This window comes from Shewanella sp. 10N.286.54.B9 (genome assembly GCF_041468565.1).
GTDB lineage: Bacteria > Pseudomonadota > Gammaproteobacteria > Enterobacterales > Shewanellaceae > Shewanella.
The window spans coordinates 1-83,132 of the sequence record NZ_JBFRIY010000047.1 but is presented as its reverse complement, the minus strand read 5'-3'; the positions used below and the strand labels follow the sequence as shown (position 1 = coordinate 83,132).

General features: G+C 42.5%; 63 protein-coding genes and 2 tRNA genes. 20 read left to right on the top strand and 45 right to left on the bottom strand.

The annotated features are described in order from the left end of the window. The first annotated feature begins 171 nt into the window (after positions 1 to 171). A tRNA-Met gene (locus AB4135_RS17070) sits at positions 172 to 248 on the top strand. Positions 249 to 454: 206 nt separating this feature from the next. Further along, positions 455 to 531, top strand: a tRNA-Met gene (locus AB4135_RS17065). A 1,477-nt stretch (positions 532 to 2,008) separates the two neighbouring features. Here AB4135_RS17065 and AB4135_RS17060 read toward each other — a convergent pair. Then, positions 2,009 to 2,506: a VF530 family DNA-binding protein gene (locus AB4135_RS17060; RefSeq protein WP_371994669.1), complete on the bottom strand. Its 498-nt coding sequence runs from the start codon at positions 2,504 to 2,506 to the stop codon at positions 2,009 to 2,011. A 329-nt stretch (positions 2,507 to 2,835) separates the two neighbouring features. On the opposite strand from AB4135_RS17060, the gene AB4135_RS17055 reads away from it, so the two are divergent. Beyond that, positions 2,836 to 4,443: an ABC-F family ATPase gene (locus tag AB4135_RS17055; RefSeq protein ID WP_371994665.1), complete on the top strand. Its 1,608-nt coding sequence runs from the start codon at positions 2,836 to 2,838 to the stop codon at positions 4,441 to 4,443. A gap of 90 nt (positions 4,444 to 4,533) precedes the next feature. On the opposite strand, the gene AB4135_RS17050 is transcribed toward AB4135_RS17055, so the two are convergent. The 8 genes from AB4135_RS17050 to AB4135_RS17015 all read right to left on the bottom strand — a co-directional run bounded on the left by AB4135_RS17050 (position 4,534) and on the right by AB4135_RS17015 (position 14,286). After that, the gene (locus AB4135_RS17050) at positions 4,534 to 4,671 is read right to left on the bottom strand and encodes a hypothetical protein (protein WP_371994664.1); all 138 of its coding nucleotides are present in this window, start codon (positions 4,669 to 4,671) and stop codon (positions 4,534 to 4,536) included. Further along, complete coding sequence (locus AB4135_RS17045; protein WP_371994668.1) at positions 4,668 to 5,459, bottom strand: DNA alkylation repair protein; 792 nt, start codon at positions 5,457 to 5,459, stop codon at positions 4,668 to 4,670. Before AB4135_RS17045 ends, AB4135_RS17050 begins: the two co-directional genes overlap by 4 nt. Positions 5,460 to 5,556: 97 nt before the next feature. Continuing rightward, entirely contained in the window at positions 5,557 to 7,737 is a 2,181-nt protein-coding gene (locus tag AB4135_RS17040) for an OsmC domain/YcaO domain-containing protein (protein ID WP_371994663.1), read from the bottom strand. A gap of 228 nt (positions 7,738 to 7,965) precedes the next feature. Next, complete coding sequence (locus tag AB4135_RS17035) at positions 7,966 to 9,750, bottom strand: FUSC family protein (RefSeq protein ID WP_371994662.1); 1,785 nt, start codon at positions 9,748 to 9,750, stop codon at positions 7,966 to 7,968. Further along, positions 9,750 to 10,610, bottom strand: a complete 861-nt coding sequence (locus AB4135_RS17030; RefSeq protein WP_371994661.1) for an efflux RND transporter periplasmic adaptor subunit — start codon at positions 10,608 to 10,610, stop codon at positions 9,750 to 9,752. The genes AB4135_RS17035 and AB4135_RS17030 overlap by 1 nt, the downstream gene beginning before the upstream one ends. Positions 10,611 to 11,573: 963 nt before the next feature. Continuing rightward, positions 11,574 to 11,858 carry a YkgJ family cysteine cluster protein gene (locus tag AB4135_RS17025; RefSeq protein ID WP_371994660.1) on the bottom strand — a complete coding sequence of 95 codons (285 nt, stop codon included), beginning with the start codon at positions 11,856 to 11,858 and terminating at the stop codon, positions 11,574 to 11,576. A 206-nt stretch (positions 11,859 to 12,064) separates the two neighbouring features. Next, a complete protein-coding gene (locus tag AB4135_RS17020; RefSeq protein ID WP_371994659.1) occupies positions 12,065 to 12,847 on the bottom strand; it encodes a prolyl hydroxylase family protein in 783 nt (260 codons plus the stop codon). Positions 12,848 to 12,954: 107 nt separating this feature from the next. Next, a complete protein-coding gene (locus AB4135_RS17015) occupies positions 12,955 to 14,286 on the bottom strand; it encodes an aldehyde dehydrogenase (protein WP_371994658.1) in 1,332 nt (443 codons plus the stop codon). A gap of 161 nt (positions 14,287 to 14,447) precedes the next feature. Here AB4135_RS17015 and AB4135_RS17010 point away from each other — a divergent pair, with 161 nt between their 5' ends. Beyond that, entirely contained in the window at positions 14,448 to 14,783 is a 336-nt protein-coding gene (locus AB4135_RS17010) for a winged helix-turn-helix transcriptional regulator (protein WP_371994657.1), read from the top strand. A gap of 128 nt (positions 14,784 to 14,911) precedes the next feature. On the opposite strand, the gene prpF is transcribed toward AB4135_RS17010, so the two are convergent. The 8 genes from prpF to AB4135_RS16970 form a co-directional block, all read right to left on the bottom strand. Next, the gene (gene prpF, locus AB4135_RS17005) at positions 14,912 to 16,120 is read right to left on the bottom strand and encodes a 2-methylaconitate cis-trans isomerase PrpF (protein WP_371994656.1); all 1,209 of its coding nucleotides are present in this window, start codon (positions 16,118 to 16,120) and stop codon (positions 14,912 to 14,914) included. 99 nt (positions 16,121 to 16,219) lie between these two features. Continuing rightward, the gene (gene acnD, locus AB4135_RS17000; protein WP_371994655.1) at positions 16,220 to 18,826 is read right to left on the bottom strand and encodes a Fe/S-dependent 2-methylisocitrate dehydratase AcnD; all 2,607 of its coding nucleotides are present in this window, start codon (positions 18,824 to 18,826) and stop codon (positions 16,220 to 16,222) included. A 147-nt stretch (positions 18,827 to 18,973) separates the two neighbouring features. Beyond that, a complete protein-coding gene (prpC, locus tag AB4135_RS16995; RefSeq protein ID WP_371994654.1) occupies positions 18,974 to 20,098 on the bottom strand; it encodes a 2-methylcitrate synthase in 1,125 nt (374 codons plus the stop codon). 178 nt (positions 20,099 to 20,276) lie between these two features. Continuing rightward, positions 20,277 to 21,155, bottom strand: a complete 879-nt coding sequence (prpB, locus tag AB4135_RS16990; RefSeq protein WP_371994653.1) for a methylisocitrate lyase — start codon at positions 21,153 to 21,155, stop codon at positions 20,277 to 20,279. A gap of 129 nt (positions 21,156 to 21,284) precedes the next feature. Continuing rightward, entirely contained in the window at positions 21,285 to 21,944 is a 660-nt protein-coding gene (locus tag AB4135_RS16985) for a GntR family transcriptional regulator (protein ID WP_371994652.1), read from the bottom strand. 480 nt (positions 21,945 to 22,424) lie between these two features. Beyond that, the gene (locus tag AB4135_RS16980) at positions 22,425 to 22,937 is read right to left on the bottom strand and encodes a hypothetical protein (RefSeq protein ID WP_371994651.1); all 513 of its coding nucleotides are present in this window, start codon (positions 22,935 to 22,937) and stop codon (positions 22,425 to 22,427) included. 293 nt (positions 22,938 to 23,230) lie between these two features. Continuing rightward, positions 23,231 to 26,341 (bottom strand): efflux RND transporter permease subunit, encoded by a 3,111-nt coding sequence (locus tag AB4135_RS16975; RefSeq protein WP_408019751.1) that lies wholly within the window; start codon positions 26,339 to 26,341, stop codon positions 23,231 to 23,233. Further along, positions 26,341 to 27,444, bottom strand: a complete 1,104-nt coding sequence (locus tag AB4135_RS16970) for an efflux RND transporter periplasmic adaptor subunit (RefSeq protein ID WP_371994650.1) — start codon at positions 27,442 to 27,444, stop codon at positions 26,341 to 26,343. The genes AB4135_RS16975 and AB4135_RS16970 overlap by 1 nt, the downstream gene beginning before the upstream one ends. Before the next feature lie 503 nt (positions 27,445 to 27,947). Between AB4135_RS16970 and AB4135_RS16965 the strand changes: the two genes are divergently transcribed. Further along, entirely contained in the window at positions 27,948 to 28,544 is a 597-nt protein-coding gene (locus AB4135_RS16965; protein WP_371994649.1) for a YegS/Rv2252/BmrU family lipid kinase, read from the top strand. An 18-nt stretch (positions 28,545 to 28,562) separates the two neighbouring features. Further along, on the top strand, positions 28,563 to 28,913 hold the full coding sequence (locus AB4135_RS16960; RefSeq protein WP_371994666.1) for a hypothetical protein: 351 nt from the start codon (positions 28,563 to 28,565) through the stop codon (positions 28,911 to 28,913). 82 nt (positions 28,914 to 28,995) lie between these two features. Here the strand turns inward: AB4135_RS16960 and AB4135_RS16955 are convergent, their stop codons facing one another. The 7 genes from AB4135_RS16955 to AB4135_RS16925 all read right to left on the bottom strand — a co-directional run bounded on the left by AB4135_RS16955 (position 28,996) and on the right by AB4135_RS16925 (position 39,797). Then, entirely contained in the window at positions 28,996 to 30,471 is a 1,476-nt protein-coding gene (locus AB4135_RS16955; RefSeq protein ID WP_371994648.1) for an efflux transporter outer membrane subunit, read from the bottom strand. 1 nt (position 30,472) lies between these two features. Further along, positions 30,473 to 33,568, bottom strand: coding sequence for an efflux RND transporter permease subunit (locus tag AB4135_RS16950; protein WP_371994647.1), 3,096 nt, complete (start codon positions 33,566 to 33,568; stop codon positions 30,473 to 30,475). A gap of 8 nt (positions 33,569 to 33,576) precedes the next feature. Beyond that, positions 33,577 to 34,692 (bottom strand): efflux RND transporter periplasmic adaptor subunit, encoded by a 1,116-nt coding sequence (locus tag AB4135_RS16945; RefSeq protein WP_371994646.1) that lies wholly within the window; start codon positions 34,690 to 34,692, stop codon positions 33,577 to 33,579. A gap of 93 nt (positions 34,693 to 34,785) precedes the next feature. Then, entirely contained in the window at positions 34,786 to 35,673 is an 888-nt protein-coding gene (locus AB4135_RS16940) for a LysR family transcriptional regulator (RefSeq protein ID WP_371994645.1), read from the bottom strand. A gap of 218 nt (positions 35,674 to 35,891) precedes the next feature. Continuing rightward, complete coding sequence (locus AB4135_RS16935; protein ID WP_371994644.1) at positions 35,892 to 37,121, bottom strand: OmpP1/FadL family transporter; 1,230 nt, start codon at positions 37,119 to 37,121, stop codon at positions 35,892 to 35,894. A gap of 178 nt (positions 37,122 to 37,299) precedes the next feature. Next, positions 37,300 to 38,085 (bottom strand): formylglycine-generating enzyme family protein, encoded by a 786-nt coding sequence (locus AB4135_RS16930; RefSeq protein ID WP_371994643.1) that lies wholly within the window; start codon positions 38,083 to 38,085, stop codon positions 37,300 to 37,302. 155 nt (positions 38,086 to 38,240) lie between these two features. Continuing rightward, a complete protein-coding gene (locus tag AB4135_RS16925; RefSeq protein WP_371994642.1) occupies positions 38,241 to 39,797 on the bottom strand; it encodes an arylsulfatase in 1,557 nt (518 codons plus the stop codon). Between the two features lie 356 nt (positions 39,798 to 40,153). Between AB4135_RS16925 and AB4135_RS16920 the strand changes: the two genes are divergently transcribed. The 7 genes from AB4135_RS16920 to AB4135_RS16890 all read left to right on the top strand — a co-directional run bounded on the left by AB4135_RS16920 (position 40,154) and on the right by AB4135_RS16890 (position 48,282). Beyond that, positions 40,154 to 41,338 (top strand): GAF domain-containing sensor histidine kinase, encoded by a 1,185-nt coding sequence (locus tag AB4135_RS16920; protein ID WP_371994641.1) that lies wholly within the window; start codon positions 40,154 to 40,156, stop codon positions 41,336 to 41,338. Continuing rightward, positions 41,331 to 41,921 carry a response regulator gene (locus AB4135_RS16915; protein ID WP_371994640.1) on the top strand — a complete coding sequence of 197 codons (591 nt, stop codon included), beginning with the start codon at positions 41,331 to 41,333 and terminating at the stop codon, positions 41,919 to 41,921. Before AB4135_RS16920 ends, AB4135_RS16915 begins: the two co-directional genes overlap by 8 nt. Before the next feature lie 122 nt (positions 41,922 to 42,043). After that, a complete protein-coding gene (locus tag AB4135_RS16910) occupies positions 42,044 to 44,266 on the top strand; it encodes a tetratricopeptide repeat protein (RefSeq protein ID WP_371994639.1) in 2,223 nt (740 codons plus the stop codon). Between the two features lie 110 nt (positions 44,267 to 44,376). Continuing rightward, positions 44,377 to 45,162 (top strand): hypothetical protein, encoded by a 786-nt coding sequence (locus AB4135_RS16905; RefSeq protein ID WP_371994638.1) that lies wholly within the window; start codon positions 44,377 to 44,379, stop codon positions 45,160 to 45,162. Positions 45,163 to 45,355: 193 nt separating this feature from the next. Then, the gene (locus AB4135_RS16900) at positions 45,356 to 46,618 is read left to right on the top strand and encodes an anaerobic sulfatase maturase (RefSeq protein WP_371994637.1); all 1,263 of its coding nucleotides are present in this window, start codon (positions 45,356 to 45,358) and stop codon (positions 46,616 to 46,618) included. Between the two features lie 202 nt (positions 46,619 to 46,820). Then, entirely contained in the window at positions 46,821 to 47,630 is an 810-nt protein-coding gene (locus AB4135_RS16895; RefSeq protein ID WP_371994636.1) for a RecX family transcriptional regulator, read from the top strand. Positions 47,631 to 47,721: 91 nt separating this feature from the next. Further along, positions 47,722 to 48,282 carry a dihydrofolate reductase family protein gene (locus AB4135_RS16890; RefSeq protein ID WP_371994635.1) on the top strand — a complete coding sequence of 187 codons (561 nt, stop codon included), beginning with the start codon at positions 47,722 to 47,724 and terminating at the stop codon, positions 48,280 to 48,282. A 122-nt stretch (positions 48,283 to 48,404) separates the two neighbouring features. Here the strand turns inward: AB4135_RS16890 and AB4135_RS16885 are convergent, their stop codons facing one another. From AB4135_RS16885 to AB4135_RS16860, 6 genes are read right to left on the bottom strand one after another with little or no spacing between them, the layout of a single operon-like run. Then, entirely contained in the window at positions 48,405 to 49,814 is a 1,410-nt protein-coding gene (locus AB4135_RS16885; RefSeq protein ID WP_371994634.1) for a hypothetical protein, read from the bottom strand. 16 nt (positions 49,815 to 49,830) lie between these two features. After that, positions 49,831 to 51,567 carry a VWA domain-containing protein gene (locus tag AB4135_RS16880; RefSeq protein WP_371994633.1) on the bottom strand — a complete coding sequence of 579 codons (1,737 nt, stop codon included), beginning with the start codon at positions 51,565 to 51,567 and terminating at the stop codon, positions 49,831 to 49,833. Then, positions 51,567 to 52,649, bottom strand: a complete 1,083-nt coding sequence (locus AB4135_RS16875; RefSeq protein WP_371994632.1) for a VWA domain-containing protein — start codon at positions 52,647 to 52,649, stop codon at positions 51,567 to 51,569. The genes AB4135_RS16880 and AB4135_RS16875 overlap by 1 nt, the downstream gene beginning before the upstream one ends. Further along, a complete protein-coding gene (locus tag AB4135_RS16870; protein ID WP_371994631.1) occupies positions 52,642 to 53,304 on the bottom strand; it encodes a DUF4381 domain-containing protein in 663 nt (220 codons plus the stop codon). Before AB4135_RS16870 ends, AB4135_RS16875 begins: the two co-directional genes overlap by 8 nt. Before the next feature lie 4 nt (positions 53,305 to 53,308). Further along, positions 53,309 to 54,304: a DUF58 domain-containing protein gene (locus tag AB4135_RS16865; protein ID WP_371994630.1), complete on the bottom strand. Its 996-nt coding sequence runs from the start codon at positions 54,302 to 54,304 to the stop codon at positions 53,309 to 53,311. A gap of 3 nt (positions 54,305 to 54,307) precedes the next feature. Further along, complete coding sequence (locus AB4135_RS16860) at positions 54,308 to 55,309, bottom strand: AAA family ATPase (RefSeq protein ID WP_371994629.1); 1,002 nt, start codon at positions 55,307 to 55,309, stop codon at positions 54,308 to 54,310. Between the two features lie 662 nt (positions 55,310 to 55,971). Here AB4135_RS16860 and AB4135_RS16855 point away from each other — a divergent pair. Beyond that, complete coding sequence (locus AB4135_RS16855) at positions 55,972 to 58,665, top strand: bifunctional acetate--CoA ligase family protein/GNAT family N-acetyltransferase (RefSeq protein WP_371994628.1); 2,694 nt, start codon at positions 55,972 to 55,974, stop codon at positions 58,663 to 58,665. 109 nt (positions 58,666 to 58,774) lie between these two features. On the opposite strand, the gene AB4135_RS16850 is transcribed toward AB4135_RS16855, so the two are convergent. The 5 genes from AB4135_RS16850 to dmeF all read right to left on the bottom strand — a co-directional run bounded on the left by AB4135_RS16850 (position 58,775) and on the right by dmeF (position 63,710). Then, on the bottom strand, positions 58,775 to 59,818 hold the full coding sequence (locus AB4135_RS16850) for a GGDEF domain-containing protein (protein WP_371994627.1): 1,044 nt from the start codon (positions 59,816 to 59,818) through the stop codon (positions 58,775 to 58,777). A 105-nt stretch (positions 59,819 to 59,923) separates the two neighbouring features. After that, positions 59,924 to 61,549 carry a phosphoethanolamine transferase gene (locus tag AB4135_RS16845; protein WP_371994626.1) on the bottom strand — a complete coding sequence of 542 codons (1,626 nt, stop codon included), beginning with the start codon at positions 61,547 to 61,549 and terminating at the stop codon, positions 59,924 to 59,926. Between the two features lie 171 nt (positions 61,550 to 61,720). After that, on the bottom strand, positions 61,721 to 62,002 hold the full coding sequence (locus AB4135_RS16840) for a hypothetical protein (protein ID WP_371994625.1): 282 nt from the start codon (positions 62,000 to 62,002) through the stop codon (positions 61,721 to 61,723). Between the two features lie 296 nt (positions 62,003 to 62,298). Then, positions 62,299 to 62,718: a MarR family winged helix-turn-helix transcriptional regulator gene (locus tag AB4135_RS16835; protein ID WP_371994624.1), complete on the bottom strand. Its 420-nt coding sequence runs from the start codon at positions 62,716 to 62,718 to the stop codon at positions 62,299 to 62,301. 29 nt (positions 62,719 to 62,747) lie between these two features. After that, on the bottom strand, positions 62,748 to 63,710 hold the full coding sequence (gene dmeF, locus AB4135_RS16830; RefSeq protein ID WP_371994623.1) for a CDF family Co(II)/Ni(II) efflux transporter DmeF: 963 nt from the start codon (positions 63,708 to 63,710) through the stop codon (positions 62,748 to 62,750). Positions 63,711 to 64,223: 513 nt separating this feature from the next. Between dmeF and eco the strand changes: the two genes are divergently transcribed. Beyond that, complete coding sequence (gene eco / locus AB4135_RS16825) at positions 64,224 to 64,805, top strand: serine protease inhibitor ecotin (RefSeq protein ID WP_371994622.1); 582 nt, start codon at positions 64,224 to 64,226, stop codon at positions 64,803 to 64,805. Positions 64,806 to 64,894: 89 nt separating this feature from the next. On the opposite strand, the gene AB4135_RS16820 is transcribed toward eco, so the two are convergent. From AB4135_RS16820 to zwf, 4 genes are read right to left on the bottom strand one after another with little or no spacing between them, the layout of a single operon-like run. After that, a complete protein-coding gene (locus AB4135_RS16820) occupies positions 64,895 to 65,536 on the bottom strand; it encodes a bifunctional 4-hydroxy-2-oxoglutarate aldolase/2-dehydro-3-deoxy-phosphogluconate aldolase (protein ID WP_220737856.1) in 642 nt (213 codons plus the stop codon). Positions 65,537 to 65,557: 21 nt separating this feature from the next. After that, entirely contained in the window at positions 65,558 to 67,384 is a 1,827-nt protein-coding gene (gene edd, locus AB4135_RS16815) for a phosphogluconate dehydratase (RefSeq protein ID WP_371994621.1), read from the bottom strand. Between the two features lie 9 nt (positions 67,385 to 67,393). Next, positions 67,394 to 68,098: a 6-phosphogluconolactonase gene (gene pgl / locus AB4135_RS16810; protein ID WP_371994620.1), complete on the bottom strand. Its 705-nt coding sequence runs from the start codon at positions 68,096 to 68,098 to the stop codon at positions 67,394 to 67,396. Positions 68,099 to 68,107: 9 nt separating this feature from the next. Further along, a complete protein-coding gene (gene zwf / locus AB4135_RS16805) occupies positions 68,108 to 69,580 on the bottom strand; it encodes a glucose-6-phosphate dehydrogenase (protein WP_371994619.1) in 1,473 nt (490 codons plus the stop codon). A gap of 313 nt (positions 69,581 to 69,893) precedes the next feature. Between zwf and AB4135_RS16800 the strand changes: the two genes are divergently transcribed. Together AB4135_RS16800 and pyk are read left to right on the top strand one after the other, a co-directional pair. After that, the gene (locus AB4135_RS16800; protein ID WP_371994618.1) at positions 69,894 to 70,748 is read left to right on the top strand and encodes a MurR/RpiR family transcriptional regulator; all 855 of its coding nucleotides are present in this window, start codon (positions 69,894 to 69,896) and stop codon (positions 70,746 to 70,748) included. Positions 70,749 to 70,932: 184 nt separating this feature from the next. After that, on the top strand, positions 70,933 to 72,372 hold the full coding sequence (pyk, locus tag AB4135_RS16795) for a pyruvate kinase (protein ID WP_371994617.1): 1,440 nt from the start codon (positions 70,933 to 70,935) through the stop codon (positions 72,370 to 72,372). Between the two features lie 410 nt (positions 72,373 to 72,782). Here the strand turns inward: pyk and AB4135_RS16790 are convergent, their stop codons facing one another. After that, complete coding sequence (locus AB4135_RS16790; RefSeq protein WP_371994616.1) at positions 72,783 to 75,065, bottom strand: acyl-CoA dehydrogenase; 2,283 nt, start codon at positions 75,063 to 75,065, stop codon at positions 72,783 to 72,785. A 5-nt stretch (positions 75,066 to 75,070) separates the two neighbouring features. Further along, the gene (locus AB4135_RS16785) at positions 75,071 to 75,718 is read right to left on the bottom strand and encodes a TetR/AcrR family transcriptional regulator (protein WP_371994615.1); all 648 of its coding nucleotides are present in this window, start codon (positions 75,716 to 75,718) and stop codon (positions 75,071 to 75,073) included. A gap of 185 nt (positions 75,719 to 75,903) precedes the next feature. Between AB4135_RS16785 and AB4135_RS16780 the strand changes: the two genes are divergently transcribed. Beyond that, on the top strand, positions 75,904 to 77,739 hold the full coding sequence (locus tag AB4135_RS16780; protein ID WP_371994614.1) for a M2 family metallopeptidase: 1,836 nt from the start codon (positions 75,904 to 75,906) through the stop codon (positions 77,737 to 77,739). 135 nt (positions 77,740 to 77,874) lie between these two features. Here AB4135_RS16780 and smrA read toward each other — a convergent pair whose 3' ends face one another. Then, a complete protein-coding gene (gene smrA / locus AB4135_RS16775) occupies positions 77,875 to 78,465 on the bottom strand; it encodes a DNA endonuclease SmrA (RefSeq protein WP_371994613.1) in 591 nt (196 codons plus the stop codon). Between the two features lie 307 nt (positions 78,466 to 78,772). Between smrA and AB4135_RS16770 the strand changes: the two genes are divergently transcribed. Both AB4135_RS16770 and AB4135_RS16765 read left to right on the top strand, forming a co-directional pair. Then, positions 78,773 to 79,363: a nuclear transport factor 2 family protein gene (locus tag AB4135_RS16770; RefSeq protein ID WP_371994612.1), complete on the top strand. Its 591-nt coding sequence runs from the start codon at positions 78,773 to 78,775 to the stop codon at positions 79,361 to 79,363. Beyond that, positions 79,344 to 79,820 (top strand): YchJ family protein, encoded by a 477-nt coding sequence (locus AB4135_RS16765; protein ID WP_371994611.1) that lies wholly within the window; start codon positions 79,344 to 79,346, stop codon positions 79,818 to 79,820. Before AB4135_RS16770 ends, AB4135_RS16765 begins: the two co-directional genes overlap by 20 nt. Before the next feature lie 11 nt (positions 79,821 to 79,831). Here AB4135_RS16765 and AB4135_RS16760 read toward each other — a convergent pair whose 3' ends face one another. The 3 genes from AB4135_RS16760 to AB4135_RS16750 form a co-directional block, all read right to left on the bottom strand. Continuing rightward, positions 79,832 to 81,994, bottom strand: a complete 2,163-nt coding sequence (locus tag AB4135_RS16760) for a putative bifunctional diguanylate cyclase/phosphodiesterase (protein ID WP_371994610.1) — start codon at positions 81,992 to 81,994, stop codon at positions 79,832 to 79,834. 135 nt (positions 81,995 to 82,129) lie between these two features. Then, positions 82,130 to 82,417, bottom strand: coding sequence for a DUF406 family protein (locus tag AB4135_RS16755; RefSeq protein WP_371994609.1), 288 nt, complete (start codon positions 82,415 to 82,417; stop codon positions 82,130 to 82,132). Positions 82,418 to 82,488: 71 nt separating this feature from the next. Then, the gene (locus tag AB4135_RS16750; protein ID WP_371994608.1) at positions 82,489 to 82,971 is read right to left on the bottom strand and encodes a VC2046/SO_2500 family protein; all 483 of its coding nucleotides are present in this window, start codon (positions 82,969 to 82,971) and stop codon (positions 82,489 to 82,491) included. Positions 82,972 to 83,132: the final 161 nt, after the last annotated feature.

Here is an 83,132-nt window from a genome sequence, read left to right as displayed (position 1 = left end):
CAACTATAGCGTTTACACGGGCGCGGGATGGAGCAGTATAAAAGCTACTCGGACTCAACTATTTATTAAAGCTTGGCGAAGGTCGTTGCCCTGCTCTTTTAGAAAAGTAATCCAGCTGCCGCAACCAATTCTTTATTAGTAGAATTAAAACAACTATAGCGTTTACACGGACGCGGGATGGAGCAGTATGGTAGCTCGTCGGGCTCATAACCCGAAGGTCGTTGGTTCAAATCCAGCTCCCGCAACCAATTATTTAATAGTAGAATTAAAAAAATTATTAACTTAGATATATTACGGACGCGGAATGGAGCAGTATAAAAGCTACTCGGACTTAACTCTTTATTACAGCTTGGCGAAGTTCGTTGCCCTGCTCTTTTAAAAAAGTAATCTAGCTCCCGCAACCAATTCTTTATTAATAGAATTAAAACAATTATTAACTTAGATATATTACGGACGCGGGATGGAGCAGTTTGGTAGCTCGTCGGGCTCATAACCCGAAGGTCGTTGGTTCAAATCCAGCTCCCGCAACCAATTTATAATTAAGTAGTAGGCCAGCGAAAGCTGGTTTTTTTGTGCCTGAAATTCAGCTTCTGTAATCCCCTTTATACCAATTGCATTAATTATTTGAGCTGCTCAGAACCCCTCCGTCTTTTCAATTCAAAGCACATTTGTAAAGGAATGGTTATTCCCTTCTCTTAAGCCAATGCAAAGTAGAAGTGGAAAGACTGGCGGCTCACGTAGTGCGGCTATGGTAAAAAATTCACAAAACACTATATGCGCTTAGCTATGGCATTTGGATATACGACTAAATGGTCTATTTTTTTCATACGAAAGATGACATTCCGGCTCTCCTTAGTGGTCAGATTTAGGAGGTACGAGACAAAGGATGGTCGCAGGTAGAATAATGTAGCAGCAATAACGAGAGCGAAGCAGGATGCCAGAGCCGAGAATAACGATAAGCTCAAATCCAACTACTTGCCTACAGCGTTTAGAGTTGCCACTGAATGGTCAAACTTTTAATACAATTGGTATTAACCACCTTCTTTAAGCTATGTAGCTTAAGGAGGAAAATTAGTTATTTACGACAATGCATGAGTGACATTCACCACATCTGACTAGATGTAGTGAATGCCTTAAGCATGTCAGCAACAAGCTTGGTCATGTGGTTTACAGTAAGTGAAGAGCAAGCTCATATAGGAGGGTTTCTAGCTTTCTACTTGATCATTGAAGAAACTCATAAGGGACCCATCTTTATGTCAATTATCCGCCTAGAATTAGCACTTAAAAAACCACTCTGAGTAGAACGAATTATACCAATTGGTGTAACTCCACTATCCACTCCAACTTCAATCTTCTTCCTCAGTAGATCCTGACATTCGGTTCTAATAGCGCACTTGGAAGAGAGCAGTAAGGATTTAGGTTTATACCCTGCCCGATAAAGAGTCTTATTAGCACTGAAATTAATAAGCTGACAATATTCATTAAAGAACGGGCGTTTTGAAAAAGTAGAAAACCTCTAACTCATAGCAGTTGGTTTATGGTTAACGTCATAAACCAACTGCGACTCAAGTCTATACACCCGCAAAACAATGGATAAATCCGTCTTGTATGCCACATTATACCAATCAGTATAAAGATTTGATCGCTCAGCGAGAGTTTAGCGGCTTTGAGGTAAGGTCATTAAATGCTCCTGCATTAATGACATTCACCACATCTGACCTCCAGGGATGGAGGGAATGCCTTAAGCATGTCAGGAACATACTAGGCCATGAGGTTCGCAATGAATGAAGAACATAGTTATTCTACATTCAAGTTCATTAACACAGCATCAAAGCCACTAAAACTCGCCTGTAAGGAGTGTTTTTGGCTTCCTACTTCTGCGTTGAATAAACTCATAAGGGAATAACCATTGTGTCATTTACCCGTCTTGAATTAGTTCGCCAAAAACACTCTGAGTAGAACAACTACTTATACTGATTGGTATTAAAAGCTTTTAACAAGCGTTTTGTTACTTACCCCAAGGGTTAGATGGATCCTGTGAAGGTGCAGCCTTTTTAGCAGCTGAACGTTTGTTTTGTGCATAGGAATCTTGCGCTTTTGGCTTATCCTTGCCATAACGTGGTCGCTGACCACTTTTCTTCATCGCTTTATAATTCTCTTGTGCTTTTTCACGCATCTCTGCAACTAATTCAACGGTTAATTTCTGCGGCTGACGAGGCACTATCCCATTAGCGTAACCACGTTCTCTTGGCTTCATCTCCATTTGCTGCTCACTACCTTTAGGCATGCGCTTAAAGCGATAAAGATAAAAGCCTTCAACCCGTTCTCTGGCCCACTCCGTTTTCTTTAGAAACTTAATACATGCATCCATGTTTGGATTCAAGTTAAAGCATTCTAATCGAAGTGCAGCATAGAGCACCTTAAAGTCATAAAACTTAATAAGCTCTGTTAGCATGGTTTCTAATTTAAGACCGTGCAAAGGGTTGTTCTTTTGATGTTCAAGCATGGGGCGTTCAATCATGGGGCGTCCAAAAAATCACTGATAATGTACCGAGCGTTAGCTAACTAACAAGGCCATTTTAGCAACGGCCTAAATAATCTGTTAATAATAACAAGAAAATGACCTTATCACCCGCTTCAAATTCGTTTGCCAAGCAATATAGTAGACAAAAGCACTCAAAACAGTCTTATTTGATGGATTTCCACTATGGTTGCTCGACATATAACCGCCTATGTCTGTATAATCCGCGGCTGTTTTACCTTGGCAAACCCATGCTTTTTTAGGCTAGCGGTTAACTGCTTAGCTTTAATTACTTTAACCTTCAGGATATTCCATTGATCTCTACCGCAAACATCACCATGCAGTTTGGCCCAGAGCCACTGTTTGAAAACATTTCCGCAAAATTTGGCAACGGTAACCGTTATGGTTTAATCGGGGCAAATGGCTGTGGTAAATCAACTTTCATGAAGATCTTAAGTGGTGAGCTTGCGCCTACTTCCGGAAATGTTTCAATTACTCCAGGTCAAAAGGTCGGTACACTAAGCCAAGATCAATTTGCATTCGAACAGTACAGTGTTATTGATGCCGTTATTCAAGGTGACCCGAAACTTTGGGAAGTAAAGCAGGAGCGTGAACGCATTTACTCTTTGCCAGAGATGAGTGAAGAGGATGGCATGAAAGTTGGTGAACTTGAAAGTGAGTTTGCTGAAATGGATGGCTATAGTGCAGAAAGCCGTGCCGGTGAGATCCTTATTGAAGCAGGTATTGAAGAAGAATACCACTTCGGATTAATGAGCCAGGTTGCACCAGGTAAAAAACTGCGTGTATTGCTTGCACAAGCACTATTCTCCAACCCTGATATTTTGTTACTCGACGAGCCTACCAACAACTTGGATATCCATACCATTAGTTGGTTAGCAGAAGAGCTAAACAAGCGTAAATGCACCATGATCATCATCTCTCACGACAGACACTTCTTAAACACCGTCTGTACGCATATGGCTGATATCGATTACGGTGAGCTACGGATTTACCCTGGTAACTACGAATACTTCCTTGAAGCGGCAGGACTGATTCAAGAGCAGCTGCTTGCAGGTAACGCCAAGAAAAGTGCTGAAATGGCTGAGCTACAAGATTTCGTAAACCGTTTCGGCGCCAATGCTTCAAAAGCAAAGCAAGCCAGTTCACGGGCAAAGAAGCTTGAAAAAATATCTCTCGATGAAGTTAAGTCTTCAAGCCGTATGACACCTTCTCTACGTTTTGATGAAAGTAAGAAGATGCATCGTCAGGCATTGGTCATTGAAGAGTTGGGCCACGGTTTTGATGGTGAGCTACTTTTTGAAGGTGGTGAGCTGATCTTAGAAGCTGGTGCAAAGCTCGCAGTAATTGGCGAGAACGGTGTTGGTAAAACGACCCTACTACGCTGCTTAGTCAATGAACTGGCGAATAAGCAAGGCGTGATTAAATGGTCTGAAAATGCAGCTATTGGGTATTGCCCACAAGACAGTAACAAAGATTTTGATAATGACTTAACGTTATTTGATTGGATGTCTCAATGGCGTACACCGCGTCACAATGACTTAATGGTACGCGGTATGTTAGGTCGTTTGTTGTTTACCGAAGACGATGCTAACAAGAAAGCACGCAATTGCTCTGGTGGTGAGAAAAACCGTCTATTGTTTGGTAAATTAATGATGATGGACATCAACGTACTGGTTATGGATGAGCCAACCAACCACATGGATATGGAAGCAATTGAAGCGTTAAACAATGCGCTTAAATTGTTTGAAGGTACTTTGATATTCGTTAGCCACGACAGGGAGTTTGTTTCGTCACTAGCGACTCACATCATTGATGTCAGGGATCAGAAGCTAATTAACTTCCACGGTACCTTTAATGAGTACATGTCTAGCCAAGCGGAAGCACTAGCAAAGAAAGCTTAGTCATTAAACCGCCCTGTGCTGTGCAATAGCTAAAACTAACAAGCCATTTGAACTTTCAAATGGCTTTTTTAATACCAATAGTCGTTCCTGCTAACCAAAACAAACTATCGTGCTAGCGGCGGTTTCAGGGATCTGCATATTGATAAGGCTAGCCATCACAAACAACACTAAAATGGTAATGGCTAATGCAGCTAGCGTTATCGCAATAAACCGCAGTAATGTTTTCACTCTTTATCCTTACCTGTAAAGCAGAGCAACTGCATACGTATACAAGGATCGAGTTTCTCTATGGCGTAACGTAAAGTGGCACGCTGCATACTATTAATATTGGTTTTAAGATACCTAATAACATCCTCTTCATGCTCTACTGCAGCGACTTTAAGCAACCAGCCGACACTCTTTTGTACAAAGGGGTCTTCATCTTTAAGTAAGCGATCGCAGTTTTCAAATATAAGCGCTTTTGGCAGCATAAAAGTGCTTGTACCCATCTTGCGCTTAATAAACTTGACCCACACTACGTTTGCAGCACGACGGCACCAGGGGTTAGTCGATCTCGACCAGGCTTGAGTGGATTCAATCAAATGAGGTCTTGCAAGCAAAAACTGATAGATGGTTTTTATGCACAGATCATCAACATGAGACCAGTTAGACACATAATGCTCCAGCCAGTACTCAAAACGCTGTAACAGATCATCCTCATAATGGCGTTTGACAAATTTATTAATCAGTCCAAATGCCAGTAAAACCTCTTCGGTATACTTAGCATGCTCAAGAATGTGCTCTGTTAAGGCTAAATACTCATTTGCGTCTAACTGTGCCTGCTCAGCTTGAAACTCTTGCACAACCTGTTTAATCATTGGCGCTTTAACACCAATGAAATTGACTTCATGGTTGAAAAATCTCGCCATCGTCCTCGCATTTTCGGCGGAGCTAACAGCGTTAAGCCTAACCAGTAAATCACAGTGATAAGCATGATATTGATTACAGTTTGTAATGGGACAGTACTCCTTGAACAATGCTAACAATCAGTTTGCGTTTATCGAAAGCTAGAAACAAAAAGCCCATCAAAAGATGGGCTCAATAGACAACATATTAACCGAGTAAGCGATTAGCTTACATGTTGTCTTTACGTGCCTTATGCAGCTTCTTGTAGCTTTCAATCAACCTTAAATGCGGTTCGATCCCTTCGAGGTCCATACTGGTTTCAGTTAACCCATAAAACTTAACGTCGCCGTTAATTGACCCGACAACGTTTTCCATCACCTCTTTACCAAACATTCTATTAAAGTTGTGAATAAAGTGCTCAAGTTCTAGCTCTTCGTCCATAGCGACTTCAAGTACAGCGCTCACAGCTTGATAGAATAAGCCGCGTTCAACCGTATTATCGTTGTATTGTAAGAATTCAGCCACCAACTCCATGGCATCTTCTAGCTCACCCAGAGCTAAGTAGATAAGGATTTTAAGTTCAACAATCGTTAACTGGCCCCAAGGTGTATTTTCATCAAATACAATACCGATTAAAGTCGGTATATCAGTTTGATTATCGAGTTGGCTCTCTTCAAGTCGCTCAACCAAATCAGCCAATGCCTCTTCATCTAAACGATGCAGATTAAGAATATCTTCACGGTAATGCAGTGATTTGTTGGTGTTATCCCAGATAAGATCTTCAACTGGGTATACCTCTGAGTAATCCGGTACTAAGATGCGGCAAACTGACGCGCCGAGCTGATCAAACTCAGCAATGTAAGCCTCTTTACCAATCTCAGCCAAGATCCCAAACAGACTCTCAGTTTCCTCATCGTTACTACCAGAGAAATCCCATTCACAAAAATCATAATCAGATTTATTGCTAAAGAAGCGCCATGAGATAACGCCAGTGGAGTCAATAAAGTGATCAACAAAGTTTTCTGGTTCAGTCACAGCCATACTATCAAACGTCGGCTTTGGTACATCATTCAGGCCTTCAAAGCTTCGACCTTGCAAAAGCTCCGTTAGGCTTCGTTCGAGCGCGACTTCAAAACTTGGGTGAGCACCAAATGACGCAAAAACGCCGCCAGTACGTGGGTTCATTAAGGTCACGCACATGACTGGGAATTGACCACCAAGAGACGCATCTTTAACAACTACAGGGAAGCCTTGCGCTTCAAGACCTTCAATACCCACTAAGATACTAGGATACTTCTCTAGTACAGACCTAGGCACTTCAGGTAATACAATCTCTTGCTCAATAATCTGTCTTTTAACCGCACGTTCAAAAATCTCTGATAAGCATTGAACCTTAGCTTCTGCCAAGTTATTGCCTGCGCTCATGCCGTTACTTAAGAAAAGGTTTTCAATAAGATTAGATGGAATGTACACCGTCTCGCCATCGGAATGGCGTACATAAGGAATTGAGCAGATCCCACGCTCAATCATCCCTGAGTTAGTATCTATCAGGTTTGAGCCTGCAAGCTCGCCATCTGGATTATAAATCTCAAGACAGTGTTGATCTAAAATGCCAGCGGGTAATGAATCATCCTCTTCCAGCGCAAACCATTTTTCATTAGGGTAATGAACAAAGTCACTGTTAGCTACCTCTTCACCGAAAAATTGATCGTTGTAAAAGAAGTTGCAGTTTAAACGTTCTATAAATTCGCCCAACGCTGAACACAGTGCACTTTCTTTGGTTGCACCTTTACCATTGGTAAAACACATTGGCGAAGCGGCATCACGAATATGCAGCGACCAAACATTAGGGATAATATTGCGCCATGAGGAGATCTCAATCTTCATCCCCAAATCAGCCAGCATGCTCGTCATATTGCTAATGGTTTGTTCAAGTGGCAAATCTTTACCCAATATATAGGTGCTAGCATCGGTATCGGCCTGCCCCATCAACATTGCATTAGCATCAGTGTCGAGGTTATCAACGGTTTCAATTTTGAACTCAGGCTCAGTCTGAACCACCTTTTTAACCGTGCAGCGATCGATAGACCGCAAAATACCGGTTTTATCTTTTTCAGAAATATCATCAGGCAGCTCTACCTGAATTTGGAAAATCTGGTTGTAGCGATCTTCTGGATCGACAATATTGTTCTGTGACAGACGGATATTATCAGTTGGAATGTCTCGCGCTTTACAGTACACCTTGACGAAATAAGCCGCACAAAGTGCTGAAGACGCTAAGAAGTAATCGAATGGACTAGGTGCTGAGCCATCGCCTTTATAACGAATAGGCTGATCGGCCGTGACGGTAAAATCATCAAACTTGGCTTCAAGTCTAAGATTGTCGAGAAAATTTACTTTGATTTCCATTAAATAATGTCCAGAGTCGTGCGCTGTAAATAGGCTAGCGTGTCTTAATATAGGGAATTATCGGTGTTTTTAAGGCAATAGTCTTGGGTTAATTAGCAAAAAGCACTAATTAGATCACTATCAGATCCTCATTAGCGATTAATGAGCAGTTTCCATACCACTTCCACTGCTAGAATGGCTGCTAGGCTAAAAGAAAATCGGTGATACAAACGTAGCAACATACGTTTTCTAACTTATGGACTCAGCTGCAGCCAACTCTTGTCTCCATTGTTGTAGTTCAAAAAAACAAACCACGGTAGCGACTAGTTGCTCTAAATCATCAATCTTGGTGTTATCTAACTGCTGCAAGTATTCAGCAGCCTTCTCAGGACTATCAAACTGATCCAACAAATTAGCCATATTAAGCCCAACGCTAACCAGCTTTTCATTAGCACGAAGCGCCAATATTCCTTTGGTCGTTTCAATATTACACAATTGTTTTCGTTGTCGACCAATATCAAAACCTTGTAGTTGGCTTATCTGTAAACGACGTTGCATCTGCACCACAAAATATTTCGAGGGTTTCACAATTTTGTTGTGCACAGCGTTAACTGTATTCTTTTGAATAGACGCTATTGATAGTTTCGCGATGTATTCCTGACTCGGTTCAGGGATCAACATAAAACCTAACCACAATTGTAATGCAGTAACAAGATGTACTAAGGCATTATTAAAACTGGTGAGAGGGTCAAAAATTGCCAAGTTATTAAGGCCCAATGCGGACAGAAAAAAAACTGTACCAAACAGGACGATAGGAGTTTGTGGCCCAGCTCTTGTTAGTAGCACACCGCTGACAAACCCTGCACCGAATAAAATAACAAATAGCCACTGCCATATAGGAATAGCTAAAAACAGATTATTAGCAAACAGAAAACCTAAGCTTGAACCAAGAATCGCGGCGATAAGGAATTTTTTAAGTTGTTTAGTGAAACCTATTTGAGTAGAAAATATTGAGATAAATATACAGCCGAGCATTAAAGCTGCCGGCGCACTTTGAAAACCAGAAAAGTACCAATATAGTAAAGAGAAAGAGATAACCCAAAATACGCGAGAAGCTGCAAAAACCACTATTTGCCAGTTAGTTGGAGTCAAACTCTTAAGTCTACGATTGCTCGTTTTTGGGATCTTCCTCGACGACATGAGTTCTTTATAAGCAACGCGATAATCCTTTATCAAGCGATCTACTTTTTCGTCCAACAATAACTGTGACGCAGCCGATAATGATACCGTATCAGAGGTGGCAGACAACTCTGCAGCTAACAGCAATTTTGATAATGCCAGCTCCAAACTATTAGCATGAAAGCCAATTTTTACTGATTCAATGGATGCAGGAACTAAAGTCTCTAACGCTTGTAAAATGTCTAATTGGTAGCGGTTATCCTTGATTGTGTCCTTGGTTATTTGGGTCAATTTTTCTAACTGTGTATACAACTTTTTAACTTCATAATTAGGTTTAGTTCCCAGAGTGGCCAAAAAGGAAAACAGGATCCCTAGACTGACTTCAGAGACACGGTTGGCAATTGTCTGCAACATATCTTGCGAGTCACTGACCAACAAGCCATTAATGGCAATTAAGATGAATGTCGAACAAGTGACGTTAAATATATAACGCTCATTATTTTTTCGTAGTAACGAAGGCAAGATAAGAGCCGCTGTGACAAAAGCGACGCCAAAAGAAAACAACCACGGATCATTGATAAGGTAGTTATAAGCCAGAATACCTAGCGGTACAGCGAGTAAAGTGCCTTTTAAACGAGACAGCCCCCTATCAATCACGCCGCCAAAACTGCCTATTAGAGTAATTAATAGCGCTGTAGTCGTTGCCCAAGCAGGACTTTCTAAGTCTAAATACATTGCCGTTAATGTACAGCCAGACAATGCCAACCCCATTCTAATACCAGCCATGATTTCGACATTAGTAAAATCTGGAATTAACCAACGCCAATTTGAGGTCTTACTTGGTGACAGTGCCATTATTCAATAACAACAGAAGCGGTTGAACCGGAAAACAGGTGCAACTGCTGTACTCGTTGCTGATCATCAAAAGCAATGGTTACAGGCACTCGTTGCGCTAATCTTATCCACGGGAACGTTTGCTGTACGTCTGGTAACTGCTGGCTTCCTTTGGTCACATTGTTATTATTGATCCCCCGCGCAATACTGACCACAGTGCCCTTTAAAATAATATCATCTCGCCCCATCAAACGTATTCTGGCTTTTTGACCTGATTGTAACTCTCTAATGCGGGTCTCCTCAAAATAGGCTTTTACCGTAAAGCTATTGAGATCGATAAGTGCAATAACCTGCTGCCCTGGGGTAACTACTTGGCCACTGGTAAAGTCCAGATCGGATATATAACCCGCATGAGGTGCATAAATTTTTGTACGCTCAGTATTGAGTTTTGCTTGGGAATGATCTGCTGTTAACACTTTAATTTCAGCTTGCTGTTCTTTTACTGAGGTATTTGCTTTCTCCCGCTCGTCTGCTGATACCAGATTACCGGGGATCCCCTGTAACCGGAGCTCTTCATCTTGCAATAGCTTTAACTGATACTCCCCCTGCTCCAGCGCCGCGGTTGCTTTAGTCAAGGCAATAACTTGATCATCTCCCTCGAGTTCAAACAGTAACTGATCTTTGGTCACTTTCTCGTCAGTACTCACATGGATCTGCTTCACCTTGCCAGCAATTTGACTCGCGATATGAGAAATGTCTGCATGAACGCGTGCATCGCGCGTCCAGGGGGAAACCATATAAAAAACCCATAGGTAATAACTAAACCCAATCGATGCTAATACCAAAATAATGGTCATCACTAAGGCTCTATCTATTCTCATGCGGGCCATCCTAGTAATGTAATACGCCCAAAATGAACTAAGGTAATTGTTAAAATCCAAGTAGATACCGCTACGTAACCACTTAATTCAACTGGAATGGCTACTATATGGAAAAACTTTGATTTTCTAGCTGACAACCAAAATACAGAGCCCCAAAAAAATGTGACAAAAAATGGGGTAACGTAAAGGCTACCAAACAACGAAGTTTCGAACATAAAGACAATCCTTATCAGTAGCTGCGAAGTGGTAATAGATATTGGAAGTGATTGAGTAGAACAGCTAGTCCTCAATTGCTAAACGCTTTCCTATTAAAGGTATAGACTTAAAGCGTTACAAATGCTCAGTTTTTTTAGTAAAGCACCACTAAGCTAAACCTTGGTTATCTTAACAAACGACACTGATCGCATTGTTGAGAACTCAAATTGATGGGTATCTAGAGAGGAAGCTGACATTACCAACACAACTTAAACCGCAGTTGCTTAGGTTAGATACTGGCAACATATCTCTAAGAACCTATTGGTTAAACGATTTTATAGCAATGTAATCAGAAAATGAGAAACGCTGAGTATTCAGAAAATGAACCACTAAATGATAGCTCTATAGCAAGGGCCACTCTTAACCTTTAACGAACGATTAGCATTTACTATCTATTACTTGGCTATAGAGGCATACTGAAACTGCAGTAACTAGATAGGCTTTTATCCTAAGAGCCCGAAGTTACCAACGTCCCAAAAGGTAATTATGTTTAGTAAGGGCGAATAAGTGAAAGGTAGATAACATTATGAGTAAAGGACAAGACAGTAAAAAGAACGTCAAGAAACAACCACTTTTAACTGCAAAAGAAAAGAAAGCAGCTAAGGCCGCAAAAAAGTCTGCAACTAAATCATCAGTGATCTAACCGTAAACTGGCCATCGTTTGTAGGCGATGGCCTTTACCAATATCATGTTAATTCTAGATATCTTCTAAGCTTCTCTTTCTACGCGGCATTCATATGATCCCATCTCAAATTCTCGGCAGATCCACGGTCTATTCTCGTAAATAGAACACATCAGCGTTTCTCTATCGAGGGCGGCGCACCAACCATCATCTAAGCGAAGCATTGTTTCAGCGCCCCATTCATCGGTGGCTATATAAGTTTCTGGGACGCCGGTATCAGTAATGATCATCACCTCTAACCGACAACAGCATGCTTGGCAGTTAGAACAGGTGACTTCAGCTTCAGATACGTTCTTAATGTTAATGGTCATGCGGATCACAATATTGAATAATCGTACATTTTACCTCAAATCTGTGCAATTAAACACGAAGTAATAGCGATAACCATAAACTGAAAGGGCTAAAAGGCACCAAAGCTAAACACAGCACTTTAAGCTAAAGTACTGTGTTTTTTATGTCGTTTTTTACTCAATATGGTTTCGAAATAAGCCCTAACAGATTGCTATAGCTGCTAGCTTTACAACTCAAACAAAACGTCAGTACGGATTATGTACTTAACACCTTTAGTGATTGGCACTGAACTATGGATACAGTGCAGTGGATGCATTCCATGGGGAAAACACAATACGCTACCAGCCGGTGTTCTTATGTCGACGTTGTTAACTTTGTCACCGGCTTTTGCTGGTTTTGAAGCATCTTCAGCATTAACCAAGAAACGGGTCTCTCCGCCCTCAAAATCTTCACTCAATAATATCAAGAACGTCATTTGGCTAAAGCGATCGGGATTAGCATTAGCAATGAGCTGATTATCTATAATACGACTCCCCGGCCACGCGCCGTCGGAATGTGGCTTAAAGTAATCATCTTGTCCATACCGATAGAACCGAAAGCGGGCATTTATCCCTAAAGCTTTACTGCCATTAAAAATATTTTGTCTATCATCCATTAAGTGCGCAATACGTTGCCAGATCAACCCATCGGTCTGCTCATCTACAATCCATGTAAGGCTATCGTTGTGGCGAACAGTTCTCGGTAACGAAACCGCTGCATCCGGTAAGAATTCAAGTTGTTCACTAATTTCGATAAGATTAGTGCACTCAGTTGTAGATAACACATTGAGCAATTGAAATGCGCCAGGCACCTCTTGTAACTCCTTTCTCTCTATCTGCGTTGAAGAATATTCAACACTTAAATTAGCAGGGTTTTTATTATTATTCCCCCATGCTGGTAATGCTGGATGCTCTGCACCAGCTTCTAAAGCTGCAACAAAAAAGGGTTCGGGTCTATTTTCTAGATTCATAACATTTCTACTTTATTTTGATTTGGTACAACAAATAAGAACTGGCTTCTGTTTACCATGAATTATATTAGTAGCCAAAATGCACACATGCATGCCGCATTTAGCGCTTACTTGCTTAGTACTCTTACTTGGGAAAACTGGCGATGACCCGCTGCGCCGCCATGAAAGCCAAATCCACTTTGTTTGGCACCCACCCACGGGCCCGCGCCACCGCCTCCTTGGTTAACGCCGATCATTCCAGCCTCCATTTTTTCCGCGACCTCTGCCGCGGCCACACCACCGAATACCGATGCACTCAATCCATACGGGCTATCGTTGGCTCGCGCGATAGCTTCAGCAATATCATTAAAACGGCTAATAGCGACTACAGGGCCAAAAGTTTCATCTTGTTCTAGCAACATATCAGCAGTGATGTTGGCTACGACTGTAGGCTGAATAAATGGCGGTTGATAATCAGCGTGACCTAACAAAAATCGGGCACCTTTTAACTCAGCATCTTTAAGATGAGCGATAACCTTGCGGTGTTGTTTAGCATTAACAATTGGGCCAATATTGACACCAGGTTTATCCCAAGCACCCACTTGATAGCGGCTTGCTAATGACACTACCTTTTGCTCAAACTCATCAGCAATGCGCTCATCAACATAAATACGCTCAGTGGACGTGCACATCTGTCCGGCATTTTCAAACGAACTGGCAACAGCAAATTGCACCGCTTTATCAATGTCGGCACTAGCCATCACTATCATGGGATCGTTACCCCCAAGCTCCATGACTAATCTTTTAAGTGATAACGCTGCACTGGCCATTATGTGTTTACCCGCAGCTAATGAACCAGTAAAAGCCACCATATTGATATCACTGTTCACCAATGCTTTACCTGTGTTAGCCGCGCCATGGGCTATCTGTAATAAACCATCAGGCAGTACTTCATTTAGCGTTTTGACAAACAAATCGGCAACCAAGGGCGTTTCTTCTGACGGTTTTAAAATAACGCTATTTCCGGCCATTAGTGCTGGCAGCAGTAAGTTATTTGCCATTGCCAATGGGTAATTCCACGGGGAGATCACAGCAACGACTCCCAAAGCGCGATATTGAAGCTCACTGCCATGTCCAAGCGGCTCGCTTTGCAGCGATTGCGCGATCTCTTGACAAAAATATTGGGCATTTTGCACTACGCCAACCGCCTCGTAACTTGCGCGCCTAAAATCCTTACCCATCTCCTGACTTATCAATAACCCCAAAGATTCTTGTACTGTGGCTAAGTGCTTATAAGCGGCCACTATTTGTTGTTGTCGCTCATACAAAGATTGCGTTACCCAGTTTTTCTGAGCGAATTTAGCCCTTTTTACCAAAGTTGCTATTTGCTTGTCGCTGGCTATAGGTACTTGACCTAGTGCTTTATTCTCTATGGGATCGTAGGAAACAAGTACTGTCATTTTTTATTATCCTTCAACTTGCGCTATGCCTTGTCGTATAACGCTATTTGTATTTGGTAGTTGCTGTATATTTTGCTAGAGTGGGAAACAAATGCAACCAGTATACTTTTAGTAACCACGTAGATTTCAATATTCATAAGGTTAAAAAGCAAATAAATACAATGATTAATAGCAAAGAAATAAATCTAAACAGTTGCGACGAACCCTGCTCTATTGAGCGAGGAATGCGCATTCTTGGTGGAAAATGGAAGGCTTCTATCTTGTGGCACTTAAAAGACGGACCGGTGCGCTTTAACGAACTGTCTCGTATGCTCGGTGGTGCAAGTAAAAAAATGGTCGATCAACGTCTTAAAGAGTTAGAGGTTCAGGGTTTGGTGACGCGAGAAGTGATCTGTGAACGACCGATTGCTGTTACCTATGAGATCACCGAGTTTGGTCGTACTGCACTTACGATTTTAGAAAGACTCAAAGACTGGACTGAAGATAGTGATTTCTAGGTTAATCCTTATCAAGCTAAATTAGACAACAAAAAACCGCATATCCTTTTAAAGGCAATGCGGTTTTTATATCGGTTGAATTGGCGAGCGTTAATATAAACGCTTTTAGGTCTAAATGAGCAACTCAACTAACCATCTAGAACGTCACTTGGTACCCTCACCCAGCCTTCCATCAACACTCTAGCACTTCGGCTCATCACGGCTTTGTTTACTTTCCATTGACCATCAACTTGGCTTGCCTGTGCGCCTACTTTTAACGTGCCAGATGGGTGGCCAAACTTAACGGATTCTCGCTCTACATTGCCAGCGGCAAGGCTGACTAATGTTCCAGGGATCGCCGCAGCAGTTCCAATTGCGACAGCTGCTGTGCCCATCATTGCATGATGTAGTTTGCCCATAGACAACGCCCGCACGTTTAAATCAATATCATGCTTGCTAATAGCTTTACCACTAGAAGATACATAATCAATAGGCTCAGCCACAATAGCCACTTTGGGCGTATGCTGACGCGCTGCAGCCTCATCAATATGGTTAATGAGCCCCATCTGCACAGCACCATAAGCACGGATGGTTTCAAACCTATTAAGCGCAGCTTGATCGCCATTTATCGCTTCTTGTAACTCGGCGCCACTGTAACCTAAGTCCTGTGCATTGATAAATATCGTTGGAATGCCTGCATTAATCATGGTCGCTGGTACGCTACCGCTTGATACGATGTCTAGAGGTAACTCTAAATCATCGACCAGATTACCCGTTGGGAACATAGCGCCTTCACCATCAGCAGGATCGATAAATTCAACTTGGACCTCTGCAGCGGGAAACGTCACCCCATCTAGCTCAAAATCACCGGTTTCTTGTACTTCACCGTTGGTCATAGGGACATGGGCGATAATGGTTTTACTAATGTTTTTTTGCCAGATCCGCACAACTGCAATACCGTTCTCAGGGATGCGGCTGGGATCAACTAGGCCGCTGCTTATTGCAAACGAGCCAACAGCGGCGGACAAATTACCGCAGTTACCACTCCAATCGACAAACGGTTTATCGATGGCGACTTGGCCAAACAAGTAATCAACATCATGTTCAGCCTCATTACTCTTAGCAACGATAACGGTTTTGCTAGTGCTTGATGTTGCGCCGCCCATACCGTCAGTCTGTTTCTGATAAGGATCAGGGCTACCAATGACTCTCAGTAACAAAGAGTCTCGTAGCGGCCCTGCAACCTGCGCAGCTTGCGGCAAATCAGTTAAATTAAAGAACACACCTTTACTGGTACCGCCACGCATATAGGTCGCAGCCACTTTAAGCTGAGGAGCAAATACTTTATCAGTTGTCATAAGCCTTCCATTCAATAGGTTTACATCTATTACTTTGAAAGTAATAAAAAGAAAACGTTAGCCAACGCAACTTAACCGTTGGCTAACGGTTCTTGATAACTAAGTGGCAGTAGACGCTAAAAAATCATTAGCAAATCGCTGCAAAATACCACCCGCTTCATAGATCGACACCTCTTCGGCAGTATCTAGTCGACATTTAACGGGGATAGTAACCGACTCACCATTTTTACGAGTCATGGTGACAGATAACGCCGCACCGGGCGTGCGTTCGCCAATCACGTCATAAGTTTCAGTACCATCAATCTCGTAGGTGTGGCGAGTATCGCCATTGGTGAATTCTAGTGGTAAAACCCCCATACCGACTAAGTTAGTGCGGTGGATCCGTTCAAATCCTTCAGCAACAATAACCTCAACCCCAGCAAGACGCACGCCTTTAGCAGCCCAGTCTCTGCTTGAGCCTTGACCATAATCTGCACCAGCGATAATGATCAGCGGCTGCTTGCGATCCATATAGGTTTCAATTGCTTCCCACATACGCGACTCAGCACCTTCAGGTTCAATACGCGCAAATGAGCCCTGCTTGATTTCAACCTCACCATCCTTACCCAGCTTAGTCACCATCTCATTAAACAGCTTAGGGTTGGCAAAGGTTGCACGCTGTGCGGTTAAATGATCGCCGCGATGGGTGGCGTAGGAGTTAAAATCGACTTCCGGTAAGCCCATTTTGTCGAGATATGCGCCAGCGGCACTATCCAACATAATCGCATTGGACGGTGATAAGTGGTCAGTCGTGATATTGTCACCAAGTACTGCTAAAGGACGCATGCCTTTCATGGTGCGCTCACCTGCCAGCGCACCTTCCCAATAAGGAGGACGACGAATATAGGTACTCTGAGGGCGCCAATCATACTGCGGATCGTTATCGGTGCCATACTCGACTTTAATATCGAACATCGGCTCATACACTTTTCGGAACTGCTCTGGCTTAACGCTCTGGGCAATCACCGCATCAATCTCTTCATCCGATGGCCACAGATCTTTAAGCAAAATATCCTTGCCATCAGCGTCTGTTCCAAGCACATCTTTTTCAATATCGAATCGTATGGTTCCCGCAATAGCATAGGCAACCACTAGAGGTGGCGATGCTAAAAATGCTTGTTTAGCATAAGGGTGAATACGACCATCAAAGTTACGATTACCCGAAAGCACCGCTGTTGAATAAAGATCGCGTTCGATAACCTCTTTTTGGATAACAGGATCGAGCGCGCCGCTCATACCATTACAGGTGGTACAGGCAAAGCCCACAATACCAAAACCTAGTGCTTCAAGTTCAGGTAAAAGGTTGGCATCTTCAAGGTATAATTGCACCGCTTTTGAGCCTGGGGCTAATGAGGTTTTCACCCAAGGTTTACGCGTTAATCCTTTTGCATTGGCGTTACGAGCCAGCAAGCCTGCAGCAATCACGTTACGAGGGTTTGAAGTATTAGTACAGCTAGTAATAGCCGCAATGATGCAGGCGCCGTCAGGCATCAAGCCCTCTTCATTCTCGACAACACCACTAATGCCTTTTTTGGCCAAATCACTGGTTGATACACGGCGATGTGGATTTGAAGGGCCGGCGATATTACGCCCGACACTTGATAGGTCAAAGCGCAGCACACGCTCATATTCAACATCATTGAGCGTATCTGCCCATAACCCTGCTTGTTTAGCATAGGTTTCCACTAACTTAACCTGCTTATCGTCACGGCCTGTTAGTGTTAAATAGTCGATGGTCTTTTCATCGATATAGAACATCGCCGCTGTTGCACCAAATTCAGGTGTCATGTTAGAGATCGTTGCTCTATCGCCTAATGTAAGGTTAGCCGCCCCCTCGCCGAAGAACTCAAGATAGGTCGACACAACCTTTTCATTACGCAGGAACTCAGTGATCGCTAATACTATATCCGTTGCGGTAATACCCGCTTGACGCTTGCCCACCAGCTCTACACCAACAATGTCGGGCAGGCGCATGTATGATGGACGCCCTAGCATTACGCTTTCGGCCTCTAAACCGCCAACGCCAATTGCAATAACGCCTAATGCGTCAACATGGGGTGTATGGCTATCGGTACCAACTAAAGTGTCAGGAAACGCGACACCTTCGCGAGCTTGCACGACCGGTGACATCTTCTCAAGGTTGATCTGATGCATAATGCCATTACCAGGCTGGATCACATCGATGTTTTTAAACGCCGTTTTAGTCCAGTTGATAAAGTGAAATCTGTCGTCATTACGTCGGTCTTCAATCGCGCGGTTTTTCTCGAAAGCATCTTTCTCAAATCCTGCATGTTCTACAGCCAAAGAGTGATCAACAATCAGCTGGGTAGGTACGACGGGATTGACTTTAGAAGGGTCGCCACCTTTATCAGCAATGGCATCACGCAGGCCAGCAAGATCAACCAAAGCGGTTTGACCAAGAATATCGTGACAGACTACGCGCGCCGGATACCAAGGAAAATCTAGATCGCGTTTGCCCTCAATAATCTGCTTTAGGCAATCAGTTAACGTGTCAGGGTCGCAGCGACGGACTAGGTTCTCAGCATATACACGCGAGCAATAGGGTAGCTTTTTAAACGCATTTGGACTGATGGCATTGACAGCCGTTTCAGTATCGAAAAAATCTAACTCGGTACCAAGCAAAGGTTTACGGTAGTTGGTATTCATAGGGCGTTCCAATTCTTATACTGACATTAGGCTTACGTTGCCACTCGATTACGGAGTGAATATATTAAGTACCTAAATATCTTTTATTATTATAAAGATAATCAAATTAAAGGCAGTAAAACACTGCCTTTATTAAAACTACTATGATTATCTTTCACCAATAGCGACAACCTTACGTGGTTCACTGCCAGTGTAATCTGCACTTGGACGAATGATACGGTTGTTTGAGCGTTGCTCCATCACATGTGCAGCCCAGCCCGTTAAGCGCGAGCATACAAATATAGGTGTGAATAATTTAGTTGGAATGCCCATGAAATGGTAAGCAGACGCATGGAAGAAATCAGCATTACAAAATAGCTTCTTGCTGTCCCACATAAACTCTTCACACGCGACTGAGATATCATAGAGCGATGTATCCCCATTCTCAGCAGCTAGCTTTTCAGACCACGCTTTGATGATCACATTACGTGGATCAGAGGTGCGGTAAATCGCGTGACCAAAGCCCATGATCTTCTCTTTGCGCTCAAGCATACCTGCCATTTGTGCTTTAGCATCGCTTGGCGAGCTAAACTGCTGGATCATATCCATCGCAGCTTCGTTTGCGCCGCCATGCAGTGGTCCACGCAAGGTACCAATCGCTCCAGTAATGCAAGAGTACATATCTGATAACGTAGAAGCACATACGCGTGCAGTAAAGGTTGATGCATTAAACTCATGCTCAGCATAAAGGATTAACGATACGTCCATCACGCGTCTATGTTGCTCAGAAGGAGCTTTACCATTGAGCAAATGTAGGAAGTGACCGCCAATTGAATCTTCATTAGTCACACAATCAATCTCTACACCATCATGGGAGAACTTGTACCAGTAACACATAATTGCCGGAAATGCTGCCAGCAGGCGATTAGCTGCTTTGTTCTGCTCACTAAAGTCGTTTTCAGGTTCGAGATTACCTAAGAAGGAGCAACCTGTGCGCATAACATCCATTGGATGTGCATCAGCAGGAATACGCTGCAGAACTTCTTTTAATGCTTGAGGTAAGTCGCGCTGAGCGAACAGTTCAGTCTTATAATGGTCAAGCTGAGTTTGATTCGGTAGTTCACCATTAAACAACAGGTAGGCCACCTCCTCAAATGTAGCGTTGTCAGCAAGATCAGAAACATCATAACCACAATAAGTTAAACCTGAACCTGATTTACCCACTGTACAAAGTGCTGTTTCACCTGCACTTTGACCACGAAGACCCGCACCACTCAATTTTTTATCAACCATGACTGTATTCCTTTTCAATTTGTATTGCTGGTGGCTTAACATTAAATACTAAGCCCCGCATTTTTAAATTTTTTTGCTTATGCCAGCTCCTCTATGCTGCGAGGTTTAATAGCTAACACAAGTTGTAAGGTTCGGCTGCCTAGCGGCAGCCATTTGCACTGACTAAACGTGTTACTAATTAGAGGTTCTTACCTTCAGCGAACAAGCTATCTAGCTTCTGCTCATAATCGTGATAACCAAGGTAATCATAAAGATCCATGCGTGTTTGCATTGAATCAACCACAGCTTTTTGATCGCCATGTTCTAGAATCGAGCTGTACACCATCTCAGCCGCTTTGTTCATTGCTCTAAACGCACTCAATGGATACAGCACCATTGATGCGCCCCACTCACCTAGCTGCTCTTTATTCCACAGTTCGGTTTGTCCAAACTCAGTAATGTTGGCAAGAATGGGTACATCCAGTGCATCGCTAAATGCGCGGTAATGCGCTTCAGTCTTGACCGCTTCGGCAAAAATACCGTCAGCACCTGCAGCGACATAAGCCTTAGCACGCGCTATTGCCGCTTCTAATCCTTCTTGTGCGAAAGAGTCAGTACGCGCCATGATGAAAAAATCAGGATCTGTACGTGCATCTACAGCTGCCTTTATTCGATCAACCATCTCTTCAGTTGATACGATCTCTTTATTCGGGCGGTGACCACAACGCTTCTGCGCAACTTGGTCTTCCATGTGCACAGCAGCTGCGCCTGCTTTTTCCATATCACGAATGGTTTTAGCGATATTAAATGCGCCGCCCCAACCAGTGTCGATATCAACTAACAAAGGTAAGTCACAAGCAGAAGTTATACGCTGTACATCTACAATCACGTCATTGAGTGAGGTCATGCCCAGATCAGGTAAACCATAAGAGGCATTAGCGACACCGCCACCTGATAGATATATCGCTTGATGGCCAATTTTCTTTGCCATCATGGCCGAATAAGCATTAATGGTACCGACTATTTGTAATGGACTATTGGCTGCTAAGGCCTCACGGAATTTCTTACCTGCGCTCATGTGATGCTCCCTTTGTTATGGCTCAGCTAACTTGTATCAACTCATTGCTGGTACAAGCTAGATCAGAGAAAAATATTATTAGTGATTTAACTGTCTATTGATTACAACTTTATGTTTCAAGATTAAATTCTATAAATTCAGCTTATTTTCAATACTCGACTTAGAGTAAAGAATGTGGCGCCGCATCAACATCTCGGCAAGTTCTGCATCGCGATTACAGATAGCTTGAACAATATGTTTATGCTCATCGAAAGCCGTTGTTACCCTTGGGCCACTCATTCCTAATTGCACACGGTACATACGTACTAAGTGATAAATGCCGTCTGTTAACATAGAGATAAGGTGCTTATTTTTACTGCCGAGGATGATTCGGTAATGAAAATCGACATCTCCTGCTTCCTGATAATAAGTTTGACCGGACTGAACTTTATCGGAATGACTATTGAGTAATAATTGCAGGTCGGCGATTTCATGATCGGTCATATTTTGCGCTGCAAGTCGGGCCGCCATTCCCTCTAATGACTCCCTAACCTGATAAAGCTCTAATAGACCTTCCGCGGTTAACGTTACCACCCTTGCGCCTACGTTTGCCTTACGCTCTACTAAGTGACTGGCTTCTAGACGATTTATCGCTTCTCTGACAACCGCACGGCTCACAGCATATTTTGTCGACAATTCTGTTTCACTGAGCTTAGAACCAGCCTCGACATCGCCTTCTACGATGTCTTTACGCAGTTGGAAAAAAGTCTTATCAGCTGCAGTTATCGGTTGTTCTGTGAAAAATGTCATATATGTAGACTTGCAAGATAAACATTAGATTGTCGACAATTTAGCGGTATTATGTGATCGAGTCAACACTTTATAGGAATATTGTCGACAACTCTTTAGTAAAGTCAGCACAACGATCTTGGTAACAATTACGGTGATAAAGGCAGGTTTAGTTTACAATAAAAGTGTTCAGCCTAGCGCTTATTCAAATTGTGCCGCGAGCGAAAATCAGGGGGAATAAAACAATATTAACAAATAGTTATCAACAATACTCCTAACATAATCCTACTCGTTGCTAGCATGCTACATAGAGCAGTTCAATCTTTAATGAGCAAGTAAAAGTCTATGTAAATAACAAGTACTTTATAGGGTTAAAGCCTAGCTATTGTTTATAAGTGTCGACAATATTAGCCTAAAGTACAAGTGTCACCGATATAGAAAGCACGGCTTATAATGTGGTTATGCGCATATCGCCAGATAATGTAAAAAGATAGTAGTCAGCTAATACTGCTCAATTAGACGAGTTATGGTCATCGTTGATAACGAAGGTGATACGATTTCACTTTCGATTAAAGCGGCGTCGTACATGCCCTGATACTTGGTCATAGTAACGGCAAACGCTACCTCAGACTCTGCAGTCAATAGCCGCTGCTCAGCATGTTCAACGGCGGTAATAGCGCGCGTATACTCATGTGGATCATAGGTGCTTAGTTGATGTTGGCTTGTCATATCAAAAGTGTCACGATACTTGCGTGCCTCAGCGGCGGCCAACTGAGCGCGATACTTCAACAATTCTGCTTTAGCCTCGGTTAAATGTTGTTGCTTACATAACAATCCGCAATTTCTATCAATAATAGTGTGACTACTCTCTAGTCGAAATTGGCTATTATCAACGCCACCAGACACTGTTGCGATATGTTGACCAGCCCCACTAAGTGCGATTGCGATTGCAATTGCGATTGCCATAGCCACACACACTAAAAATATTACATTGATAACATCATTTTTGATCATTAGTGTGCTCTCTTAGCCCGTCTTCATGACGTCAAAATCTAAACCTAGGTTGTCGTTATAACAGTCAATATACGCCGTTAATTACAAAGTCATACTCGTAACAATACTAGGAAAACACTTAAGCTAACTAGACTTTGATACGGCTCAAAACTAACCCCGTAAATATGAGTTAATACAGCCAATTGGCTTGCAAAAACGTTATTGTTCCCCCGTTAAAAATGATGTTATTTATTGCCACAAAAAAGCCGCACTCAGCTTAAGCGAAGTGCGGCTTTATTTTATTTATTTAACTCTTATGCGTTACGAACCCTATGAATAACCGTATACATTACAGGTGTAACAATCAGCGTAAGAATCGTTGCAAATGTCAGTCCGGCCATCATAGCCACCGCCATCGCTTGGAAAAATCCATCAGTGATTAACGGGATCATGCCAAGAACCGTGGTTACCGCCGCCATACTCACTGGGCGAACCCTAGATACCGAGGCATCGATGACCGCTTGATAATCCTCTTTGCCCTCATGGATCTGCAGCTTTATCTCCTCAACTAACACAATTGCATTTTTAATCAACATACCTGTCAAACTCATTGTCCCGAGCAGCGCTAAGAACGTAAAAGGCATATTTGCGGTATATAGCCCGACAACCACACCGATGATGGCAAATGGGACAACAGTCCAAATAACTGCAGCATCTTTAAATGAGCTAAAGAGCAATACCGTAATAAGGATCATTACAACATAGCCGCCGCCTAGCTTTTCACCCAAAGCAACTAATGCATCCATTGAAGTTTCATGTTTACCGCCCCAATGCATCGAATAGCCCTCTGGCAGCTCGATAGCTTCAACCTCTGCCATAAATGACTTTTGCACTGCTGCAGTGGTAAGCGATCCCATTTGATCTTCATCCGTCATTGCCATAATAGTTCGGGTACGGTCACGGCGCATAATAACCGGATCTTCAAACTCAATATCAAAGCGATGAACAACCTGAGACAAACTCACATATTTGTTAAGCTGATGACTCCAAATCTGCAACTCCATAACGCCGTTTATATCAGTGCGCTCAAACTCTGGTGGACGCACAATGATAGGCATTAGATCGGAACCATCACGATACAAACCGACACTTCGACCTGAGAAATTCGCCAGTAACACGCTATCAACTTGTGCTTTACTGATCCCTAATACTCGTGCCGCTTCTACGTTAAATACAGGTCGAACAACCTTAGTGCGCTCACGCCAATCATCACGAACCGCGGTAGTGCCTTCGTATGAAGCCATAATCGCTTTAGCTTGTGCTGACAGATCACGTAATACGTCAGGATCTTCACCCTGGAAACGCGCTTCAATTCTGCCATCTGGAGCTGGCCCCATTTCGAAGCGCTTAAAATTGTAGTTCGCTCCAGCAAAATTTGATTCAAGCATGCCGCGTACATCTCGCATTACGTCTAACAGCTTGTCCATGTCTTTCACGGTAATCATTAAATTGCCGTAGTTGTTATATAACTTCTCTGGCTTATAGGCCAACATGAAGCGAACATGTCCTCCGCCGACACTTGAAGCAACTTGAGTCACTTCTGGATGGCTAAGTACCAAAGCTTCCATCGCTTTAATTTCTGCTGCGGTTGAGCGGATGTCCGTATTGTACGGTAGCCAGGTATCAACCATAAATTTAGGTAAATTCATCGGCGGGAAGAATTCATTCTTCAACATACCAAAGCCTTTTACTGAGCCTAAGAGTAATATAATCAGTAACAGCATGGTTTTCTTGCGATGGCGTATACACCCTTGTAAGAATTTTCTATACGAAGTGAACACAACACCTTTATAGGGATCAACCTCTTCGCCTTCTACAGCAGGCTTTTCATTTTTGAAAAACATAGCAGATAAGAATGGCGTAGTCGTTATCGCGGTAACCCAGCTTAAAGTTAACGAAATGAGTACTACCCAGAATAGTGTGCCTATTAGCTCACCAGAAATATCTTCAGACAATCCAATCGGTGCAAAGGCGGTTACCGCAATAACGGTCGCGCCAAGTAATGGCCATTTAGTTTGTTCGACAATATCAATAGCAGCACGAAAGCGATTCTTGCCCCTTTGCATGCCAACTAATATTCCCTCAACCACAACAATGGCGTTATCAACTAGCATACCTAGCGCAATGATTAAGGCCCCTAAAGAGATCCGTTGCAGATCGATTCCCATCTGCTCCATAAAGATAAAGGTGCCGGTTACAGAAAGGACTAGGACGATACCGATAATGACACCGCTTTTTAAACCCATTGTCAGCAGCAGTACTGCAATTACAATCGCGACAGCTTCTACAAGACTCCAGACAAATCCATCAACCGCTTTCTCAACTTGCACCGGTTGGTTATAGATGTTCTCCATCTCAATACCAATAGGCTGTTTGTTGAGCATGCTATCGATATGTGCTTGTACCCGGTTCCCAACTGCAATCACATTTTCACCCGGCATAAACGATACACCGAACTCTAGTGCAGGCAGGCCGTTCATAGACATAAGCTTTGTTGGTACTTCCACATAGCCACGGCTAATTTCAGCTACATCACCCAGTAAAATTCTGCTGTCAGAGCCCGCGGGACTAATGACCAAATCTCTCAGTTCACTAATATCCTGAAACTCACCAGTAGGAAATAGTCTTACCGTGTCATTTTGGATCCTAATTCGACCAGCATTAGAAACCGAGTTTTGGTTCTTAAGCAATGCGGCAACATGGTCAATGGGTATATTCAATGCAGAGAGTTTACTATTAGAAATCTCAACAAATACTTGTTGTTGTTGAACACCACCTATAACAACTTTGCTTACACCATCAAGAGTGACCACATCACGTCTAAGTTGATCGGCGAACTTCTCTAGTTCGGCCATATTGTAGCCTTTGCCAGTGATCCCCCAGATCATGCCATAGACATCACCAAAATCATCATTAACGATTGGTTTACTGGCCCCTGGTGGTAATGTTCGCAAGTCTCCAATTTTTCGGCGTACCTCATCCCAAATTTGAGGAAGATGTAAGCTGGTATACTCAGACTCCATCATCACATCGACTTGAGATAAGCCCGCTGTACTTACAGACTTTATCCACTTTACAGAAGGTAACTGCTGCAGTGCATTTTCAATTAGAAGCGTAACCTCCTCTTCAACCTGTTCAGGAGAAGCGCCTGGATAACTGGTTACAATCAATGCAGAACGAGGAGTAAACTCTGGATCTTCCAGTCTGCCTAGATCTTTAAAAGCTAAGATCCCGCCGACCAGCAATACCATGATTATCAGCCAACTCACTACCGAGTTGCGCATAGAGTAGCCAGCAATCCCGCCATCGCGGCACTCGTCTTCTACGTTTTCAGCCATTTTTGGTTGTTTCGACAAAGTAGACATTAAATACCTCGCTCACGCTGTAGTTCTTTAACTTGCTGATTTTCAGTGATTAAATAAGTTCCAGCCGTCACTACTTTGTCCCCAGCAACTAAACCAGAATCAATCACAGCTCCGTTTGACAAGAAACGGACAACATTCACTTCACGCAGGTGAGTTTTATTAGCTGAATCAACAACCCAAACGTACTCTTTATCATCACTAAGCTTTAAATGTTCTGGGCTAAATAATGCACTCATTGGTGCGATGACAATGTTATCGTTTGCGAGTGAATCATCAGCAATAACTGTATTAACAGTGGCGCTCATGCCAGGTAATGCACGCATGTCCTCTGGCACATTAACTGACAAAGTAACTCGAAAGCTCAATGCACCTAATGTCGCCGACTTACGCATCTCTTTAAACGTCGCTTTCATAGGTCTATTCGGGTAACTATCGAGCAAAACTTGGGTGGTAATTGCTTTAAATTTTTCAGGGTCAAACTGATTTAACAATTTTTCTGGTAGGTCGAATTGAATATCACTTAAGCTATCATTTTGAAACTCGATGATTGCTTGAGTTGCAGCGATATGATCATGATTTTCACCATGCATTTTAGCGATGACACCATCATAAGGGGCATAAATCTTGGTGTATTTTAAATTTTGCGTTGCTCTATCAAGTCTCGCTTTCGCCATTAGCATTTCAGCACGAGATGTATCATATTCAGCTTTAGTTGCTAATCCTTTAGGCACCAAGGTGGTATTTCTTTCATGTTGAGAAACTGCCAACTCATACTTAGCACTGGCATTATCTAAAACAATATTAAAATCGGTTGGATCAAGTTCAGCAACTAATGTACCTTTTTTAACCCTATCCCCTTCGCTAACATAATGGTTAGTGATTTGACCTGATACTCTAAAAGCGAGATCCGTACTTTCATTGGCAGCAACTTGAGCAGGAAAAGAACGCTCTATGCTAGCAGCCATACTTTCTATTACAGCCATTTTTACAGGGCGTACAATATCAGTACTTTTAGGCTCTGTTTTAGATTCGGCGCAACCTAATAATGAGGTGGTAGCAAGTGCAATTGTTGTTAAAAGTAACCGCTTAGTTATGATTGTCATGAATACTCCGCAAGAACAAAACTCATGAGCTAAAACGCAAAGATTGTTTTCAATATGCCGATTAAATAGATCCCCACCTACAACGGCTTATTGTCATAACGTCAAAATCTAGGTTATACCTTTGATTTTAATGAATAATAAACTATCTACGTTTAGCTCATATTTTAATAATGGCGGAATATTAGCAATATAATTTGTATTAGGCAGCGCGCCACAACGCACTACATCAATAACAGGAGGTTTTACTAGTGATAACAGCTAACTAGAATTTGTACGTTAATACAGCAGATTATTAACCTTTCTAAAGCAATAAATTGCAAAATCAAACGCGCTGAACCTACTCATTTGTCCAGTATAGAAATATCAACCTAGCAATCTATAACGAAGTACGTATATTTTAAGCGAAATCGTTACCTACTTGAGCTGGCTAGCCATTGCCCGTATTAGCTTATTGAAAAAACGCACAAAGTCCTTCAAATTTAAACGATTCGCTAGCATAATTAATGTTAATACTCATCGCAGAGAAGCTTTTATTTATGGCCATGTTGATCCTTAATGGAAAAAAAGCCGGTTTAACAGAGATCAGGCAAAGTGTTAATACACTCAGGCAGCAAGGCTATAGTATTGAAGTGCGATGTACATGGGAGTCAGGTGATGTCGCACGTTTTGTTAAAGAAGCAACACTGTCAAACATAACAAGAATCATTGCAGGCGGAGGAGATGGAACGGTTAACGAATTGGTTGCTGCCATTGCGACTCTAAAGCAAGATGCAGACGAGATGCTAGTTTCTCAACTCAATAAAAGTGAGATTGCGATACTGCCGTTAGGCACCGCCAATGATTTTGCCACGGCCTGCCAAATACCGACAGACGTAGAAGCAGCTTTGGAGCTTGCGCTCACAGGTAAAGCCTACTCGATTGATATCGCTCAAGCGAATGAGCGTTATTTTATCAATGTCGCATCCGCAGGCTTTGGCGCTCAGGTTACTGTTGATACACCTGTAGAACTGAAAGATCTTTTGGGTGGGCAAGCTTACTTCATATCAGGTTTAGTTCAGGCACTGAATTTCAGTCCCTACCAAGGAAAGTTCACCGCTTAACTCGCTAACGGACAGCAAATTAGCCAAGAGGGAGCAGGTTTATTGGGTGCTGTTTGTAATGGTCGGTTAGCAGGAGGTGGCCAAAAACTCGCACCCGATGCACTATTGAATGATGGTTTGCTCGATGTATTTCTAGTGAGCCACTTTCCCAGCACAGCGCTGAAACAGGTTATTGATGAGCTTATCGATACCAGTATTAATGGTGAATATGTCACTAGGATGCAAGTCACCAGTATTGTACTTGAATCGACTCACCCTTTACCTGTAAACCTTGATGGTGAACCGACTTTGAGCCACAAACACACGATGTCAATCATCCCCAATGCTGTTTCTTTAGTGCTACCAACCGGCTCGCCAGTGCTCAGTTAGATATCGAATCAACAAAAAAGCAGCACTCAGTGCTGCTTTTTTGTTGAATTAAGCCCGCTGCTTAACGAGTATATATGTTAAATCATTGGGTTATCGCATCGTTGACCTGCCAATTACCCCCTAGCGCTTTGTGCAGTGCTATTGTCATGTTGGCGGTTTGAAGTTTGGCGGCGACCACTCGATCGCGCATCATATTTTGTTGGCGTTGTGCATCAAGAATAGATAAATAATCACTCAGCCCAGCTTTGTAAAGTGACTGAGCCTTATTAACCGCATTAGTGGTTTCGGCAGATGCTTCGCTCACCAAAGCCACATATTGCTGGCTCTGACCATAGCCATGAAGTAACGTTTCTACCTCTCCAAATGCTGCAATCACTGAATGCTGGTAACTCAATACGCTAGCGTCGAACCGCGCCTCTTGCATCTCGACAATGGCATCGCCTCTGCCGCCATCAAACACATTCCAACTGATGCCCACACTACCAAGCCAAGACACTGAATCACTGTTAAATAGATCGTCAAAATCTTTGGCCAGTACACCTGGAGATCCCGTTAAAAACACTTTTGGATACTGCGCTGCAACGGCCGCAGCACGCTCTTCATTTAAAGCCGCCATCTCTCTCTCGGCAATGCGAATATCTGGACGACGTTGTAACAGATCCGCAGGCAAACCTGTTGGGATGATGCCACTAAAGTTTGGTAGTGGTTTTTCTTGCTCAAATCGAGAATGACTCTGCTTTGGTGTTTCTCCCAGTAAAATGGCCAAGCGCTGTAAATGAACATTTTCGGCGATTTCTAGCTGTGGGATCACAGCTTTTGTCGCCGCCAGTGCCGCTTTAGCTCTTGATTCGTCTAGCTTTGAGCCATAACCGCTCTTTACCATTAACTTAACCAACTCTAGAGTTTTACTTTGATCATCACTGGTTTTTAACGCAATTTCTTTACGCTCTTGCGCCCCTCTCATCTGCAGATAATTATGGATCACATCAGAGGTGATCAAGGTAGTTAACCCTTCACGCATAATCACCATCTGTTCTTTACGAATAGCTGCGGCACTGGCTTGTCTATCAATTCGTCCGAAAAGGTCGACTTCCCAAGCAATGGTAGCACCCGCAAAGAAAGCGCTATTATTGTCGTCAACTAGCCCCAGTTCTTCTCCACTAACAGGATGTTTAGCGGTGATTGCACCACCGAGCAATGGGTCATTTTCACTTATCTGAAAATTACCGAACCCCGCGCCAATATTCACAGTCGGTACCTTAAATGACTCAATAGTACTTTGATAAGACTGTGCCATGCGGATCCGCTGCGCGGCGATTTTTAATGGAATGGCTTGATTTTGTGCATCAATAACAAGCTGATCAAGCGTTGGATCTTCAAAGCTCTTCCACCATGCATTATCTGTTTGCTGTGCATATTTTCCAGCTTGAGTTCCTTTAACGCCTTGATACAGATATTCACTTTCAAGTGAGCTTGTTGGCTGCGTATAATCTGGTCCAACAGCGCAACCTGAAAGCATCATTGCTATTGCTAGCGGCGCGAGTTTTATAAGTTTCATATTATTTTTGCTCCACTGTCGCAGTCGTTAAGGCCAATTCGTTATTGTTGTCATCTGCTTTACTTTCTTGCTCTAGTTGCTCTGAGTTTCTATAAAACAGGCAATAAAAGGCTGGCATAATAAACAGTGATAACAATGTTGCCGCTGCAAGTCCGCCAATGATCGTGGCAGCCATTTGGTCAAATAGTCGGTCACTGATTAACGGGATCATTCCTAAAGCAGTAGTTAATGCTCCCATTGAAATCGCCATGGTTCGATTTAACGTGGCAGACTTAACCGCTTCTCGTAATGGGATTTTCTTAGCTCGCTCGAGCTCAATTTGATCCATAAGTACTATGCCATTTTTAATGATCATTCCTGATAACGTCACCGCGCCGATTAGCGCCATAAAACCAAATGGCTTATCGAGCAACAGTAATGTCCATGTTGCACCAATAGCAGCTAGCGGCAGCGTGATTAAAATGATGATCGGTTGCTTAAAGCCATTAAACATTGCAACCATGATAACCACCATCATCAATAGTGCTTTTGGCATTTGACTTAAGGTGTCAGTAATCGCTCTATTTTCATCGTAGTATTCGCCGCCCCACTCAAAGCTATAACCCGCTGGTAATGCTATTGCTTCAATCTGATCCTTAATTTGATTTCTCACTTCAGCGGGTGTCGCATCAAATACATCTGCCTGCGCTGTTATGGTTGGCACTCGATTTCGACGCCAGATCATGCTCTCTTCTGATTTAAGCTCGAATTTATCGACCACTTGACCTAGCGGTACGCTATGAGTACCTAACAAAGACTTTACAGGCAGAGTATCTAAGTAACTGAGATCGGCGTTGGCACTCCTAAAACTGATTGGGATCATTTGATCACCTTGGTTTAACGTCCCGAGTGTTACTCCCTCCGATGCTCGCTTTAATGCTAAGGAAATATCAGTTCTGTTGATCCCCGCCCTGCGTGCTTGCTCTTGATTAATAACAGGTTCAATCACTTTGCTTTGTTGGCGCCAATCATCTCTTACCGATTTTGTATTGGCGTTAGCTTGCATGATTGCTTGTGCTTGGTTCGACAAGTCATGCAAGACTTCAGGGTCTTTGCCACTAAATCGCGCCTCAATGCTGAACTTATCTTTTGTCGCTAATTTAAGCGCTCTAAATCTAGGTTCAGAGTTAGCAAAATTTTGTGCTAACCAACTCTCCCCGCGTTTTGTTAATGGCTCTATCCCCTCAAAGTCTTTAACGTTGATGACAATCTGGCCGTAACTTGAGTCAAAAGGTTCAGGCTCAACAGTCACAGAGAACCTTGGAGCGCTCGCCCCTACATAGCTAGAAATGCTGCTTATTTCCGGTTGTTGTAATAACCAACCTTCAATTTTTTTCATGTCAGATGACGTTTTAGCTATATCTCCGCCATTAGGCTGCCAGTAATCTAAGAAAACCATGGGTCTGTCAGAGCTTGGAATAAAATTCACCGCAACATAAGGAACAGCCAGGGCAGTCACCAGTAACATCGGTACGACTAACGAAATAGCCTTAACTGGATTCATCACAGTCCAAACAACAGCTTGCTGATAACGACTGACTTTTTGTTGCTGTTGATCATTATTTAGCTTTGGCTTAATCCATAACCAGCATAAAAGTGGCGTAAGAGTGACCGCAACAATCCATGAAAATAGTAGTGAAGCGCAAATAATCAGAAACACTGAACTTGCAAATTCACCGGCATCAGTCTGTGAAAAAAGTACCGGAGTAGAACCCATAATGGCAATAATAGTTGCTGCCAGTAGCGGTTTTGAGGTTTCTTTAACTGAATCGATAGCCGCTTTTGTGCGTTCTACACCTTTGTTTAACTTAACGATAAACAGATCGGTAATAACAATTGCATTATCAACAAGCATACCCAAGGCCAGTACAAAAGTTCCTAGGGAAACACGTTGAAGATCTACGCCTGCGACGTACATATAGATAAATGTCAGCAAGATAGTAAACAGCAAGCTGCCGCCGACGATTGTGGCACTTTTAAAGCCCATAAAAATCAGCAAAACCGCAAATACAATCGCCACGCTTTCCAGTAAATTAGTCACGAAATCGGCAATAGACTTCTCAACTTCATCTGGTTGAAATGCGATGGTTCCGATCTCAATACCAACGGGCAACTCTTGTTGATACTCAGCAATAATTTGGCTCATTGTATCGCCAAGATTAACCACGTTGATGGCTTTGACTGGGCTAACAGCCAGGGTGACTGCTGTTTGACCGTTGTAACGGCTTATACTGGTTGCAGGCGTTTTGTAGGCTAAGCTAATATCTGCAATATCTCCGAGCCGAAGTAAACCAGTACTGTAACTACCGATCCCTCCTTTAATCGTTAGATTCTTAATATCCTCAATTGATTTAAAATCGCTGCTTTGCTGAACTCGAATACGTTCGCCACTGGCTTCGAAACTACCACTGTTATAAGTCAGATTTTGGGTTGTTAATTGATTAATCACTTGAGCAGAAGAGATCCCATATTGAGCTAAACGCTCTTCAGGTAGATCAACATAAATAGCTTGGTTTTGCACACCGTGCAGCTCAATTTTCTTAATACCATCCACTGTTTTAAAGCGGCGTTGGAGCTCCTTAGCATACTGACGTAGCTCTTCTGGTTCTGCGTTGTCACCGTAAACACTGAATAGCATGCCATAAACTTCAGAAAACTCATCTTGAACCACACTGATCTGGGCTGTTGCTGGCAATGTCAGTTTTACATCGCTCACTTTACGACGTAATAGATCCCACTGCTGAGGTAACTCATCAGAGTTAGTGGTTTCCTTTAGATCAATAAAAATCATTGAACTACCAGGGCGAGACAGTGAACGTAGTTTCCACATCGCGCCCATCTCTTGTAGTTTTGTCTCTACTTTATCAGTGACTTGCTCCTCAACCTCTTTTGCCGATGCACCTGGGTACAAGGTCACCACTACAGCACTTTTCACCGTAAATGAAGGGTCTTCAAGCTTACCAAGCTCAAAATAGGAGATCATCCCAACAATCACACATAGCACGCTAAAAAATATAACGAACAAACGTTGCCTAATTGCAAATTCTGCTAAATTCATAAACGCCTCTAGTAACTAACTTTCTTCGCGATGGTATTCTTTACAATTTGCAAAGGCTTAAGGTAGTGCACACCTGCTGTGACAATTGTGTCACCCGCTTGCAATGCGCCACTTATGCACACTCTATTGCTATGCACAGACTCAACCTCAACCACACGCTCGGTAATCTTTTCGTTCTCTATGACGTAAACGCTTTGAAGTTCACCCTCTCCTTTTAGTGAGGCTAAAGGAACACAAAAGGTATCTGTACTAGCATTAAGGTTGATGGTTACGCTAACTGATTTTCCTGGCAATGCACCTTGCTGGTTTTTATCCAGCACAAACTGTGCTTGGTAGGTTTGTTTGATTGGATCGGCAAGGGTGTTCATCTCTGTTAAATAAGCATTAATGGGCTGGTTATTGCCGTGCCAAGTAACGCTAGCCTGTTGGGATAGGGTCAAATTACCAATTAGGTTCTCGGGTACATCAATGATTGCTTTTAGCTCGTTGGGTTGATGTAAAGAGAATAAACCAGCGCCTGGTGACGTTTGCTCAAATGTTTGCTGGGTTTGCAGTCCGATCACGCCATTAAAAGGTGCCTTAAGCTCTGTATAATCGAGCGCGTCATTAGCCTTTTGTAGATTCTGAGTCACTACCTGTACCATAGCCAAACTACGCTGATATCCGCTTTGAGCTCTGTCTAAGTTAACTTCTGAGATAGCATCATCTGCGATAGCTTGGCTTACCCTATCAAGCTCAACTTTTGCCAATTGATGCGCAGCATTAGCTTCAGCCAGTCTTGCTTCTAGCTCAACAACGGTAACTTGGTAGTCATGGGGATCTAACCGAGCAATAACCTGCCCTTTATCCACCTTATCGCCGGTTTTAACCAGTATTGCTTCAATAGTACCCGGGACTTTAAAAGATAAGCTTGCGGTTTTTGTAGCCTCTAACACGCCGGTAAACTGCTTTGAATTTTGCAGCTGCTGATCGGTTAATGTTATAACTTGTACAGGGCGTTCAACTTTTTGCGGTTCAATATTGGCTTGGCTTGATGCTTGGCTACAACCAGAAAGGATTAGTAATGCTAGCGGTGCGATGGCGAATTTGCTGTTTAGTAGCTGTTTTGTATGTATGTGATTCATGATTCTCTCCCAATGAAACTATTGGGAGAGAGTGTATGTGTTTAACTTTACAAGATAATCCGCCTTTCACGCACTACACTGTCTCACAAAGCATTACAATCCTGCTCTTTTGGGGATTTCTTGTAATAAAAAGTCAATCAATAATCGAGTCGGTAGACTTATTCCTTTTCTATCGGGATAGATCAACCACACATCCTCTTTTTTAGATTCGTATTGCGGTAAGATCCTGACGATACGTTTGGCTTCAATAGCCGCTAAGGCAAACAATGGCGGCATAAAGCCTATCCCCTGCCCACCAACAATCGCACGCCTAACAAATCCCATATGATTACAGGTGAAACGACTATTTACCTGAACGGTCTCTGATATTAAGTCCCATTTATTATCTACGCTGCCGTCAGGCCAACGATAGCAAATTGCATCATGGTCAGACAGTTCCGCTAATGATTGCGGTTCGCCATGATTGGCTAAATATTCAGGACTGGCATAAATACCTCGCCCCAAACTGACAATTCTACGGGCGATAAAACCAGAGTCCTGCACCTTACCGGCATAAATAACAAAGTCTAACGCAAGCGCATAAATATCAGTTTCATAGTTATTAGTGATCCGCATATCCAGTTCTATATCGGGATAAAGTTGCTGAAATTTTGCTAATGCGGGTTGCAGCGCCTCATCACTTTCGGGCAGAAAGCCCACCTTAACTTTACCGACCGGTTTCTCATCGATATCATGCAACTTATTTTTAGCCTGCTCAAAGCCTTCAAGTACGGTGAGCAACTCGTGATAATAAGCCTCACCGTGTTGTGTTAAACGAAGTTGCCTAGTTGTACGAAAGAATAGTTGTGCATTTAACGACTTCTCTAGCTCGCCAATGCGTCGGCTAACATTGGCTCGCGGTAGATCTAAGGCATTAGCCGCTGCAGTAAAACTGCCCAATTTCACAACGATAGTAAATAATTTTAGATCTTCTATTCGCATACACTACCCAACTATTTTTAGAGTTTTTGTCGCATTAGCCTAAATTAACTTTGTTGTAGGCAATAAAAAAGCTTAGTCGGTAAAGACTAAGCTTAAAATTACTGTAAAGGTTTTTTGGCAAATGTGGTAGTTTTCAAGTCATCTATGTGGATTACAGCACAATTAGTAAAGCTGTATAAAAGCGATCACTCCAGACTAAAGCCATTCAGTAAAGTAGACTAGAACACCCAATTCATGCTGATCCCGGCAATGGCGGCATCATTGTTATAGCTACCTTGCAAACGACTATCTGCAATACCGTCATAGCTGATCTCAGGTGAACCTAAGTCAAGATATTCAACAAAAAAGTTGACCGAGAAATCGTCAGACACTTGATAGGTAGCGCCAGTACCAATGCGGATAATTTGATCTACAGGTAGATCGGGATACTGGTTAAAAGCGTCATCGAATGAATCGCTAAGCGGTGATGATTCGTAACCGACGCCAAACTCTAAACGCCACTGATTAGTCAACTGATAGTGCATCCCTAATGAAGCGCTATAAGTATCGTCCCAGTTTCTGTCGACGTTTACTTGACGACCAGAATCATCCAAAATCAACACACTTGATTGGTTTTTACTCCAATCTTGCCAATCTAAAGACCATAACAAAGCAAACTTGTCAGTCAGACCATGGTAACCACTGAGCTTTACAATTGCAGGTGACACCAGCCCCAAACTCGCATCATAAATACCACCATTACCATTGCGGTCGAGATTTACGTCGCCTTCTAGGGTGTGGTCAAGGCCAGAGCGAACCGTTAAACCCAACATGTGATCTTCATTGATGCTGTAATGCAGCCCGAGGTTAACGCCAAATTCTACAGAACCTGCTTCATATTCAGCACCAATGTTTGGAGTGAACTGTTGGGTTTGCACTAGAGATGCATATTCAGAAACCAAGCCAATACCCACTGCCCATTGATCATTTAATTTATAGGACACAGAGGCATTGACTTGCACAGTCACCAAATCGATAGAACTAATAAGGCTTGCCCCACGCCAATCATCACCATAATCTACAGATGCCCCACCTTGGGAAGCTAGCGCTAAACCAAATGCCCATTTGTCGCTTAGTGGGTTAACCCAATACACAGATCCAAGCGGTGTGACACTACCTGCATTGCCACCGTCAGTTCCGCCACCAAAGTTGCCATAAGATCCGCTATCTTGGTATTCAATATTTAGGTCAAACGCTTGCAGGCTACCTGTTAAAGTTGACTTTTCAACGAGACTCATTGCTGCAGGGTTTGAAAAAGCACTCTCTGCACCTTCTGAAATTGCCGCACTACCGGCACCTGCAGTACTCGCGTTTAAACTGCCTAATTCGCCTAAAATGGTGCCTGCAGCAAAGCTTGGAGTTGACACTAAAGCGATAGCTACTGCTAAAGGTTTAAGTAGAAATTTCATTAATTAATCTCGAATGTTGTTACTAAAAATGATGGTGCCATTATCACTGTTAACGAACTGAAAGAAGACTCGGAGATTTGCTAGTTTTAGTACTTATAGCGTTGAGATATGAGCCACTTAACAAAAATGAAAATGCCGCTGTTAGCGGCATTTTCAATAGATTTATAGATGTTGAAACTCAGTTTGCGGGTAATACTAAACGCAGACCTATATCTGGCATTACCGCACTTTGACTTGCAGAATCTCTAGAATAATTTGCAGACTCATCGGTGTCATAGGCCAAGCTACCTCCGCGAACAGATTTATATGAGAGATGGTGAGTAGACTGAATAGAATTGACAGGGTTGTGAGAAGGTCCGTGGCGATAATAATCTGTATCGAATGCATCCTCTACCATCTCTCCGACGTTACCCGTCATATCGTAAATCCCTAACTCATTAGGCTTTTTAAGACCGACAGCATGTGCTTTATTGCCAGAGTTTCCAACATACCACCCGACTGTATCGATATCGTCTGATCCGCTATAGCGGTAGCCTTTACTCTTCAATCCACCTTTAGCTGCGAACTCCCACTCAGCTTCGGTTGGCAGTCTAAACTGTAAACCCGTTTGTAAATTTAATTGGCTAATAAAGTACTTTGCTTGTTGCCAGCTTAGATTATTCATTGGCATATTGGGTCCAGCAAAATACGGAGTTGCTCCACTCAATACTGAATCGAATAAAGCTTGAGTGACTTCATATTGAGCAATATAAAAGCCATCGACTGATACCTCACGTGCTGGACACTCACTAATAGTGCCTGTTCCACAAGCGCTCCCCATACTAAATGACCCGCCTTCAACCCAAACCATTTCTGACAGGAGTTGTTGTTTTAGTTCAATATTAAGATGCTCATCTATTGAGACAGCACATCCTTGCAAGAGAACCAGTAACAACATAGTTGTAGGAATTAAATTAAGGCGCATAACGACTCCAACGGTTAAAATATAGCTTAAATTGTATACCTGTAACCGATATATAACGCCTCGGAGAACTACTAGTTCAATGCAAAAAAGCCCCTAGATTACATAACCTAGGGGCCTTGCTAACGATGGAAATCGTTAAATATTACAGTCTTTATTTAGTTTTGCTGTGCTTCAAGAGCCTTTAATACTTTCTGCATTTTCAGGGTGTTATAGTTAATACCCGCTGCACTAAAGCCTGCACCTGGCTGGAATGGATAGTCTTCGATTGTACCGAGGAACTTACCCACTTCTTGAGACATTGGTACAAACAACCACATGTTATCAATCATCCAACGTACATACATACCAGACTCTTTAGCTGCTATTTCGAAAGGATCGGCACGTAGGTTAGTCAGAGAAGCCCAAGCTGGTACATTACGCACCGCTGACTGCATGTCACCGTCCATCATCGCAAATGACGCTTTCCAGTCATTCCAACGTACAGCATTTAGCTCACCGTTTGCACTGAAGTACATCTTACTTGTGCGTGGACCTTGTTCTACTTCACCCTTAAAGAAAGGCATAAAGTTGCTGCCATCTAAATGTACACGCCAATCTTTACCGTTAAAGTTGCTGCCCTGTTTTAAATCTTCAACAAGCGAATCTTCACCCGTTGCCGCTAGCAATGTTGGCATCCAATCTTCATGTGACATCATCGCATTGATTTTTGTACCAGGCTCAATCACACCAGGCCAGCGAACAAGCTGAGGTACACGCATACCACCTTCAAACGTAGTCCCTTTTTCACCGTGGAATGGTGATGTCCCACCGTCAGGCCATGTGAATTTTTCTGCACCGTTATCCGTTGAATAGACAACGATTGTGTTATCAGCAATTTTCAATTCATCTAGCGTATCAAGTAACAATCCTACATGATCGTCATGTTCAATCATTCCATCAGGGTAGAGACCGATACCAGTAATACCATCGTACTTCTCTTGTAGACGTGTATGTACGTGCATTCTTGATGCATTCACCCAAGCAAAAAATGGCTTGTCTGCTTTGACAGCTTTTGTCATGAATTTAATTGATGCACCAACAAACTCATCATCTGCAGTTTCCATACGTTTACGCGTCATAGGGCCAGTATCTTCGATACGACCATCTGCATAAGAATGGATTACACCACGTGGACCATACTTCTTTTTAAACTCAGGATCTTTCGGGTAGTAATATGTCTCTGGCTCTTCTTCAGCATTTAAGTGATAGAGGTTGCCAAAGAATTCATCGAAGCCATGTGCGGTAGGTAAATGCTTATCTTGGTCACCCAAGTGGTTTTTACCAAACTGACCAGTTGTGTAGCCTTTATCTTTAAGTGCATCAGCAATAGTTGGTGCCCAATCAGGGATCCCGCTATCTGAACCTGGCATACCAATGGTTAAAAGACCGGTACGGAATGGATGTTGACCGGTAATGAATGATGCACGACCCGCTGTACAACTCTGCTGTGCATAGTGGTCAGTAAATAGAGCACCTTCGTTTGCGATACGGTCAAGGTTAGGTGTTTGGTAGCCCATCATGCCTTGGTTGTACGCGCTGATATTGTAGTAACCAATATCATCACCCCAAATAACTAGAATGTTTGGACGCTCTGGATCTGTGGCAGCCATTGCAGATGAAGCGGTAGCAGCTATACCTACGCCTAATGCAACTTTAGATAGTATTTTGGACATTTCATTCCCCTTGGTTAGATCTTTTTCAATCACGGTAATTAAACGAGCTAAAAACCAGTGACACTAAAACGATGGCGTCATTAAACGTCTAAACCACAATAAAAAAACCTCGAAGAAATACTTGTTCGCAGCAAACTTGCTTATTGGATTGACAAACTTGAGAGCCGCATCAAGTCCTTTCTCTGAAATGAAACAGATAAAGTACAATTATCTCAATACATTGACTCTTTCGCCTGGCACTAGTAATTATCCTTGTTATTGTTCTCAAAGTTATGTTTTAGTAGCGAATGTCAGTAAAAGACGCTATTTATAAGTTAACTAAACATTCGCTTTCTATTGATTACAGGGCACTGAATATGGATGTAGAACCTATCTCAATTGCAGAACATTTCTTTGCCGATATTTCCAATCGCTTATTAGAAGAAGACACGGCGAATATTCCCGATGTTATCTGCGCAGGTCTTTCCGAATACTTGCCTTATGCTAATGTCCAAAGAATGTCTTTAGTTCGGATAACTAAAGATAAGCAACATGAAGGGGCTTATTCCGTTGCAGCACCAGGATATACACCAACAAAAATGGTTGGAGTTGGGTTTAATAGTCCCTATTTAGACAAAATATCTTTAGGCGAGATGATTGTACACTCAGGTTCAATCGAGGACGTTTTCACTAAAAGCGAAATTAGACTCGCCAATATGGAAGGCGTTATTGCCCATGCAGTGATCCCAATTAAAGTTAAAGATCGTATTTGGGGTGCAATTGCGTGCAGTCGTTATAAAGAGCATTCTGACTGGTGCCCAATATTACTTGAACGAATTAAAACACTCGGCCAAGTGCTGGCCGCGTCCTACGAGCGCTACCACTTTTGGTTATCACTGCAAACCAAGAATAAAGAGCTTGAATCACTATCGCGTCACTTGATGGAAAATCAAGAAAGCGAGCGGCGCCTGCTATCCCGGGAATTACACGATAATTTTTCGCAGCGACTCGCCCTACTCACCATTAAAGCAAATAACGTATTTGGTATAGTACGTGAAAGTGTTAAACCAGAAGCAAAAGAGCTACACGTCAATATTCAGCAAATAGCAAAAGATATGCAGGCGCTATCACGCTCATTACACCCTGCTATGCTTGAAGATCTCGGGCTGATTGCTGCTTTAAAGTCTGAAGCTAGGCGCATCACCGAAGTAAAGGCATTAGAGCTACAAACCATGTTTGGTTACATTCCATCATTGAAAAAGGAAGTATCGCTTAACCTTTATCGAATATTACAAGAATCATTAAACAACGTGATTAAACATTCTCAAGCTTCTGCTGTTTTCATTTCATTAGAGATTGTAGACAATAGTTTAGCTCTGCAGATCTTAGATGATGGGATTGGCTGCAAAGATACACTCGAAAAAAGTAAAGGTAGTATAGGTTTAGTTAGCATTCGAGAAAGAGCACAACTATTAAGTGGTAGCGCCGAATTTACCAGCCCAGAAGGTGGTGGCTTTGAAGTTAACATCACTATTCCAGCAATAAAGGAACACTATGAGTAGAATTATAATCGCAGACGACCACTTAATCGTTGCTCAAGGTATAGCCGGTTTATTAAAAGCTGAGCACCAGATATTAGCAATTGCAAAAGATGGTGAGGAACTCATTGAACTGGTCAAAAAGCACGACCCTGAACTCGTTATCACCGATATTAGTATGCCGGGTATGACCGGTATTGCTGCTGTAGCAGCACTCAAACGAATTAAGAAAGATTTGAGAGTTATCTGCTTGACCATGCACGATGAACAGGAATATGCAGAAGGGGCGATTGCTGCTGGAGCATTAGGTTATGTGCTCAAGCATGAAGCAACTGATGATCTTGTCGATGCTGTAAATTGTGTGTTAGCTGGCAAACAGTACTTATCTAAATCAGTACAAGTACAAGACACTGCGCCGAGTCTTTCAGCAAGACAGCTGAGTGTATTACGTTTGTTAGTGCAAGGTAAATCAGCAAAACAGGTTGCCGATGAACTGTTTATTTCTCCAAGAACCGTAGAGTTTCACAAGTATTCAATCATGAAGCTCATTGAAGCCAAGACGAGTGCAGAGCTTATTCAGTATGCACTTTCTCGTGGTTTGGTATAAAAGCACACTTAGATACGGAAATCTTCAGAAGGGACATTATTATTAAACGCTTACAACAATTAGTAGTTACTCTATGGCAGCCCAAAATCCGCTTAATAGCGATGTCACTAACAGGGCTATTGGTGACTCAGCCAGCAGTTGCTACTGAATTTGTTGGCTCTTTTGAATGTCAGCAATGCCATCAACAAGAGTTTGAACAGTGGACCGGCTCTGATCACGATATGGCAATGAAGCATGCGACAACATCATCAGTTGCCGCTGACTTTAATACCAGTTTTATTTATTTGGGTAAACCAAACCGATTTTTTCGTAAAGGCGAAGAATATTGGGTAAATATTGAAGATGGCAGTGGCCAATTTAGTGACTTTAAAATTAGTTACACCTTCGGGATTTCACCATTACAGCAATATATGGTCGAGTTTGAAGATGGTCGAATCCAGCTTATTCCGTTTGCTTGGGACAACCGTCCTAAAATTGAAGGTGGCCAAAAATGGTTTCACCTCTATCCAGATAACAGTGCTAAGCATGATGATTTTTTCTGGCAAAATGTCGGTCAAAATTGGAACTTCATGTGTGCAGATTGCCACTCAACCAATGTAAAAAAGAACTATGATTTTGAAAAAAACCGTTTTGATACGACATTCTCAGAAATCAATGTCGGCTGTGAAGCCTGCCATGGCGCGGCGAGTAAACATCTATCCTGGGTAGCTAACGGAGACCTAGCAAAAGATAATAAAGATCAAAACAAAGGCTTCAACAGAGATTTAACTAAGCCCATTTCACAGTGGACTTGGCAAACGAGCACTCAAGCAACAAATAAAAACGCCAATACAGCAATGCCCGTCAATAAAGGGCACAGTGATCAACTGCAAACTTGTGCACAATGCCATAGCCGCCGCTTACAAATAAGTGATAGCAACCCTCTAGTTAACAGTGACTTTGGAGATCGTTACCAGTTAAACCTCATTGGCCAAGAACTCTACTATGACGATGGGCAGGTTTTCGATGAAGATTACGTTTACGGTTCTTTTTTACAATCAAAAATGCACCATAACGGTGTGGTATGCAGTAATTGCCATAATCCTCACTCAACCAAATTGGTTTTGCCTGAGAATGCACTCTGTAGTCAATGCCACAGCCCTGCAAAATTCGACACCAGTGAACACCATCAGCATTCGGCAAACAGTAGTGGTGCACAATGCGTTAATTGCCATATGCCGCAAACAACCTATATGCAGATTGATAAAAGGCGTGATCATAGCTTTAGTATTCCTATACCGGCCAACTCGCAGCGCATAGGAACGCCCAATGCCTGCAATCAGTGCCATATAGATAAAGACATAGCATGGGCCGTCGAAACAACGACGCGCTGGTACCCCAGTCTAAACACCTATGATGCAAAACATTTTAGCAGTGCATTCGCTGGGGCTCGTGCTGGAATGCCAGCGGCTGCAGACCAACTATCTTATATTGCACAAGACCATCAGCAAGCTGCAATTATTCGTGCCGCAGCCATTGAGCGCCTGCAACAGTATCCCAGCCGTAACGGCGTTGTAGCTATAGCGAGGGCGACCCGTCACGACGAACCAATGCTTAGACTTGCCACTATTCAAGGAAGTGCTCCCTACCCCATTGCTGACAGATGGCGCATGCTAGCGCCCTTACTCAATGACAAAGTACTTATGGTGCGCAGCCAAGCTGCTGGCGCTTTAGCGGGATTCTGGCCAGAGTTGAGCCCAGAACAGCGGCGGCAATTAGAGTCTTCCTTGGCCGAGTATATAGAAATATTGAAATTTAATGGCGATAGAGGCTTTGCCAGAACGAATCTCGGCCACCTTTACGCTAATCAGGGCAAAGTAGAGCAAGCGATAGCTGAATATAACGCTGCCATTGCAGTACAAGCAAACTATGCTGCGGCCTATATTAACCTAGCCGATCTCTTTCGAGGACAAGGCAAAGACCAAAAAGCGATGGAAACCCTTAAACAAGGTATTAGAGCTCAACCGACTTCAGGAACACTTCAGTTCAGTATGGCACTGGCACTGTTACGAGCGAAGCAGACAGACACTGCGATGGAATATTTAGTTAAGGCCACAGAGCTTGAACCTAATAACGGTCGTTTTTGGTATGTTTATGCTATCGCAATAACACCAATTTCTGTATCGAAAGCGGGAACGGCTTTTGACAAAGCCTACCAAGTCAGCGGCAATCCGCAGTACTTATATGCTTTATGTGAATTGATGCTTAGCAATAATAGCCCACAAGCTAAACAATGCTTACAAGAGCTATCAACTCGCGTACCCGCTGATGCTATCGAGCAACTTAAGCGCCGTTTTCAACAGTAAATCGGCTTAAGGTTAACAATATAAGTAAAACTGGGATAATTGCGAGTGTTCCAGTTTTCTCTTCCCTTTTACTATTCACCCAAATCAAGTTTTATCAATGGGTGAACAGAATGGAAATCCGAAATACATTATTGACCGCTATCGCGTTATCTTTGCTGCCAAGTGCCGCTGTGGCTGAACACAGCAAAGAAGTCCAAGATATGTCTGACCCCCTAGCGGTATATACCCAAGTCGGCGGTTCATACGGTACAAATGGTGTTAACTTAAAGTTAGGTAAAACACTTGATACAGGATCAGCTACAGATATGTCGATGATTCTTTTTGAAGTTAAAAGCATGTTTGGTGAACACACTAAAGATGATGGCTCAAGTGCAATGAATCCTGACATGGCCAATGACGGGATCTCCGAGCTCCGCTTTAGAAAGTTCGATGTTGATATGACAAACGGCCGTGGGATCTCAATGGATGTTATTCATAATTTCGACACCAACTCAGGAACAGCGTCCATCGGCATGATCCAAGCTTTACCTAAAGTCGGTTTTTGGCAGGCATTCCCTATTATCGCCGCTGGTGTGCAGTACAATGATGGCTCAATGCGTTCAACAGATGGTGAATCCACCGGTCTACATTCTGACTTTGCGTTTGCTAGTTTCACCTTGTATAACAAGTTTCAGCTAACCGATACGGTATGGGCCAACTACAACCCTGTTTATACTCAAGCTATTTTTGGTGATCAGCTCTACACTGATAATCTACGTGGTAGTGACGGTTTGACCCATGAGTTTGTTTTGAGCTGGCAGATGACTCCCAAGCAGAACTTTCGTCTTTGGTATAACACCACACAGAACAATTTCAGCGACGGTGACTTTCGTTTAGAGTACAACCAGCAATTCTAGTCGCAGTCTTTTGAAAAAACAAAAAAGTCAGCTTGTCGCTGGCTTTTTTTTAAACGAGAACGACCAAGCATTCGCTGGTAAAAACACCTGTTTTCATCGTAATGGGCCACGATTCACAAGGGTAGATTAGCTTTCGCTTTATAATCACTGATGTTTATTTATGAACACTAAAAAAGTTCCTAAGGAGTTAGTGATGCAACCTATCAAAGTCAATTTACATAATGGCAAAGCAAGTAAACGATTTCATGTGATGAGTAAGCCTATCGGCGCCGCATGTAATATCGACTGCACTTATTGCTATTACTTAAGTAAACAAGACCTACTTGAATATAAAAAGGGTTGCAGTCCAGAGATGCCTTTCGCGGAGCTTGAGTCTTACATCAAACAATATATTGAACAACAAAACACGCCTGAGATCATCTTCACTTGGCAAGGCGGTGAACCAACCATGCTTGGGCTTGACTATTTTAAAGAAGTGGTTCGTCTACAGCAAAAGTATGCACCTAAAGATGTCATTATTGCGAATGACTTACAAACTAATGGTACCTTGCTGACTGATGCATGGTGTTACTTCCTGTCCAAGCATAATTTTCTAGTTGGTTTAAGCATTGATGGGCCAGAAATGTACCACAATGCATACCGTAAAAACCGAGCAGGTCGTGGTACCTTTAAACAAGTCATGGCAGGAATAGCGCTATTGCACAAACATAACGTCAATTTTGCTACGCTGACATGTATTAATAAACTGACTAGCCAGAACCCATTAGCGATCTATAGGTTTTTGCGTGATGAAGTTCGCTCACCTCAAATTCAATTTATTCCAATTGCAGAGCCTGAAACATTTAGGGAAACAGCACCGCATCATTGGCAGAAAGAGCAGCTACCAATTTTAGGCAGTAAGCAAGCACAACCAGGTGAATTAGGCTCAGTGGTTACACCTTGGTCTGTCTCCAGCGAAGGCTGGGGAAAATTCTTATGTACTGTATTTGATGAATGGATTCAGCATGACCTTGGGCGAGTCAATGTACAATATTTTGAAGCCTGTGTTGAAACCTGGATGGGGAGAACCAATCCATTATGCACATTAGGTTCTTTGTGCGGTAAAGGCTTAGCAATGGAACCAAACGGCGATGTCTTTGCCTGCGATCATTACGTTTATCCAGAGTACAAAATAGGCAATATTCACCAGAAACCACTTGATCAAATGGCTTTCTCAGCAAAACAACAAGATTTTGGCTTTGCAAAAAGCCGCAGCCTGACCAAGCAGTGCCAAAACTGTGACTACAAATTTGCCTGTTTTGGCGAGTGTCCTAAGAATCGTTTTGTACGCTCTTTTGACGGTGAAATGGGTCATAATTATCTTTGCCAAGGCTGGCATATGTTTTTTAAACATATTGATACCTATATGTGCCAAATCGTCAGTTCGATGGGTTACCAAGTAAGAAAATCAATTTAGCTACAACATATAGCGGCATAAGCATTAATACGCGCATGCCGCTTCTTCGCTCCTAGAACCAATGATCGACACAAAGATCATTGAGCCCACCCACATCGCTCAGCTTAATCGTCAAGAATGAAGAAAACGAGCAAACGTACTCAAACAGCCATCGGTCTGATACACTCGAAAAGGTTAACTTCAAAGGTCAGATCAACTTCTTATGCAACGTGCAACGCTTCGCCAAGCCAAATCAATTGATAACGTCTACAACAGTGCTTATTGGCACTTAAGCCAACAAGATTTTACCATCAATGAAATTCGCTCTAAGCTTGAACGTAAAACAGATAAACAAGAGTGGATAGAAACGGTTCTGACCAAACTTATAGAAAGCGGTTATCTGAAGAGCGATGCGGAGTTTGCTGTGCGTTATTGTGAAATGGCTTTTAGCAATGAAATCGGTTCAGGTGCCATAAAGCGAAAGTTACAGGTACGTGGTCTTTCGGCTACTGATGTAGACACAGCAATCGAACATGTTATTGAAGCTCATCAAATCGATTCCTATAAGATGGCGACCAGTAGGCTCCTGAGTCGATTTGAACACTTTAACAATACCAATAAAGAAAAAGTTTACGCCCAAATGACCACCAAGGGCTTTAGCCGCGCAGAGATCGACTACGCCCTGTCACAACACCCCCAACGTAAAACATTACGCAGTAAGCTTGCCGTAAAAGCGGATAAAATTGAGCTAAGCTCAGAAGTTGTAAAACTGTTTAATAAGGGTAAAGGGGAAACTCTTATTTTACAGGAGCTAAAGCGGCGGCTAATTGATGTCACTGAATTTGAACAAACCGTTTATCAGTTAGCACTTTCAGGAGATATCGACTTCTATGAAAGCTGTAAAGCAGAGCTAGCCAAAAAACGCTATGACTTATCCGACTATAAAGATAAGTCCAAAGCTTACGCTTATTTGTCTCGTAAAGGCTTTAGCAGTGATGAAATAAAGGAAGCGATGCGGATTGAAGACGAATAGTGCGTCACATCAGCTCAACGAAGGTAAGATTTCATCTATGCCAAGCCTTGGACTATAATTTTTCTGCAAAACGAATATCTGAGATTAAAATATGAAATGTTCTGTCTATATTGCAACCAGCACCGACGGCTTTATAGCAAGAAAGGATGGTAGTGTTGATTGGTTACATAGCGCTGGCAACTCACAAGCAGATATGGGAAGCCACGCCGATATGGGTTTTGCTGATTACATATCTTCAGTTGATTGCTTAATCATGGGCCGCAAGTGTATGGAGATGATTGCCAGCATGGAGCTGTCTCCTGAACAATGGCCCTATGGAGATACGCGCATCATTGTACTCAGCAATACTCTTAAGCAAGCGCCTAGCAACTTACAAGATAAAGTAGAAATGTACTCAGGGGATCTGACTACGTTAGTTACTATGCTTGAAAGTGAGGGATATCAGCATGCCTACATCGATGGTGGCACCACCATCCAATCATTCTTAAACCTCAAGCTAATCAATGAAATAACCATTACGCGCGCGCCTGTTATCTTAGGTGAAGGCATTGCGCTATTTGGCAAAACGGCTACTGATATCAAGCTAATTCAAGCGAGCGCGATTGCGTTTGCCAACGACTTTGTACAAGTAAATTATCAGGTTAGCTATTAGTTGGTAGTTCCGTTTTACATTCAGGCTGCTCTAGCTAGGAGGACCTGGCTAGCAGGGTCTAGCTAATGGAGCAATTCTATCGACAGTATCCAGAGGAACCCACAAATAAAGCTATTTTAGAGTTAACTGGCGCTTTTATTTGATATAAACCGCCAAAACATAAAATAAAACCTACGAGTTTTCAATGATTGTCCAGACTCTGTATTTGGGTTACTAAACCCCCGCTGCCAACGATTCAACAAGTTTTCATTAGTCTGTCCTTGGTTTATCTTCAGGAATTCATTCTCCTTTTCCCCGTGGATTGAATCATCCAACAACCTCAGATTAGGCTTATATGTCGCACGTTTATTCTTGTCACTATTGCGCCAATACAAATATTGCTCTGTACGTGCGAATTGTTTATTAATTACAGTACAAGCAAATAAAATAGCGACGGGAAATTGTTGCTTTTGAATGCGCTTTCTAGAAGAAATCCCCCCTATCACCGTTAAAGCCAATAGTACGAGCAACATTAAACCATATAGCCAGTAAGCGTTAACAAAGCTCAATGGCGTGTGAGTGACTTGCCATGATAGCGCCTCAGCAGTAAGTGCCGTTAACTCTTCATCTTTGGTGTTCCACCAGTAAAAAGACAGTTCAGGTAGATTCACTTCGCCGCTGTTCTGCACGATATAAGTTTGTTGATAGACTTTGCTCGCGCTGAAATCACCACGATTCTGGTTATCTTTGCTCTCTACTGGACCTCGATATCCATATAACATCTCCGATTTTGAAAGCGGAAAATCGGGAAACAACATGGCGCTGCTGTCGGTCGCATTGATGGTCAACGTACGAGTGATGGCATCACCTATATGCAATTCACTGCCATTTTCTGGTGTTATTTTTTGTTTAAATGTGACCTCTGGCGAGGCGATATAATGATTTGTATTAGCTAACATTTCATCAGGAAGTGCAACAGCAAACTGTTGAGGCTGGGTGTACAATGTGCCTTTAACGTTAGAACCTGGTTTATCCGCTACATTCACGGTTACCGCTATTTTAGGAACAGTTATTGCGCCTACTTTTTGCGGATAAAGCGTCAGTTGCCATTCTTGTACTGACCAAGTTTTTCCATCAACTCGATTTGTGTAGTTATTCGCTAATTTTTTACGTCTAAGTACTATTGTGTCTTCAACATCAAAAGCACTAATGTGGGTACCACCTGCAAACCATGTATCAGTAGCAATCTGTATATACAGATCAACTTGCTGCTGTGGAGCAACCGCTTTTAGCGGCGCTAATCGAGTGCTTATAGTTAACTTTCCCGCCTGCCGTAATTCATTAATGCTGCTGGGTGGTATTGTCGTAATAGTCCCATCATCACTTGCAAAAGCAAGGTTGGAAAAGCTAGTTAATACAAACAAAACAACTAAAAGTAATAACCAAACTAAAGTGATACTAATGACTTTAAATAAACGATTAAGTGACGACAGAATGGGAAATAATCTCTCCAAGCTCTCTTCATCTATTTGAGCGCGCTCATTGGTTAACATAAAGTGGTTCTCATCATTAGTTCAACGTTGATTGCTTACGTTGATTAAGCTGTATTCTAAATTTTGTTGCTAAAAATCTACTTGGCGAACCTTCAACCCGTTTCATCCACGCCTGAGCTAGGGCATCATCTGCAAGTAATTGCTCAGCGGTATAGGTTTGTTTAATTAACATTTGCCCAGAGACTTTTTCATCCGCGCCCTCGCCTGTCTGTGGTTCATCACCTAACTCTGTCGATGTTTCGTCTTCCGTATTAGCTTGGCTTTCACTTTGGCGGTTTATATCATCAATAATTTTCTGGATTTTGTTCAAATTCGTTTGCGCGGCTTCAAATGATGGATACTTCTCCACAACTTGTTGGTACATCTGTCTAGCGGCAATGTACTCTCGTTGCTGCGCTAATGAATTAGCTGCACCAAATAGAGCGTCGGCGCTGTCAACTCGCATAAAATAGATATAGGCAGACTTAAATTCTTCCGCTAAATAAAAAGCAGTGGCTTTACTATAAGGCTGAGTAAATGCCTGTGCTGCTTTACTGTATTCCCCTTTGTTAACATACCGCTGCGCTTGCTGATCTGGCGTTAACCAAGCATCAAACCAAAACTGTTTAATAGCTTGTTTAATTCCCTGCATTTTTTTCAGTTCAGTCGTTGGTTCCTTAATCACAGAGACAGTTGTAGCCATATATGATCCATCATCAGCTATGCTCTGGCCGGGTGCGGTAAGCATTAACATGCCAACAAAACACCACTGAACGGTCCAGCCTTTACGAAACCACATTAGAAAGATTGCAACCAAGATAAACACAAGTGGATAGCTCATATCCTGCCAAGGCTCGGCGCTATCGCTATTGATAATAATGTTGCGTTCAATCAATTTATTAATTGCTATAACATCACTATTATCGACAGATATTTGTTGATAACTTCCACCTAAGCGACTAGCCAAAGCGCTCAGTTCGCCACCCTGAAACTCAATATCCGCTTCACGCTGATTATCTCCACTACCTAATACTACTAACTGTAATCGCTGATCACTTGACAGGTTTGCCTCTCCTTGTGAACCCAACTCGGGTCTCTTTTTCAGCATGTTAAAATAATCAGTAAAGGCTTTCTCGGTATCAGTCCCGACACCGTCGGTTATCCAGAGCACTGTGGCAGATTGTGTTGCAAAATATTCTCGCTCGAATAGCTTATCTATTTCAGCCAATCCGTATTCAGCAAACTTACCTTTTCGCGGCATTATTTTGGGTGAGATAGCCTCTAGCAATGGTAAAAATACAGCTTTGTCTTTGGTTAAAGGCATGGCTATATGTGCACTACCTGAATAGACAATTAGTGCGGTTTTGCCACCGTCTCTTATGGCGAGTAGATCTGAGATTTTCTGGGTCGCACGATCGAGTCTAGAAGGCTGTACATCGGTTTGTAACATCGACTCAGACACGTCTAGCAAAATTACTAAAGGTGCGTGATCTTCTCCAAAAGGGGATGCCTGCCGTTGCCAAGTCGGGCCAGCAGCAATCACTATCGCAATACAAAAACCCAATGACCAGAATTTGATAGGCAAGCGTTTTCGCCAGCCAGCATCGCCAATTGCAAGGGCTTTAGCTAGATGTTTAGGAAGCAGCATTTTTTGCGGTTTAACAGTCGCAGCATTACGTAAGTGCACCACAACCTGCCAAGTAAAAGGTATAACCAACAGTAACCAGTAAGGTCTTATAAAATGAAACTGCGATAACATTGTGCCGATGTCCATTACGCCTGCTCCCTGCTATCGAAGTGCTGTTCACTCAGTCTTTTAACGTTGAACAGGCGTACAACAAATACCAGTAAATAAGTCAGCAGATAGATAATGAGTGCTGCCGCTATGGGAACATAATGCACACTTTGTTTTGGCTGATAGACAAAACTCGCAAACTTCGCAGGTTCCAATTCACTTATCGTTTGATAAACATTATTAAGTTCTTGGGTAGAAATAGCTTGAAATGCTTTACCACCGGTGAGTGTTGCGACACCTTCAATCACCTCCATATCCATAGCTTGCTCACCAACTGTTTGAGGGTCACCAATGGCAATGACGTGGACTCTAATGCCATTTTTTGCTGCTATTTTAGCAGCCTCAAGTGGCGGCACTGAACTGTCAGTATCGTTACCATCAGTAAGCAATAACACGACTTTATTCTTTTGTGATGATTTAATTTCATCACTCGCCATCACCTTTATCGCTAATCCTAGTGCATCACCAAGGTGAGTACTTTGACCAGCCATTGCCACACGGCTTTCATCAAGCAGCCTGGCCCATGAATTGAGATCAGCAGTAAAAGGCGCCTGTAAATAAGCCGCATCCCCAAATAGAATAAGCCCAAGTCTATCACCCTGTCGCTGCACAACGAACTCGCGCAATACGTGTTTCACGGCATCTAACCTTGAAATATATTCACTCGAAATTGTAGACTTAGAGGTCACGCCTGTAGCGTCAGTTTTCGGTTGATTAGCCTGCAAGGTGAAATCTTTAGTTTCCATCGAGCCAGATAGATCAACCACGACCATGAGATCCCTGCCTATTTGTTGCCGAGTCTGCGGCTCGCCAAGAATAACCGGCTGGGTCATGGCTGTAACGAGTAGCAACCATACAATAAGCAGCGCACATCTCTGCCAACGTGACGGCTTTAAATACTGCAATGCAGAGTTAGGAGTCGGTTTCAATAGACCCGCTACAATATTAAAAAATGGAACCTTGATGGCTGCCTGTCTGACTGTGAAAGCGGGTAAAAAGTAGTTTATCAACCAAGGTAACGGAAGCACTAAAGCCCAAAAAGGGTAGTTAAATTCAAGCATTGGCACTCTCCTTGATGGCAACTAAACCACAAGGCAGATTTGTCCTATGATGCATAAACCAAATACAAGCCTGCAGTGTAAGATTTTTTTGCACAGCAATAGCATCTTTAACTTCTATCTTTGAAAGTAAACTTTGCTGCCAAGCGTCCCCTAATGGAGTATTAAAGCTAGTGTTGTGTTCAGCTGCTATATCTAACAACACCAGCAAATCATGTCCATTAAGCGCCGCTAAGCTAATGCTCGCTGCACGAGATGTTGCTTGCGTCGCTGCAACGCCCTTGATACTACTAGCTAGCCTCAAACTTGACGGCTCGATCATCGTTGAAGCACCATAGGCTAATGACATTGCCTGTTTTATCTCTGTAAGCACAATAAACGAAAACTCAGCTAGCGGTTTTTCTTTGGCAGCTATCACTCTTTTAACTGCTTGCTTACGGTAACGGTTTTTGCGCCAATGCCTAAGCTTCATATAGCTAAATAGTACAAAGAGTAAAATCACTATGGATAGCAACAGCCACCAGCCCCAAGTTTGTGGCATGAATACGATAGCTTCAGGCATTTCAATACCGACAAACTCATTCAGTTGCAGCATCGGATTGCCAAAACTAAACTCATTTTGTTGTGCTGCTTTTTGAATATGACTAGTGCTCAACATGAACTTAGTAACCCCTGCCTAATGCCGAGCAAAACTGGTTTAACTCAGAGCCATCAGTATCAATTTCTATCACAGGTAAAACTTGTGCTCTGCTTGCACAATTAAGTTCATTGAGTTTGCGCTTAAATAGGTCACTGTAGAGTTTATAAAAATTAGGCGCTTGATGATTTATCTGTTTTGGGTCCATCGATAACTGAGCACTGCCGTCAGTAGCCACTAGATTATTGATATTGTTTAGATCTCGCTCAAATTGATCATGAACATAAATTAAAACTACATCATTTTTCCGTTGTAACTGTTTTAATAGAGTAAGCGACTCATCATTAAACCCTTGCCAGTCACTCACTATAATGACAGTAGAATTACCTTCGATGATTTTATCGAGCTGTAATAGGGTTCTATTTAAGGAAAGATGGCTCTCGCTGACAACGTTATCAGCGTTAAGCTTATGATTAGCCGACACTATTGATTGAAAAAAAGACACCACATTCCCGTCACTGCGGCGCGGTTTGGTATAATGACTCTGTTCGTCATCGAACACCAAGCCGCCAACTTGGTCACCACTTCGTAGAATACTCCAGGCAGACAACGCCGATAGCTGAGCAGCAACAACTGATTTCATCGCATGCTGGGATCCAAAAAACATCGAAGCACGTTGATCAACAACGATCAACGCTTGGCGATCTTTCTCTTCGCTATAGGCACGAATATGAGGTTTACCCGTTCGCATTGTCGTGCGCCAGTCCATATTCTTTACGTCATCACCATTTTGGTAATGTCTAAGCTCTTCAAAGTTGAGCCCGCGTCCCCGTATTTTGGAGTTGTGACGACCCGCTTGGGCACTTGTGCGAAATGGCCCATGTTGAAAAGAAAGTTTTGCGGCTGTAGGTTTTAACGCAACCAGAGTTTTTAATTGGCAATAGATGCGAGGGTCTAACGATTGCAGATCTGAATCGCCATTGGGAATAGGCTTATGCATTCGTTTAATTTGAAAGTCCACGTGTTACTGTCCATACGGAACGTATTTGAGTAGATCATCGACGACCTGTTCAGCTTTAACTCCGGCCGCTGCGGCGTCGTAGCTCAACATAAGACGGTGTCCCAACACACTGTGCAGTACAGCTCGTACATCATCAGGGCAAACAAAGTCACGCCCATCTAACCATGCATGAGCCCTAGAGCAGCGATCTAGCGCAATACTCGCCCTTGGACTCGCACCGACCTCAATCCAATCAGGGAATTGAGCGTTATCATATATATCAACATTGCGAGTCGCCATGATGAGATCGACGATGTAGTTTTCCATGACGGGCGAGACATAGATATCGGCAAGTGCTTGTTGTCCTGCCAAAATATCGGCAGCTGACACCATCAACATATCATTGTCAGCTTGATTTTCTTTCGAGTTACCACTTTCTTCTTGTCTAACTAACTTAACTATTGCTAGTTCAGCAGCTTTATCGGGATAAGCAACATTGACCTTTAAGGTAAATCGATCCATTTGTGCTTCAGGTAACGGATAAGTCCCCTCTTGGTCAACGGGGTTCTGTGTTGCTAGCACCATAAATAGATCTGGTAACTTGCGAGTATGACCAGCAGCAGTTACCGTTCCTTCAGCCATCGCTTCAAGGAGAGCCGCTTGTACCTTGGCGGGTGCCCTGTTTATCTCATCGGCTAGCACCAAGTTGTTAAAAATCGTACCAGGTTGAAAGTCCAGTTGCGGTTTACCAGCGACCTCTCGATAGACTTCAGATCCAGTGACATCAGACGGTAAAAGATCTGGGGTGAACTGTACTCGGCCGAAATTAGCTTGCATTGATTCTGCAAGGGCTTTTATCGAACGCGTTTTTGCGGTTCCAGGTAATCCTTCTAGCAGCACATGACCTCGGGTCAGCAGTGCTATGACTAAAGATTTAACGACGTGCTCCTGACCCACAATGCTTTTACACACCGACGTGTATAAAGCGCTTACCGCTTTTTGAGATGAGTTCACCCGGATTTCCATAACAAATAAGGACTATGCTGTGATTTTAATGAAATGTATTAATCCCCAACACTGGGAAAAATACTTGAAACGAGTGTTTTAAGAGCTTTGTCAGGGCTTTCAACTCCAGGCGCATTGTGGAGCAAATGGTTATTCCCTTTTAAGACAATGCAACGTCGCAGCGAAAGTCCTAAGACGCTCACTACGTGCCGCTGATGTTTAAAGCATGGGGAAATGACTTAATACCGCACATGTGGCATTTGATATACGCGTGCATGGTCTATTTTGCTCCGTACAAAATAACACATTCCCAGCCTCCTTGACGGTCAGATGCAGAGGGTACGGGGCCGAAGATGGTCGAAGGTAGAATAGTGCAGGAAAAAATGCCCGGGAATCTAGCGTCAAAAATAACGATTGGCGATAAGCGATAAGCCACTGACTTGCCTAACGTGATGTTAACTCCCGCTGAATGAGCAAACCTTTTCGGAGTTGCTATTACTTCAAATAAACACCAGAGAATCAGCAATAAACCTATGAAAATAGCTAAACCTATTATCAAAAGCTCCCTATGAATTGATTGAACGCAAATTAGCCCATAATTGACGTGATACAAGACTAAACTCTTATGGAAAAATCAAACTGCTCATGTACACTCATAACATACTGACTTAGTGGATAAGTTCATGAGCCAACGTACTCTTCATACACTTTTCAAGCCTAAATCCGTTGCGATAATAGGTGCTTCCAACCAGCCTAAACGAGCCGGCAATGTACTGATAAAAAACCTATTGTCTGGAGGTTTTTCAGGGCCTATTATGCCGGTAACACCAAAGTATGAAGCGGTGATGGGAGTACTGGCCTATCCCAATATTGAAGCATTACCACTTAAGCCCGATCTTGCCATTATCTGTACCGCGGCCAACAGAGTGCCGGCGATTATCGAAACACTTGCACAGTTTGGCTGTAAGGTTGCCATTGTCATGGCGTCAGGCATGGCCGATGAATTAACAGAGAATGGCGTCAGCTTGTTGCAACAAATGCAGCAATATGCGGATCGTTATGGCATGCGGATCTTAGGGCCCAATAGTCTGGGGATGATATTGCCAAATATTGGCTTAAATGCCAGTTTGGCGCACACGAGTGCCCTGCCAGGTAAAATCGCTTTCGTGTCACAGTCTGCAGCTATTTGCACTACAGTGCTTGATTGGGCTAATAATAAAGGTATTGGCTTCTCCTCTTTTATTTCGCTCGGTGATGCTAACGATATCGATTTTGATGAGCTATTGGATTATTTAGGACGAGACTCTAAAACCGATGCCATTATGCTCTATATTGACTCGGTCAATGAGAAGCGCTTGTTTCTATCGGCAGCGAGAGCAGCATCAAGAAATAAACCCATTTTAGTGATTAAATCCGGGCGCAGCGCTGAAGGCACGAGCGCAGCTAAACTGCATACTGGCGGAGTGGCCGGCAATGATGCTGTTTATGAAGCAGCCTTTAGACGTGCAGGTATGTTACGAGTTAATGATTTAATTGAGTTATTTGCCGCAGTAGAAACCTTAGCTCATTCAACACCTTTACAAGGTGAACGCCTAGGGATCATCAGCAATGGCGGAGGCCCTGCAGTATTAGCACTGGATGAGCTAATTCTGAGCGGCGGTAAACTACCGCAGTTATCGGCAGAGATTTATCAAAAACTCAATACTATATTGCCAAAAAGTTGGTCAGGACAAAACCCGGTCGATATAGGTGGCGATTCAGATGCAAGCCGCTATGCAAAATCGCTCGAGATAATGATGGATAGCGATAACCTAGATGCGATTTTGATATTGCACTCGCCATCGGCATTAGGAGAAAGTGTGCAAGTCGCCCAAGCGATTGCAGATACCATTGCTAAGCACCCTAATAGAAACAGAGTCAATATATTAACTAATTGGAGCGGCGAAGATTCAGCCTATGAGGCTCGTAGACTCTTTTCTAAATCAGGCATTCCAACCTACCGAACGCCCGAAGGCGCTGTAGGTGCATTTATGCACATGGTTGAATATCGACGTAACCAAAAGCTACTGCAGGAGGTACCCTTATCTATCCCAGATAATATTCCTGCTAATACAGCCGTGGCGCGAGAAAAATTACAACTAGCCTTAAGCAAGGGTAAGACGATATTAGAGACCCATGAGTCGAGCAGTATCTTAGGTGCTTATGGCCTTAAGACTATCGATACTTGGTTCGCCAATAATGCTGAAGAAGCGGTTCATTTAGCGAAAAAAGCTGGCTACCCCATTGCGCTAAAAGTGCAGTCTCCTGATATACACCACAAATCAGATGTGCACGGTGTCATGCTCAACCTTACCTCTGATAGTGAAGTTGAGCATGCGGCCAAAGCCATCATTGATCGTGTTATATCCCTCAATCCAGATGCAAAAATAGAGGGGTTGATTGTGCAAAAAATGGCATTAACCGCTGGTGCCCAAGAGATAAGGGTTGCAGTAGCCAACGACCCAGTTTTTGGTCCCGCGATCCTTCTAGGAGAAGGTGGATCCGAATGGGATCCGACCCAAGATGCCTCAGTTGCCTTACCACCGCTAAATATGACGTTAGCGCGCTATATGGTGATCCAGGCACTCAAGACCAAAAAATTGAAAGACAGACACCTTCCCCTTGGTCTGAATATGAATGCACTGTGTGTTTTGCTCACACAAATATCGCATTTGATTATCGACTGCCCTGAAATTGCATCGCTGGATCTCAACCCCGTTTTATGTGCAGGAGAGTCAATCACCTTGCTTGACGTCAATATTCAGCTGCATCAAGAACCGGTTGATAATGCCGCTAGGCTTGCTATATCGCCCTACCCTAAAGAACTAGAGCAATTAGCCACCCTCAAAAACGGTAATGAAGTGATGCTCAGACCAATTTTGCCCGAGGATGAGCCAAAACATTTAGCCTTTGATAATTCACTCTCAGATGAGGATAGATACAAGCGCTACTTTGGCGTGCGCTCTAAAATGACTCACGAGGAGATGGCGGTACTAACACAAATAGATTACGCCAGAGAGATGGCATTTATTGCAACCGCCAAAGGAGACGACGGCGAAGACATTACCCTTGGTGCGATCAGAGCCTCCATTGACCCCGATAACACAGAAGCAGAGTTTGCCATGGCGGTTCGCAGTAATTTCCAAGGCCAAGGATTAGGCAAATTATTGCTTGAAAAACTCATAAACTATTATAAGGCCAATGACACACTGGTTTTAACTGGTTTTACTATGTTTGAAAACCGCAATATGGCCAGTTTAGCTAAACACTTAGGCTTTACTGTGACTTTTGATATGGAAGAACGCTTGATCAAAATGCATATGGATCTTAAGCCATAACCCTAGCTTAGGGCGTAAAGCTTCGACGCTAGCTAAAGCTCTATAAAACTCATTATGTTAGTGGGCAATTTGATGCCCACTTTGTTAATTTGTAATGGTTAAACCCAGTTCAATTAGATTCAGACTCTACCATCACACAATTACGCCCGGCAGATTTAGCACGGTATAGCGCCTCATCGGCACGGATAAAGTAGCTATCTTTATTGTCTTCATATTTAAGCGAAGCACATCCCACTGAAACCGTAATGTTCCCTAATGGAAGTTTCTTCTCTTTACCTATGGTTAAATTTCGCTTTGCTATTTTTTGACGTAGGTTATTGGCGACAATTTTAGCTTCGTCGATACCTGTATTTGGTAACAAGATGACAAACTCTTCACCGCCGTACCGAGCGACAAAATCATCGCCTTTAACACTTTGCTTCAAAGCTTGAGCTACGTATGTAAGTACCTTGTCGCCGATTAAATGCCCATGTACATCATTGAATTTTTTGAAATGATCAATATCCACAACCAACAAGCTACTCTCAAACTCTTTCTGGTTAAAGGTATCGATATGGCTTATCACCTCTTCATCAAATGCTCGACGGTTGTTAAGTGACGTTAATTGATCGGTCATAACGACTGAGCGCAGATCAGACATCTCAGCTTTAAGTGCTGAAACCTCTTGATTAATAGTATTAAGGCTTTTATCCATCGCTATATTAGCATCAATGATACCATCTAATTCAGTGGTAATATCATCGACTAGTTGCTGTAAAACTTCAGAGCTTGGGTTGCTTTTTAATGCTTTGTCGAACGCTTTAAGTGTCGATGAAAACTTTACATTACCTTGACTCATTCCTGCAATTTTAGCGAGCAACTGATTGATCAATAATTGCGTTTCTATCTGCACATTCTCCATAACTTCCGGAGAATGTTGCTGTATATAAGTGGTAAACAGACCTTCACACACTGTCGCGGTAAAGCTAACTTCGTTTGCCAGTAACCCGTCTATCGCCCGTTTTAAATCTAAATTAATCCCTAAGTAGTATTCATACCAAACGGAATAGTTGTTGGGTGTAACAGGGATGTTCAGTTCTGACATCTTGGGAACCGCATGCCTTAGAATCCGCGCTGATAGCTCGGTCTCAGACAAATGTTGAGCCATATCCATAAATTATCTTCCCCAGGACTAAATATCATACTTATCAATACAATAAACAAAAAAGAGGATGTTGCCATCCTCTTTTATCATTTATTTACGACTTTTGACTGATTACTACTGTCTACAGCTGGAGAAAATGTCTTTGTCTCGCTGATAAACCTCTGTTTTGACATTCATCAAGCCCAATAAGCTATCAAACAGATTATCGTGAGAGTAACCTCCTTGTTCTGCTTCCTTGGCCAAACAGCTCAAATCCAGTTTGTTTTGTTGTGCAAAACCTTCAGAGAACCAACCTAGAAACGGCACTTTGGTTTGCTGCTCTGGTGCAAATGCATAGGGAGCACCATGCAAGTACATACCACTTTCGCCTAACGATTCACCATGATCACTGATGTAGAGCATTGCAGTATCAAATTCGCTATTTTTAGTCTGAAGCTTTTTAACTACCTGAGACACAATGTAATCGGTATATAAAATCGTATTGTCATAGGTATTCACCAACTCTTCATCAGTGCAGTTCTGAATATCACTGCGCTGGCAATCTGGTGTAAAAAAGCGATGTTCATCTGGATATCGTAGGTAATAAGTTGGACCATGTGAACCAATAATATGCAGCACAATAAGGCTATCTTTACTGCTTAAATGACTAAGCCTATCATCAAGTGTATTGAGTAGAACCTGATCATAACAATATTGTCCATTACACAAATCAAGGTCACTATCGTGTTCAATGAGTATATTATCAATATTACGACATACACCTTTACAGCCACTGTCATTATCAAGCCAGTCTAGTGCTATACCGGCATGATTTAGCACATCTATAGCACTGTCCTGTGCCTTTGCTTGCCTAGACTCGTAATGCTTTCTATCCATTCTGGAGAACATGCAAGGCAGTGACACTGCGGTAGCCGTCCCGCAAGAGTGAGTATTTTTAAACGTTAACAGCCCTTGCCCTTTAGTATGTGAATTAGTCGGTTTGTCATAACCGTAGTACTCATAATTCATTTCACGCGCGGTTTCCCCAACAACCAGTACCACTAAGTTGGGCTTGTCATTTTGTTTATCAGTGGTGTTTTTTGCATCTAAGCCGAGCTGCTTGTACTCGATAGGCTCTTGCAGGTAGTTAATATTGATGTATTTTGCCGTAGAACCAATAAAATACGTAGGAATGATATGACGTTTTATGATGTCATTATTACGACCAAAAGAAACATAATTTTGATAGTAGAAGATCGCGATAATGCCAATACCTATCAGCATTACTGCCATAAGAGCAATCTTATACAACAGCTCTTTAGCTAATGGTTTAAATACAATATTAACCTTATAAATCAGCAATGCAGGAGCAATACCAGTAACGACAAAATTAAGTATGGAGGCCCAATTAAGATAGGTCACGGCTTCTGCAGAGTTTGTTTCAAAGGTGTTTTCAATCATGCCGTAATCGAATACGACTCCGTATTGCAATGCAGCAAAAAACACACTTGATGACATTAGTGTTAGGACAATAAAAAACGGCTTTGCGAGGTATTTGAATGAAAAAATACTGAATATAAAACTGAGTGCAAAAATGAGAAAAAGTGGGATAGTAGCGATAAATATAAGGTTTACATCTGCTTGCTTCTCGACACCTTGTTTCACTATTTGAAAAAACGGGATATTAAAAATACAGACATAATAAAGCGCAAGTATGACTGTAAACTGATTACTGCTTAGGCTTTTTAAACGAGATAACACAGTGAGGCACTCTCTTATTATTAGACTACGATAACAACTACTTTATGAAGGTATTCAGTGTGCGCTAATTGAGAATGTCATACTCTCCTTTTAGCACTACTGTCACTCACCAATTGGAAAGCAACAACAAAGCAAATATATTAACATTTACGCAATATATATTATATGGTTTTACACATTTCTTTGCTTAATCACACCAATTGGCTGACGATCGAATAGAAACAGCAGAAAACTCGAAATAGACTCAGTAGTAGGCACTAAATCAACCAATAAGTTCATCGCATTTTTGAAGATAGTGTTTGTTGAGGGGATGTTTATTGAAGAGAGTGTTTTCCTAGAAAGCGTGTTTCTAGGGTCTGTTGATCTTTCGAGTTTAGTTTTTATTCGATTGTTTACTGTAAGGAATAATGCTTCTAGTGCAAGGCTTGAGCGATGGTGTTTAGCCAGGCTCATAACGGATTCTAGTCATAAAAGAATAGAAGCAATGAAAGGATCCAAAGGACAGCATTTCTTGGTCACTATTTCTGCGTTAAAGCCCTTTGTGGAGAATCACTACACTACATAGCCACTGCCTTGCCAAAATGGCCAATAAATTGGCGTAAAAACAACCATGAAAGATCAACAGGCTCTAATGACGCTGTTTAAATCGGCAACATTATGGCAAGGCTTGAACTGAGTATATCCTTAATGGAATGGCTATCATTAAGTTGAAGTATGCTTTGAGTAGCTCTTCTTCTTAACCGAGACGGTTAGAACTCCCTATTTATACGCTTAAAGAAATCTAACATCTGACTGCGCTCTTTGTCGCTAAAGTTGACCGTCAGATCTGTGGTGAGCTGCATATGAAGTTTATCATGCTCTTCAAACATCACTTGGCCCGCATCAGTCAATTCTACTAATATCGAACGACGATCAGTTTCATGAGCACGACGCAACACTAAGCCAGCTTTAACCATTTTATCTACTTGAACGGTTAATGTGCCTGTAGTCACGCCAATTTTCTCAGCAAGTTCTTTCATTCTCATTGGGCCATTCAAACCTAAGATCTCAACGGTATGCACTTGGGGTAAACTAAAACCGTTGTCTTTAACGACAGCCATTTCCCAAGACGACAACTTTTCATAAAACTCTATGATGGCGTGATTTAAGTGATCATCTTGGTTTTTCATCTAATTTTATTTCCTGAGCGATTGAAACGTTATTGTGCCTGACTGACCTGATGTACTTCAACGGTTACATGACTTAAAGCCTTAATATCGGCTAATCTCTGTTTAATATCACCACAGTTAGCATCACTTTCACTCACAACGATTAAGCTTGCAGCATAATGATCAGCACTGACTTTCCAAACGTGCAAGTCAACCAAGCTATCACCATTACTCTCAACCAAGAGCTTTATTTCAGCGAGTGATTTTTGCTTCATGCTGGCATCGAGCAAGATGGGGGCGGTTTGGTGCATAAGCCCCCAAGCCCAACGAGAAATAATCACTGCTCCTACAATCCCCATGACAGGATCTAACCAATTAAGCCCCATATACTTTCCTAAAAGTAATGCACCAATTGCCAGTAGTGACGTCAATGCATCAGCGAGCACATGGAAATATGCTGCTTTAAGGTTATGATCTTCATGTCCATGTGAGTGATTATGGCCATGATTATGTTCGTGGCTATGTTCATGACTGTGTCCATGGTCGTGGCTATGATGGTCTTTTAATAGAAAGACACTGACAACATTAACAATCAAACCTATCACAGCAACCATTATGGCTTGATCGAAATGTATATCTTGCGGATTAACTAATCTGACAACAGATTCGACTAACATGACTATTGCTACAAGACCTAGCGCTACCGCGCTAGTAAACCCGCCGAGCACACTCACTTTCCCCGTACCATAGGAGAATATTGGCGAGTTTGCATGCTTGCGCGCATAGCGATATGCAAATAAGGTGATTAGGAAGGCTGCGGCATGAGTCCCCATGTGCCAACCGTCTGCTAGCAGCGCCATAGAACCGTATATCGTTCCAGCAATAATCTCAGCAAACATAGTGACAACAGTTAATAGCAATACAATGGCAGTATTGCGCTCTCCGCTACTATTGTGCGCAGCAAATTCATGCTTATGCGCCCACTGTTGGCGTAATTGTTCAGCGTTTCCCATAATCCCCAACCCTTTATGCAACGTTTGTTGCCTTATTATTGAATATTCTATAGTTAAATTTTGCTCTATCGATGGCGACTATATTGGTATGCAACTTTTATCTGCTTCACGCTTATGCTGACATTATTATTGTGCTGTTATGCATAATGAACCTTTGACAAGTATGCTGCAGATTTAGCTTGAACACCAACTATCTCCAGAAATAGATATTTTGATTATCAAACTATTATTTCAGCAATATGAGTGTAACGACAACAAAAATTTTAAAAAGATGTGACCTAACGTAAAAATAAATGTCTATTTTTGTAACCTATGCTGAACAAAGCCAGTTTTTCTGTGGCAATTAACATTAAACAGGCAATGGAACAAACACATAGTGTTTTGTTTTAGTTGGTTTTTATAAGAAATGGAAATAAACTATAAATAATTAAGTAATATTTAACCCCTTTTGGTTTTAATGCCGTTAGTAGAAGTATCGCAAGTTAGCATATTCATTTATATTTTGGAGCCAATATGATTTTCAACTCATTTTCTAACAATAAAGTACGTATTTTTACCTTGGCATCAGGCCTTCTTCTCACTGCAGCGACTTTTTCTGTTAGCGCCACCTCACCAGTAAAACCTGACGAGATGGTACAACCTATGATTAAAGCTCAAGCCTATTCAGCGACGAACTATGTCTCACAAGAAGCCTCTAAAATGTTTCCAGCTCCAAAAGAAGGGCAGGTGCAACACATATTGACCCTAGACACATTAGATAATGAAGCAGATTACATGCTTGAGATCCAGATAGGTCAAACTAAAATGGTTGATTGCAATAAACATGGTCTTACTGGTGAGTTAAAGCAATTTTCTGTGAAGGGCTGGGGCTACAACTATTACCAGGTAGATACGATTAATGAAGGCCCAAGCACAATGATGGCTTGCTTTGACAAAGCATTAACTGAACAGTTTTTACCTATTCAAGGCAGTTTAAAAATACCTTATGACAGCCGCTTACCTAAAGTTATTTATTTGCCAGAAAACAGCCAAGTACGCTACAGAGTTTGGAAAGTGGATGCCCCATTCGCTTATTCAGGCTCTAAAGCTAAATAATATTTATTGGGCATAAAAAAAGCTACCTCAAGGTAGCTTTTTTAGTTGCTCGCAACCATATCTATAATAAGGCTTGCGATAGATAGCTTTTAAAGTGCGCCGATGGCTTCTTTACATAGCGCAGTGATTCTATCCCAATCACCCTGCTCCATTGCATCTGTTGGCGCAATCCAACTACCGCCAATACAATCTACATTTTTAAGGGCTAAGTAGTCTTTGTAACTACTCGGAGTGATCCCACCTGTTGGGCAAAAACGTATGTCAGCTAGTGGTCCAGAGAAAGCCTTAAGTGCATTCACGCCACCTGAAGCTTCGGCAGGAAAAAACTTAAAGTTGGTATAACCAAGTGCCATCCCTTCCATCACTTCAGAGATACTTGCTACACCAGGTATTAACGGCGTCGTGCCAGCCATAGCAGCTTTTAGCAGATCAGTCGTTGCACCAGGGGTAATAACAAACTGCGCACCAGCATTCACTGCCTGTGCAAGCTGTGCTTCATTCAAAATAGTACCCGCGCCTACTAATGCTTCCGGCACTTCTTTAGCTATTTTGCTGATAGCTTCAAGCGCGCAATCAGTACGTAAAGTCACTTCTAATACGCTAATACCACCAGCAACAAGTGCTTTAGCCAATGGCACAGCATGTTCAATCTTATTGATCACCATGACAGGAACAATAGGGCTGCGATTAAAAATATCTTGTGGTTGAATTAACCAGTTATTCTCAAGCATTGCGTTACTCTTCCTTTGTCTTTAATAAATTTCATCTATGGCGCTAGTACTGCGAGCACCGGTTTCAGGACTACTTAAGCTAGCTCTTAGTGCTCCGAAGAGTTCTCGTCCCATGCCATAGCTTGTCTTTTGTAGATCGACCTTTTCAGGCGTTCTTGCCTGCAGTTCAGCTTCATCAACGAGAAGACTTAACTCACCCGTAGCAGCATTGACTCTGACCAAATCACCATTGTGGATCTTGGCAATCATGCCACCATCCAACGCTTCTGGTGTTAAGTGAATAGCAGCAGGTACTTTGCCCGATGCACCAGACATGCGGCCATCGGTAAGCAGTGCTACTTTGAAACCTCTATCTTGCAGCGTACCTAAGATAGGGGTTAGTTTATGCAGTTCAGGCATACCAATAGCTTTTGGCCCTTGGCCTTTTACAACCACTACGCAGTCTTTATCTAACTCGCCCGCTTTAAAAATCGCTTCAAGTTTGTTTTGATCATCGATAACAACAGCTGGAGCTTCAACGATGCGGTGCTGCTCTTGGACTGCAGAGACTTTTATCACTGCTCGACCCAAGTTACCTTTAAGTAGCTTTAAACCACCGTTAGCTTGGAAAGGGCTGTCTAAGCTGGTTAACACTTCCGAATCTAAACTTGTTTGCTGACCATCAACCCACGTCAATTCACCATCGCGGATCTGTGGCTCTTGGGTGTAACGCTTCAACCCAAAGCCTGCCACAGTCTCAACATCTTCATGTAATAGTCCGCCATCGAGCAGTTCTTTAATCAAGAACGCCATGCCACCAGCAGCGTGGAAATGGTTAATGTCAGCATGCCCGTTTGGATAAACACGAGCTAGCAGTGGCACCGCATCAGATAATTCTGAGAAATCATCCCAGTTAATGATGACACCAGCAGCGCGAGCGGCAGCTACAATGTGCATGGTCAAGTTAGTAGAACCACCTGTTGCCAAAAGTGCAACAATACCATTGACGATTGATTTTTCAGAGACGATATGTCCAATAGGCGTGTACTGCGTTCCCATTTCGGTCAAGCGGCATACCTGCTTAGCGGCCGTTTTGCTTAACACTTCACGTAATGGATCATCCGGATTGACGAAAGATGAACCTGGCAGTTGCAGCCCCATCACTTCAAGCATTAACTGATTGCTATTTGCTGTACCGTAGAAAGTACAAGTTCCTGCACTGTGGTAAGATTTTGACTCGGCATCGAGTAACGCTTCTCTGTCGACTTCACCTTGAGCATACTTTTGACGAATTCGCGCTTTCTCTTTATTAGGGATACCAGACTTCATCGGTCCAGCAGGAACAAACAACATTGGCAGATGACCAAAGCTGAGTGCGCCTATAAGTAGGCCTGGAACGATTTTGTCGCATATACCGAGTAGCAATGCACCGTCGAACATATTATGAGACAAGCCAACCGCGGTGCCCATAGCAATGACTTCACGGCTTAACAAACTTAGCTCCATACCAGGCTGGCCTTGAGTGACGCCGTCACACATCGCTGGGACGCCACCAGCAACTTGCGCAACACTACCAACTTCATTACACGCTTGTTTAAGCAGATCTGGGTACTCGCCATAAGGTTGATGCGCAGATAACATGTCGTTAAAAGAGGTAACGATACCGATGTTAGCTTTGGTTAACTGCTTAATCGATGATTTGTCAGCAGGATTACACGCAGCAAAACCATGGGCTAAGTTACCGCAGCTCAATGCGCTACGATGCACGCCTCTATTTTTCGCATCATCTAAAGCCGCGAGGTACTTAGCGCGGGAATCTTTGCTTCGTTCAATAATTCTGTCTGTCACAGACTGTACAACGGTGTGCATAATTACTCCTTAGGCGCTCCAGTAAACATCGACGGGTGTTTTGTGCTGATCGAGTACGGCTCTGATCGGCATTTCACTGCTATCGTTATCTGCCAGTGCTTGTCGGTAAACTTCTAGTTTCTGTTCACCGACGATATGTAAATAGATTTGACGGCTTGCAAGAATGCCAGCCTTTGAAAGCGATATACGTGGGTGTGGTGCTTCACCAGGGGTGACCGCCACACACAAGTCATCGGTTGTTAATGCATGTTCAAGTTCTTTTGCATCAGCGCATGGGAACCAAGAACATGTATGCCCATCATTGCCCATACCCAGTACAACAACATCAAATGGTTTAGGAAAATGTGCTAACTGCTCAGAGGTCATAATTTGACCTTCATAAGGCGTAGAGTACATATTTTTTAAGCCACTAAACTTGGCACTAGCGGCTCGACTTTGCAGCAAGTTGTTTCTAACTAACCGCTCGTTAGAGTCACTGTGATCGTTATCGACCCAACGCTCATCCGCTAATGTAATGTAAACATCGTTCCAATCTATGGCTTTTTTACTGAGTAATTCAAAAAGCTTTAATGGCGTCGAGCCACCAGAAACAATCAAACTTGCTTTCCCTCTAGCATCAACGGCTTCTTGCAATTGATTGGCGATCCGTTCAGCAAGTTGCGCTTCAAGGGCAGCTTTATTGTCAAAGGATTTAAAAACGCTTTCTTTAATCATCTCAATCCCCTACTCGTCCCAAGAACGACCGTCTTTAGTGATAAGTGCGACTGAAGCAACTGGGCCCCATGTACCTGCTGGGTAAGACTTAGGTTTCTCGTCTGTTTCTTCCCAAGCCTGGATAATGCCATCAACCCAACTCCATGCTTGTTCAACTTCATCACGACGCACAAATAATGCTTGATTACCTAACATAGCTTCTAACAATAAACGCTCATATGCATCTGCAATACGGTCATTCTTAAACGTATCAGAGAAACTTAAATCGAGTTTAGTCGTTTGCAAACGCTGCTTTTCACCGAGGCCTGGAACCTTGTTCAACATCTGTATTTCAACCCCTTCATGGGGCTGCAAACGAATAGTCAACTTGTTAGGTGGTAAATTACGGTAATTAGAGCTGTAAAGATTGTGTGGGGGGTTCTTAAAATAAACCACAATTTCAGAACTCTTAAATGGCATACGCTTGCCACTTCTTAAATAGAAGGGAACGCCTGCCCAGCGCCAGTTGTCGATATCAACGCGAAGCGCAACGAAAGTTTCTGCGTTTGACTGAACATTAGCGCCCTCTTCTTCTAAGTAGCCTGGTACTGGTGCACCTTTTAGGAACCCACTTGAATATTGGCCACGTACTGTATTTTCGTAAATATTATCAGAGTTGATTGGACGTAGTGATTTAAGCACTTTCACTTTTTCATCACGGATATTATCGGCGTCTAAGTTAACCGGAGGATCCATAGCAACCAAAGTCAAAACTTGTAGCAGATGGTTTTGGATCATGTCGCGCATCTGGCCCGCTTTATCAAAGTAGCCCCAGCGCCCTTCAATACCCACCTCTTCAGCAACGGTTAGCTGCACATGGTCAATGGTCCGGTTATCCCATTTAGAAGCGAACAGAGAGTTAGCAAATCTTAGCGCCAGTAAGTTCTGTACAGTCTCTTTACCTAGGTAATGGTCAATACGGTAAACTTGATTTTCATTGAAGTAAGCGGAGACTTGATCGTTAATGATCTTAGAAGTAGCGAGATCTGAGCCGATAGGTTTTTCTAATACAACACGAGAATCAGGGAAGATAAGATTTTGTTCATTTAGGCAACGACAGATATCGCCGAATATTGAGGGTGGCGTAGCAAAGTAACTCACCATCACTCTTTTCTCAGGCTCTAATATATCGTGAAAAGGCTTATAGCCTTCAGAAACCGTAAAGTTTGTTCCTACATAATGACAACGATCTAAAAAGCGATTTACGGTCTCTTCACATAATTCGTCTTTTACAAATGTCTTCAGTGCCGTTGTGACAAGTTGACGATACTCCTCTTGAGTAAAGTCATCTTTAGCAACGCCCAGTACTTTGGTATCTATATTGAGTAGGTTTGCTTTATCAAGCTGATATAGAGACGGTAGTAACTTTCGCTTAGCGAGGTCACCTTTAGTACCAAATAGAACAAAATCACAAGCTTTGGCTTCTGGTGTTGTTATGCCCATAGCTTCAAAATCTCCTTTTGATCCTGTGTCCCACCATTTTTGATGAGATTTCACATGTTTGTTGTAATATAACAACAGAAATTAGTAATTGCATCTAAATTCTATAATAAACTTCAAGTCAGTCTATTAGGCAACTTGACACAATCTCTGATATGCTTTCGTGATAAAATTACTAAATTTTATCATCTTTGTACCTGTTATCTTTATAATTTTATTCAAGCTTTAATGTTTAGCCAGTGTTGTACCTGCTTAGCTTGCTAAAGCACTACAAAAATATAATAAAACTACATGACTATTGAGTGGACGTACGTATATGAATACCCTAGAAAAGGTTCAAAAAAGCCTTACCCATTTTAGTAAATCTGAACGTAAAGTTGCAGAAGTTATTCTTTCTTCACCGCAAACTGCGATTCACTCTAGTATAGCTACACTGGCCAAAATGGCTGATGTCAGCGAACCAACAGTGAACCGTTTTTGCCGTCGACTAGATACTAAAGGGTTTCCGGATTTTAAGTTACATTTAGCCCAAAGCCTAGCCAATGGTACGCCTTACGTCAGTCGTCATGTCGAAGAGGACGATAGTCCTGATTCATATACCACGAAAATATTCGAATCTTCAATGGCATCGCTTGATACTGCTAGACAAAGCATCGATACCGCCGCGATTAATAAGGCCGTTGATGTGTTAACTCAAGCAAAGAAAATTTCTTTCTTCGGCCTTGGTGCGTCAGCTTCTGTTGCCCATGATGCACAGAATAAATTCTTCCGCTTTAATGTGCCGGTCATCTCTTTTGACGATGTTCTTATGCAACGTATGAGTTGTATTAACAGTAATGAAGGTGATGTTGTGGTGCTTATATCCCATACAGGCAGAACTAAATCACTCATTGATATAGCAAAACTGGCTCGCGAGAATGGCGCAGCAGTAATTGGTATCACTGCACGTAACTCTCCGCTTTCTACGGTGTGTACACTGCCTGTTACGATGGAAGTCCCTGAAGATACTGATATGTACCTGCCAATGGCTTCACGTTTAGCACAGTTGGTTATAATAGATGTGTTAGCGACAGGATTCACACTAAGACGAGGCCCTCGTTTCCGTGAGAATTTGAAGCGTGTTAAAGAAGTATTGAAAGAATCAAGAATAGACAAAGATCCCATTCTGTAAGTGGCTTTCGACATGATTTAGGACAGTTTAGTTAATGCTCGACTGTCCTTTAGTCTAATAATGTTGCAAGGGTTCACAAAATTAAAAACTTGAGATAGATCATTTTGTTCGTAATTTTACTACATTTAAGGGTATTGTCTGTTAATATAGTGTCAGAATTTTTTAAAACTTAACGGAGTATGTCATGTTCCGCAGAACCAAAATTGTAACAACTTTGGGCCCAGCCACTGACCGTGATGACAACCTACGCCGCATTATTGCTGCCGGCGCTAACGTTGTTCGCTTAAACTTTTCTCACGGTGCACCAGAAGACCACAAAAAACGCGCAGACGACACACGAGCAATTGCGAAAGAGCTCGGTGTTCATGTTGCTGTTCTTGGTGACCTTCAAGGTCCTAAAATTCGTATTTCAACTTTTAAAGACAACAAAAAGGTACAGCTAGCCTTAGGCCAAGCCTATACCTTGGATGGCGATCTTGAAAAAGGTGAAGGCGATGAGAATCAAGTGGGTATCGACTATAAAGAGTTACCAAAAGATGTCAGCCTAGGCGACATTTTGATGCTTGATGATGGTCGTGTTCAGTTGCGTGTTGAAAAAGTAGAGGGTAACAAGGTTCACACTGTTGTTACTGTTGCGGGTCCTTTGTCTAATAACAAAGGGATCAACAAGCAAGGCGGTGGATTATCTGCTGCTGCATTAACTGAAAAAGATAAGCGTGACATTATCACTGCTGCTGCAATTAAAGTTGACTACCTAGCCGTTTCTTTCCCACGTAGCGGTGCAGATCTTAATTATGCTCGTGAATTAGCGCAAGAAGCGGGTAGTAATGCACTCATCGTTTCTAAAGTTGAACGTGCTGAAGCAGTTGTGTCTGACGAAGCGATGGATGATGTGATCATTGCCTCTGACGCAGTAATGGTTGCTCGTGGTGATCTAGGTGTTGAAATTGGTGACCCAGCGCTCGTAGCAGTGCAAAAGAAACTGATTAGCCGTTCTCGTCAGCTAAACAAGCCTGTTATTACCGCGACTCAAATGATGGAGTCGATGATAACAAGCCCAATGCCAACTCGTGCTGAAGTAATGGACGTTGCAAACGCCGTTCTTGATGGTACAGATGCTGTTATGCTTTCTGCAGAAACAGCCGCTGGTGACTTCCCTGAAGAAACTGTTAAAGCAATGGCTGAAGTTTGTTTAGGTGCTGAGTCTCACCCAAGTGTGCAGGTATCAAAGCATAGACTTGATCAGCAGTTCACAACGATTGAAGAAACTATCGCACTTTCTACAATGTACGCAGCGAACCATTTAGATGGTATTAAAGCGATTATTGCATTAACGGAATCTGGTGCTACACCGCAAATGATGTCTCGCATCAGTTCGGCGCTGCCTATTTTTGCGATGTCTCGTCATGAAGTGACTCTTGCTAAGATGGCGCTTTACCGTGGTGTTCAGCCAGTCTACTTTGATTCAACAGCTCATGCTCCAGAAGCTGTTGCACAAAAAGCACTTGAAACATTAGCTGCTGCGGGTTACCTACAAAGTGGTGACATGGCGATGATGACTAAAGGTGATGCAATGGAAACGGTTGGTGGCACTAACACTAGCAAGGTTGTCGTTGTAGCTTAATTTGCTCGCCATTTAAATGGCTTGTCGATACCTTTTAAAAGCATGTCTGTTAATAACAGGCATGCTTTTTTATTATCAGCCCTTGCGATAAAAGTGCTATTGAAGCTTTTATGCAAAAGAGATCAAGCTGTCATCTCTGACGATAGATGCCTTTTGCTCGTTTACACCGACTAAGTCCATATATTCATTACATTGACTCTCTGGTCTTTTAAACAAATACATCACCATGTGTTACAACGCTGCCTTGCTTCCCTCATTCATATAGCCCTACATCAGCGATTTATACCCTAGTTTCAAGCGTTTTCTGTTTTCGTCACTACCAAAAAGAAACCCAAAAAAAGCCACTGAAGTTATTCAATGGCTTCCTAATAAGGAGTCACGTTCAGCAGATTGTAATTGTCTTGAACAAATTACAGCGCCTCAAAGTCATCGACATTTATTGCAGCTAACCTTAGTTCATTAGCAACAACCAGTTGTTGATGCTCCTCTTGGCTTATTAAGTCAATTTCTAGCGCTGAGTCAAACAATGCTTGGGGTGCTAACTTTCTTGCTAAGCTGCCCTCTTTTTGAGCCTGTTTCATACGGACAAATAGCTCTTTGCATTCATATTTAGCGACAAATGCACGTTCTACGTCGGCGATACCACTAACATCGTTATCAAGATCAGGACACAGGAAAGTCAATCTGTCACGAGCAGGACCAGGACTACTCATCGAATTAACGACTTCTATAGATGATTTGTCATCAGCTTGATTAAAGTGGTTACCTAGCGGGAAGATTAATACCCGCAAAAGAGTTGCAACGATGCGGTTTGGAAAGTTTCGAATCGCTTCATCTAACGCTTTTGCAGCAAGGTGTAATCTGGTTGTCATCACATGTTTAACTGTGGGCAGATCTTCAAATTGACGACCATTATCTTCAAATAGCTTTAATGTGGCTGATGCGAGGTAAAGCTGGCTTAGAACGTCACCCAATCTTGCGCTTAACATCTCTTTACGTTTTAAATCACCGCCGAGCATTAACATCGACAGATCAGACATAATCGCTAACGCTGCAGATAAGCGGGTCATGCTCTTGTAATAACGCTTAGTTTCACCACTCACAGGCGACGAAGCAAAAATACTGCCCGTTAACGCATGACTAAAAGCACTAAATCCATTACGAGCGGCATAACCAATATGACCCGTAAGCAGTGAATCAAATCGCTCTAGTCCCGCAGCTTTGTCTTCCATTCCAGCTGCTTCCATCTCTGCAAGTACATAGGGATGGCAACGCGTAGCGCCTTGGCCAAATATCATTAAACTACGGGTAAGAATATTTGCGCCTTCAACCGTGATTGAAATTGGCAGTGCAATATAGGCGTTACCTAGATAATTTTTAGGACCCAGTTGAATTCCTTTTCCAGACTGAATATCCATCGCATCGTCTATGACATTTCGTCCAAGCTCAGTCATGTGATATTTAGCAATTGCAGTCACGATAGAGGGCTTAACATTAAGATCAATACCTGTGGTTGTTAAGCGTCTCGCCGCTTCCAACTGGTATGTATTAGTTATGATCCGAGCAAGTGCCTCTTGCACCCCTTCAAACTGACCTATCGGCATGCCAAACTGTTGTCTCACCGCACTATAGGCCGTAGTCGTTTTAGTCGCCATGTGTCCTAATGCAGTAGATAGAGCCGGTAATGAAATTCCACGGCCGGCAGATAAACACTCAACCAGCATTCTCCAACCTCGACCCGCGTATTGCGGCCCACCGATAATCCAATCGAGTGGGATAAATACATCTTTACCTTGAGTGGTACCGTTCATAAAGGCCAAGTGCAATGGGTCATGGCGTCGACCAATTTCTACACCGGGATGGTCGGTAGGAATAAGTGCACAGGTAATACCAATCTGCTTTTGTTCACCTAGCAAGCCGTCAGGATCGTGCATTTGAAACGCCAGACCCAATACATCGGCAACCGGGGCAAGCGTGATATAACGTTTATTCCAATTGAGCCTTAAACCTAAGGTTGGTTCGCCATTAAACTCTTCACGACAAACAATGCCTGTATCTGGTATTGCACCTGCATCACTGCCCGCTTCTGGGCCTGTAAGCGCAAAACAAGGGATCGCTTGGCCATCAGCAAGTTTTGGTAACCAAAAATCTTTTTGTTCGGTGGTGCCATAATGAGTTAATAGCTCACCGGGGCCTAACGAGTTGGGCACCATCACGGTTACTGCTGCGCTGACACTTCTACTGGCAATTTTGCTAACAATCGTTGAATTAGCATACGCTGAAAATGCACGCCCGCCGTACTTTTTAGGAATGATTAACGCAAAGAAGCCCTCTTTTTTAAAGTATTCCCACAGCTCAGGCGGTAGATCCTTTCTATTGCTGACAATGTCATAGTCGTCAATCATCGATAACGCTGTTTGAACTTGATTATTGATAAAATCTTGTTCATCCGAAGTTAACGCTGGTTTGCCATAACTATGCAGCATCTGCCAATTCGGCTTGCCTTTAAACAGTTCTCCTTCCCACCAAACGTCACCCGCCTCCATCGCCTCTTTCTCAGTGTCCGATAAAGGTGGTAGCACTTTTTTAAAAAAACTAAATACTGGTCGCGTGATTAACTGCATTCTGATGTTCTTTACCGCAAAAATCACGACCACAGCGATGATTAACAGTATTAATAGCGTAATAAACATAATTTCTAGTTTGCATCCTTAGTAACTGGAACTGAAACCCCCGCCGACAAATATGGGATAACTTTTCGGATAACTGCTTCTATATCATTGTGTTCGCCAAAGTCTGCCTCAGCAATCTCGGTTAACGCGTCTGCTGATGCCATAGTAAAAACAACGGTACCTAGGGTAAAGTGTAATCGCCAAAACATCTCTGCGGGAGGAATATGTGGGGTACTTTCGCCAACAGCCTTTACGAATAGGCTTAAATACTTGCCATAATGTGTCGTGATAAACCAGCGTAAATGGCCTTGGCTCTCAATATAACCTCGTCCTAAAAGCTGAAGGAAGGTTGTTGTTCCTTCAGCTCTAAGCTTGTTTAATTCAAGTAAAGGATTAACCAGTGTTGAAAAAATATCATCGAGGGAAGCGTTGGCATCGGCACTACGAACCGCGACAATAGCGTCAGCAGCAGCTGGCATAAAAACATCAAGATAACGGGCTAGCACCGCTCTAATCAGCTCTTTCTTCGAGCCAAAGTGATAATTGACTGATGCAAGGTTTACTTCAGCTTTACTTGTTATTAATCTGAGAGAAGTTTCAGAGAAGCCTCTCTCTGCAAATAGCTTTTCTGCTGCATCCAGTATTCTTGTTTTTGTATCGGAGCGATTTGCCATTCCGTTGCCTTTATTAATTCAATTTAAACACTCGTTTAAATTAAACACTCGCTTGCTTTTTGTCAAACAAAAACCCTGTTTACCATACATATCTACGCTATTTTCTTCATCTATGCCTCGCCACTATCAATCAGCAACAAAATAAGTAAAATAAGCAACACAAAAATAACAAGGGATTTTGACAGATGAACATGAGCTTTACCAAGGTTTCTAAACTATCAGTATTGATAGCAATCTCACTCGGCGTAGTAGGCTGTAATAAAACAGAAGCAACTGATGCCCCTGCTGTTGATAAAGTAGCTGAAGCTAAACAGTTTATTACTGATGCTGAATCTACGATGGCTGATCTATCTATTGAGATAAATCGCTCCGAGTGGATCTACAGTAACTTTATTACTGAAGACACTGCGGCGCTTTCAGCAAGTGTGTCGGAGAAGTACACCGGTACCTCTGTCAAGCTAGCAACCCAATCTGCTCAATATGCCGATCTAACGTTAGATCCTGCAGACAAAAGAAAATTAAACATACTACGCAGTTCAATCGTATTACCAGCGCCTTTGGATCCAGCTAAAAATGCCGAGCTAGCCAACATCAGTGCCCAGCTAAATGGACTATACGGCAAAGGGAAATATTGTTTTGAAGACGGACGCTGTTTAACCCAGCCTGAACTGTCAGCGATAATGGGCGAATCTAACAACCCCGAAGAACTGCTTGAAGTTTGGCAAGGCTGGCGTGAAATCTCTAAACCAATGCGTCCACTATTCGAGCGAGAAGTCGAGTTAGCAAACGAAGGTGCACAAGATCTCGGCTACGAGAACTTATCAGAGTTATGGCGTAGTCAATATGATATGAAACCTGATGATTTTTCAAATGAATTAGACCGCCTTTGGGGCCAAGTTAAACCTCTCTATGACTCACTGCATTGTTACGTACGCGGCGAGCTTAATGAGCAATATGGTGACACGGTAGCACCTGCAACTGGCGCTATTCCAGCTCACCTATTAGGCAATATGTGGGCTCAGAGCTGGGGCAACGTATACGATCAAGTCGCTCCGCAAGATGCTGACCCAGGATACGATGTTACTGAGCTGCTGGCACAACATAACTATGATGAAGTAAAAATGGTTAAACAAGCCGAGAGCTTTTTCACTTCACTCGGTTTCGAAGCATTACCAGATACTTTCTGGGAACGATCTTTATTTGTACAACCTAAAGATAGAGACGTTGTCTGCCACGCTTCCGCTTGGGACTTGGATAACGAAGATGATATTCGCATTAAAATGTGTATCCAGAAAACGGCTGAAGATTTTACCGTAATTCATCATGAGCTTGGACACAATTTCTATCAACGCGCCTATAAAGAACAACCATTTATCTTTAAAAATAGTGCCAATGATGGTTTCCATGAAGCCATTGGTGACACAGTTGCACTATCAATTACACCAAACTATTTAAAACAGATTGGACTACTTGACGAAGTGCCTGACGCCTCAAAGGATATCGGCTTGCTGCTAAAGCAAGCATTAGACAAAGTCGCCTTTTTACCCTTCGGATTAATGATCGATCAGTGGCGTTGGAAGGTATTTAGCGGCGAGATCACCCCTGAGCAATATAACCAAGCTTGGTGGGACCTACGTGAAAAATATCAAGGTGTAAAAGCCCCGATTGCACGTAATGAATCAGACTTTGATCCAGGTGCAAAATATCATGTGCCTGGCAATGTACCCTACACGCGCTATTTCCTAGCCCATATACTACAGTTTCAATTCCATAAATCATTATGTGAGATTGCTGGCGATAACGGACCTGTACACCGTTGTAGCATTTACGGCAACAAAGAAGCTGGCGCTAAGCTAAACACTATGCTCGAAATGGGACAAAGCAAACCTTGGCCTGAAGCACTAGCAGCAGTTACGGGTACCAAAGAGATGGACGCTAACGCAGTACTTGATTACTTTGCGCCATTGCAAGTTTGGTTAGATGAACAAAACAAAACGGCAAATCGCCAATGTGGTTGGTAAAAACAAGCTAAGGTATTAGCATACAGCAAAGGCCATTTAAATCAGTTTAAATGGCCTTTTTGTTACTTTAGATAGTAATACAGCGACAATTATCTAATAGTGAACACATGCGAACTTGGCAAGCTCTACACTCTATTAGCGCGCATTAGCACCTTTGTGATTAACTTCTTGAGTTTCAATTCGCTTTTGCGCCGATTTAGTTAACATGACATAAAGCGCTCCGGTTCCACCGTGATGCGGTTTTGCACTATGAAACGCTAACACTGAGTCAATTTGAGTTAACCAAGCAACGGTAAAGGACTTCATCAAAGCTGCAATAGGTTTACTTCTGGCACCTTTTCCATGAATAACCAATATACTTCTCTGCCCCAACTCTATGGCCTGCTCAATCGACTGAAACAGTACCTCTCTGGCTAAAGCAAGCTTTAATGGATGTATATCAACTTCGTTAGCAATCTTATAACCACCGCAGCTGAGCCTGTCAAACACTGCGCTTTGTACACCATCGCGTTTGAAGCCTATTATCTGCTCTGGTTCAAGCGCTTTGATTTGGTTAACATCTAACGTTAATCTCAGCAAAGACTCACTGGCTTCAAGTTCTTTACGTCGCAGTAGTTGTGAATCAGTAGGGCTAATACTGTTGACAGAAACATTGGTGAGATTATTTTTCATCGGTGTTACGCCTGACATCTCATCCATAAACATTGCCTTATCTTGTTCCTGCATCACCATTTCCTACCAGGTCGTTAAACTCAAATTAGTCTACTCCAGCAACACGCATAATCCAAATCGCCACGACTCAAGTGAGTACAAATACAACGAATGCTGCACAGTATTATGCTAAGTAATATCACTGTATCTTATTGTTATTTATCTACCGCTCTAAGCAAGTGCTATGAATAACCTTTTGAACTAAATTCGTTCACTTAATAGCCTTAACATTAAATCTACACACTTTGTAAAGATCTAATTCTTTTGTTCAATCTTAGGGTCGATTATAGTGATGGTAGGAATTACTGTTTTGAAGCCATACATGTTTAAAAAAGCTATAAATCATTTAATGCTAGCTATTTGCCTCTATATATCGGCAATCGGTCTCGCTTTCGCTAATGATAACGAAGCGTTGAATGAACTTTATGATCACTTCAATGAAGCATTTAATGAATTAGATGTTAGCCGATTACACTCTATATACTCTGAGGATGCGTGCTATATCCCTGAAAGCCAAGGTGAGGAGATTACCGTTGGCCGTGATAATATTGTTGAATTGTACAAAACCTTTTTTGGTAAGATAAAGCATAAAAATGCCAAAATAGAAGTCGACTTTAGAGTCATCGAAAGAAACATTGAAGGCTCAAGCGCAACGGATATTGGCTACTACCTTATTCGCTTCCATCCTGCTGTCGATGCAGGTGAACCGGTTAGCGAATTTGCGGGTAAATTCGTCACAGTGTCTAAAAAGAAAGCTGATGGAAAATGGTATTTAACCGTAGATACTAACAATAGAGCTGAAGCTTCTTTTTATTTTAATGCCAAGCCTTCATCAAACCTATATTATGGTCGGCAATTTACTGCCCTAAATAGCTTTGAAAAGCCTAAATTTGATGACCAATCCAAACAATGACCCAGTAACAGAGTGTCCATGTTGCTCAGGAAAAGACTACAAACACTGCTGTGAGCCATTACATTTAAAAAAGGTGAAAGCATCTAATCCAGAGCAGTTAATGCGCTCGCGCTTTACTGCTTTTTATTTAGGACTTTTTGGTTACCTAATTGAAACTCATCACCAACAACACCTGTACGGCTTAACAGCTCAGATCTTAAGTGAAGGTACTCAACCTAATTGGCTTAGTTTAGACGTTATCTCTTCGTCAGAATCAGCTCTACGAGGCAAGGTGACTTTTCAAGCTTGGTTTAAAGATAAGAATCGATTAGATGCCATACACGAGAGTTCTGATTTTATTAAAGAAAATGGTAGTTGGTATTACACTGAAGGTGTACAACATAACCCTATATATCCAAAACGAAATGAGCTATGTGTTTGTGGCAGTAAAAAGAAGTTTAAACAGTGCTGTCTATAAATGTTAATCCATCAATGAACTGATGTTGACGACTCTTCTAGAAATTCACCAAATTCAGACACTCTCAGCGCAGGGCTATATAAGAAACCTTGAGCTTGGTGACATAGATGATCGGCTAAGAAAAGCTCCTGCTCTTTGGTTTCAACCCCTTCTGCTGTCAGCGAGATATTGAGAGCTGATGCCATAGCGATAATCGCACTGACAATTTCACGACTTTCATGGCTAACAGTAAGATCTGATATAAACGAGCGATCAATTTTAAGCTTACTGATCGGAAATTGCTTGAGATAACGCATTGAGCTATAACCAGTGCCAAAGTCATCAATGGCGAGCCCCACCCCTAACTCTGCAAGTTCGTTGCACAGATTAGTGGCAGAACGAATATCTTCCATTAGCTCGGTTTCAGTAATTTCAAGTATCAAACTATGAGGTTTTAAACGATATCGGCCTATTAACTCCCAAACTTGCTCAAAAAGTGTGCCGCTAAAAAACTGCCTAGCGGAAACATTTACGTGCATTGATATATCAATTTGACGGTGCTGCCATAAATTTAACTGTTTACATGCAGCTTCAAGCACCCATGAACCGATATCAGTGATCAGTCCTGTTTGCTCGGCAATATCAATAAATGCTCCAGGGTATAACACCCCCTTTTTAGGATGGTGCCAACGGATCAAGGCTTCTGCACCTATGTAAGCCTGCTTCTTTAAGTCTTTTAATGGCTGGTAGTACAGCTCGAACTGACGTCCTTTAATCGCCACCGCTAAGTCACGCTCTATCTGTGCATCATCCTTAAATGCATTCAGCAAAGCAGAGTTAAACACTTGTATGGCACTACCCTGCTTACTTTTTGCATATTGCAGGGCAATATCTGCGCAAGTTAGTGCTGGGAATAGCTGTTCAATAGAGGCAATATCAACAGCTGCTAAAGCGGGTTTCGGTTCTACTTGCTCGGTACCGATACTAACCGGTACTTCTAATTTGTTGTATAAACGTTCGATTAAGGTAGTGATCACACCTATGTCACGTGAGTCATTGATCAATACTGCAAATTCATCACTACCAATTCGAGCTATTTCTTCTATCTGATTAATCTCTGCAAAATGTCTAATTCGTCTAGCAACTTCTACCAACATTAAATCGCCATTGGTATGGCCATAGGTATCGTTAAAGCGTTTAAAACCGCGAAGGTCGATAAGAACGAGATGACCCTCTTTAGCTCTATCTAACACTCTGCCAAAGTGAGTTCGATTATATAAGCCCGTTAACCCACAACGCCAAGCTAGCCGTTCCAATTCACTTTGATGTTGATGTTGCTCTGTACAGTTATCAGCATTGATTAAGGCAAAGTGGTTACCTCTTTCTGAGATGAAGCGTTTAACAGAAAGTCGCACCCAATAGTCGCTTCCATCGCGACGAACAAGTTTAATCTCTTCTTCAGAGCTTTCCCCTGCTTTCGCTTTACTCAGCACAATTTCAGCTTCTTGTGGGAATTGTTTAAAGAATTCTAAATCTTGTACTGGCCGACCAATGATCTGGTCTTTGGGTCTTTGGGTTAACACAAAATGCGCGTTATTAACGTATTCAATCGTTGATGATGCGAGGTTTACCACCATCATTATTTGATCTGACTGTTCCGTTGCAGACAAAAATAATTTTAACCGTTCGTCTTTATCGTAAGCGTATTTAGTCGCTAATGTCAGCGCAAGCTGATCAGCAACTTGAGAAGCTAACTGGATTTCAGATTCTTGCCATGGCGATAGTACGCTGTTGCGTTCTAAGCTCAATACTCCCTCTAGGTGACCATTGATCCGTATAGCAACTTCTAAAGCTGCTGTTATGTTCTGTTGACGATAGAAAGGATTAAGTTCAACAAGCCGCGGATCTGATATACAGCTGTCGGATGCGATATGGCGATTAACCCTAAGCTCTTCTACAAAAGCGGGGCAATGAGATGGCAATGGGCGTGAAACGTCTGCAGAGATTGATGTGCTAAATACATTTTCAAGAATATTTGATTGTTCATTTAAACCAGAAACAACAACTCGAGATACAGTGAGCTGTTCTAAAAGCAACTCAGCAGCCAATTTAGCAGTGGCAGAAAAATCGCCACATTGCTTAGCCTGCGAGTTAACAATTTGTTCTAACAATTTCTGGTATCTATGTTTCTTCACTCGATATCCTAAAAAGCGGTAAACAAATGGTCTACCAAATGGTTTGACGTCTTCGCACCAAACCTAAATTATATTTTTTATAGTGCAATAAGATACACGAAAAGCCGTTACAGCAGCAACAATTACTGCCTTAAGTTACAAACTATTCTCTAATTGAAAGATCATTTTTTCTGCACTAAATGAGAATGTTAGCGTTAATATAAGCTCATCACCGAGAGTTGTAACGACACTACCGACCTCTTCGAAACGGTTTTTCGCTTTTTCAGCCAACTCATTCGCTAAAGTCGACGCATTTTCGCCGGTAAGTGTAAGCTCTAAAATGGTGTCGTGCTCATCAATTACAGCGCCAACATCAACAAAGCTACCACAATCATTACACGTATCATTAACTAAATCAGACTGCGCTTTTTGAATATTTTTCATGTTACCGATTCTCAAACTAATAATTAAGACTTAATTATATATCAGCTTAGAGTGTAACAAAGGGATCATTCTCAAGCTTGAGCAATTAATTCACTCATTTGTCGCTGCATTACCAACTGGTCAACGAAGTGCGTGGATTTTACGCTCTGTTCAATCGCAATATTCTGGTATCGATTACGGGCATGGTTATCACAGTTAGCTAATACTTCTTCCATGTCCAGTTGCTCATTACCACGGATCACAAGAGCCTCTTCATCCATTGCATTATTCAATCTAAAAGCTGTCACGCCACCATTTTGGAATGCCGTGCTGTTATTCGTCACCGGAGAATCTTTCGAGAGCCGTTTTATTAAAGCCTGACTTCCCCCTAGTTCAAATTTGGCGCGCAAATCTTCGTCTTTGAACTCTGGTGTCTGAAATTGAGCCATATCACGAGCGTCAGCAGACAACAGTGATAGCAATAAAGCAAATTCACCGCGGCGATTCGACTCAACAGCACAGTTAAGACGCGAGCCTAATTGTAATTCGTTAACTAAAGGGCTAACTGCTTGCATAATGCGCTATCTGCATAAAAAAAGACCGATAAAACAACCTGTTGATAGTTAATCGACCACTTAACAAAATACTTTAGTAATTATTTTAAATTTAAGCTTTACATGAGAAAAAATTCTGACTACTATTGCCGCCGCAATTGAGGAGGGGTTCCCGAGTGGCC

Excerpts from the sequence above, each read along its gene's own strand:
- AB4135_RS16890 (WP_371994635.1), top strand. The coding sequence starts at position 47,722 with ATGAAATGTTCTGTCTATATTGCAACCAGCACCGACGGCTTTATAGCA.
- AB4135_RS16925 (WP_371994642.1), bottom strand. The coding sequence starts at position 39,797 with ATGTCCAAAATACTATCTAAAGTTGCATTAGGCGTAGGTATAGCTGCT.
- zwf (WP_371994619.1), bottom strand. The coding sequence starts at position 69,580 with ATGGGCATAACAACACCAGAAGCCAAAGCTTGTGATTTTGTTCTATTT.
- AB4135_RS17015 (WP_371994658.1), bottom strand. The coding sequence starts at position 14,286 with ATGACAGTACTTGTTTCCTACGATCCCATAGAGAATAAAGCACTAGGT.
- AB4135_RS16870 (WP_371994631.1), bottom strand. The coding sequence starts at position 53,304 with ATGTTGAGCACTAGTCATATTCAAAAAGCAGCACAACAAAATGAGTTT.
- eco (WP_371994622.1), top strand. The coding sequence starts at position 64,224 with ATGATTTTCAACTCATTTTCTAACAATAAAGTACGTATTTTTACCTTG.
- AB4135_RS16940 (WP_371994645.1), bottom strand. The coding sequence starts at position 35,673 with ATGCGAATAGAAGATCTAAAATTATTTACTATCGTTGTGAAATTGGGC.
- AB4135_RS16800 (WP_371994618.1), top strand. The coding sequence starts at position 69,894 with ATGAATACCCTAGAAAAGGTTCAAAAAAGCCTTACCCATTTTAGTAAA.
- pgl (WP_371994620.1), bottom strand. The coding sequence starts at position 68,098 with ATGATTAAAGAAAGCGTTTTTAAATCCTTTGACAATAAAGCTGCCCTT.
- AB4135_RS16860 (WP_371994629.1), bottom strand. The coding sequence starts at position 55,309 with ATGGAAATCCGGGTGAACTCATCTCAAAAAGCGGTAAGCGCTTTATAC.
- AB4135_RS16855 (WP_371994628.1), top strand. The coding sequence starts at position 55,972 with ATGAGCCAACGTACTCTTCATACACTTTTCAAGCCTAAATCCGTTGCG.
- AB4135_RS16975 (WP_408019751.1), bottom strand. The coding sequence starts at position 26,341 with ATGTCTACTTTGTCGAAACAACCAAAAATGGCTGAAAACGTAGAAGAC.
- pyk (WP_371994617.1), top strand. The coding sequence starts at position 70,933 with ATGTTCCGCAGAACCAAAATTGTAACAACTTTGGGCCCAGCCACTGAC.
- AB4135_RS16750 (WP_371994608.1), bottom strand. The coding sequence starts at position 82,971 with ATGCAAGCAGTTAGCCCTTTAGTTAACGAATTACAATTAGGCTCGCGT.
- prpB (WP_371994653.1), bottom strand. The coding sequence starts at position 21,155 with ATGAGCGCAGGTAAGAAATTCCGTGAGGCCTTAGCAGCCAATAGTCCA.
- AB4135_RS17025 (WP_371994660.1), bottom strand. The coding sequence starts at position 11,858 with ATGACCATTAACATTAAGAACGTATCTGAAGCTGAAGTCACCTGTTCT.
- AB4135_RS16985 (WP_371994652.1), bottom strand. The coding sequence starts at position 21,944 with ATGACATTTTTCACAGAACAACCGATAACTGCAGCTGATAAGACTTTT.
- AB4135_RS16820 (WP_220737856.1), bottom strand. The coding sequence starts at position 65,536 with ATGCTTGAGAATAACTGGTTAATTCAACCACAAGATATTTTTAATCGC.
- AB4135_RS16900 (WP_371994637.1), top strand. The coding sequence starts at position 45,356 with ATGCAACCTATCAAAGTCAATTTACATAATGGCAAAGCAAGTAAACGA.
- AB4135_RS17060 (WP_371994669.1), bottom strand. The coding sequence starts at position 2,506 with ATGCTTGAACATCAAAAGAACAACCCTTTGCACGGTCTTAAATTAGAA.
- AB4135_RS17040 (WP_371994663.1), bottom strand. The coding sequence starts at position 7,737 with ATGGAAATCAAAGTAAATTTTCTCGACAATCTTAGACTTGAAGCCAAG.
- AB4135_RS16835 (WP_371994624.1), bottom strand. The coding sequence starts at position 62,718 with ATGAAAAACCAAGATGATCACTTAAATCACGCCATCATAGAGTTTTAT.
- AB4135_RS16880 (WP_371994633.1), bottom strand. The coding sequence starts at position 51,567 with ATGGACATCGGCACAATGTTATCGCAGTTTCATTTTATAAGACCTTAC.
- AB4135_RS16915 (WP_371994640.1), top strand. The coding sequence starts at position 41,331 with ATGAGTAGAATTATAATCGCAGACGACCACTTAATCGTTGCTCAAGGT.
- smrA (WP_371994613.1), bottom strand. The coding sequence starts at position 78,465 with ATGCAGGAACAAGATAAGGCAATGTTTATGGATGAGATGTCAGGCGTA.
- prpF (WP_371994656.1), bottom strand. The coding sequence starts at position 16,120 with ATGACAACTGATAAAGTATTTGCTCCTCAGCTTAAAGTGGCTGCGACC.
- AB4135_RS16950 (WP_371994647.1), bottom strand. The coding sequence starts at position 33,568 with ATGAATTTAGCAGAATTTGCAATTAGGCAACGTTTGTTCGTTATATTT.
- AB4135_RS16780 (WP_371994614.1), top strand. The coding sequence starts at position 75,904 with ATGAACATGAGCTTTACCAAGGTTTCTAAACTATCAGTATTGATAGCA.
- AB4135_RS16965 (WP_371994649.1), top strand. The coding sequence starts at position 27,948 with ATGTTAATACTCATCGCAGAGAAGCTTTTATTTATGGCCATGTTGATC.
- AB4135_RS17010 (WP_371994657.1), top strand. The coding sequence starts at position 14,448 with ATGATTAATAGCAAAGAAATAAATCTAAACAGTTGCGACGAACCCTGC.
- AB4135_RS16850 (WP_371994627.1), bottom strand. The coding sequence starts at position 59,818 with ATGGATATGGCTCAACATTTGTCTGAGACCGAGCTATCAGCGCGGATT.
- AB4135_RS16840 (WP_371994625.1), bottom strand. The coding sequence starts at position 62,002 with ATGAGCCTGGCTAAACACCATCGCTCAAGCCTTGCACTAGAAGCATTA.
- AB4135_RS16755 (WP_371994609.1), bottom strand. The coding sequence starts at position 82,417 with ATGAAAAATATTCAAAAAGCGCAGTCTGATTTAGTTAATGATACGTGT.
- AB4135_RS16770 (WP_371994612.1), top strand. The coding sequence starts at position 78,773 with ATGTTTAAAAAAGCTATAAATCATTTAATGCTAGCTATTTGCCTCTAT.
- AB4135_RS16945 (WP_371994646.1), bottom strand. The coding sequence starts at position 34,692 with ATGAATCACATACATACAAAACAGCTACTAAACAGCAAATTCGCCATC.
- AB4135_RS16970 (WP_371994650.1), bottom strand. The coding sequence starts at position 27,444 with ATGACAATCATAACTAAGCGGTTACTTTTAACAACAATTGCACTTGCT.
- AB4135_RS16935 (WP_371994644.1), bottom strand. The coding sequence starts at position 37,121 with ATGAAATTTCTACTTAAACCTTTAGCAGTAGCTATCGCTTTAGTGTCA.
- AB4135_RS16875 (WP_371994632.1), bottom strand. The coding sequence starts at position 52,649 with ATGCTTGAATTTAACTACCCTTTTTGGGCTTTAGTGCTTCCGTTACCT.
- AB4135_RS17035 (WP_371994662.1), bottom strand. The coding sequence starts at position 9,750 with ATGGCACTGTCACCAAGTAAGACCTCAAATTGGCGTTGGTTAATTCCA.
- edd (WP_371994621.1), bottom strand. The coding sequence starts at position 67,384 with ATGCACACCGTTGTACAGTCTGTGACAGACAGAATTATTGAACGAAGC.
- AB4135_RS16955 (WP_371994648.1), bottom strand. The coding sequence starts at position 30,471 with ATGAAACTTATAAAACTCGCGCCGCTAGCAATAGCAATGATGCTTTCA.
- AB4135_RS16785 (WP_371994615.1), bottom strand. The coding sequence starts at position 75,718 with ATGGCAAATCGCTCCGATACAAAAACAAGAATACTGGATGCAGCAGAA.
- AB4135_RS16930 (WP_371994643.1), bottom strand. The coding sequence starts at position 38,085 with ATGCGCCTTAATTTAATTCCTACAACTATGTTGTTACTGGTTCTCTTG.
- AB4135_RS16885 (WP_371994634.1), bottom strand. The coding sequence starts at position 49,814 with ATGTTAACCAATGAGCGCGCTCAAATAGATGAAGAGAGCTTGGAGAGA.
- AB4135_RS16980 (WP_371994651.1), bottom strand. The coding sequence starts at position 22,937 with ATGATCAAAAATGATGTTATCAATGTAATATTTTTAGTGTGTGTGGCT.
- AB4135_RS16920 (WP_371994641.1), top strand. The coding sequence starts at position 40,154 with ATGGATGTAGAACCTATCTCAATTGCAGAACATTTCTTTGCCGATATT.
- dmeF (WP_371994623.1), bottom strand. The coding sequence starts at position 63,710 with ATGGGAAACGCTGAACAATTACGCCAACAGTGGGCGCATAAGCATGAA.
- AB4135_RS17020 (WP_371994659.1), bottom strand. The coding sequence starts at position 12,847 with ATGAATCTAGAAAATAGACCCGAACCCTTTTTTGTTGCAGCTTTAGAA.
- prpC (WP_371994654.1), bottom strand. The coding sequence starts at position 20,098 with ATGGTTGATAAAAAATTGAGTGGTGCGGGTCTTCGTGGTCAAAGTGCA.
- AB4135_RS16790 (WP_371994616.1), bottom strand. The coding sequence starts at position 75,065 with ATGTTTATTACGCTATTAATACTGTTAATCATCGCTGTGGTCGTGATT.
- AB4135_RS16905 (WP_371994638.1), top strand. The coding sequence starts at position 44,377 with ATGGAAATCCGAAATACATTATTGACCGCTATCGCGTTATCTTTGCTG.
- AB4135_RS17030 (WP_371994661.1), bottom strand. The coding sequence starts at position 10,610 with ATGAGAATAGATAGAGCCTTAGTGATGACCATTATTTTGGTATTAGCA.
- acnD (WP_371994655.1), bottom strand. The coding sequence starts at position 18,826 with ATGAATACCAACTACCGTAAACCTTTGCTTGGTACCGAGTTAGATTTT.
- AB4135_RS16765 (WP_371994611.1), top strand. The coding sequence starts at position 79,344 with ATGACCAATCCAAACAATGACCCAGTAACAGAGTGTCCATGTTGCTCA.
- AB4135_RS16895 (WP_371994636.1), top strand. The coding sequence starts at position 46,821 with ATGCAACGTGCAACGCTTCGCCAAGCCAAATCAATTGATAACGTCTAC.